A 111,395-nucleotide genomic window follows, 5' to 3' on the forward strand; every position below is an offset into this window, starting at 1 on the left:
ACGCATCGATCTCAAGCTCGAGATCCGGCCCGTGAAAGATTCGCCGGTATTTTTCGGCGGCCCCGTGCAAACCGACCGGGGCTTCGTGCTGCACGCGCCGGCAGGCAACTACACGTCCAGCATCAACCTGGGCGATCTGGCGCTGACGACCTCGCGCGATGTGCTGCAGGCCGTGGCCGACGGAGCGGGCCCTGCCCGCATGCTGGTGACGCTGGGCTACGCCGGCTGGGGCGCGGGCCAGCTCGAAAGCGAAATGGCCCAGAATGCATGGCTCAATGTCGGCGCCGATGCCGACATCATTTTCGATGTTCCGCCCGAAGACCGTTATCCGGCGGCGCTGAAGCTGCTGGGAGTCGATCCGGTGATGCTCGCGGTCGGTGCGGGGCATGCCTGACGAGACGCTGCTGGCTTTCGACTTCGGCGAAAAGAAAATCGGCATTGCCATCGGCAATACGCTGACCCGGCAGGCGCGCCCGCTCGAAATCATTTTTTCCGAGGTGCGCGAAGCGCGCTTTGCGCGCATTGCCGAATTGCTGCACGAATGGCAGCCGCAGCGCGTCATCGTGGGCCTGGCGCTGGCCAGCGATGGCGGCGAGCAGCCGGCCACCGCCCGCTGCCGCCGCTTCGCCAACCAGTTGCATGGCCGCTATGGGTTGAAGGTGGAACTCGTGGACGAACGCGGGTCCAGCATGGAAGCCCAGCGGCTGCTGGGCACCCACGCGCCCGATGACGCCGTGGCGGCGGCGGTGATCCTGCAGCGGTACCTCGACGCCTTGCCGTGATGGCGCGCAGGCGGACGACGCACGCGCGGCCGGGTCGCCCCGGGCCGCGCCCCGGCCGGTTCCTGGGCCTGCCTGTTCGCGGGTATGATGCAGGCCGGTCGGCGGCGTGCCTCCCGTATGCGCGCCGCAGCAGCCGGGGAGCCCGAGTTTGCTGAGATTCCTGCGTTTCGTGTTGCGCTTCGCGCTGGTGGTGCCGTGGATACTGTTCGGCCTGCTGTGCGTCGGACTCGCCTATCCATGCATGACGGCGCGGGCGCGCGCCAACCTGAACCGCTACTGGTCGCGCCGGCTGATGTCGCTGTGCGGCATTGGCCTCGCCGTCCAGGGCGCGCCGCTGCTGCAGGGGCCGGTGCTGTGGGTGGCCAACCATGTGTCGTGGATCGACATTTTCGTTTTGAATTCGGTGCGCGCCACCTCGTTCATCGCCAAGAGCGAAATCCGCAAATGGCCGCTGATCGGCTGGCTGGCGGCGGGCGCCGGCACCCTTTTCATCGAACGCGGCCAGCGCCACGCCGTACATGCCATGGGCGAGTCGGTGCGGGCCCGCTTCGCACAAGGCGCCGCGGTGGGCCTGTTTCCCGAAGGAACCACCAGCGAAGGCGATACGGTGCGGCCGTTCCATGCCAGCCTGTTCGAACCCGCCCGCGCGGCGGGCGTACCCGTGCAGCCCGTGGTACTGCGCTTTCTGCAGCATGGGCAACGCAGCCCGCTGGCGGCATTCGTGGGCGAAGAAACACTGGCCGCCAACCTGTGGCGCGTGCTGGGCGCCACCGGTCTGTCGGTGCAGGTGGAATTCCTGCCGCCCGTGCCCACCCACACACCCGAAGGCTCGCCGCCCACCCGCCTGGAACTGTCCAGCCTGGCCCGCGACGCCATCGCCGCCCGGCTATAGCCGCGCCGCTGCTGCCCAGATATCTACCCCGCTGCACGGCGGCCGTCGCCACGGTGTCTGACTCCGGAGGTGTCAGACACCCTTCGGGAGTCAGACACCGGTCGGGCATCCTTCAGTTGTCGGACACCGGCCGGGCATCCGCGCCGCTGCTGCAAAGATATCCGCCCCGCTGCACGGCGGCCGTCGCCACGGTGTCTGACTCCGGAGGTGTCAGACACCCTGCGGGAGTCAGACACCGGTCGGGCATCCTTCAGTTGCCAGACACCGGCCGGGCACCCGCGCCGCTGCTGCTTTCGGGGTTTATTCGGCCAGCGGATCCTGGAACTGCTCGCATTTGATCTGCACCAGCTTGCGGTCCTGCAGTCGGACGGCGGTCAGTGCGCCGCCCCACACGCAGCCCGTGTCCAGGCAGATGACGTCGGGCCGCAACAGCAGGCCCAGCGTCGACCAGTGTCCAAATACCACCGTCACGTCGCGCGTGGCCCGGTCGGGCACGTCGAACCACGGCACCAGGCCTTCCGGCCAGGCGCCGGGCGCCACTTTGGTGGCGAATTCCATTTCGCCCGATGGCGTGCACAGCCGGATGCGCGTCAGCGCGTTGATGATGACCCGCAGCCGCTTGCCGCCCGTGTAGCGTTCCTTCCAGCGCGTGGGCTCGTTTCCGTACATGCGCTGCAAAGCCTTGCGCCAGTCGGGCCCGCGCAAGGCGTCCTGCACTTCGCCCGCCAGCGCCAGCGTCTTGGCCACATCCCACTTGGCCAGCACCCCCGCATGCACCAGCAGGTGGCCATGTTCAAAGTGCGCCAGGGGCCGGTGACGCAGCCAGTCGATCAGGTCGCCGGCGTCTTCGGCGTGCAGGATCTCGTTGATGGTGTCCGACTTGGACGGTTTGCGCACCTCGGCGGCGGCGGCCAGCAAGTGCAGGTCATGGTTGCCCAGCACCGAGACCGCGCGTTCGCCAAGATCGATAATGCGCCGCAAGCTCGCCAGGGACTCCGGGCCCCGGTTGATCAGGTCGCCGGCGAACCAGAACTGGGCGTCCGGATCGCCGGTGAGTTCGGGGTGGCTGAGCAGTTGTTCCAGCGGCGCGCAGCAACCCTGCACGTCGCCTATCATCCAGATGCTACCTTTCATGCCGGGCTGCGTCTCCAGGGCCAGCGCGCTCGCGCAAAGCGTGTCGTGGCGTGGCGGTATTCCATCAGGGTCAGGGCGCCCAGCGCCACCAGCACCGCACCCATGTTGGGGCCCAGTGCCGTCAACCAGGGCGGCCAGCGGCTCAGCATGCCGACATTGAGCGCCAGCTGGTTCAGCATGAAAAAGCCTACGCCCAGCAGTATGCCGATAAATACCTTTGCGCCGACGCCGCCGCGCCGCGTCTGCATGAACCCGATGGGCGCCGCGATGGTGATCATCACCAGCAGGGTGAACGGATAAGACACCTTGCGCCACAGGGCAACCACTTGCCGCCCCGCGTCAAGCTGGTTGTGATGCAGGTAATCGATGTAGTCGAGCAGCGTGTTCAGCGACATGCGTTCCGGCGTCAGCACCCGGGCCAGCAGCCGTTCGGGGCTGAGCGTGGTGTCCAGTTCGCGCTCGGGGACTTTCGATACATATGCCGGCGCCGTCGGTGGCGGCTTGCCATCGGCCAGCGCGTCGGGGGCGCCTTCGGTGATGTTCGTCTCGGCCACATCCCGCAGCACCAGCTTGTCCCCGGCGAAGGCGCCGGTGGCGGCGGTGGAAAGCGTGGTCAGCTGCTGCCCCGGCTTGAATTCGTACAGTGTCACGCCCTCGACGTTGCCGTCGGCCAGCAGCTTGGCGATATTGATGATGCGGGTGCCGCCGTTGCGCGTGGGTTCCTTGAACCAGTAGCCGCTGTCCATGCGGGTGCCGCTGGCCTTGCCGCGGAACATCAGGCTGGCCTCGCCGCTCTTGATTTCGGCGGCCGGCGTGACGAATTCCGACAACAGGGTGGCGCCGACCACCAGCGGCAGGGTGATCAGCCACAGCATGCGCAGCAGCCGCATGCCGCTGACACCCGACACGCGCAGGATCACGAGCTCGTTGCGTTGCGCCAGGCCGGCCAGCGCCAGGACGGCGCCGATGAGCAGCCCGATGGGCAGCAGGTCGTACAGGCGGGTGGGCAGGGCCAGGGCCTGCATGTACAGCAGGGCCACCATGCTGAACTTGTCGCCCACGTTGTCCAGGTCGTCGACCAGCGCAAAAAAGGTGAACAGGCCCAGCAGGGCCAGTAAGACCACTGCACAAGAACGATAGATCTCGCGAGCCAGGTAGCGGCGTGCTGTGCGCATGAAATGGAATGGGTACGTCGGCGCGTAAACGTGACAGCTTACCAAAATCGGGCCCCGTTCCGGGCCCCTGCTGCTGTGTCAGGGAATGTCAACCAGGCGCATGCGGCGGGTCAGTGTATTGGTGCGCGACTTCAAATAACTGGTATTGCGGTTTTTGTCGTAATAGCGCGGGTTGGGCAGCATGGCCGCCAGCCGGGCGGCCTGCGAGGTTCCCAGGTTGGCGGCGCTGGTCTTGTAGTAGTGCCGCGCGGCGGCCTCGGCCCCGAATACGCCCACGCCCCATTCGGCCACATTCAGATACAGCTCCAGGATGCGCCGCTTGGGCATGACGTGCTCGATCATGTATGTCAGCACCAGTTCCTGCCCTTTGCGCAGGTAGCTGCGCGAGCCCGACAGAAACAGGTTCTTGGCAAGCTGCTGGGTGATGGTGGACCCGCCGCGCATCTTGGTACGCCCCCGTTCCTGCTGGCGCTGGTTGTATTCCCAGGCCTTGCGGATGGCGTCCCATTCCACGCCGTCGTGCTCGGTGAAATTGGCGTCTTCCGAAGCCACTACGGCGCGCTTGAGCGTGTTGCTGATGCGGTCGTAAGGCACCCAGGTGTACCGCAGTTCGGCATCGGGGTCGGTTTCGCGCAGGCGCGAAAGCTCCTGGCGCATGATGGCGCTGCTGCCGGGGTCTTGGTAGGCGTACCAGACCACCAGGCAGAACATCCACAGCTGGTACATGATAAGCAGGCAGAGCAGGGCCATGATGCCTGCCCCGATCACCCGCCCCCAACGTATCCGGCTCAGTGTCGAGCGGCGCGCGGACATGCGTGCTCAGCCCTGGGCCAGCAGCGCGGCGCGCAGGGTCGTCAGTACGGGCGATGGGTCGGGCCGCACCCCGTGCCAGATCAGGAAGCTTTCGGCCGCCTGGCCCACCAACATGCCCAGGCCGTCGGCCGTGCGGGCGGCGCCGTCGGCGGTGGCCTGGCGCATGAAGGGGGTGGGGTGGGGCGCGTACATCATGTCGTACGCCAGTGCGTCCGGCGCGTAGAGCTGCTTCGGCAGCTCGGGCGCGGCACCCTGCAGGCTGCTGGCCGTGGCATTGACCACCACATTCCAGCCGCCCGGCGTGCGGGCTTCAGACAGGGCGCCCGCGGTCACGTGCGTGCCCGGCCGCGCGCCCGCGGCCGCCCAGCTGGCGGCCAGGTCGTGGGCGCGCTGGGCATTGCGATTCACGATCTGGATGCGCGCGCAGCCCGCGTCGGCCAGTGGCTGCAGCACGCCGCGGGCCGCGCCGCCGGCGCCCACCAGCAGCACCCGCGCGCCCTCCAGCACGACGCCCAGCCGCAGCAGGTCGCTCACCAGGCCGACACCGTCGGTATTGCAGCCATGCCATTGCCCGTCGCGCAGCCACAGCGTGTTGACCGCGCCGGCCAGGCGCGCCCGTTCGCTCAGGTGCTCGCCGGCCAGGTCGCGGGCCGCTTCCTTGAAGGGCACCGTCACGTTCAACCCCAGCCCGCCTTGCTCGCGAAACGCCTGCACCGTGGCTGCGAAGCCATCCAGCGGCGCCAGCAGCCGCTCATATTGCAGCGGCTTGCCGGTCTGCGCCGAGAACAGCGCGTGGATCTGCGGCGAGCGGCTGTGCTCGACAGGGTTGCCGATGACGGCGTAGCGGGGCAGGCTGAGGTCCTGGGTCATGGGATATGGGTTTCCAGCGTGTCGTTGACGAAGTGCCAGGTGCGGGTAATGACCAGCATATCGGCTTCTCGTGCGATTTCGGGCGGAAAGGGAAGGAAGGGTGCGGCCATCTGCACGATGCGGCGAGCCGCCTGGTTCAGCACGGCATGCTCCGACGGCCGGTCGATTTCGACGCTGGCCACGCTGCCGTCGGCGCGCACCGACACGGTGATCTGCAACGTGCCGTAGATGCGGCCGCGCGCGTCTTCGGGGTAGTGCTGCGTGCCCACGGCCTCGATGCGGGCGCGCCAGGCATCCAGGTAGGCGGCATAGTGCGACGCCTGCGCCGACGGCGCCACGAAGGCCTTGCGAGGTTGCGCGTTATACGCCTGCACCCGGGCGGCCAGCGCCGCGATCCGCGCATTTTGCACCAGGCCCGGCTGGTCATCCACATCTTCGCCCGGCGCCGTGGCGTCGGGCCACGGATAGACCGGCTGGCGTTCCATGCCGGCCTTGTAGCTGGCCTGCAGCTGGCTCAGCAGCAGCATCTGCTCGGCCTCGAGCTGCGCCTGGCGCTTGCGCATGGCCTGCAGCACGATGGTTTCAGCCGACTCGCCCGTACGGGGCAAGGGCGATGCGGCCACGCCCTGGCGGGCGTCCCCGCCCCCATCGACCGCGTTCTGGGCGATCACCTGCGGCTGCACCGGTGTGGATTCCGTGCGGGCATTGACCAGCACGATCTCCAGCGGCGCCTGGCTGGGCCTGGCCGGCGACGGCGCACCGAACCGCCACGCCAGCGCACCGGCGTGCAACAGCAGCGAAATCGCAATCCCGATCCGCAGGTAGTGCTGGGCCGGCGCGCTCAGCCAATGCAAAAACCGGCCCGGCGTCGAGAGGTTATCGACAGAAAATTGCACCAGGGCATTTTAGACGCCTTGCTCGACAATGCGCGCCTTGCGCGCGTTGTTCCGGCGCTATGCCCCGACAACCCCCACAAATCGGCATTCCACCTCCAGCGCGAGTTCATCCACGCCCAGAATGTCGATTTCGACCGCCACGCCTCGTTCCAGCTCGGGCATTCCGCCCACCCGGGTCACGAGCGGCGCATTCGCAAAGCGCACGAGATCGTCCCGCAGCACATGCGCCACCGTGCGGGAAACGCTCTGCTGCTGCAGCCAGCGCAGGCACCAGTAGCGTTCCATATTGTTCTGGAACTCGCCCCACGCCGCATACTGGGAATCGAACGCGCCGATGATGGCGAACAGATCCGCGTCGCGAGGCTTGAAGGGCGCCACCAGGCGGGCCGACACGCCGTGATCGACCGCGGCGATCAGCTGCCATTGGTTCACCAGGTCTACATAACGGCGCAGCGGCGACGTATGCCAGGCATACTGCGGCACGCCGATGGCCTCGTGCGGCAGCGCCTGCGTGCTCATGCGCACCCGCCCGGCCTGCTGCGAACGGTAAATGCCCGGCACTCCATGCTGCTGCAGCAGTCCGCCCCACAGGTTGTTGGCCAGGATCATGTATTCGGCCACCATGCGGTCCAGCGGCGCATTGCGCTGGCGCGGCACCAGCCGCACCGGCGTGTCCGGGTCGTTGGGGTCGCCGTCCAGGTAGAAGCTGTACTCCACGCGCGTATTGTTCTCGGGCTTGCCGCGCACCAGGTCGCGCTGCGCCGACAACGCGCTGGCCAACCGCCACAGCGGCCGCAGCCAATGGCAATATGGAAACTGCGCGTCAGGGTCATTCAACGCCTGCTCGGTGACCTGCGCGTCCAGCATGTTGTGGCGCAGATTCTCGCGCACTATCACGCGTTCCAGCCGCGTTTCCGACTCGGCGATCTCGCCGGTGGCCGGATCGGCCGTCACGTACAGCGACACCGCCGGCACCTCGCGCCCGGCATCCAGCGAGAAGGCCTCGATCACGTTGTCGGGCTGCATCGGAATCTTCTCGCCCGGCATGTACATGGTCGACAGGCGGGCGCGCGCTACCTTGTCCAGCTCGCCGCCGCGCGTCACCGCCAGCCCGGGCGCCGCCACGTGGATGCCCACCCGCACTTTGCCGTCCGGCAGCGTGGCCACCGACAAGGCGTCGTCGATCTCGGTGGTGGTGATGTCGTCTACGGAATAGATTTCCAGGTCCGCGGCCAGCGGCAGGTCGCGTTCGATCGGTGGCACCGGCAGCTCGGGGAACCCTGTGCCGCGCGGAAAATATGCCGACAGGAACCGGCGCTTGTGCAGCGCCAGCGCATGGGGCCAGGCGCCCAGGTCCAGCAGCAGGCGCTCGGGGCTTTTCTGCAGGCGCGCGCAGGCGGCGTCCAGCGCCTTCCAGGGCATGCTGTTCTTGTCCGGGCGGATCAACAAAGATTCGGCGGCCTGGGCGATCTCGGTCGGCAGGCGTCCGGACGCCATTTCTTCGACCCAATGCTCCTGCTGCTCGGCCTGTTTGCGTTTTTTCTCCAGCGCCGCCAGCGCGGCCTCCAGGATGTCCGGCGGGGCGGGGCGGTAGCGCCCGGTGCCGCGCCGGTGGAAATAGGCCGGCGCGCTGTGCAGGCGCATCACGAGCGCCGCACGCTCAACCGGGCTCGGCGCCTGTCCGTAATAATCGGCCGCGAGCGCGGCGGCGTCGAATTCTTCCTGGGGCGCGCATTCCCACAGGAACTGCAGGTCCAGTTCCTCGGCGGCCGCGGCGGCCTCGGCCAGCAACGCAGCGGGCGCCGGCTCGGCGAAAGTGAACAGCGTATTGGCCCGCTTGATCTTGCTGCGCTTGCCCGACTCCGATTCCACCTGCAGGCTGGCGTCGGCTTCCGACAGGATATTGCCGGCCTTGAAGCTGCCGTCTTCTTCGTAAAACACGTACATATTCAGTCCATCGAGGGCACGGCGTCCGGGCTGGCCTGCGCAGCGCGGTTACCGGCCTGTATATATTGCGGGATGCAGAACGGGATCAAGCGTCCGGAGCTTCGAAGGCAAAGTCCAGCACTTCGGGCAGCCAGCGTTCGAAGTCCGACAACCCGTGGTCGCTGCCCTGCACAATGCGTTGACGGCAGCCGGCGTAGCGGGCTTGCATTTCGCGCCAGTCGAGCACTTCGTCGCCCGTGGCGGCCACCAGGAAATAACGGTCGGGCTGCGTGATCGCAGCCACGCGGGCCGTTGCAAGCTCGTCGACATATTCGGCGCGGAACTCGAACGGCGTGTCGGAATGATACATGTGATGCTGGCCCACCTGCGTGGCCAGATCGCGCGCGGCCTCGACGGCCGGGTTCAGCAGCACGGCCTTGCACTGCAGCCGCTCGGCCAGCCAGGTGGCGTAATAGCCCCCCAGCGACGAGCCCACGATGGTCAGGCGGCGAGGGTGGTCGGCGCCCTGAAGCAGGTCGCGCGCCAGTTGCAGCGACAGGTTCAGCGCCTGGCGCGGGCTGGCGGGCAATTGCGGGCATTGCCAGTCGCGCGGGCCGGCCAGCCCGCGCCGGGCCAGTTCCTGGGCCATCAGCCGGGCCTTGAACGACACGGGAGACGAGCGGAATCCGTGCAGATACAGAATCATGCGGGCTCCCGGCGGGCCAGGGCCTGGAGCAGCTTGTCGTGCACACCGCCAAAGCCGCCATTGCTCATGACCAGCACATGGTCGCCCGGCCGGGCGGCTTGCGTCACGGCCTCTACCAGCAGGCCCAGGTCGTTGTAGTCGCTGGCGCGATCGCCCAGCGGGGCCAGCACTTCGGCGGGGTTCCACCCCAGGGCATGCTTGCCGCTGCGCTCGCCAAAGCAGAAGACCCGGTCCGCCAGTTGCAGCGCCTGCGGCAGGCGCGCCGCCACGGCGCCCAGCTTCATGGTGTTCGAGCGCGGTTCCAGCACCGCCAGGATGCGCGCCTGCCCGACTTGGCGGCGCAGCCCTTCGAGCGTGGTCGCGATGGCGGTCGGATGGTGCGCGAAATCGTCGTATACCTTTACGCCGCCGGCGGTGCCGCGCAGTTCCATGCGACGCTTGACGCCCCCGAACCGGCTCAATGCCGCCACGCCGTCGGCGGGCGCCACGCCCGCATGCTGCGCGGCCGCCAGCGCGGCCAGGGCGTTCATGCGGTTGTGCTCGCCGCCCAGCGCCCAGCGCACCGTGCCGGCGGACTGCTCGTCGAACAGCACTTCAAAAGCGCCATCCGCGTCGGCAGGGCCGGCCTGCCAGGCGCCGCCCGGCCCGAAACTCACGGTCTCGGACCAGCAGCCGCGTGCGATGACGCGATCCAGCGCATCACTGCTGGCGGGCCGCACGATGCGTCCGCGAGACGGAACCGTGCGCAGCAGATGATGGAACTGGGTCTCGATGGCGGCAAGATCGGGGAAGATGTCGGCGTGGTCGTATTCCAGATTGTTCAGAATCGCCGTGCGCGGACGGTAATGCACGAATTTCGACCGCTTGTCGAAAAAGGCGGTGTCGTACTCGTCCGCCTCGATGACAAACGGCCTTATCGCGGGGTCGTACCGGGCGGATACCTTCAGGTCGTGCGCCACGCCGCCGATCAGGAAGTTGGGGCGCAGCCCTGCCGCCTCGAGTATCCAGGCCAGCATCGAACTGGTGGTGGTCTTGCCGTGCGTGCCCGCCACGGCCAGCACATGCGCACCCGGCAGCACATTGTCGCCCAGCCACTGGGGTCCGGATACATAGCGCGCGCCCGAATCGAGGATGGCTTCCATCAGCGGGTTGCCGCGCGTCACGACGTTGCCTACCACATACAGGTCAGGGCGCAGCGCCATCTGGCCTGCCTCGTAGCCTTCAATGAGTTCGATGCCCTGTTCGGCAAGCTGGGTGCTCATGGGAGGGTAGACCGCCGCGTCGCAGCCCGTGACCCGATGGCCCGCGGCCCGTGCGATCAGCGCCAGGCCGCCCATGAAAGTGCCGCAAATACCAAGAATGTGCAGGTGCATTGATAATCTCCTGCGCGCATTGTAGAGGCTGCTTCGTCGGGCGCAGCCGCGTGGGGTTATGATCCGGTCCATGAACCGTCGCTTCTTCCTGTACGCTGGCGCAGCGGCAGCCGTGGCCGTTGCTGGCGGCTATGCCTGGCGCGATCGCCGCGAACCCGAACCTCCGCAACCTGCTTCGGCCTCGCCGGCTCCGGCGCCGGCCGCAGACCCGGCAGCCGTGCTGCGCAACCTGTCCCTGCCCGATCTCGATGGGCGCGAGCGCGCCTTGGCCGACTGGCAGGGCCGCCGCCCCATGGTGGTCAATTTCTGGGCAACCTGGTGCGCGCCCTGCGTAAAAGAAATGCCCGAACTGCAGGCGCTGCACGAAAAGTATCCCGACATTCAATTCGTGGGCATCGGCGTCGATCAAGCCGAGAAAATGCGCGAATTCATCCAGAAAGTGCCGGTTACCTACCCCTTGCTGGTGATGGGGGCAGGTGCCATCGATACCCTGCGCAGCATGGGAAACCCGGCTGGCGGCCTGCCTTTTACACTGGTGTTGGCTGCTGATGGCAGCATTAACCGAACAATTCTGGGGCAGATCCAGGCAGACGATCTGGATCGCACGTTGCAGGGCCTGGCAGGCTAAAATCCGGCTCCGCGCCTGGTTGCGCCAGCATGGTTGCAGTATGACTTAGTTGGACAAATGCTGTGAATAGGCGTAAAAAGGCGGTTTATCGATAGTTTTGCCGACACGTTGCGGTTGGCCTTCGGCGCATCCCACATGGCGCAACATATCCTGGTTTTGCACGGCCCCAACCTGAACCTGCTGGGTTCGCGCGAACCCCATCTCTACGGCAGCCTGACGCTGGCGCAGATCAACCAGGGCCTGGAAGCGCTGGCGGCGCAGCTTGGCGTCGGGCTCACCGCCTGGCAAAGCAACCACGAAGGTGCGTTGGTCGAGCGCATCCAGGCGGCGCGCCAGGATGGCACCGACTTCATCGTCATCAACGCGGCAGCCTACACGCACACCAGCGTGGCAGTGCGCGACGCCTTGGCGGCGGTCGCCATTCCTTTTGTTGAAGTACATTTGTCGAACCTGTATAAACGCGAACCGTTCCGGCAGCACTCGTACCTGTCCGACCTGGCCGTGGGCCTGGTCTGCGGGCTGGGCGCCGATGGCTACGAGGCCGCTGTCCGCTATGCGGCGCGGCATTAGCGCGGCGCTCCAGTCTCCGGACTTATACCTTTACATCCTCTATTCGATACGGCGCGGCCTACACGCAGACGCGTCGCCAACATTAATCGGGAAGCAGCTTCTATGGACCTCCGAAAACTCAAGACCTTGATCGACCTGGTGGCGGAATCGGGCATTGCCGAGCTTGAAATCACCGAAGGCGAAGGCAAGGTCCGCATCGTCAAGTTCTCGCAGACCCTGCAGCCTGTGGCGTACCACGTGCCCGAAACGCCCGCCGCCGCGCCCGCGCCGGCCGCCGCCGCAGCGCCTGCTGCCGCGCCCGAAGCGCCTGCCGTGCCCCAGGGTCACGTCGTCAAGGCGCCCATGGTCGGCACCTTCTACCGCGCACCCAATCCTGGCGCCGCGCCCTTCGTCGATGTCGGCCAGTCCGTCAAAGAAGGCGACCCCCTGTGCATCATCGAAGCCATGAAGCTGCTCAATGAAATCGAAGCCGACAAGTCCGGCGTCATCAAAGAGATCCTGGTCGAAAACGGCGAACCCGTCGAATACGGCCAACCGCTATTCGTCATTGGCTGATTGCACCTATGTTTGAAAAGATCCTGATCGCCAATCGCGGCGAGATCGCGCTGCGTATCCAACGCGCCTGCCGCGAACTCGGCATCAAGACGGTGGTCGTGCATTCCGAGGCCGACCGCAATGCCAAGTACGTGCGCCTTGCCGATGAATCCGTGTGCATCGGGCCGGCGCCGTCGCGCGAAAGCTACCTGAACATGCCGGCCATTATTTCGGCCGCCGAAGTCACCGATTCCGAGGCCATCCACCCCGGCTACGGCTTTCTTTCCGAAAACGCCGATTTCGCCGAGCGCGTCGAGAAAAGCGGGTTTGTGTTCATTGGCCCCCGGCCCGACACCATCCGCCTGATGGGCGACAAGGTCAGCGCCAAGCGCGCCATGATCGAGGCCGGCGTGCCGGTGGTGCCCGGTTCGGAAGGCGCGCTGCCCGATGACCCGCAGGAAATCCTGCGGATGGCCCGCGAAACGGGCTACCCGGTCATCATCAAGGCCGCCGGGGGCGGTGGCGGTCGCGGCATGCGCGTGGTCTATACCGAGGCCGCGCTGCTCAATGCCGTCACCATGACGCGTTCCGAGGCCGGTGCGGCGTTCAACAACCCGGAAGTCTACATGGAGAAGTTCCTCGAGAACCCGCGCCATGTGGAAATCCAGGTGCTGGCCGATGGCGGCCGCAATGCCGTGTGGCTGGGCGAGCGCGATTGCTCCATGCAGCGCCGCCACCAGAAGGTCATCGAAGAGGCTCCGGCGCCGGGCATTCCCCGCCGCCTGATCGAGCGCATCGGCGACCGTTGCGCCGATGCCTGCCGCAAGATGGGCTATCGCGGCGCGGGCACGTTCGAGTTCCTGTACGAAAACGGCGAGTTCTACTTCATTGAAATGAACACCCGTATCCAGGTCGAGCACCCCGTCACCGAACTCGTTACCGGCGTAGACCTGGTCCAGCAGCAGATCCGCATCGCCTCGGGCGAAAAGTTCCTGCTGCGCCAGCGCGACATCAGCTTCAAGGGCCATGCGATCGAATGCCGCATCAACGCTGAAGATCCGTTCCGCTTCGTGCCCAGCCCTGGCCGCATCACCAATTGGCATACGCCTGGCGGCCCCGGCGTGCGCATCGATTCGCATGCCTTCAACGGCTATTTCGTGCCGCCCAACTACGACTCGATGATTGCCAAGGTCATTACGTACGGCGATACCCGCGACCAGGCTCTGGCCCGCATGCGTATCGCCCTGTCCGAAATGGTGGTAGAAGGAATTTCCACCAACATTCCGCTGCATCGCGAACTGTTGCAGGACGCCCGCTTCATCGAGGGCGGCACCAGCATCCACTATCTCGAGCACAAGCTGGCCCAGCGCCCTTGATGCTCTGGCGGGCCGCACGGGCGGCCCGCCATACCGGAAGAATCGTATGCGTGAACTTGTGCTTCATTGCCCAGAGGCGCAGGCCGAAGCGCTATCCGATGCGCTGCTCGAGGCTGGCGTCCTGTCGGTATCGGTCGAAGACGCCGATCTCGGCACCGAGGCCGAACGCCCGCTGTTCGGCGAGCCCGGCACCGAGCCCGATGTGCAGGCCTGGGAACACAACCGTGTCGTGGCCCTGTTGCCCGATGGCGTCGATCCGGCCCAGATCTACGAGCAGGCCATGGCAGGCGCCGGCATCGATCCCATCATGGCCGGCGGCTGGGCCGTGCGCGACGTGCCCGACGCCGATTGGGTGCGCCTGACGCAGTCGCAGTTCGGCCCCATCCAGATATCTCCGCGCCTGTGGATCGTGCCCAGCTGGCACCGCGACGACCCGGCCGTGCCCGCGGTCACCGGCCTGGACGACAACGCCATCCACATCGAGCTCGATCCCGGCCTGGCCTTCGGCACGGGCAGCCATCCCACCACCCACCTGTGCCTGGCCTGGCTCGAATCCGAGCTGCCCGCAGGCGCCACCGTGCTGGACTACGGCTGCGGCTCCGGCATCCTGGCCATCGCGGCTCGCAAGCTGGGCGCGGGCGCCACGGCAGCCGTCGACATCGACCCGCAGGCGGTGCAGGCCACGGCCGACAATGCGCGCGTCAACCGCGTCGAACTGCAAGCGCTGTTGCCCGATGCGCTGGCCGATGGCGCCTACCAGGTCGTGGTGGCCAATATCCTGTCCAACCCCCTGAAGGTGCTCGCGCCCATGCTGGCCGGACGCGTCGCGCCGGGCGGGCACCTGGTGCTGTCGGGCGTGCTCGAGCGTCAGGCCGAAGAAGTCGCCACTGCTTACGCGCCGTGGCTCACCCTGTCGGTATGGCAGGCACGGGAAGGCTGGGTCTGCCTGCACGGCCGCAGAACCTGAATGCCGGGTAGAGTAGCGCCATGGCCCTGACGACTCGCTGCCCGCACTGCGGCACCGCTTTCAAAGTCGTGCCCGACCAGTTGCGGGTGCGCAATGGCCTGGTGCGCTGCGGCGCCTGCGACACCGTGTTCGATGGCCGGGCCTGCCTGGTGGCGCAGATTCCCCAGACGCTGTCGGCCGCCGCCGTCGCGCCGTCTGCCGTGCCGCGCGCGCCCGCGCCGCCGCCCGTGTCGGAACCGTCCTTGCCGGAACCGTCCGTGCCGGAACCGTCGGTACCGGTGCCCTTGCCGCAGCGACCGATACCGGAACCGTCGCTCCCGGAACCGTCCATACCCGAGCGGGCCATACCCGAGCCGGCCGCGTCGCGAGCCGAACCCCAATTGCGTGCGGCTCCGCCGACGCCTCCCGCAGTGCTGCGCGGCCGCACCGACATCCGCAGGCACGATCCTTATCTGGGCCGCCACAGCATGGATGACGAGGCGCCCGGTTTCGAAGAGCAACCGGAAGACTACGGCAGCGAGCCTGACGATGCCCCTGCGCACATCGCCGCGCCGGCGCCGTCCCCTGTCGCCGGCGGCGCGCCCGGGGGCTACGTTCCTGAAGCCCACGGCGATTATCCGGATCCGGACGTCGTTCCCGCCGTGCGCGGCGAGGCTCGCACCCGCTATTACGGCGTTACCGATGTCGGCCGCAGCCCTCCGGAATTTCTGGATCCCGAGCGCCAGGCGCGCCGCAGCATGGTCCGCAGCCTGTGGGGGTATGGCTGTGTGCTGGGCCTGCTGCTGCTGGCGCTGCAAGTGGTGTATGTGTACCGCACGGCGATCGCGGTTGCCATGCCGCAACTGCGCCCGTTGCTGACCAGCGTGTGCGAACCGCTGGGCTGCGAAATCGGCTACGCGCGCCGCATCGAGCGCATTTTCATCACCGCTTCGTCGCTGCAGCCGCCGCGCGGGCAGGCCGGCGCCCAGGGGCAGGACGACGGCAGCCGCCTGATATTGCGCGTATCGCTGCGTAACCGCTACGACAGGCCCCAGCATTGGCCGGCGCTGCGGCTGGACCTTACCGATCTTTCCGATACCGTGGTAGTGCGCAAGGTGCTGCTGCCCGACGATTACCTGCCGCCCGGCCAGTCCGCGGCGCCCTTCGAGCCCGGCGCCGAGCGCAATATCGAAGTGCCCATCGAAGTGAAAGGCGCGCAGGTCAACGGCTACCAACTCGACAAGTTCTTTCCCTGAAGGATGACTAGCATGACGGCTCCGGTTCTGGTTTGCGGTTCGATGGCGTTCGACACAATCGCGGTATTCGATGGCCGCTTCAAAGAACATATCCTGCCCGACCGCATCCAGTCGCTCAGCGTGTCGTTCCTGGTGCCGTCCATGCGCAAGGAATTTGGCGGCTGCGCCGGCAATATCGCCTACAACCTCAAGCTGCTGGGCGGGCAGCCGGTGCCGGTGGCCACGGTGGGCGAAGACGCGGCCGACTACCTGGCCCGCTTCACGGCCATGGGCATCGACACATCGCGCCTGCGCGTCATGCCCGACACCTTCACGGCGCAGTGCTACATCACCACCGATCTCGACGACAACCAGATCGCCGCTTTTCATCCCGGCGCCATGGAGCTTTCGGCGCAGAACGACCTGACGGGCGCCCAGGCATCCTGGGCCATTGTCGCGCCGGATGCCAAGGCCGGCATGTTCGCGCATGCACAGCGGCTGCACGCGGCGGGCATTCCGTTCATTTTCGACCTGGGCCAGGCCATGCCGTTGTTCGACGGCGCCGACCTCGATCGCATGCTGGGCCTGGCGCAGGTTCTTACCGTCAATGACTATGAAGCCGGCGTGGTCGAACAGCGCACCGGGCGTAGCATGGCGCAGATTGCATCGCAATTGCAGGCCGTGGTGGTCACGCGCGGCGCGGCGGGGGCCACGTTGCTTGCGGGCGGAACCGAAACCCAGGTGCCGCCCGTGCGGCCCACCGACATTGTCGACCCCACCGGCTGCGGCGACGCGCATCGCGCCGGGCTGCTGTATGGGCTGACCCAGGGCTGGAACTGGATCGATTGCTGCCGGCTGGCCAACCTGATGGGCGCGATCAAGATCGCCTCGCGAGGCCCGCAGAACCACGCGCCCACGCGCGCCGACATCGACGCACGGTTGCGCCAAGCGTACGGAATCGGACTGCCGGCCTAGGAACCCTTCGGCCGGACCACGGTCCAAGCCTTTTGCGCCACGCCTGCCGGCGCATCAGCTATAAGCGGGCGTAACGCCATACACGGTTATGGCCGTATTCGTTGCATGCTGTTTCGGACCGGCGCATTCCTTGCGCGCCAGAGTATTATCAGTTGCATAAAATAGGCCTACCGACCCAAGGAGTCCCCATGAGCCATCACCTGTCTTCTTCCATCATTGCGCCGCGCGCGGGCCGTTGGCTGGCCGTGGCCGCCGTCGTGACCTCGTTGGCCGTATTGGGCGGCTGCGCCAACCGCAGCGCGTCCAGTGGCGTTTATTCGTACGACCAGGCGCAGCGCGAACAAATCGTGCGCATCGGCACCGTCACGGGCGTGCGCCCCATCACCATCCAGGACGACAAATCCAGCGGCGTAGGCATGGTCGCCGGCGGTGCGCTGGGCGGGGTGGCGGGCAACGCCGTGGGCGGCGGCACAGGCCGCGCCCTGGCCACCGTGGGCGGCGCCATTCTGGGCGCGCTGGCCGGCAACGCCGTGGAAAACCGCGCGGGCCGTACCTCGGGCCTGGAAATCACCGTGCGGCTCGACAACGGCGAAACCCGTGTCGTGGCCCAGGAAGCCGACGTGCCCATCAGCGTGGGCCAACGTGTGCAGGTCATCAGCGGCGCCGGCCCCACCCGCGTGGCGCCGTACTAAGCCGCACCGCAGGTGTCAGGCGTGCGCAGGGCGCCTGGCACCTGTGTCCAACACGGCAGTGCAGCCGTACTGCACGCCTTGCAAGCCTACACTCCCAGCAAGCCGTAGGTCAGGCGCGCCAGCATCATCAACACCACTTGCGCCAGAATCAGCAATATCAGCGGCGAAAAGTCGATGGCCGCGGTGCGCGGCAACAGGCGGCGAATGGGGTCGAGCAATGGCGCCGTCAGCGTCTGCAGCAGGGCCATCAAGGGCGACATGGGGTTCACCCACGACAGCACGGCCTGCAGCAGCGTCAGCCACACAATCAGGTTCAGCGCCCACTTGATCACCATCAATAGCGACGACCCCAGCGCAGCGGGCACGAGCGCGGCGGGAATCAGCGAACCCACAGCCAGCAGCCACATCAGCGCCAGGTAGGCCAGGGCGGTCAGCCACGCGGCCACCAGGCTGGTCCAGTCGATGGAATTGCCGGCCGGAATCACCTTGCGTATGGGCAGCACCAGCCAGTTGGTTGCCTGGTAGATGCCGCGAGCCAGCGGATTGAAAGGATGCAGGCGTACCGCGTGGATCCATGCGCGCGCGATGAGGGCGGCGCCGAACAGCGTAAAAGTGATCTCGAGCAGGAAACGAAGGATGTCGCCGAGCATAGGGTGCGATCTGCAAAAATGTAATGGCGTTTATTGTCGCATGGCGCCATTGTGTTGCGTCGGCTCGGGCGCGCCGCGGCGCCGCGCACAAACAAAAGCCGCCTGGCCGGGGCCAGGCGGCTAAGGTACCGCCTAACGGTTCCGTCGATATTACGGACGGCCGCCGGTCGGGAACGGCCACGACGCGGCAGGGTTCAGCGCGGTCTTGGCGCCCGGGGCAGCAGCCGTGGAAGGCGGCGTGGCGGGCTTCTTGGGCGCAGCCTTCTTGGCAGCAGGCTTTTTCGCGGCGGGCTTTTTGGCAGCAGCCTTCTTCGCAGGAGCCTTCTTGGCAGGCGCCTTCTTGGCAGCAGCCTTCTTGGCGGGCGCCTTTTTGGCTACGGCCTTCTTGGCGGCCGCCTTTTTGGCAGGCGCCTTCTTGGCTACCGCTTTCTTGGCTACGGCCTTCTTGGCAACGGCTTTTTTAGCTACCGCTTTCTTGGCCGGGGCTTTCTTGACAGCCTTCTTGGCGGCAACTTTCTTGACCGCCTTCTTGGCAACCGTCTTCTTCACTGCTTTCTTGGCAGCGGTTTTCTTGACGGCTTTCTTGGCGGCGGTTTTCTTCACTGCCGGCTTCTTGGCCGCGGTCTTTTTCACGGCGGGTTTCTTGGCCGCTACTTTTTTGACTGCGACTTTCTTGGCAGCGACTTTCTTCACGGCCTTCTTGGCCGGGGCTTTCTTGGCCGCGGTTTTCTTCGCGGCGGGTTTCTTCACCGCCTTCTTGGCGGCTTTCTTGGCTGTTGCCATGGTCATGCTCCTTAGGTTCAGGGGTCCCAGAACTTAAACCCGTGCCACGATCCGTCGAACGACGGGCCGCGCCCGGGCCATTCATCGGCGCATGCCGCTGCCCCATACGGGCGGCAGCTACTGCGGTGTGCGCTAATGAATTCGGCACAGCCATTTGATATGGCCCCCACGCTCTGCGCGAGCCATCTCAAATGGCGCCGGTAGGCGCCCCACATGGGGCGCCTACCGCTTGGTACTGCGTATTCGAATACCCAGGCCGACGGAGCCGGCATCGCATCGCCGCGCCAGCCAGGCGCGCGGCGACGGATGCGTTTTATTCCCAGCTCAGCGTGCCGCCGGTCTGGTATTCGATCACGCGTGTTTCGAAAAAGTTGCGTTCCTTCTTAAGATCGATCATTTCCGCCATCCAGGGGAAGGGGTTTTCTTCCTGCGGGAACAGCGGTTCTATCCCAATTTGCTGGCAACGACGATTGGCGATGAAGCGCAGGTACGACTTGAACATGGGAGCGTTCAAGCCCAGCACGCCGCGCGGCATCGTGTCTTCGGCATATGCGTATTCGAGTTCTACCGCCTTCTGGAACAGGCCGCGGATTTCCTCGCGGAACTCCGGCGTCCACAGATGGGGGTTTTCCAGCTTGATAGTGTTGATCAGGTCGATGCCGAAATTGCAATGCATGGATTCATCGCGCAGGATGTACATGTATTGCTCGGCTGCGCCGGTCATCTTGTTCTGGCGGCCCAGCGCCAGGATCTGCGTGAACCCAACGTAGAAGAACAGGCCTTCCATCAGGCATGCGAAAACGATCAGGGACTTCAGCAGTGTCTGGTCGGCTTCGGGCGTGCCCGTATTGAAGTTGGGGTCGGCGATGGCGTCGATGAACGGGATCAGGAATTCGTCTTTCGCGCGGATCGACGGGATTTCGTTATAAGCGTTGAAGATCTCGGCTTCGTCCAGGTCGAGGCTTTCAACGATGTACTGGTATGCGTGCGTGTGGATCGCTTCTTCGAACGCCTGGCGCAGCAGGAACTGGCGGCATTCGGGCGCCGTGATGTGGCGATAGGTGCCCAGCACGATGTTGTTGGCCGCCAGCGAGTCGGCCGTCACGAAGAAGCCCAGGTTGCGCTTGACGATGCGGCGTTCGTCTTCTGTGAGCCCGTTGGGGTTCTTCCAGAGGGCGATGTCGCGGGACATGTTGATTTCCTGCGGCATCCAGTGGTTGGCGCAGGTGGCCAGGTACTTTTCCCAAGCCCATTTGTACTTGAACGGCACCAGCTGGTTGACGTCGGTCTTGCCGTTGATGATGCGCTTGTCGGCAACCTTGACGCGATGCGCGGCGGCATCGCTGGTAGCCAGGTTGCCGGCATGCTGCGGCGCGGCCGGGGTAGGCAGCGCGGCATCGCCGAACACGCCGGTGGCGGCGCGAGTGGGTTGCGCAGCCGCCGGCTGCCCGCCCGCCGCGGGGGCGGGCGCCTGTGCCGGTTGTACTGCGAGCTTGTCGTCTTCCCAATTAAGCATGAATGAATTCTCCGGAGGCGGTGGTGATTACTGGCAGGCTTCGCACTCTTCGAAGCCGGGGTCGCCCGGCCTCATGGTGCAAACCGCCCCGAGAACTTCGGGTTCCGGCAAGGCAGGGGCCGCACCGGCGGCCACCGAAGCGGCGCCCGTGGCGCTGACGGCGTTCAGCTCGCCGCCGCGGCCCGTGGATTTTTCGGCGCTCGTGGCGCCCAGCGTGCGCAGGTAGTAGGTGGTCTTCAGGCCACGCTGCCACGCCAGCTTGTATGTGTCGTCGAGTTTCTTGCCCGATGCGCCCGCCATGTAGATGTTGAGCGACTGGGCCTGATCGATCCACTTTTGCCGGCGCGATGCGCACTCGACCAGCCAGCGCGGTTCGACTTCGAATGCGGTGGCGTAGAGTTCGCGAAGTTCGGAAGGTACGCGATCGATACGGGACAGGCTGCCGTCGAAGTACTTGAGGTCGGCGACCATGACTTCGTCCCAGAGACCGAGTTTCTTCAGGTCACGAACAAGGTATTCGTTTACGACCGTGAACTCGCCGGAGAGATTCGATTTGACGTACAAGTTCTGGAAAGTGGGTTCGATGCACGCAGATACGCCAATGATATTTGAAATTGTCGCAGTTGGGGCAATTGCAATGCAGTTCGAGTTGCGCATGCCATGTTCTTTGATGCGCGCACGCAACGCATCCCAATCGAGCGTGCTCGACTCATCGACATCGACATTGCCGCCGCGTTCTTCGCGCAGCATCGCCAGCGTGTCTTGCGGCAAGATGCCGCGCGACCACAGCGAGCCTTCGTACGAAGGATAGCGGCCGCGTTCCTGCGCCAGTTCGCTCGATGCCCAATATGCTTGGTAGCACACGGCTTCCATCGAGCGATCGGCGAATTCGACAGCGGCTTGCGACGCATACGGCACGCGCATCATCTGCAGGCAGTCCTGGAAGCCCATGATGCCCATGCCCACCGGGCGATGGCGTTCGTTGGAATCTTTGGCCTTCTTGACGGCGTAGTAGTTGATGTCGATCACGTTGTCGAGCATGCGCATCGCAATGCGCACCGTGCGCTTGAGCTTGTCGTGGTCGAGTTCGAACCCGCCGCCGGCAGCCGGCTTCATGTGCGCAACCAGGTTCACGGAACCCAGATTGCAAACAGCAATTTCAGATTCGTTGGTGTTCAGCGTGATCTCGGTGCACAGGTTCGAGCTGTGCACCACGCCGACGTGCTGTTGCGGCGAACGGATGTTGCACGGATCCTTGAACGTGATCCACGGGTGGCCGGTTTCGAACAGCATCGACAGCATCTTGCGCCACAGCGAGACGGCCGGCATTTTCTTGTACAGCGTCAATTCGCCACGGGCGACCTTGGCTTCGTAGCTCAGGTAGGCTTCTTCGAATGCCTTGCCGTATTTGTCGTGCAGGTCGGGGCAGTCGGACGGCGAGAACAGCGTCCATTCGCCGTTTTCCATGACGCGCTTCATGAACAGGTCGGGAATCCAGTTGGCCGTGTTCATGTCGTGCGTGCGGCGGCGTTCGTCGCCGGTGTTCTTGCGCAGCTCGAGGAATTCTTCGATATCCAGGTGCCACGTTTCCAGGTACGTGCACACCGCGCCCTTGCGCTTGCCGCCCTGGTTCACCGCCACCGCGGTGTCGTTGACGACCTTCAGGAACGGCACGACGCCCTGGCTTTCGCCGTTGGTGCCCTTGATGTGGCTGCGCAGCGCGCGCACCGGCGTCCAGTCGTTGCCCAGGCCGCCAGCGTACTTGGCCAGCAGCGCGTTTTCCTTGATGGCGTCGTAGATGCCTTCCAGGTCGTCGGACACCGTGGTCAGGTAGCACGACGACAGCTGCGAGTGCAGCGTGCCCGAGTTGAACAGGGTGGGCGTCGAGCTCATGAAGTCGAACGACGAGAGAATCTCGTAGAACTCGATGGCGCGGGCTTCGCGGTCGGGCTCGCGCAGCGCCAGGCCCATGGCCACGCGCATGAAGAACACCTGCGGCAGTTCGATGCGGGTGCCGCGGATGTGCAGGAAATAGCGGTCGTACAGCGTCTGCAGGCCCAGGTAGCCGAATTGCAGGTCACGCTGCGCGTCCAGTGCGGCGGCCACGCGGGCCAGGTCGAATTCGGCCAGCTTGGCGTCCAGCAGGCCGCCTTCGATGCCGCGTTGGATAAAGGTGGGAAAGTAATCGGCGTAGCGGGTCGCCATGGCGGCCTGCGAAACTTCTTCGCCCAGTACTTCCTTGCGGATCGTGTGCAGCAGCAGCCGGGCCGTGACCTGGCTGTAGGCCGGGTCTTTTTCGACCAGCGCGCGCGCCGACAGAATGGCGGACTTGAAGACTTCGTCGACGGGGATGCCGTCGTACAGGTTCTTGACCGTTTCTTTCAGGATGGCTTCGGTGTCGATGAACTCGGTCAGGCCTTCGCCGGCGGCCTCGATCGTGGCGCGCAAGGCGGCCATGTCGAGCGGGCGCTGCACGCCGTTGTCGACGACGTTCAGGTGGCTTTCCTGGGCGGCGGCGGGCGCGGTCTGCTCGAGCACTTCGGCGGCGGCGGCGCGTTCCTGGGCGCGTTTTTCGCGGTACAGCACGTAGGCGCGCGCCACGTCGTGTTCGCCAGAGCGCATCAGGGCCAGTTCGACCTGGTCCTGGATGTCTTCAATATGGAAGGTGCCGCCGGCGGGGCGGTTGCGGACCAGCGCGTTGACCACTTGAGTGGTCAGGTTGCTGACGAGTTCGCGCACGCGCGCCGACGCGGCGCCCTGGCCGCCGTTGACGGCCAGGAAGGCCTTGGTCATGGCGATGGCGATCTTGCTGGGCTCGAAGCCCACCACGGAGCCATTGCGCCGGATGACGTTGTAGCTGGCCCATTGACCCGCGTTGGGATCGGCGGGGGCGTCGGTTTGAGACGGCGGCACGGCGGCGGGCCGGGTCACAGAGGCGATCGAAGTCTGCATGGAAGCTCCTGTGGGACTAGCGTAGATAAGCGGCATGGGCTGGGCCCATGCCGGCGCTGATGTATCGGGAAAAGGGGTCTATATTGCCGGGGAAATGCCCTCGGCTGCGCCAGGCGGAAGTGAATCCGGCTGTTCTGGCGACCACTACATATAGTGTAACACCCCCTCTGGTCATACAAATTCTAGTGATGCGGACCGCGGGGGACAAGGCGCAGGAGACGTTAGTTCGATGTTTTAATTGTGATCAAATGTAATAGCGGCGTCAGTGTGGCGCGCACGGCGTAGTGCTTGCTATCAGCGTCGGTTTTACGCGGTTCTGCGCAGGGAAACCGGCGGAGAAGCCGGCGGCACGTAGTTCTGCAATGCCCGTCGCAACCCGTCGCGGTACTTTGCGATGTTAGCCGCCTTTACGTGTCCGAAGCCCCGCACCATATCGGGCATGGCGGCGATGCCGGCGGCCTGCCCGATGTTGGCGGGGCTCAGGTGGGCCAGCAGCACTTGTACCGTGTCGCGGTATTCGTCGATCAGTTCGCGTTCCAGGCGTCGTTCGGCGTTGTAGCCGAACGGGTCCAGCCAGGTGCCGCGCAAGCCTTTCATGCGCGCCAGTACCCGCATGGCGGGCATCAGGCCGGGGCCGAAGGCCACTTTGCGCGCCACGCCGGTATGGGGGTCTTTGCGCGCCAGCAAGGGCGGCGCCATGTGAAAGCGCAGCGTATAGCCGCCTTCGAACTGCGCGCGCAGCTGCTGCTGGAACGCCCCATCTGTATATAGGCGCGCGACTTCGTATTCGTCTTTATAGGCCATCAGCTTGAACAGATTGCGCGCGACGGCCATGGCCAGGCGCGGCGTGCGGGCCGTGGGAGCGAGCTCGCGCTCGCGCCGGGCGACCTGCTCGACCAGTTCGCGATACTGGCGCGCATAGCCGGCATTCTGGTAGGCCGTCAGGTCGCGCACGCGGCGCTGCACCGCGCTTTCGAACGATTCGGGCACATGCAGCTGCACTACTTGCGCGGCCGGCCTGAGCGCGCTTTCCAGCGCCTGAGGCTGGTGAGCCGCCAGGCGCCCGGCTTCGAAAGCATCCTGGTTGGCCTTGACGGCCACGCCGTTCAGTTCGATGGCGCGGGCCAGCGCGGCGTGCGACAGCGGCACGCCGCCGCGCTGCCACGCGTAACCCAGCATGAACATGTTCGACAGGATGCTGTCGCCGAACAAAGCCTGCGCGGCGTGATGCGCATCCAGCGCGGCCGTCGCGGATTCCCCGGCCGCATGGCGGATCTTGGCCAACAGCGCCTCCGGGCGCAGGGCCGAGTCGGGGTCGCGCGTGAATTCGGACACGGGCGCCACGTAGGTGTTGACGGTAACCTGCGTATGGCCGCGCCGCAGCGCGCCCAGCGAATCGGGCGACACGGCGGCCACGGGGTCGCACAGAATGGCCGCATCCGCCTGCTGCCAATCCAGCCGCACCGGGCCATTGGCTGCGTGCTGCGGGGCCAGGCGGATGTGGCTGATGACGGTGCCGCCTTTCTGGGCCAGGCCGGTCAGGTCCAGCACCGACGCGGACAGACCCTGCAGGTGCGCAGCCATCGAGATGATCGCGCCGATCGTAATGACGCCGGTTCCGCCCATGCCCGCCACCAGAATGCGGTACGGCTGCTCGGGAGTATGCACGGACGGCGTGGGCAGGTCGGCCAGGCGGTCGCGCCATGCCGGCGCCTGTGGCTCCGACGCGGCCTGCTTGCGCAGCGTACCGCCCAGCACCGACACGAAACTGGGGCAGAAGCCTTCTGCGCAGGAAAAATCTTTATTGCAACTGGACTGGTCGATGGCGCGCTTGCGGCCGTACGGCGTTTCCAGCGGCACGATAGACAGGCAGTTCGATTGCACCCCGCAGTCTCCGCAACCTTCGCAGACGGCGCTGTTGATCAGCAGCCGGCGCGGCGGATCGGGAAACTGCTGTTTCTTGCGTCGCCGCCGTTTTTCGGCCGCACAGGTCTGGTCGTGAATGAGCACGGTGACGCCGCGCGTGTCCCGCAGTTCGCGCTGTATGCGGTCAAGCTCGCGGCGATGGTGCACATCCACGCCGTCGGGCAATTTCACGCCGCGGTACTTTTCGGGCTCGTCGGTGGTGATCACGATGCGCGCCACGTTTTCGCCCTGCAATTGCTGGCAGATCTGCGGCACCGATATCGGTCCGTCCACCGGCTGGCCGCCTGTCATCGCGACGGCATCGTTGAACAGGATCTTGTAGGTGATATTGGCGCGCGCCGCCACGGCCTGGCGGATCGCCAGGTAGCCCGAGTGGTAATACGTGCCTTCGCCCATGTTCTGGAACACGTGCGGCATTTCTATATAGCGCGACGCGCCCACCCAGTCGACGCCTTCGCCGCCCATCTGTGTCAGGCCGCCGGTGTCGCGGTCCATCCACGCGGCCATATAGTGGCAGCCTACGCCGGCCAAGGCCTGGCTGCCCTGCGGCACTTTGGTCGAACTGTTGTGCGGGCAGCCCGAACAGAAATACGGTCGCCGCCGCATGCCGTCTGCGTCGTTGGAAAGCGGGGCGGGGCAGCTGAGCAGGGCGGGATCGGCGGCCGCGCGTATGCCGGCGCTGCGTCCCAGCCACGCCGCCAAAGGCGCGGCCAGCAGGGATGCGCGCAGCTGGCCCGCCGACGGCACCAGCGGCTCGCCATCCAGCCCGGCCTTGCCCACCACGGTGGGCCGCTCGGGCAAGTTGTAGAGCAGGTCTTTGATCTGGCTTTCTACTACCGCGCCTTTTTCTTCGATGACCATGACGTGCGCCAGCCCGCGGGCGAAGTCCAGCACGCGTTCGGCATCCAGCGGCCAGGTCAGGCCCGGTTTGTAGATGCGCACAGGCGTATCCGCGCCATGCGGGTCGATGCCCAGCCGGGCCAGCGCCTCGATGGTGTCGAGATAGGCTTTGCCCACCGCTACCAGCCCCACCCGGGCGCGCGGCGCGGGACAGGCCAGCCGGTCGATGCTGTGGCGGCGCGCGAAGGCGCGCACGGCGCGCAGCCGCGCCTGCATGCGCAACTCGACCGCCGGCGACAGGAAGTCGCGCGCGGTGTATTCCAGCGCTTCTGGCGGCAGGCCGGGGTCGGCCGGCATGTCGTAATGCACGGCGGGCGCCGGAAGGCAGCTCTGGCCGCTTTCTACCGTTTCCGAAATGGCCTTGAAGGCCACCCACGCGCCGCTGTAACGCGACAGGGCCCAGCCCCACAGCGCGTACGCTTCATATTCGTCAATAGAGGCCGGATGCACGATGGGCATCTGCCAGCCGATCAGAGACGCTTCGCTCGAATGGGGAATCGACGACGACACCGCCGTGTGATCGTCGCCCACCACGACCAGGACGCCGCCATGCCGCGATGCGCCGGCCGCATGTCCATGGTGCAGGGCATCGCCGGCGCGATCCACGCCCGGGCCCTTGCCGTACCACAGTGCGAACACTCCATCCACTTTGCGGTCGGTGCGCACGCCGGCCTGCTGCGTGCCCATCACGGCGGTAGCGGCCAGGTCCTCGTTGATGCCCGGCACAAAGGTGACCTGGTGCGCGTCGAGCACCTTGTGCGCCTTCCACATGGCCATGTCCACGCCGCCCAGCGGCGAGCCCCGGTAGCCGGACACGAACCCCGCCGTATTCAGGCCGCGCTCGCGATCCAGCCGCCGCTGGGTCACCAGCATGCGCACCAGTGCCTGCGTGCCGGTCAGGAAGATGCGGCCGCGGGTGCGTGTCAGGTTGTCCTGCAGCTGGTAGTCCAGGTCCAGGCATGGCTCGTGTGCGGGCGTGCCGTCCATGATGGGCGCTCCTATTCTCAGAGTTCATGATAGGTGCGTGGCACTGCGCAAACATTGCGTTATCGGATCGTGTAATCCCTATAATTTGAAATAAACATTTCGTTCAGGAGGGAGTGGGCATGGACAAGACCGATATAGGCATATTGCGCGCGCTGCAGGCCGACGGCCGGGCCTCGGCGCAACAGCTGTCGGAGCAGGTGGGCCTGTCGGCCGCCCCGGTGTGGCGGCGGGTCAAGGCGCTGGAAGCCGCCGGAGTCATTACCGGATACAGCGCGCAGGTCGACCGCGGCAAGGTCGGGCTGCAGGGCTGCATGTTTGCGCAGATCAGCCTGGAACGGCATTCGGCCAGCACGGTCGAGAATTTCGAGCGTTCCGTGCGCGATGCGCCCGAGATCCTGGAATGCTATGCCGTCACGGGCGATTCCGACTTTCTGCTGAAGATCCTGGTCGAAAGCCCCGAGGCCTACGATCGGTTCCTGCATCGCTTCCTGTTCAATCTGCCGGGCATCCGCCAGACGCGCACCATTGTGGCGCTGCGCGAAATCAAGCACGAAGTGCGCCTGCCGCTGAACGCGGGATGAGCCCGGCGGCGCGGGGACGAGTGTTGCGCACGCACACCATCCCGGCGCCCCGCGATTGCATCGCGGCGGTGCGGTCATTAGAGTCCCACATGCGCGCGCCGACGTGCCGACGGCTGCTTGCCGCGGCCGGCGCGCGCGGTAATGAGGATTTCATGAACACTCAGTTGTGGTTACGCCGGATCGGCGCGGCAGGCGCCGTGCTGGTGCTGGCCGGATGCGTCGCCCGCCATGGCGCTTCATCTTCTGCTTCGTCTGCGGCTTCTGCCGCGCCTGCGGCGCCCGCGGCGCCGACCTGCACCCCAGCCGCGCCGGGCCAGAGCCTGGCAGGCGTCTGGCAGTCGAACACGCGGCCGCCCGGGGTGTCCGGGCAGTACACCGCGCTTGTGACCCTGTCGGCCGACGGAACCATGTCGTTCACCACCCAACTCAAGGTAGGCAAGCGGGTGCGTCCCGGCTTGCGCGAGACCGGCTGCTGGAAACTGGCCGACGGCGTGCTCACCCTGCACACCACGCGATCCAACGGCGAACTCGTGGATGCGGCGGACCCCATCTATCAGAACCGTTATCGCGTCGTCAAAGCCGACGGCGCGCGCCTGACGCTGCGCGAATTGAGGGAAGGCGGCCAGGTCATCACGGCTCGCCGCATGCCCGCCGGTTACCGCCTGCCCGACTGACGGGCGGCATTTCATGTCACCGGCTTCCCCGCACAGTCGCGCCTTGTTGTTGCTGACGCTGGCCGCGTTCGTCAGCGCGGCTGCGATCCGCATATGCGACCCGATGCTGCCCAGGCTGGCGGCGGACTTCGGCACTTCTACCGGCCAGGCGGCCGCCACGGTTACCGCTTTTGCCGTGGCCTATGGCGTGCTGCAGATGTTCTTCGGCCCGGTGGGCGACCGCTATGGCAAGTATCGCGTGGTGGCCGTGGCCACTTTTGCGTGCGCCATCGGAAGCGCAGGGGCCGTCTTTGCCTCGTCGCTGGACATGCTGGTGATATGCCGCGCGCTGTCGGGGGCGGCCGGAGCGGGCATCGTGCCGCTGGCGATGGCCTGGATAGGCGACAACGTGCCGTACGAGCATCGCCAGGCGACGTTGGCGCGATTTCTTACGGGCACGATCCTCGGCATGGCCGCCGGCCAGCTGCTGGGCGGCTGGTTTACCGACACGATAGGGTGGCGCTGGGCTTTCGCCGCGCTGGTATCCGGCTTTCTGGTGGTGGGCGTGCTGCTCTGCCGCGAGGCTGCGGCGCAGGCGCCGCACGTTGCCGCCGGCGCGGCGCCTCGTCAGGGCTTGCTGGCGCAGGCGCGCACGGTGCTCGGTGTGCCGTGGGCGCGAGTCGTGCTTGCCATTGTCTTTGTCGAGGCCTTGCTGGTGTTTGGCGCGCTGGCCTTTGTGCCCGCGTATCTGCATGCCCGCTTCGGGCTGCCGCTGGCCAGCGCCGGCGCGGTCGCCTCGGTATATGCGCTGGGGGGCCTGCTTTATACGGTGATTGCCGCGCCCGTATTGCGGCGCCTTGGTGAACGAGGCCTGGCGGTCGCCGGCGGCCTTTTATTGAGCGCGGCGTTCCTGGGCTACCTGCTGGGGCCGGGCTGGCCATGGGCGCTGACGGCCAGCGTGCTTGCGGGTCTGGGCTATTACTTCCTGCACGCCACGCTGCAGACCCATGCCACGCAGATGGTGCCCAGCGCACGCGGCACGGCGGTTGCCTGGTTCGCGTCGTCGCTGTTCATCGGCCAGGCCGTTGGTGTCGCTCTGGCCGGACTGGTGGTGGACACGGCGGGCGCCGCCAGCCTGTTCGGGGCTGCTGCCCTGTTGCTGCCCGTGGTGGGCGCGGGCTTCGCCTGGGCGTTGCGACGCCGCCAGTTGGCCGCGACGCCGCCGGCCGGCTAAGGCCGGCGCGCATCCGTCCGCCGCGTTCGGCGGCGCAGCGCCGCTACGCCGCGGCCACCGCGTCCAGGCGCTGCAGCACAGTGTCTTTGCCGATCAGCGCCAGCACGGCATCCACTGCTGGTGTCTGCGTCTGACCGACCACGGCCACGCGCAACGGAATCGCCAGTTGCGGCATTTTCAGGCCGCGCTCGGCCAGCACCGTCTTGATCAGCGCCGAAATCGCATCCTTCGTCCAGTCGGCGCCACGCGCGCGTTGTGCAAAATCGGCCAGCGCCTCGCGCGCCGGCGGCGTCAGGTGCTGCTCGGCGAGTTCGGCAGGGGCAGGCTGGTACGGCTTGCAGAACAGCAGGGCGGCCTCGGCCAGCTGCTCGAGCGTTTCGGCGCGGTCTTTCAACAGAGCCACGGCTGCGGCCAGGTCCACCGCCGCCGGGTTGCCGCCGCGCCGCTGGATGCGCGGCGCCACACGCGCCGCCAGTTCGGCGTCATCCATCTGCTTGATGTAGTGCGCATTGACCCAGTTCAGTTTTTTCGGGTCCCACTGCGAGGCCGATTTCGACAGATTGCGGGTATCGAACCATTGCACGAGCTGCTCGCGCGTAAACAGTTCGTCATTGCCGTGGCTCCAGCCCAGTCGCGCCAGGTAGTTCACCATGGCTTCGGGCAGATAGCCCTGCGCGTCGTATTCCATGACATTGACCGCGCCATGGCGCTTGGAAAGCTTCTCGCCATCCGGGCCCAGGATCATGGGCACGTGGCCGTATTCCGGCAGTTCGGCGCCCAGCGCGCGCAGGATGTTGATCTGGCGCGGCGTGTTGTTGACGTGGTCGTCGCCTCGCAGCACATGCGTGATGCCCATGTCCCAGTCATCGACCACAACGCAGAAGTTGTAGGTGGGCGTGCCGTCGGGCCGCGCGATGATCAGGTCGTCGAGCTCGGCGTTATCGAAGCTGATCGGGCCCTTGACCATGTCGTTCCAGCCCGTGGCGCCGTCTTGCGGGCTCTTGAACCGCACCACCGGCTGGCGGCCGGCCGGCACGGGCGGCAACGTCTTGCCCGGCTCGGGCCGCCAGGTGCCGTCGTAGCGGGGCTTGGCGCCCCGGGCGCGCGCCGCTTCCCGCATGGCTTCCACTTCTTCGGGCGAGCTATAGCAGTAATAGGCGGTGCCGTCGCGCAGCATCTGCGCGATGACCTCGCGGTAGCGGTCCATGCGCTGCATTTGATAAAACGGCCCTTCGTCGGGCTGCATGCCCAGCCAATCCATGCTGTCCAGAATGGCTTGCACCGCTTCCGGGGTGGAACGTTCGACGTCGGTATCTTCGATGCGCAGGACGAATACGCCGTTGTGGTGGCGGGCAAACGCCCAGGCGAACAGCGCCGTGCGCGCGCCGCCCAGGTGCAGAAAGCCTGTGGGCGACGGTGCGAAGCGGGTACGGATGGTGGCAGGGGTAGCAGTCATAGAGGCAGCAAAAAGCAGGGTGGCGGGCCGCGTACGGGTCGCGGGAAATGCACCGGCGCGGTCATGGCGGCCCGGTGCCCGTCTTGTTACGATGGCCGTATTTTAGATGACGGCCCCGATTCGCCCATGCTGCGACATGCGCTTGCCCCGTTGTTCGAGCCTCGATCGCTGCTGATCGTCGCCGACCGGCTGTTGCCGTTGGCCGACACATTGCCCGCGGCGCTGCGCGGACGCACCACTCGCATCGACGCGGCGGTTGGGGTGGCGCCCGAACTCCCGTCGGCCTGCGAAGGCCTGGCCGACGGCCAGCGGCCCGATCTGGCCATTGTGTGCGTGTCCCCCGCGGTGCTGCCCGAAACGCTGCGTCGCCTGGCGCCGTTGCGCCCGCACGCGGCCATCGTGCTGCCGCATGAACTGCCAGACCCCTACCCGGGCGGCACCCTGGCCCTTTGCCGCACCTGGGCGCAGGAAACCGGCTGCGCGCTGCTGGGGCCGCGCGCCTTCGGGGCGCAGCGTCCGCACGCCGGGCTGAATCTCAGCCAGCATCCCGCCCTGGCCCGCCCGGGCAGGGTGGCGCTGGTGGCGCAGTCGCGTTCCATCACCGCCGCGGTCATGGATTGGGCCGAAGACGTGCACATCGGGTTTTCCACCGCCGTGTCGTTGGGCGACGAAGCCGTGGTCGGCCTGGCGCAGGTGCTCGACTTCCTGGCCAGCGACCCGCGCACCGACAGCATCGTGCTGTACCTTGAAGAACCCGGCGCCACGCGCGAATTCATGAGCGCGCTACGGGCCGCGGCCAGTATCAAGCCCGTCATCGTGCTCAAGGCCGGGCGCGATGGCCCGCCGGGCAGCGACGCCACGCTCGACGCGGCACTGCGGCGCGCCGGCGCGGTGCGGGTGCGATATTTTGTGCAGCTGTTCTCTGCCGTAAAGGTGCTGGGCTACAAGCGCCGTCCGCGCGGGCGGCGCGTGGCGCTGCTTTCCAACGGCAGCGGCCCGCCGCAGCTTGCGTTGGATCTTATCGGGCCCGATGCGGCGGTGCTCAAGGCCGAACTGGCGCCCGCCACCCGGCGCGCGCTGGCCGGCCTGCTGGAACCGGACGCGGCTACCGACAATCCCGTCATCACCTATGTTCCGCTGACGCCCGAACGTGTTCGCGTGGCACTCGAATGTCTCATCGACGACAGCGGTGTCGACGGCGTGCTGGTGCTGCTGGCTCCCGATGCGCTGGCCGACATGCCGGCGGTGGCGCGCCAGCTGGCGGAGCTGACGCCCAAGGCCTCCAAGCCTGTGGTCAGCTGTTTCATGGGCGATGCCGGCATGCGACCTCTGCGCCGCATGCTTGACGATGCCGGCACGCCGGCGTTCCGCACGCCGGAGTCGGCCGCCGACGCCTTCGGCGTGCTGGCCACGCACTATTACAACCAGCAGTTGCTGCTGCAGACGCTGCCGCCCGAGCCCCCCAGCCGGCTGCCCGACATCGCCCGGGCGCGCACCATCGTCGAACGCGCCCGCGCGCAGGGCCGCGTTGATCTGTCGGCCTCCGAATGCCGCAGTCTGCTTGACGCGTTCTACGTTCCCTTGCGTGACGTGCCGCCCGGCGTGCTGCCCGGCGAGCCCGAATCGCGGCCCATGGCGATCCGTGTGCGACGCGACCCCCGCTTCGGGCCGGTCATCCAGTTCGGCGCGGGCGGCCCCGACGCCGTGCTGGCCAGCGGCACCGACCGCGGCATGGACCTGCCGCCCCTCAACAGTTTCCTGGCCCGCCAGCTGATCGAGCGCAGCCGGGCGTGGCGCCGTGTGTTCGCCCCGAAGCTCACCGGTGCGGCGGCCGAGGCCGTGCAGCAGGCGCTGGTGCAGGTGTCCGAGCTGATTTCAGAACTGCCCGACGTAGAAACGCTCGACATCGATCCGCTGTACGCAGGCGAAACGCTGTTGCGCGCGGCAGAGCTGCGCGTCACGCTGTGCGCCCAGCCCGGCTGCGCCACGCCCCAGGCCAGCGGCTATCCGCACATGGCCATACACCCGTATCCGGCCCGGCTGGTGCGAGCCCGCCAGTTCGACGACGGCACCGAATGGGTGATCCGGCCAATTCGTCCCGAAGACGCCCAGAGCCTGCAGGAATTCATCCGGGGCCTGTCCGAACAGTCGCGATATATGCGGTTCGTGTCCATGATGCGCGAGCTCACGCCGCGCATGGTGGCGCGCTACACGCAGATCGACTACCACCGCGAACTGGCGCTGGTGGCCACGACCCAGGTGCCCAATCCGGCCAACCGCGGGCATCCGCGCGAAGTCATCATTGGTTTTGCGCACTACCTGCGCAACGCCGACGGGCGCGGCGCCGAATATGCCCTGGTCATCGGCGACGAATGGCAGCGCCGCCGGCTGGGCGGCCAATTGATGCAGGCCCTGATCGACGCCGCGCGCGAACAGGGCCTGGAATATATCGACGGGTTGGTGCTGGCCAATAACCGCCCCATGCTGACCCTTATGACGCGCCTGGGCTTTACCAACGACCCCGACCCGGAAGATCCCACCATGCGGCGGGTATGGCTGCCGCTGGCATCCGCGCAGACGGGCCGGGCCGGCGCCTGAGGCGGCTGCTGAACGGCCGTCTCAGGCGCGCGGGAAGGGCGTCAGCCGGCGAGCACTTCCCGCAGGAACGCCGCGATATCCGCGATTTCCGGCGCGCACACCGAATGCGGCATGGGGTAGGTATGCCAGCGCACGTCGTGGCCCTGCGCCTGCAAGTGCGCAAGCGTCGCCTGGGCGCGCGGCAGCGCCACGACGGGGTCGAACGTGCCATGGGCCAGGAAGATCGGCGTGTCGGCATTGGCCGCGTGGCGCTCGGCCGCCGCAAGATCCAGCAGGGGCAGATAGCCCGACAGGCCGATCATGCCGGCCAGCTTTTCTTCCAGGCGCAGCCCGGTGTGCAGCGTCATTGCGCAGCCCTGCGAGAAGCCGGCCAGCACGATGCGCGACGTGGGAATGCCGCGCGCATTCTCGCGTGCGATCAACGCACGCACGGCGGCTTCCGAACGCCGGATGCCCGCTGCGTCTTCCTGGCGGACCAGGTCGGTGACCAGGATGTCGTACCACGACCGCATGGCCATGCCGCCGTTGATCGTCACGGGCTGTACAGGCGCGTGTGGAAAAACAAAACGCACCGCAGGGGCGGAACCCAGGCCCAGTTCGGGCACGATGGGCGCAAAGTCGTTGCCGTCGGCGCCCAGGCCGTGCAGCCAGATCACGGCATGCGTGGGATTGGGGGCGGTTTCGATCTCGATGCCGTCGAGCAGGGCGGATTGATCGCTCATAGGTATTCCAATCAATAAGAGAAGACGGGCCGCACAAGCGCGGCGGGCCGGCGGGTCAGGCGGTCAGGGCCTTCAGGGCCTGGAACAGGGCACGGTAGTGCTTGCGCTGCGGTTCCTGGCCGGGCTGCAGATTGGCATTGTGCTGCGCTTCCTTGCGCGCCGCGCGGATGGTGGCCCGCAATTGTTGTACGTCGGCGCCGGGGTGGTCTTCGAGCAGCTTCGTCAGCGCCTCGTCGTCTTGCAGCAGGCGCTCGCGCAGGGTTTCCAGCCGGTGCATGGCGGCCGTTTCTTCGCGCGAGCCGTTCTGCCAGGTATCGAGCTGCGCGCGGATTTCTTCGGCCGGCGCGTCGCGCATCAGCTTGCCCACGAAGTGGGTCTGGCGGCGGCGGCCTTCGCGACTGGTCGTGCGTTGCGCCAGGCGGATGGCTTCGTACAGGCGTTCGGCCAGGGGCAACTGTTTCAACCTGTCGTCGGGCAGGTCTATCAGTTGCTTGCCCAGGTCGAGCAGGGCATGCATTTCGCGCTTGACCTGCGATTTGCTGGGGCGGTCGTAGCCGTTGTCGTCGAAGCCGGGTTCGGCCGGATCAGGAATAGGGGAAGTCATGGGAACAGCGTAGACACAGACTTGGCTATGATAACCGTCTCTGTACACTGGACTGCAATGGTCAATTCTTCCTCCTCCTCACTGCCCCTGGCCGCCAACCACGCGCGCTTCAGCGAATTAATCGAACAGGTTCTTGCGCACGCGCGCCAGATCGGCGCCAGCGACGCCGCGGCCGAAGTTTCCGAAAGCCTTGGCCTTTCGGTTACGGCGCGCAAGGACGATATCGAAACCGTCGAGCAGACTCGCGACCGCTCACTGGACCTCACCGTCTACGCCGGCAATAGCCGCGGTTCGGCCTCGACATCCGACTTCTCCGATGCGGCGCTGCGCCAGACCGTCGAGGCAGCCTGGCACATCGCGCGCCACACGGCCGCCGATCCGGCCGCCGGGCTGCCGGACGCCGAGCACCTGGCCACCGACATCCCCGACCTGGCCTTGCACTATGCCTGGCCGGTCAGCACCGAGCAGGCGGCCGAGCTGGCGCTGCGCGCCGAGCGCGCTGCCCGCGCGGTCGATCCGCGCATCAGCAATACCGACGGCGCGACGGTCGGCACGTACGAAGGCCAATTCGTCATGGGCAATACGCGCGGCTTCCTGGGCGGCTACCCGTATTCGCGCCACAGCCTGTCCGTGGCGCCCATCGCCGGGCGCGGCAACAACATGCAGCGCGATTATTGGTACACGTCCGAGCGCGACCCGGCCCGCCTGGCGGCGCCCGAGGCCGTCGGCCGCTATGCCGCCGAGCGCACGCTGTCACGCCTGTCGGCGCGGCGCATACGCACCGGCAAATTCCCGGTGCTGTTCGAGGCGCCCCTGGCGTTGGGCCTGCTGGGCGCGTTGACGCAGGCCGCCAGCGGCGGAGCCCTGTACCGCAAAGCCAGCTTCCTGGTCGACTCGCTGGGCAAACCCATTTTTGCCAGCCACATCGACGTGGCCGAAGACCCGCATGTACCAGGAGCCATGGGCAGTTCGCCGTTCGACGACGAAGGCGTGCGCACGCGGGCGCGCAGTGTTGTATCGGGCGGCGTGCTGGAAGGCTATTTCCTGTCCAGCTATACCGCACGCAAGCTGGGCATGGTTACCACCGGCAACGCCGGCGGCTCGCACAACCTGACCCTTACATCGCGCCTGACCCGGCCCGACGATGATTTCGAGGCCATGCTGCGCAAGCTGGGCACGGGATTCCTGGTCACCGAGCTCATCGGGCAGGGCGTCAACTACGTCACGGGCGACTATTCCCGGGGCGCATTCGGGTATTGGGTCGAAAACGGCAAAATCCAGCACGCGGTGCAAGAAGTCACCATTGCCGGCAATCTGGCCGACATGTTCCGCCAGATCGTGGCCGTAGGGGCGGACACCATCGCCCGCGGCACCAAGCGCACCGGCTCCATCCTGATCGAACAGATGTCGATCGCGGGCGCCTGACACGCGCCGCAGGGGGGCGGGGCCCGGCCGGGGCCGCCCCCTGCGCGGGCCGGGAAATTTCCGCATCCCTGATCCGCGGAAACCCCGCATAGAGCCAATTTTTAACAGCGTGTAATATCTGCGGCGTATCGCATCTGCGGCGTATCGCATCTGCGGCGTATCGCCCGCGATATCCCATACCGAGTTGCCACCGAGGAGCCAACCCATATGCAACGTCGTTCCTTTCTGAAACATGCCGGCCTGGGCGCCGTGGCGGGTAGCGCCGCGGTTGCCGCACCGGTATTCGCGCAAGACGCGCCCACCCTGAACTGGCGCATGGCCTCCAGCTTTCCGCGCAGCCTGGATACGCTGTTCGGCACTGGCGAGATCTTCTGCAAGTTCGTGAACGAAGCCACGGCCGGCAAGTTCACCATTCGCCATTTCCCTGGCGGCGAAATCGTGCCTGCGCTGCAGGTGATGGATTCAGTCTCCAACAACACGATCGAATGCGGACACACGGTGTCCTATTACTACTACGGCAAAAGCCCGGCATTCTGCTTTGACGCGGCGGTGCCTTTCGGCCTGAACGCGCGCCAGATGAACGCCTGGATGTTCGACGGCGACGGCATGAAGCTGACGCGCGAAATGTTCGCGCCGCACAAGATCATCAACTTCCCGATGGGCAACACGGGCGTGCAGATGGGCGGCTGGTACCGCAAGGAAATCAAGTCCGTCGACGACCTGAAGGGCCTGAAAATGCGCACCGCGGGTTTCGCGGGCGAGGTGCTCTCGCGCCTGGGCGTGGTGCCGCAGCAGCTGGCGGGCGGCGACGTCTACCCGTCGCTGGAAAAAGGCACGCTCGACGCGGTGGAATTCGTCGGCCCGTACGACGATGAAAAGCTGGGCTTCAACAAGGTCGCCAAGTATTACTACTACCCGGGTTGGTGGGAGGGCGGTCCCCAGGTGTCGCTGTACCTGAACGAAGGCGCCTGGAACAGCCTGCCCAAGTCGTACCAGGCCATCGTCGAAGCCGCCAGCCGCGTGGCCCACGTGGCCATGACGTCGCGCTATGACGCCGTCAACCCCGGCGCGCTGCGCAAGCTGGTCGCCGCGGGCGCCGAACTGCGCCCGTTCCCGCGTTCGGTCATGGATGCGTCGTACGCGGCTGCTCAAACGGTGTACAAAGAGTTTTCGGACAAAGATCCGAAGTTCAAGGCGCTGTACGAGAACTACATGGGCTTTCGCGACAGCGTGGTGCCCTGGTTCCGGCTTGCCGAAGGCTCGTACGACCAGTACCTGGGCGTGGCGATGTCGGCCAACAAGTAAGTCTGGCTGCTGGCGGCCTGCCTGCAAGCGGGCCGCCCGGATGTCGGGGCGGGCTGCGGCTCGCCCCGATTTTTTTGTTCGCCGGTTTCGGGTGCTCATATATCCAGGGCTTCAGAGGGTGGCACGCTGTGAGTGCTTGCCGGGGCCGTCCTGGGTGGTCTGGGCAGGCGGGGGCGGCGCACGTGCGTCGGGCTCGGGCGCATGCAGGCGCCCTCGGCCGGCTATGCCGGCTGCCCCGCCGCCCAACGCGCCGCCCCGGCCTGCCCAGACCACCCAGGACTACGGAGAAGCAGGCCGTGGCGTCTTGTCTTCAGACTCAATGGCCAGCGTGGCAGCCCCGGGACGCTGCCACTGCAACCTTCACGCGAGTGCACCGGCACCAATTTGCCCTTCTGTGAGCCAGGGCGTGCCGCAGTGGGGCCGGACGAGTTGACCGGCGGGGCAGCCGGCGCAGCCGGCCGAGGGCGCCTGTATGCGCCCGAGCCCGACGGGCTTTGCCCGGCCCCACTGCGGCACGCCCTGGCTGCTGAAAAACTCAAATCGCGGTTTCCCGAGAGCGTCCCAGCCCCCACAACCTGCCCAATACTTGCGCAATCGTGCTAGAATCATCAGCTTTCCCTTATTCCGGTTCGCGGCACGGGCGGGTAATAACGCTTAGGCCTGTGGCGGGTTCATTCCCAAAACACACCGAAACCAGGGAAAAATTCTTGCCTGGCTTTTCCGGCAAGAAAAATTTTCTACTTAGGAACCATCATGAAGACCTTTGTGGCCAAGCCGCATGAAGTCCAGCGTGACTGGTTTGTGATCGACGCCAAGGGCAAAGTCCTCGGTCGTGTGGCCAGCGAAGTCGCACGCCGCCTGCGTGGCAAGCACAAACCCGAATTCACGCCGCACGTTGACACCGGCGATTACATCGTCATCATCAACGCCGCTGAAATCGTCGTCACGGGTAACAAGGCGCAAGACAAGAAGTACTTCCGCCACACCACCTACCCGGGCGGTATCCGTGAAACGAACTTCGAGAAAATGCAGCAGCGTTTTCCCGGCCGCGCCATCCAGAAGGCTGTCAAGGGCATGCTGCCCAAGGGTCCGCTGGGCTACGCCATGATCAAGAAACTCAAGGTGTACGCCGGTGCCGAGCACCCGCACACCGCTCAGCAGCCCAAGCCGCTGGAATTCTAAGGAAACGCCATGATCGGTAACTGGAACTACGGAACCGGCCGTCGCAAAACCTCGGTGGCTCGTGTTTTCATCAAGAAAGGGTCGGGCAAGATCATCGTCAACGGCAAGCCCGTCGACGAATTCTTCGCTCGTGAAACCGGCCGCATGATCGTGCGTCAGCCGCTCGAGCTCACCGGCCACCTGGAATCGTTCGACATCAAAGTCAACGTCCATGGTGGTGGTGTCACCGGCCAGGCCGGTGCCGTGCGTCACGGCATCACCCGCGCCCTGATCGACTACGACGCGGCGCTCAAGCCCGCGCTGTCGCAGGCTGGCTTCGTCACTCGCGACGCCCGTGAAGTCGAACGCAAGAAAGTCGGCTTCCGCAAGGCTCGTCGGCGCAAGCAGTTCAGCAAGCGCTAATGTCCTGCAAAAAGGCCGCGAAAGCGGCCTTTTTGTTTATGCGCCTGCTCATGCACCGGCCGTTGCATCTAGCCGCCGCGCGCTAGCGATACAATTGTTTTTCGTCTTACGGAAGCACTCACCATGGCCCAGGCATCGAATTCCCGTATCAAGGTCGGCATTGTCGGCGGCACCGGCTATACCGGCGTCGAACTGCTGCGCCTGCTGTCACAGCACCCCCACGTCGAACTCACCGCCATCACGTCGCGCAAAGAAGACGGCATGGCAGTGGCCGACATGTATCCCAATCTGCGCGGGCGCGTGAAGCTGGCTTTCTCTACGCCCGAAAAAGCCAGGCTTACCGATTGCGACGTGGTGTTCTTTGCCACGCCGCACGGCGTGGCCATGGCTCAAGCCCAGGAACTGCTCGCCGCCGGCACGCGCATCATCGACCTGGCCGCGGATTTCCGCCTGCAGGACACGGCCGCGTTCGAGCGCTGGTACAAAATGCCGCACGCATGCCCCGATGTGCTGTCCGAGTCGGCCTATGGCCTGGTCGAGCTCAATCGCGACGCCGTGGCCAAGGCGCGCGTGGTGGGCAACCCCGGCTGCTACCCCACCACGGTGCTGCTGGGCCTGGCCCCGGTGCTCGAAAACGGCGCGCAGCTGGTAGATACGCAAACCCTCATCGCCGACTGCAAGTCCGGCGTGTCGGGCGCAGGGCGCAAAGCCGAAGTGGGTTCGCTGTTTTCAGAAGCCAGCGACAACTTCAAGGCCTATGGCGTCGCGGGCCACCGCCACCACCCCGAAATCACCGAGCAGCTCGAAAAGCTGGCGGGCGGCAAGGTGGGGCTGACGTTCGTGCCGCACCTGGTGCCCATGATACGCGGCATGTATTCGACGCTGTATGCGCGCATCCGTCCCGAAGCCATGGACACCGACTTCCAGGCCCTGTACGAAAAGCGCTACGCCGACGAACCCTTTGTCGACGTCATGCCTGCCGGCAGCCTGCCCCAAACGCGTTCCGTGCGGGCGTCCAACAACCTGCGCATCGCGCTGCACCGTCCGCAGGGCTCGGGCCTGCTGGTGGTGCTGGTGGTGCAGGACAACCTCGTCAAGGGCGCTTCGGGCCAGGCGGTGCAGAACATGAACCTGATGTTCGGCCTGCCCGAATCCGCCGGGCTCGAGCACGTTGCCATTCTGCCGTAATGCCGGCCGGGCCCGCTGCGCCACGCATCCGGCCCGCCAGTCGTAATGCAGCCCGCACCCGATCCCGCCGTCGCACAGCGTACGCAATCGGCCTGGCGCTGGCCGGCGTTGTTGTGCGTGCTGGTTATGGGGCTGGCGCTGGGCGCGGCGGCGGGTTGGTGGTACGCGGGCCAATCCGCGGCCTCGGACAACACCGTCGTGGTCACGTCCGCCCAGATGGCCGCGCACGAAGCCGCCTTGCGCCAGAGTCAGGCCGAAGTCCGTTTCCTGCGGGCCCAGCTTGATACAGCCGATGGCGAAATCGCCATCGAGCGCGCCGCGCGCCAAGAGCTCGAAGCCCAGTTGCGCGCCGCCACTACCGAGTTGGGCGCCGTGCGCGACCGGCTCGCCTTTTTTGAACAGTTGCTGCCGCCGGGGCCGGAGGGCGCGGTCGATATCCGAGGCGCCGAACTCCAGCGCGAAGGGCCCGGCCTGAAGTACCGGGTCCTGCTGATGCGCAGCGGCCGTGGCGACAGCCCTTTCATCGGCATGCTGCGCTTCCAGGCGGCGGGCGTGCTCAAGGGGGAAACGGTATCAGTAGACCTGGTTCCGATGCAGCTCAAGACCGATACGCCGGCCGACCCCGGCGCCGTGCCCGCATCGGGCGGCGGGCCGCTGGCGCTGCAATTCGACCAATACCAGCGCAGCGAAGGGGTGCTGGAAATCCCCGCGGGTTTTGTCCCCGAAACAGTGACGATCAGCGTGCTCGAGGGCAGCACCGTACGCGCCTCGCGCACGGTCAAGCTCGAATTTTGAGCCTCGCCCCGTCTGCGCTATAGTGAACACATAGATGGCGGCGCGTCCGCCTGCCTAATATACGGCCCCACGCGGCCAGGAGCTCTACCATGAATGCTGTCACCGAAACCGTCGACCTCCAGGCGCCTCCGTCGCCGCTGGTCTTCACCGATTCCGCCGCGGCAAAGGTCAAAGACCTGCTGCTCGAAGAAGGCAACCCCGAACTGAAACTGCGCGTGTTCGTGCAGGGCGGGGGCTGTTCGGGTTTCCAGTACGGCTTCACGTTCGATGAAGCCGTCAACGACGACGACACCGTGCTCGACAAGAACGGCGTGCAGTTGCTGGTCGACCCCATGAGCTTCCAGTATCTGGTCGGCGCCGAAATCGACTACAAAGAAGATCTCGAAGGCGCCCAGTTCGTCATCCGCAACCCGAACGCCAGCACCACCTGCGGCTGCGGATCTTCGTTCTCGGTGTAAGTCAGCCCCGCCAGGCTGCATGCAAGCCCCCGGCATGGGGGCTTTTTCATTTTGCGCCGGCCTACGCCGGATACAGCGCGCCCAATACACGCGGCCCGCGCGCGCCGGTAACCTGCGGCACGCCGGCTGGCGTGCGGTCTAGGAAGGCTTGCGCCAGCCATGCGAATGCCAGCGCTTCGACCCATTGGGCGGGAACGCCTTCGGCGTCGGTGGGCTTTACGGGCCTTTGCAGGCAAGCAGCCAGTTCGCGCATCAGCCCCGGGTTACGCGCGCCGCCTCCGCACACCAGCACGTCGACGGCGCCCGGGGCGGCCTGATGCAGGGCGTCGGCGACAGTCTGCGCGGTAAACCGCTGCAGGGTGGCCTGCACGTCGGCTGGCGCTGGCGCGGGGCCCCCATAGCTGCGCATGCGCTCATCCAGCCACGCGGCGTTGAAAAGGTCGCGCCCGGTGGATTTGGGAGCAGGTAGTGCCAGCCAAGGCTCGCTGGCCAGCAGGTGGTCAAGCAAGTGTTGCAGGACACGTCCGCTGGCTGCCCACTGGCCCGCGTCGTCATAGGGCTGGCCGGTGTGGCGCTGGCACCAGAGGTCCAGCAGTACGTTGGCCGGGCCGGTGTCCAGGCCGCGCGGCGCCGCACCGGGCGATAGCAGTGTCAGGTTCGCGATACCGCCCAGGTTGAGCACGGCGCGTTCGTGGGCGGCCTGGAACATGGCCGCATGGAACGGCGGCACGAGCGGCGCGCCTTGCCCGCCGGCCGCCACGTCGCGGCTGCGGAAATCGGCCACCACATTGATGCCGGTGAGTTCGGCCAGCAATGCCGGGGCGTTCAACTGCACCGTATAGGCCAGGTCGGGCCGATGGCGTACGGTTTGCCCGTGCGCGCCGATGGCGCTGACAGCGCCGGCTTCTGTGCCGGACTGGGCCAGCAATGCCCGCACGGTTTCGTCGTACAGGCGCGCCAGCGCCTGCCCTGCCAGCATGGCGCGGTGCAGTTCGTCGGCGCCGCTGCGGTTCAGCGCCAGCAGCTCATCGCGCAGCGGCCCCGGCATGGGCAGGGCCGCGGTGGCCAGCACTTCGGGCGCCTGTCCGGGTGCCAGGCGCACCAGCACGCCGTCGGCGCCGTCCATGCTGGTGCCCGACATCAGGCCAATGAAAAGGCGGCCAGCTACGGGCATATGCTGGCCGCCGGATTGCGTCATGGCTGGCGCTGCGCAGCCCTAGCGGCTGGCCACGTTGGTGGCGGCCTCGGGCAGTGTTTGCTGGAATTCCTTCAGCAACGCGATTTGCTGCTTGTAGGGCAGCACCGCCGTCTTGAATTTGGCGGCCTCGGCGGCTTCAAGCGGACGCGACACGGGCAAGTCGGCCGCCAGCGGGTTGACCGGCCGGTTGTCGATCCGGAATTCATAGTGCAGGTGCGGCCCGGTAGCCCATCCGGTAGACCCCACGTAACCGATCAGCTGGCCTTGCGAGACCTTCGAGCCCTTTTTGATGCCGGGCGCGATGCGGCTCTGGTGCGCGTAGACGGTGGAATACTTGCCGAAATGCTTGATGATGACGACGTTGCCGTAGCCGCGCTGCCAGCCGGAGAATTCCACCGTGCCGTCGGCCGTGGAATGGATGGGGGTGCCGGTGGGGGCGGCGTAGTCGACGCCTTTGTGGCCCATCCAGGTCTTGTGCACCGGATGCATGCGCATGCCGAAGGTCGAGCTGATGCGAGAGAACTTCAGTGCCGTGCGCAGGAAGGCGCCGCGCAGGCTGGCGCCCTCGAAATCGTAGTAGCTGCCGCTCTTGCCGTCGGGGCTGAACCAGACGGCGCTGTGCGTCTTGCCATTGTTGACGAATTCCAGGGCCAGGACACGCCCGGCGCCGGCATAACGGCCCTGGTGCGAGCGCACCTCGTAGACGACGCGGAACTGGTCGCCGCGGCGCAGGTCGCGCAGGAAGTCGATCTTGGAGCTGAGGATATCGGCCATCTGCATGGTGACCGAATCGGGGATGCCGGCCGCGTCGGTGGCGCCGAACAGCGACGAGCGGATGGTGCCTACGGCTACGCGCGTCTGGCTTTCGGTGCTGTCGCTGATTTCGCGGGCCGTGTAGGATGTGCTGGAAGGCGTGACCAGGAGCATCCTGGTCGTGACCTGCCCGTTGTTTTCTTCGCCGGGGGTGTGCACATAGCGCAGCCATACCAGCTTGCCTTCGGCATCGGTGGCAGCTTGCACCGAACGGCCGGGATACAGCTTATAGATGCTGCGGGCGTCGGGCGACTGGGTAAGAAAGCGCTGCAGCCCGGGCGCGTCGACCTCGAGCCGTTGCAGCACGGAAGCCAGCGTGTCGCCGGGGCGGATGCGGGTTTCGCTGATATACGGCGCCGCGCTGTCGGTGGCGCTGACGCTGACATCGGTGGGTTCCAGCGACAGCACGCTCTGGATCTGGCGCTGCGGGGGCAGTTCGGTGCGGTCGGGCTGTTGCACCATGCCCAGCGCGGCGGCGCCGGCGAACAGGCCGATGGCGGTAACCAGAAGAGTGCGGCGGATCAGGCCGGGGCGGCGGGACGACGAGGACGCTGAACGGGGGGCGAACAGGGCGGCTATTCTATTGCGGGTGCCGGCCGGGCTGTCTGAGCCTCGATTCATCGTGCGGGACCTTTCAGATGGTACGTTGTGGACTCAGGATGCGGGCGCGGGATGCAGGCTGCCCCTGGCGTGCGTAACGGCACGCGGACGGGCTTGCGCCCCTGCGACGCATCGGGTGAACAACTGGTATGTAACGAAGACAGCTACTGTAACGGCGACAGTTGCGTATGATTAGGGCCGTATCCTAGCCGATTCGGATAGAATTTTCGACCGACTTTAGGCCTTTTTTGGCAGTTTTTACACCTTTTTTGCGCCGTCCGCCCCTGTTTCCCCTTGTTATGTCTCAATCCGAAGCCCCTATTACTCCTGAAGTCGAGGCCGACCTGCGTGTCGCCAAGCGCGGCTGCGACGAACTGCTGGTCGAGTCCGAATTCGCCCGCAAGCTGGCCAACAGCCGCGCCACGGGCGTGCCGCTGCGCATCAAGCTGGGGCTGGATCCCACCGCGCCCGACATCCACCTGGGGCACACCGTGGTGCTCAACAAAATGCGGCAGCTCCAGGACCTGGGGCATACCGTCATTTTCCTGATCGGCGATTTCACCTCGATGATCGGCGACCCCAGCGGGCGCAATTCCACCCGGCCGCCGCTCACGCGCGAGCAAATCGAAGAAAACGCCAAGACCTATTACGCCCAGGCCAGCCTGGTGCTGGATCCGGCGCGTACCGAGATCCGTTACAACTCCGAATGGAGCGATCCGCTGGGCGCCCGCGGGCTGATCCAGCTGGCTTCGCGCTACACCGTGGCGCGCATGATGGAACGCGAAGACTTCACCAAGCGGTTCAAGGGCGGCGTGCCCATCGCCGTGCACGAGTTCCTGTACCCCCTGATGCAGGGCTACGACTCGGTGGCGCTGAAGTCCGACCTCGAGCTGGGCGGCACCGACCAGAAATTCAACCTGCTCGTGGGGCGCGAGCTTCAGAAAGAATACGGCCAGGCGCCGCAATGCGTGCTGACCATGCCGCTGCTCGAAGGCACGGACGGCGTCGAGAAAATGTCCAAGTCCAAGGGCAATTACATCGGCATTTCCGAAACGCCCGAATCCATGTTCGGCAAGCTGATGTCGATTTCCGACACGCTGATGTGGCGGTATTACGAGCTGCTTTCCTTCCGTTCGCTTGAAGATATCGCCGCGCTGAAGGCCGGTATCGATGCGGGGGCCAACCCGCGCGACGCCAAGGTGGCGCTGGCCCAGGAAATCGTGGCGCGCTTCCATTCGCCGCGCGCCGCCGAAGACGCGCTGGCGGCTTTCCAGGCGCGCTTTCGCGATGGCGCCATTCCCGAGAATATCCCCGAAATCAATATGGCCGGCGCGCCGCTCGGCATCCTCAAAGTGCTGCGCGAAGCGGGGCTGGCGGCCTCGGGCGCCGAAGCGCAGCGCAACGTCGAACAAGGCGGCGTACGCGTCAACGGCGACCGCGTTGAAGACAAATCGTTGCAATTACAGGCGGGCACCTACGTGCTCCAGGTGGGCAAGCGCAAGTTCGCTCGTGTTACCTTGGCAGGGTAGGAAGCGCCTACGTTTTCGCAGGAGCACGACATGAAACTATCGAGTCTGTCTTTTTCCGATAACGAATCGATTCCCGATCGCTACGCTTTCGGCAAGATCGACCCGCAGTCGCACGTCGCACTGGCGGAAAACTTCAATCCGCAGTTTTCCTGGGACGACGTACCCGAGGGCACCCAGTCGTTCGCCCTGATCTGCCACGATCCCGACGTGCCGTCCAAGCCCGACGACGTCAACCAGGAAGGCCGCGCCGTGCCGGCCGATCTGCCGCGCGTCGACTTCTTTCATTGGGTGCTCATCGACCTGCCGGCCGACCGTCGCGAAATCGAAGAGGGCTTTTTTTCCAATGGCATCACGCCGCGGGGCAAGGGCGGGCCGCTGGCGCCCGGCGATGCGCGCCAGGGCATCAACGACTACACCACCTGGTTCGCCGCCGACCGCGACATGAGCGGCGACTACTTCGGCTACGACGGGCCTTGCCCGCCCTGGAACGACGAACTGCCGCACCGGTACATATTCACCCTTTATGCCCTGGACGTGCCGCGCCTGGACGTGCAAGGCAACTTCAACGGCCACGATGTGCTCAAGGCCATGCAGGGCCACGTGCTGGCCCAGGCCAGCCTTACCGGCATCTACACCCTCAACCCCGATCTCGCCCCCAAGCAGATCGGCAGCACCTCGGCCTGACGCGCCAACCGCCGGGCGTCAGGCTCCGACGGCGCCTGACATCGCCCGCGCACGGCAGCCGGCGTCAGTAGGTGTCTGGCACCCTGTCGGGAGCCAGACACCTGTGTTGCTACCACTGCAATACCCTGGCTTGCTGTGCGAATTCCAGGTGTCAGGCTCCGAAGGTGCCTGACACCGCCGTGGCCGGCAAAATGAATCTTTCTCACGCTGACTTGAGCCTGCTTGCAGAGTAGCAGGCAGATACGCGCCTTTTGAGCGGCCAAGGGCGATTTTCCATTGATTTTCGGCGTCATGGCGCGGGATGCGGGGCGCTGGCGCGGTAAACTACTGCCCATTCCTCATCCCCGCTTTCCGTCTTTTACGTTCCAGGAACTCCCCGTCATGTTCGACCGCAAACTCACCCTGTCCCAGGTGGACCCCGAAGTCTGGGCCGCCATCCAGAAAGAAGAAGTGCGCCAGGAACAGCATATCGAGCTGATCGCTTCCGAAAACTACGCCAGCCCCGCGGTCATGGCGGCCCAGGGCACCCAGCTGACCAACAAGTATGCCGAAGGCTATCCCGGCAAGCGCTACTACGGCGGCTGCGAATATGTCGACGTGGTCGAGCAACTGGCCATCGACCGCCTGAAGCAGCTGTTTGGCGCCGAAGCCGCCAACGTGCAGCCCAATTCGGGTTCGCAGGCCAATCAGGGCGTATACATGGCTGTGCTAAAGCCGGGTGATACCGTGCTGGGCATGAGCCTGGCCGAAGGCGGCCACCTGACCCACGGCGCCTCGGTCAACGCATCCGGCAAACTGTACAACTTCGTTTCGTACGGCCTGGACGCCAACGAAGTGCTGGACTACGCCCAAGTCGAGCAACTGGCGCGGGAACACAAGCCCAAGCTCATCGTGGCGGGCGCGTCGGCGTACGCGCTGCATATCGATTTTGAACGCCTGGCGCGCATCGCGCACGACAACGGCGCGCTGCTGATGGTAGACATCGCGCACTACGCGGGCCTGGTGGCGGGCGGCGCCTACCCCAACCCGGTGCCCCATGCCGACTTCGTCACGTCCACCACGCATAAGTCGCTGCGCGGCCCGCGCGGCGGGGTCATCATGATGAAGTCCGAATACGAGAAGATCATCAATTCGGCCATCTTCCCCGGGATCCAGGGCGGCCCGCTGATGCATGTCATCGCCGCCAAGGCCGTGGCCTTCCAGGAAGCCCTGTCGCCCGAGTTCAAGCAGTACGCCCAGCAGGTGGTCAAGAACGCCAAGGTGCTGGCCGACACGCTGGTCAAGCGCGGGCTGCGCATCGTGTCGGGCCGCACCGAAAGCCACGTGATGCTGGTCGACCTGCGCCCCAAGGGCATTACCGGCAAGGAAGCCGAGGCGGTGCTGGGCCAGGCGCACATCACGGTCAACAAGAACGCCATCCCCAACGACCCCGAAAAGCCCTTCGTGACCAGCGGTATCCGGCTGGGCACCCCGGCCATGACCACCCGCGGCTTCACGGAAGCCGAGGCCGAGCTCACCGCCAACCTGATCGCCGACGTGCTGGACAACCCGCGCGACGAGGCCAACATCGCGGCCGTGCGCGCCCGGGTCAACGAACTGACCGCCAGCCTGCCGGTGTACGGCGGCTGATCGTCGGCAGGGCGGCGGCCCGGGTGCCGCCGACTGGCGTATATGCATTTCGCGCCGGCCCTTTTGGGCCGGCGTCGTTACAATACGCCAACTATTTCAGTGGGGGCCGGCAATATGAAATGCCCATTCTGCGGCAACGCCGACACACAGGTGGTAGACAGCCGGGTGTCCGAAGAAGGCGATACCATACGGCGTCGCCGCCGCTGCCTGTCCTGTGACAAGCGCTTTACCACGTACGAACGCATCGAACTGGCCATGCCTTCGGTGGTCAAGCGCAACGGCAGCCGAAGCGACTACGACACGGCCAAGCTGCGGGCCAGCCTGTCGCTGGCCTTGCGCAAGCGCCCCGTCAGCACCGAACAGGTCGACAACGTCGTCGCCCGCATCGAAGAAACCCTGCTGGCCAGCGGCCTGCGCGAAGTGCCTACCGAGCGCATCGGCGAACTTGTCATGGCCGAACTCAAGAAGCTCGACAAGGTGGCATATGTGCGATTCGCCTCGGTGTACAAGAACTTCGAAGACATAGGCGAATTCGTCGATGCCATCCGCGAAATGCAGGGCCCCATGCTGCCGGGCAAGCTGCGCGGAAATAATCAGGCAGGGCGGCGCTAGCGCCTTATCGGCCTGCACATCATGACGGCCGCGCCGCGCAAGGATGCCATGACGGGCGCGCCCGCAGGCAGCCTGTGCCGCGGCCCGGGTCCGGCGGATTTCCCCACGTTTGAATCGACCGACTTCGCGGGCGTGGGGTCGTTCTATTTCGACCTGGCCAGGCTGCAGGAAAGGCCCGAGATCCCGCGGGGATTTCCGCACCGGCACGCCTACTACCACATCCTTTGGATGACACGTGCCCAAGGCACGCATATGGTTGATTTTCAGCACCTGGACGTGCGGGATCGATCGGTGTTTTTTCTGGGGCCGGGCCAGTTGCACGCGTGGAGTTCGTCCGTGCCTCCGGCAGGCTATGTGCTGAATATCAGCACCGCGTTTTTTACGCATATGTTCCCGCGCGCCGATGACATCGCCAAGTTTCCGTTCTTTCATCCGGCCGGGGGGCAGCCGGTGCTGTACCTGAGCCCCCCGCAGCATGACGACATGGCGCCTTTGCTGCAGGCCATGGAGCAGGAAATGCAGACGCGCCAGGCGGGATACTACGACGTCGTGCGCTCTTACCTGCTTATCCTGCTGACGCGGCTGCGACGCCTGTATGCCCTGGACGATCATGCGCTCCGGGCGGGGCGTAGCTATCCCCTGGCCAGGCGGTTTGCGTTGCTGGTCGAAGAACACTACCTGGACCTGCGCAGCATCTGCGACTACGCAGATGCACTGGCGGTCAGCGAGCGACAGTTGAACGACGCCGTCAAACGAACCACGGGCCGAACCGCCAGTCGTGTAGTGCACGAACGTCTGGTGCTGGAGGCCAAGCGCTTGCTGGCCAACACCGAGCTGGGCATCGCCGAGATCGCCTTCCAGCTCAATTTCGAAGACCCGGCGTATTTCGCCCGTTTCTTCAAGAAGCATACGGCGCTCACGCCGGGGCAGTTCCGCGCTGATACCCGCGACTTGCGGGCCTGAGCGACGGAAAAGTGCAACTCAAGCTCTGATTCGTCCTAACGGTATCGGGCCGTTCCTGCATAAAGTGTGCAGCACGCGAGAGGCTGCGGCCGCATCCGGCAACCGGCATCTCGGGATACGAACGATGCGCCCCGCTCGACGGGCCGCCCCAGGAGACAAGAGCATGAAACCCCTTTTCGCCCATCTGTTGCGTCCTGCGCTTGCCGCGGCGCTTACCTTCGGCTGCGCGGCGGCGGCCGCTTTCCCCGATCGCCCCGTGCGGATCATTGTTCCGTTCGCCGCAGGCGGCGCCACGGATGTCATTGCGCGCACCGTGGCACAGGAAATGGCGGCGAAGCTGGGCCAGCCCGTCATCGTCGAGAACCGTGCCGGCGCCAATGGCAATATCGGCGCCAGCGCCGCGGCCCGGGCGGATGCCGATGGGTACACGCTGTTGATGGCCACGTCCAGCCACGCCATCAACGCTACCCTGTACCGCGACCTGGACTACAGCCTGACCAGGGATTTCGTCGGCCTGTCCAACCTGGCGTCCGTGCCGCTGCTGCTGGTAGTCAACCCCCAGGTGCCTGCCACTACTGCGCAGGATATGTCGGCCTACCTGCGCAAGCACGGCGACCGCCTGGCCTACGCGTCCGGCGGCACGGGCACGGCGGCGCACCTGGCCGGCGCGCAATTCAACGCATTGTCGCAGGCCAGCGCCACGCATGTGCCGTACAAGGGCGGCGCGCTGGCGCTGAACGACCTGGTCGGAGGCCAGGTGCAGTTCATGTTCGCCAATCTGCCAGAAGTGCTGGCGCATGTGCAGGCCGGCCGTCTCAAGCCGGTTGCCGTCACCGGCCAACAGCGCCACGCGGCGCTGCCCGACGTGCCCGCCTTTGCCGAGACGCCCTTTGACAAGATGACGGCGCGGTCCTGGTTCGGGCTGTTCGTGCGTGCGGGCACGCCCCAGTCCGCCGTGGAACGCCTGTCTGCCGCGATTGTGGAGAGCGTGTCCGCCCCTGCGGTGCAGGCCAGGCTCAAGGGCCTGGGCGCCGACCCTGTCGGCGACGGCCATGCCGCCTTCACCCCTTACGTGGCGCAGGAAGTCGACCGCTGGCGGGCCCTGGTCGTGGCGTCCGGCGCTTCGCCCAACTGATCCGGCGCTGGCTGGCCGCCCTCGGCGGCCGGTTCCCCGCCTTCTTATGTTCGCTCTGGAGATTCCATGCTTTACGACGTCAGAACCTATACATGCCAGCCCGGCAAGATCAAAAAGCACTTGGCGTTGTACGCCGAATACGGCTATGCGGTACAACGCCGCCACCTGGGCGAACCACTGGCGTATATGCAGACCGAAACGGGCGACGTCAACAGCTACGTACATATCTGGGTGTATGAAGACGCCGCGGATCGGGCGCGCAAGCGCATGGCGTTGCAGGCCGACCCCGAATGGGCTGCCTACCTGGCCCGCAGCAGTGAAGCGGGGTACCTGGTGGCGCAGCGCAATCAGCTGATGGTGCCGGTGCCGTTCTTCAAGCCAGGTTCCTGAGACCGGGCCGCCGGGCTGCGGCGGCCAGCTCGGCAGCCCGACGGCCGCCTGCTCTTGCGGCGGAGCATACAATCTCAGGCGTGATCGATTTTTCCGACCCCGACGACCTGATCTGGATGCGGCGCGCCCTGGCGCTGGCCCGCACCGTGATGACATCCACCACGCCCAATCCGCGCGTGGGGTGCGTGATCGTGCGCGACGGGCGGATACTGGGCGAGGGCGCCACACAGCCGCCCGGCGGCCCGCACGCCGAAGTCTGCGCGCTGCGCGATGCCCAGGCGCGCGGCGAATCGGTAAAGGGCGCCACGATGTATGTCACGCTCGAGCCCTGCAGCCATCATGGCCGTACGCCGCCTTGTGCCGATGCCGTCATTGCGGCCCGGCCGGCGCGCGTCGTGGTGGCGATGGGCGATCCCAACCCGCAGGTGGGCGGCCGCGGCCTGGCGCGGCTGCGCGAGGCCGGCATCGTGGTCAGCACGGGCGTCTGCCACGACGAGGCGCTGGAAATCAACGCCGGCTTCGTGGCCCGCATGAGCCGGGGCACGCCATGGACGTGGGTCAAGATGGCCACGTCGCTGGACGGCCGCAGCGCTTTGCACAACGGCGTTTCACAGTGGATTACCGGCGAAGCGGCGCGGGCCGATGGCCATGCGTGGCGCGCGCGCAGCTGCGTTGTGCTGACCGGCATGGGCACGGTGCAGAAAGACAATCCGCAACTGAACGTGCGCAGCGTCGCCACCTTGCGGCAGCCGCCGCGTGCCGTAGTGGACGGCCGTTTTGCCATTGCCGAAGACGCGCGCCTGTTCGACGGGGGCGATGTCATTATTTTCACGGCGCAGCCCGATGCCGCCAAGGCGGCGCGCCTGGCTCGGCGCAACGTGCGCGTGGTTGCCCTGCCTGATGCCCACACCGGCCGCGTCGACTTGCCCGCCATGATGCGCTGGCTGGGCGAACACGATTTCAACGAGGTGCATGTCGAGGCCGGCGCGGGCCTGGGCGGCGCGCTCGTGTCCGCCGGGTGCGTCGACGAGCTGCTGGTGTACCTGGCGCCGGTGTTGCTGGGCGATGCCGCCGCCATGTTGCGGCTGCCGCTGATCGAACATCTGGACAGCGCCCGACGCTTTGAATTCACCGACCTGGCGCGCATAGGCCCCGATTTGCGCCTGCGCGCGCGTGATCCGGCCCGCTGGCAAGCGTTGCAACGCCAGACAGTGTGCCGTTGATCCCTTCAGACACATTTACAGCAGGAGACTGATCCATGTTTACTGGACTGGTAGCGGCGGTAGGCCGCATCGTCCGCGTCGAACCGCTGGCAGACAATGCAGCGGGCGGCGTCCGCCTGCACATCGATGCGGGCGAGCTCGATCTGGCCGATGTGCGTATCGGCGATTCCATTGCCGTGCAGGGCGCCTGCATGACGGTCGTGGCGATGCAGGGCCAGGTTTTCCAGGTCGACGTGTCGCGGGAAAGCCTGAATCTGACCACGGGCCTGGATAGCCAGGGTGAAGTCAATCTGGAAAAGTCGCTGCGGGTGGGCGACCAGATCGGCGGCCACCTGGTATCGGGCCACGTCGATGGGCTGGGCGAAGTGCTGCGGTTCGATACGGCGGGCGAATCGCGCGAACTGGTCATTCGCGCGCCCACGTCGCTGGCGCGATACCTGGCCTATAAGGGTTCCATCACCGTCAATGGCATCAGCCTTACGGTGAACCGGGTGGCCGATACAGCCGAAGGGTGCGAGATCAGCATCAACATCATCCCGCATACGCAGGCCGTCACCACGTTGCGTGCCGTGCAGCCGGGCGATCGCGTCAACCTCGAGGTGGACACCATTGCGCGATACGTCGCGCGCATGATGTCGTTGCCTCGCTGATTGTCATTTTCTGCGCGGCAGCCGGCCTACGATCACAACTAGTATGCCGGTCGGCTGCTAGCGCTTGCAAGTGTGCGCTGCCAAAGCGGCGCAACGGGCCCGCCGCTTGCTACGGTACGACTCAAGCGTGGCAAGGCGCCCGTATGTCGAAACGTGTTGGAATGAATCTTTCCAGATTCGCGGAACTGTTTCGATGTAGGGTAGCCTAACCGATAAGAAGCTCGTCAGCCCTAGCTGTGGTGTGTGGCGAAAGCAACATATCAAGATGATGTGCATGACCCCATAACCAGAAAGTCTGGCTACATCATGCGTTCAGGCACACAATGGGGCAACGGACTTTTTAACCGACCAGGCCATGCGTTGTAGGAGGTTATCCGTGCAAAACATCGTCGAAGGCTTCAAGTCGCTGTACGCGAAAGACCAGGAAACCGAACTTTCCCTCGAGGAATACCTGGCTCTGGCCAGAGAAGACCCCATGGCCTATGCCAGCCCGGCAGAACGCATGCTGGCGGCGATAGGCGAACCCGAACTGGTCGACTCCCGCAACGATCCACGGCTGTCCAGGCTGTTCTCCAACCGGATCGTGCGTCGCTACCCCGCGTTCAAAGAATTCTTCGGCCTGGAAGAAGTCATCGACCAGATCGTGGCTTTCTTCAAGCATGCTGCGCAGGGCCTGGAAGAGCGCAAGCAGATCCTGTATCTGTTGGGGCCGGTAGGCGGCGGCAAGTCGTCGATTGCCGAGCGGCTGAAGGCGCTGATGGAAGCCTACCCCATCTATGCGCTCAAAGGCTCGCCGGTAAATGAATCGCCGCTGGGGCTGTTCCATCCCGACCGGTTCGGCAATACGCTCGAAAAAGAATACGGCATTCCGCGCCGGTATCTCAGCGGCATCATGTCGCCGTGGGCCGTGAAACGCCTGAAGGAATTCGAAGGCGATATATCGAAGTTTCGCGTGGTGCGCCTGAATCCGTCGGTATTGCGGCAGATAGGCATCGCCAAGACCGAGCCGGGCGACGAAAACAACCAGGACATCTCGTCGCTGGTTGGCAAGGTCGACATCCGCAAGCTGGACCGCCACTCGCAAGACGACCCCGACGCCTATAGCTACTCGGGCGGCCTGTGCCTGGCCAACCAGGGGCTGCTGGAATTTGTCGAGATGTTCAAGGCGCCCATCAAGATGCTGCATCCCTTGCTGACGGCCACGCAAGAAGGCAACTTCAAGGGCACCGAGGGTTTTTCCGCTATTCCGTTCAACGGCATCATCCTGGCGCACTCGAACGAATCCGAATGGCAGACCTTCCGCAACAACAAGCACAACGAGGCCTTCCTTGACCGCATTTATATCGTCAAGGTGCCGTACTGCCTGCAGATAACCGAAGAGGTCGAGATCTACAAAAAGCTGCTGCGCAACAGCTCGCTGGCCACGGCGCCTTGCGCGCCGGGCACCCTGGAAATGATGGCGCAGTTCTCGGTGCTGACGCGCCTGAAAGAACCCGAGAACTCCAGCGTTTATTCCAAGCTGCGCGTGTACGACGGCGAGTCGCTCAAAGACGTCGACCCCAAGGCCAAGGCCTTGCAAGAATACAAAGACTACGCGGGCACCGACGAAGGCATGACGGGCGTATCCACGCGCTTTGCCTACAAGATCCTGTCCAGCGTGTTCAACCACGACCAGACTGAAGTGGCCGCCAACCCGGTGCACCTGATGTACGTGCTTGAACAGCGCATTGCCCGCGAAGACTACCCTGAAGAAATCCGGCGCCGCTATCTGGATTTCATCAAGGGCTACCTGGCGCCGCGGTATGCCGAGTTCATCGGCAAGGAAATCCAGACCGCCTACCTGGAATCGTATTCCGAGTACGGGCAGAACATCTTCGACCGGTACGTCACGTTTGCCGATTGCTGGATACAGGACGAAGAATTCCGCGACCCCGAAACCGGAGAAAGTTTCGATCGCAGCGCGCTGAACGACGAACTCGAGAAAATCGAGAAGCCCGCCGGCATCGCCAACCCCAAAGACTTCCGCAACGAGATCGTCAACTTCGTGCTGCGCGCCCGCGCCAACAACGCCGGCCGCAACCCCAACTGGACCAGCTACGAAAAGCTGCGCGAAGTGATCGAGAAGAAAATGTTCTCGAACACCGAAGACCTGCTGCCTGTCATATCCTTCAACGCCAAGGCTTCCGCAGAAGACAAGAGCAAGCACCAGAGCTTTGTCGACCGCATGGTGGAAAAGGGGTATACCGAAAAGCAGGTACGCCTGCTGTGCGAATGGTACCTGCGCGTAAGGAAGTCATCCTGAGCGAGGTGAATCATGAATTCACTCATCGATCGGCGCCTGAACGGCCGCAATAAAAGCGCGGTCAACCGCGAGCGATTTCTCAGGCGATACAAAAACCAGATCCGGCGGGCCGTACAGGATCTGGTGCGCGAGCGGTCCATCGAAGACATGGACCAGGGCGGGGAAATCAACCTGCCCGCGCGCGATATTTCCGAGCCGCATTTCCGCCACGGCCCCGGCGGCGACCGCGAACTCGTACACCCGGGCAACCGCGAGTTCGCCAAAGGCGACACCTTCCAGCGGCCATCCGGCGGGCAGGGGCAGGGCGGCAGCGAGCCCGGCGAAGGCGAATCGGTCGACCAGTTCACCTTCAGCCTGTCGCGCGCGGAGTTCCTGAACCTGTTCTTCGAAGACCTGGAACTGCCGCACCTGATCCGCACCCAGCTGGGCGACGTCACCCAGAAAAAATGGCAGCGAGCCGGCTACACCACCACGGGCTCACCCAGCCTGTTGAGCGTCAGCCGTACCCTTAAGGCATCGCTGTCGCGGCGCGTGGCGCTGGGCGTGGCCGCGCGCGCCGAACTCGAGGCAGCGCAGGGCAAGCTGGATGCAGCCATTGCCGCCGGCGCGCCGCAAGACGAAATCGACGCGCTGCGCAAAGCGGTTGAAGACTGCACCAACCGTCTGGCGCGCCTGCCTTTCCTTGACGACCTGGACCTGCGCTATCGCAACCGCGTGTCCGTTGCCATGCCCATGGCGCGCGCGGTCATGTTCTGCCTGATGGACGTGTCGGGGTCCATGGACGAAGGCAAGAAAGACCTGGCCAAGCGCTTTTTCACGCTGCTGTATTTGTTCCTGTCGCGCAAATACGAACACGTGGACGTGGTGTTCATCCGCCACACCGACAACGCCGAAGAGGTAGACGAACACACGTTCTTTTACGACCCGAAAAGCGGCGGCACCATCGTGCTGTCGGCGCTGGAACTCATGAACGAGATCATGCTTGAGCGCTATCCGCCCGGCGCCTGGAACGTGTACGCCGCGCAGGCAAGCGACGGCGATTCATTTGGCGCCGACGCCGGCAAGAGCGCCCGGTTCCTGGCCGAAAAGCTGTTGCCGGCAACCCGCTACTTTGCGTACATCGAAGTCCCCGACTCGCAAGAGGCCCGCAAAAGCAGCCTGTGGGCCGAGTACGAGCAGGAATCTGCGCCGCATTTCGCGATGCGACGCATTCATGAGCGCGGCGAAATCTACCCCGTGTTCCATGATCTGTTCAAAAAGGAAACAGCATGAACGCCATCGTGGGCTCTCGTGCCGAGCTGGAGGCTCTTGGGCGTGCCCGGCCCATCTCCGAAGGTTCCGAGTGGACGTTCGAACTGATCCAGCGCTATGACGAAGCCATTTCACAAGTGGCGGGGGAGTTCGGGCTGGACACCTACCCGAACCAGATCGAAGTCATTACTTCCGAGCAGATGCTTGATGCCTACGCATCCGCAGGCCTGCCTCTGGGCTATCCGCATTGGTCGTACGGCAAGGAATTCATCCGCAACGAACAGTTCTACCGGCGCGGCATGCAGGGCCTGGCGTACGAGATCGTCATCAACTCCAACCCCTGCATCGCCTATTTGATGGAAGAAAATTCCATGGCCATGCAGGCGCTGGTGATCGCGCACGCCTGCTATGGCCACAACTCTTTCTTCAAGGGCAACTACCTGTTTCGCCAGTGGACCGACGCCGACAGCATCCTGGATTACCTGGTGTTCGCCCGCAAGTACGTAATGGACTGCGAAAGCCGGTATGGCATCGACGCGGTCGAGGCAGTGCTGGATTCGTGCCACGCGCTGGCGCCGCACGGGGTAGACAGGTACAAGCGTCCGGCTCCCATTTCGTACAAGGAAGAAGCCCAGCGCCAGGCAGAGCGCGAAGAACATGCGCGCCTGCAGTACAACGACTTGTGGCGCACCCTGCCGCGCACCGAGCCCGATCCGGCCGAAGAAAAGCGGCGCACGGCCTTCCCGCCCGAGCCTGAAGAAAACCTGCTGTATTTCATCGAGAAGCACTCGCCCAAGCTCGAGCCGTGGCAGAAAGAGCTGGTGCGCATCGTGCGCAAGATCTCGCAGTACTTCTATCCGCAAGGGCAGACCAAAGTCATGAACGAAGGGTGGGCCACCTTCTGGCACTACACCCTGCTGAACCGCCTGCACGAAAAAGGCCTGGTCACCGACGGGTTCATGATGGAATTCCTGCAAAGCCACACCAACGTCGTCAGCCAGCGCGGCTTCGACGAACAGGGCTATGGCGGCATCAACCCGTACGCGCTCGGCTTTGCGATGATGCAGGACATCCGTCGCATCTGCGAATCCCCAACGCCCGAAGACCGCAGCTGGTTTCCCGACATTGCGGGGGCCGACTGGGTAAAGACGCTCGACTTCGCCATGCGCAACTTCAAGGATGAGTCGTTCATCTCGCAGTACCTGTCGCCGCGGCTGATACGCGAGTTCCGGTTCTTTGCCATCGCCGACCACGAGGCCGACCCCTATCTGGAAGTGGCCGCCATCCACGACGACGACGGCTATCGCGAAATCCGTAAACTGCTGGCCGCGCAGCACAACCGCGACAACCAGGTGCCCGACATCCAGGTGGTTCGCTATCGCCGCGAGTCCGATCGTTCGCTAGTGCTGCGCCACCTGCAAACCCGCGGCCGGCCGCTGGCCAGCGAAGACGCCGAGCAGGTCATGAAACACCTGGGCCGGCTGTGGGGCTTCAAGGTCCGCCTGGAAGAAACCGCGCCCGACGGCACCGTGCTGGCATACCGCGAAGTCAACCCGACCAACACCCCCTCGTAAGAGCCGTAGCGGGCCGCGAAGGTCGGGCAGGGCCGGTCGGGCCGCGCAGGTCGGGCCGCGCAGGTCGGGCCGCGCAGGTCGGACCGCGCAGGTCGGGTGTCGCACCGGCCGGCATGATGCCCCCGGTGTCTGACTCCGAAGGTGTCAGACACCCTTCCCAAGGAGTCAGACACCCTTCAACAAGAGCGGCGCTCGCCCCGCGATCTCGCCGATCCATCTGTCCCCATATGCTCGCCCCGCTGGCCCCTTATACCAGCCGCTCGTCATTCTGCTAGAATCGCGGATTCGCATTTGCGGCTTCGCCCGGCTGGTCCGGCTGTCGAGGCCGGCTTATGTAGGACAGGTGGCCGAGTGGTTGAAGGCGCACGCCTGGAAAGCGTGTATACGTTCATAGCGTATCGGGGGTTCGAATCCCCCTCTGTCCGCCAGAGTTTAAAAAGGCCCTTGAAAATCAAGGGTCTTTTTTATTTTTCGTGAAAAATCAAGGGCTTATAGTCTATAGTGGTCCCTCGATAAAGGCGTTCTGATTGGGCTTAGTCCTGCGCCGTGCACATCAGTATCCCGCCGGGATATGGCGATGCTTGAACGGCAGCTTGGATAAGTCCAGGCACGCCGGCCCGGGTGCATCGCAATCGATGATTTCCGCGCAGCGCTGCGCGAACGCGGCGCGGAAATGGTTTTTTGCCTTGACGCACAGTAGCCGCAGATCTGCCGGATCGATGCCATGCAAGGTATAGAAGGCGGGGTCGTCGGCCGCGACCACGCGTTCGGTTACGATGACGCGCAGCGACGGCAAGCCCTCGATGCGCAGCACCGCGCTCGGGCCGCAGCGCCGTTCCACGCCGGTTTGCATGGGGCCGGTATTGACAAACACGCCGTCCGTCAGGCGTTCCACGACAGCACGCACCGGAACGCCCGCGCCAAAGTGGGGGCCATTGCGTCCACCCAGCGTGGCCTGTACGGGCCGGCCCACGCCGGCCCTGTGCGCGGCCTGTACGGTATCCGGATCGGCAAAGCTGGCGAACAGGGTGGGCACCTGCGGCATTGCGTCGATCAGGGCCTGGAACAATCCTGGCGTGTCGCCGCCGCCGCCCGACAGCGGGTTGTCACCCGAATCCGTGACCGCAATCAGGCCAGGTTTGGTGTTGGCAAGCGCCGCGCTCAGGGCCTCGCTGGCTGACGGCAGCCGCATGCGGAATGCCTCGGCCAGTTCGTGGATGCGGTTCATCACCTGGCGGGCGGCCGCCTCCGCCGCCCGGCCGTCGGGGTCGGCCCCGGCATCGCTGACCGCGAATACCGATGCGCCGGTGGCCGCGGTATCCGAGTAGGGAAAGCCGCCGAATACCGACACGTCGATCACGGGCCCTACCGTGGCGTCGCGGGCGGCCTGCTCCAGCACATGCATCGGGCCGCCGGGGGCGGTGCGCATATTGATGCTGGGCAGGACCACGCCTTCATTCAGCAGCACGCGTCGGGTGCGCAAGCCCCGGGTTGCGCAGCGCACCAGGCCGTCGAGCACACGATCGGCCGCTTCATCCATGTCGATATGCGGGTGCGTGCGATACACGGAGGCTATGTCGAGTACGTCGGCCCAGGCCGGGGGCATATTGCCGTGCAGGTCGAAGCTGGCGCCCAGCGGCACGCTGGGCAGCAGTTCGCGCACCATCCGGGCGATGTCCAGTTCGGGGGTTTCGCGCTGGTCGGTGATGGCGGCGCCATGCAACGACAGATAGACCGCATCCCAGCCGCCCTGGACAATGCCGGCCTGCAGGCCGGCCCGCACTTCCTGCATGTAACGCTGCATCACGGCTTTGTCGATGGGGCCAGCCGGCAGCGCGGCGGCGCAGCGCAGCACCACGACTTCCCATTCGGGATGCGTATCCGCGAAACGGGCCACGGCACCCAGTTCAGTAGCGGTGCCGCGCATGGCATCAAGTACGGCGGGGCCGGCCTGCCATTCGTATTGCTCGAATTGCGGCATCCCTGCGGGCACCGGCCCGAACGCATTGCCTTCGAACCACAGGCGTGCCACGGCCAGTCGTTTGCGCGTCATTTGGAAGTTCCTTGGATGTTCTTGAGCACGTCGCCGTAGCGCGCCTGCTCAGCCTTCAGATGCTTGGCCAGGCGTTCGGCGGGGCCGCCCACCGGCACGGCGCCCAGTGCGCGGAATTTCTCGATGGTGGCGGGCTCTTTCTCGAAGGCGTCGATCACGCCGCTGATCTTGTCGACGACGGGCTGGGGCGTACCGGCCGGCGCCACGATGACGAACCAGGAGGGCAGGAGATAACCCGGTACGGCTTCGCGTACCGGCCGCACACCTGGCAGCACTTCCAGTTCGTCATTGCTCGCTACGCCCAGGGCCACCAGTTTGCCGGCTCGGATGTTCGCCAGGGCGGTGGGCACGTTGTCGCCTGCCAGTTCGATGTGGCCTGCGATCAGGTCGGCCGACGCCTGAGACGCGCCCTTGTACGGCACGTGCGCGATGTCTACGCCCGACAGATGCTTGAGCAGTTCCAGCTGGATATGGCCGGTGCTGCCTACGCCAGGCGAGCCCCAGTTCAGCTGTCCGGGCTTCTCCTTGGCGCGAGCCAGCAGGTCGGAAATGTTTTTCAGGCCCGTTGCTGGATTGGCCAGGATGACGTTCGGCACATCGGCCACATAGGATACGGCCGTGAAGTCTTTGGCCGGATCGAACGGCATCTGCGAATACACGTACGGGTTGATGGCCAGAGGCCCGGGAGTGCCCATCAGCAGTGTGTAGCCGTCGGGCGCGGCGCGCGCCACTTCGGCTGCGCCGATGTTGGCGCCCGCGCCGGGCTTATTCTCGACGACGACGTTCTGCTTCAGGCCCTTGGATAGACCGTCGGCCACCAGGCGGGCCAGCAGGTCGGTGGTGCCGCCGGCGGCAAAAGGCACGATCAGCACGATGGGCTTGGTGGGCCAATTGTCGGCCGCGTAGGCGGGCTGCGCGCCCAGCGCCAGCGCCGCCACGGCGGCGGCTGGCCAGGCCAGGAATTTCAGGGCCTGGCGGCGCGCGGCGCCGGGGCCAGAACGGACTTGCTTCTGCATGGTGGTTAATCCCTTGTCTGTGAATGTCGCCTGAAAAAGGCGTCGGAAAACGTCCGGATGTCTGTTATAGGTTCGCATCCGCTTCGCGCACCAGCGGTCCGTAAAGATCGGGCCGCCGGTCGCGCCGCGACGGATAGGCGATGCGGGCCTGCTCGACTTGGGCCCGGTCGATATCGGCCAGCAGCAAGGCATCTTCGGTGGTGTTGGCGCTTTTGAGCACCGTGCCGTCCGGCGCCGCGATCAGGCTGCCACCGCCCATGTGCCAGTCGCCTTCGCGTCCAACCTTATTGGCGGCAGCGAGGAAGCAGCCGTTTTCGAAGGCGCGGGTGCGCAGTACCTCCTGGAACATGTGGGTGCGCGACGTGGCGTACGGCGCGATCAGCAGTTCGGCGCCATTGGCAGCCAGGCAACGGGCGGTCTCGGGAAAACCCATGTCATAGCAAATACCGATGCCCACGCGCCAGTCGTCCAGCCGGTACGTGTCGAAGCGCGTGCCATAGCGGAAGTAGATCTTTTCCAGGCTGCGCACCGCGGCGGGATGGACCTTGCGATATTTGAAGATGATTTCGCCGGCGGGGTCGATGTGCATGGCGGTATCGAAGTACAGCCCGGCCTCGACCTGTTCGTAAAGCGTGGCCACGACTGCGATGCCGTGCCGTTGCGCGGCCTCGCGCATGGCGGTAATGCTGGGGCCGTCATCGCGTTCGGCCAGCGCGTGGTATTTGGGATCCTGGTACTGGGCAAAGAAGATGGTATTGAAGAATTCCGGCAGCACCGCCAGTTCGGCGCCTTGGCCGGCGGCCTGCGCTACATAGGCGCTTGCCTTGGCCAGGTTCTGCTGCAGGTTTTCGGTGCTGCGCATCTGTATGCAGGCAATTTTCATGACCATGTTCCGGTGGCGGGTCAGCACACTGGCCGGGCGCGTCCGGCAAGTGATCAAATGATCCATTTTCTGATAGTATGAATCATATGATCCATTTTTAGGGGGCTCGAGTCAACCGGCTCGGGCACCATTCACCATGACGCATATCTTTCACCGCAACCCCCGCAAGCCCCCCGCCACCGCCTTGCGAGGCGAGGGTAGTTTCCTGTTCGATCAGGCCGGGCGGCGCTACTACGACGGCTCGGGCGGGGCGGCGGTGTCGTGCCTGGGGCACGGCCATCCCGAAGTGATCGAGGCGGTGGTCGACCAGATGCGCAAGCTGGAATACGCGCACACCAGCTTTTTTACGTCCGAGCCCGCCGAGCAGCTGGCCGATCTGCTGGCGCGGCGTTCGCCGGCCGGCCTTGGGCACGTCTACTTCCTGTCCAGTGGTTCCGAGGCCGTGGAAACGGCGTTGAAGATGGCGCGGCAATATCACGTCGAGCGCGGCGAACCGGGCCGGCGCCACAACATCGCCCGTATGCAGAGCTATCACGGCAATACGCTGGGGGCGCTGGCGATCGGCGGCCACCGCGGACGGCGCGCGCTGTACCAGCCCCTGCTACCTGACAGCCACCATGTTTCGCCTTGCTTCGCGCGGCACTACCGCCACCCCGGCGAGTCCGACGAGGCCTACGGCACGCGGCTGGCCGACGAACTGGAACAGAAGATCCTGGCGCTCGGGCCGCAGACGGTCAGTGCTTTCATCGCGGAAACCGTGGTGGGGGCCACGGCCGGCGCGGTATGCGCGGTGCCCGGGTACTTCCGCAAGATCCGCGCCGTGTGCGACCGCTATGGCGTGCTGCTGATCCTGGACGAAGTCATGTCGGGCCTGGGCCGCACCGGGGCCTATCATGCGTTCGAGCGCGAAGACGTGGTCCCCGACTTGCTATGCCTGGCCAAGGGACTGGGCGGGGGCTATCAGCCCATCGCGGCCGTGATGGCGCACGACCGGGTGGTGGACGCCATTGTCGCGGGGTCGGGCGCCTTCCAGCACGGCCATACGTATGTAGGCCACCCGGTCGCGTGCGCCGCCGCCTTGGCCGTGCAGCGCATCGTGGCGCGCGACGGGTTGGTGCTGCAGTCGGACCAGCTGGGCGCTTATCTGCACGCACAATTGCGGGCGCGCTTCGCCGAGCACCCCCACGTGGGCGACATTCGGGGGCGCGGCCTGTTCCAGGCCATCGAGCTGGTGACCCGGCGCGAGCCCGACACGCCGTTCGATGCCGCGCTGCAACTGCACGCGCGCATCAAGCAAGAGGCCCTGGCGCGGGGGTTGCTGTGCTATCCCGGCGGCGGAACAATAGACGGCGAACGCGGCGACCACGTGCTGCTGGCTCCGCCCTACGTGACCAACAGGGCCGAACTGGACGCCGCGGTCGAACTGCTGGGTGTATCGATCGACGCCGCGATCGCCGCGATGCCAACCGTAAAATAGGCGCCCGGCATCAATACAGGAACGTCGATGAACAAGAGCGCGGTCGATAAACTCATCGAAAAACAGTATGACGCGCTGCCACCCACTCTGCAACGCGCGGCCCGCTACGTCATCGACAATCCCCAGGCTATCGCGCTGCACTCCATGCGTACCGCGGCCGCCGAGGCCGGCCTGCAGTCCAGCGCCATGCACCGTTTGGCGCGGCACCTGGGGTTCGACGGCTACGAGGCGCTGCGCACGGTTTACCGCAATTGGCTGGCCAATGGGGCCGGCTCGTTCTCGCAGCGCGCTACGGCGCTGCAGCAGCGCGGCGCGCGCGACAAAACGGAAAGCCTGGTGCGCGAACTTGTGCATGCCGACAGCGGCAATCTGCAATCGCTGTTGGACCCGGCAGGGCTAGACGCCATCCGGGCGGCAGCCGACGTTCTGGCCGGGGCCCGGCACATCTATGTGGCGGGCTTGCGCAGTCTTTTTCCAGCCGCTTTCTACTTCAACTATGCCTGCGGCCTGTTCAAGCACAACACGACGCTGTTGTCCGGGATCGCGGGCACGTTCGCCGACGATCTGCGTCGCGCGGGGCCCGACGATGCGCTGTTGGTGTTCAGTTACGAGCCCTATGCGCGCGACGCGGTATCTGCCGTGCGGTTCGCACGCGGGCGCGGCCTGCGCGTGGTCAGCGTCACCGACAGCGTCGTGTCGCCGATCGCGGCGCGGGCCACCGCGTTGATCGTGGTCGCCAACGCGACGCCGTCGTTGTTCCCGTCGGTAGTGCCCGCGTTGTCCGTGGCGCAGACGCTGGTCGCCCTGCTGGTCGCCCGGGGCGGGCGCGCCAGTTTGCAGGAAATCGAAGAAAGCGAAGTGCAGCTGCGGAAATTCGCCGTGTACTTGAAAGACCAGGCATAGGCGGCCGCGGGCCGATGTCATGCTGCATGAGGCCTGAATGCCTGGCTATTGATGCCGTCAATATCGCCATTGCCAAACGGTATTAGTCAATGTCGTCGCACGCTTCGTATAGTTGCTTGCGACGACGGCGCTTGCCATACAAGCCACACCCCCGCCGTCTTTCCGTTTTTCATTCTTCTTAAAAAAGGTGCGGGCAATCATGAAGAATCTTCTGAGTTCCTTGCTGGCCGGTCTGCTATGCAGCGTTTCCTGCATCGCCCAAGCGGCATGGCCAGATAAACCCATTTCACTCGTGGTGCCCTTTCCGCCTGGCGGGGCCACCGACTTTGTCGGCCGTCTGATCGGCAAGGAACTCAGCGAGCGCCTGAAGGTGAGCGTGGTCGTTGAGAATCGTTCCGGCGCCGCCGGCAATGTGGGATCCCGCTACGTGGCCAGGTCCAAAGCCGATGGCTATACGCTTCTGATCGGCACCACCGCGCAGACCATCGGCGCGGCGCTCTATAAAGACGTCGGCTACGACATCGTGAACGACTTCGAGGCCATCAGCACCATTAACGAAGGGCCCCTCATATTGATCAGTCGCCCCGGTCTGGGAGTATCCAGCGTAGAAGAGTTGGTTCGGGTGGCCAAGAGCCGGCCGCAAGAATTGACATACGGCAGCCCGGGCAACGGCACCTCGTCGCACATGGCCATGGAGGTATTCAGTCTGGCCACGGGCCTGAAGATGGTGCATGTTCCTTTTCAAGGCGCCGGGCCGGCGATGAATGCGCTCATTGGCGAGCAGGTCGATATCGCCTTCGATGAGATGTCCAGTGGCCGGCAGCATGTAGACGCAAAGCGTGTCCAGGGGATCGGCATTGCCACCCGCGAGCGTTCGCCTTTGGCTCCCGAGTGGGTTACTTTGGCAGAGCAAAGTCCGCAAATGCTTTCCGGATTTCATGAGGCCGCCTGGACCGTGCTGTTGGCTCCCAAAGGCACCCCGCGCGCGATCATCGATACGTTGAACGCGGAAATGAAGGCCATTCTAGAAAGCGAGCCCATCCGCGCCAGGTTTGCGGGACTGGGCAACCTGACCATCTGGCAAAGCGCCGAGGACACCCAGGCGTTCATTGCGCGTGATGTCGAAAAGTGGAAGCGCGTCGTGCAGGACGCCGACATCGAGCAACTGTGAGGCTTGCCATGTCGGAGGCATCCGTTTCCACTGGCGGCGATATGCAGCAGTTGCTCGAGATACTCGCCCGGAACAGGATCATGGTTCCCGATGAGCGGCTTGAACTGGTACTGGCAGAGTACCGCCTATTGCGAGACCAGATGAACCTGCTGGAACAGCAGCTTGATTCGAGCGCGCGTTCTCACATCATGACGGTTATCGCGCCGGGGGGCCTGCCGTGAGCACCGACACTTCCATCCGTCGGCAAGCCGAGCATCTGCGTAGCGGACTCAAAACGTCGGTGGCATTGACTCAAGCGCTGCTGGCCCGCATCGCCGCCACCAACGCGCGCACTTGCGCTTTCATACGTGTGGATGCGGTCGGCGCGCTGGCGGCAGCCCGCCAGGCCGATGCCGAGCTCGCGAACGGCCGCGTCCGTTCGCCGCTGCATGGTATTCCGGTTGCGGTTAAAGACCTATACGACGTTGTCGGCCAACCCACGACCTGTCATTCCAAACTGCGGCTGGACCACGTAGCCGAAGATGATTCGGGCCCGGTGCAAAAGCTGCGCGACGCCGGCGCCGTGTTACTTGGCAAGCTCGCCACCCATGAGTTTGCATTGGGCGGGCCGAGCTTTGACCTGCCTTTCCCGCCCGCGCGCAATCCCTGGGACCTGAGCCGCATCCCGGGGGGGTCGTCGTCTGGCTCAGGGGCCGCGATCGCGGCCGGCTACACCCGGATTGCGCTGGGAACCTGCACCGGGGGGTCTATCGGGGTTCCCGCCGCCTGGTGCGGCGCCGTCGGGCTGAAGCCCACTTATGGCCGTGTTTCCAAGTATGGCGTCTTTCCCCTATCCTGGACGCTAGACCATTGTGGCCCGCTCACGCGCAGTGTCGAAGATGCCGCCCTGACGCTGCAAGTGCTGGCGGGGCATGACGCGCGCGACCCCTCCAGTGCGCCCGTGCCGGTCGCCGACTATACGAGCGACCTGGAGCAGGGGGTCGAGAAGCTTCGAGTCGGCGTGCCCCGGCATACCTTTCAGAATTCGCCCCTTGCCTCTGCCGCGTTTCTCGACGCGATGTCCAATACGGAAGTCCAGCTCGAGGAGGCCGGCGCCGTTGTGAGCGAAATCACTTTGCCTGATCCGGCCGTATTTCTGGCATGCGGGCGCGTGATCAACAGCGCCGAGATTTTTTCGGTACATCGGGACTGGATCCGCGAGCGTCCGGACGACTACGGTGAACTGACATTGCCCCGCTTCGTGCTCGGGGCCGCAATCGGTTCCGAAGATTACTTGACTGCCATGCGGGTGAGGCGGCAGTTGGCCGCCGACGTAAACCGCGTCCTGGAGCACGTGGACGTGCTGCTTACCGCGGTGACGCTCGATGTGGCGCCACCCTTTGAGCCGACGCCGTATTTTCGCTTCTGGCCCGTGCAAACCTACCTCTTCAATGTGACCGGGCATCCGACGGTCACCGTGCCTGTGGGATTGTCTGCGCAAGGCCTGCCTTTGGCGGTGCAGGTGGTGGGCCGCTATTTCGACGAGGCGACGGTGCTGCGGGTGGCTCGTGCCATCGAGCGCCTGAGCGGCTGGGAGCGGCAGGCCTTACCGGACTTGCAGGGTTGACGTTTTCCAGTCCATGGCGGCCGTGTAAAACAACTCGCAGGCCGGAGTGGACGAGGTCGCTGGCATGATCAAGCCCAAGCTTGTTTTTGGGGCGTGGTCGCCAGCGAGCGGCCGCAGGACCAGCGAGTCGGGCAGCCGCGAAGCCAGGGAGTTGGGCACGATGCCCAGACCCAGTCCGGCGTCCACAAGCCCCACGACCGACTGGACCTGCACCGCTTTGTGCGTCACATTGGGCATGTGGCCTTCGGCCTGGAAGAGACCCTCGATGATGTGGGACAGGCCGCCATGCACTTCGCCCGTATATTGAATGAACGGATACCCTGCGACCTCGCACAGGGTGACCTGTTGCCGCGACGCCAAAGGGTGATTGCGGGGCATGACCACTTCCAGCCAGTCATCTTGCAAGTGGGCGATGCTTAGGTCTGGATGATCGCCGATGGGCAACCGGACGACGCCGATATCGATGTCTCCGCTCTTGACGAGTTCCACGATGATGGAATTCGTGTGTTCCAGCGGTTCAAGACGGATCTGGGGGTGCCGCAGGCAGAACCAGGCTAATAGTCTTGGCAATATGGTGCTCATTGCCGAACCGATGAACCCCAATTTGAGCGTGCCCGCTTGGCCGGTGGCAACCAGCCGTGCCTTGTCGCGAGCCTGATGGGCATGCATGAGGGCCCGCCGGGCATCTTCCAGCGCCGCGGAGCCCGCCATGGTAAGCCGCATGCCGCGCGGAGTGCGCTCGAACAATTGGCAGCCCCATTCTTCTTCAAGTTTTCGGAGCGACACGGACAGCGCTGGCTGCCCTAAAAAAAGCTTCTGAGCGGCCAGGCTGATGTTGAGCGTTTCACTGAGAACAACAAACTGGCGCAGCTGTTTCAGGTCCATCTGGATGGGTGCAAGCACGCAGAGACCGCCATGCTATCTGGATTTCGATGGATCGTACAGCTTCAGCCCCTATCGGTGGAGTGCCCTGGATTAGCCAGCTTCCCGTCAATTCCGTTGCTTACCTTTTCGTGCGTTCTTGTTGACTTGCCCGATCGTTGTGAAAATTGCTGCCCCACAAACGATAGAGCAAGCACGCAACGATGACGCTTACCCTGCCCGAGCCCGTTTCCGTTTACCTGAAAATCGCCAATGGCGTAGACATTGAAGATGTCGTCCATGTGTTTGCACCCGATGCAGTGGTCTTTGATGAAGGCCGCACGCATCGCGGGCACGATGCCATCAAATCGTGGCAGCGCGAGGCGCAGAAGAAGTTCACCTATACGGTGACGCCCGTCAGTGTTGCCCCTGTAGGAGACCGGCTCAAGGTCGTGACCCGTGTCGAGGGCGACTTTCCGGGCAGCCCGGTGCAGCTCGACCATGTGTTCGGCCTGGTCGAAGGCAAGATCACCTCACTGGAGATCAGCTGATGTCCAAGGGCCGCTTCGATCTCACCAACGGTTGGAATCTGCTGCGCATCGCCGCTGGCGCATTTTTCTTTCCGCACGTTGCCGGCAAGTTCGTCGGCTTCACTACCATCAACCCCATGGTGCTGGGTTTTTTTGAAACCGCCGGCTTTTCGCCAGCGGCCGCCTTTGTGTGGTTGGCTGCCGTGCTGGAAGCCGTGGTCGGCGTGGCGCTGGTGTTGGGCATTTTTACTCGATACGCAGTATTGGCGGGCGCGTTTATCCTCCTGACAGCCGCGTACGCATTGCATAGCGTTACCGGCTTTAAAGGCTGGGTCTGGAACAGCGGGGGCTACGAATACCCCGTGTTCTGGGCCATCGCCTGCCTGGCTGTCGCATTGGAAGCGTTTCGCCAGCGGCGCGGCAGCCTGCGCGCAGTCGAGCCCCAGGCAGCCGCATAAGACACACGCTGTGGCGCGCGACGCGCGCCCGGCAAGGCGCTTTCCCGCGGAATGCAAAAATCACTTTGAAGGGTAGTAATGTCTATAGATTTTGAGCAAGAGAAACGGCTCGCCGAGATCGGCGGGTCGACGATGTCGTACCTTGATATTGGGTCGGGGCCGACGGTGGTTTTAGGGCACAGCTATCTCTGGTCTGCCCAGATGTGGGCGCCGCAGATCGCTGCGCTGTCCGAGCATTGCCGCGTCATCGTGCCGGAGCTCTGGGGGCATGGCAAAAGCGCCGCCATGCCGGCCGGCACGGCTGATCTGGGGCATCTGGCCCGGCAGCATCTTGAACTGCTCGACCGGCTCGGGGTTGAGAACTTCGTTGTCGCCGGGCTTTCGGTGGGCGGAATGTGGGGCGTCGAGCTCGCTTTGCAGGTTCCTGACCGCGTGTCGGGGCTGGTGCTGCTGGGCACGTTTTTCGGCAGCGAGCCTGCGCCGTCCAGGGAACGCTATTTCTCCATGCTCAAGACGGCCGAGTCGGTCGGTGCGGTGCCGGACGCCATCGTCGACGCGATATTGCCGTTGTTCTTCAGCGCCACATCGCTGGCGCATCGCCAGGACCTGATCGACATGTTCCGCCAGGGGCTGCGCCAGGCCAGCCGCGAAGATATCGTGCAAAGCATTGTTCCCCTGGGTCGGATGATTTTCGGGCGGCGCGATGGGCTGGCCGATCTGCGCAGGCTGACCATGCCCGCGCTGGTCGTCACCGGCGAGCAGGATCGTTCGCGGCCGCCCGCAGAGGGCAGGGCGATGGCCGAGGCGCTGGGCTGCAAGTTCGTCGAACTGGCGGGCGCCGGCCATGTGTCTTCGCTGGAGGCGCCCGACGAAGTTACCGAGCTTCTGGCCGCCTTTATACAAAAAGCCGTCCGCTGACACGCAGCGGGCCGGCGCGTGGCCGGCGCAAACGCCGTTGCGCCGGCCACCTAGTATTTTCCCGATAGAACAGCTTGCGCCATATTTGTTCTATTGACCCTACATTAAGAGAATCCTAGAGTGCATGCACTATGGGAACCTCTCTGCCGCTCCCGAAGTATCACCAGATCTATCTTGTGCTGCGCGAGCAGTTGCAGGAAGGGCGTTACGACCACGACGGCGTGCCGGGCGAGCATGCGCTGGCGGACCAGTTCGGCGTCGCCCGCATCACCATCCGCAAGGCGATGGAAATGCTGGTGACTGACGGCCTGGTGTCGCGCCGGCCCGGCCGCGGCACGCGCGTTATCCGGCCGGCTGCCGGGGCGCAGGCGTTGCCGCCCGATGACGCGCACAAGGCCCATCTGACCGGCCTTCTGGAAAACATCGTCAACATGGGGTTGCGCACCGCCGTGCAGGTGCTCGACAGCGAGCGCGTCGGCGCCACGCCGGCGGTGGCGCGCGAGCTCGAGATCCAGGCGGGCGCTGCGGTGCACAAGAGCCTGCGGGTGCGCAGCACCGACGCGGGGCCGCTGTCATATATCACCACCTATGTGCCATGTTCGGTCGCGGATTTCAGCCGCGCCGACCTGGAGCACCAGCCGCTGCTGATGCTGCTGGAAAGCGCGGGCGTGGAGTTCGGCGTGGCCACGCAGACCATCAGCGCGCGGCTGGCCGACGCGCAGGTGGCGCGGCACCTGGACGTGGCCGTGGGCTCGGCGCTGCTGGCCGTTACGCGGCTGGTGCGCGACGTGCACGACCGCCCGGTGCAGTTGCTGCAGGGGCTGTATCGCCCCGACCGCTATCAGTATCAACTACAGCTGTCGCGCGTTGGCAGTATCGACGCCAAAGTCTGGGTCAGCGAAGAGCTGTCCGCCCAGTTCCACTGATAAAAACGGAGATCTACCCATGACTACGCGCCGCATATTCCTTGCCAGATCCGCCGGGGCGGCCGCCATGATGGCGGCGCCGTGGATGGCCCGCGCGCAATCCGCGCAACCCGTGAAAGTGGGCGTGCTGCATCCGGTTACCGGCGCGCTGGCCTATTCGGGCCAGCAGTGCCGCCTGGGCGCGCTGCTGGCCATCGAAGACATCAACAAGGCGGGCGGCATCAAATCGCTGGGCGGCGCGCCGCTCGAGGCGGTGCTGGGCGATGCGCAGTCGCGCCCCGAGGTGGGCTCGGCCGAGGTCGAGAAAATGCACTCGGCGGGGGTGTCGGCCATTGTGGGCGCCTATGCGTCGGCCATCTGCCTGGCCACGACGCAGGCGGCCGCCAAGTACGGCCTGCCCCATGTCGTGGACGTGGGCGTGGCCGACCAGATCGTCGAGCGCGGGCTGAAGAACACGTTTCGTTTCGGGCCGGGATATCGCAGTTGCACCGAACGCGCCATCGCCGACCTGGTGGCACTGAACGACGCGGCGGGCAAGCCGGCCAAGACGGTGATGATCGTGCACGAGGACTCGCTGTTCGGCACGGGCACGGCCGCGCTGTTGTCCAAGGCGTTGCCCGGGCACGGCTTCGAGATCACCGAAGTGCTCAAGCATCCCAACCCCACGCGGGATTTCAACAATATTGTGCTGCGCATGCGTTCGGCGCGGCCGGACATCGTGATCCCCGCCAACTATTACAACGAGTACGCGCTGCTCTTGCGCGCCATGAAGCAGCAGAAGGTGCAGCCCAAGGCCATTTATTCGGTGCTGGGCGGCGCGGCGTCGAGCTACAAGTTCCTGAAGGAATTTCCCGATGTGGCCAACGGCATCCTGGACTGCAACCACTGGTTCAATCCCAAGGATGCGCGCGTGGCGCCGTTGAAGGCCCGGGTCGAGGCCAAGGACGCTTATTTCAGCTATGAAGTGTTCATGACCTACACCAGCATGTTCCTGCTGGCCGACGCGCTGGAGCGCGCCGGGTCGGCCGACCGGGCCGCTGTCACGCAGGCGCTGGCCGGCAGCACGTTCGCAGACCACTTGATGCCGTACGGGCCCACCAAGTTCGTCGACGGCCAGAATACCGGCGCGCGGCCCTTGCTGACGCAGGTGCTCGACGGCGACATCAAGGTGGTTTTTCCTGAAGAGTACCGCCAGGCGCAAGCCGTGTTTCCCTTGAAGGCCTGACGCCGTGCTGCTGGACCCGGCGATCCTGTTCACGGCGCTGCTCAACGGCCTGACCACCGGCGCGGTGTACGCCCTGGTGGCGCTGGGGCTGACGCTGATCTACGGCGTGCTGCACATCATCAATTTCGCGCACGGGGCCGCCCTGATGGTGGCCCTGTACGCGGTGTACTGGCTGAAAGTCAGATTGGAAATCGACCCGTATGTGGCGCTGCCGCTGGTCATGGCGGGCATGTTCGGGCTGGGCTACGCCCTTCAGCGTGTGGTGATCAGCCGGGCCAGCCACGGCAAGGACGAGAACATTCTGCTGGTGACGCTGGGCCTGGCCATTGTGCTGGAAAACCTGGCGCTGGTCTGGTTCAAGTCGGATACGCGCAGTATCGATACGCCCTATACCTTGTCCACGGTCGAGATCGGGCCGGCTTTCATCGCGCTGCCCAAGCTCATGGCGTTTGCCGGGGCGCTGGTGGTGGCGGCGGCGTTGTTGTGGATGATCCGCCGCACCGACCTGGGCCGCGCGATACGCGCGGTGGCCCGCGAAAAGCAGGGCGCCAAGTTGATGGGCATCGATGTCGAACGCGTGTATGCCTTGTCGTTCGGCATCGGCATGGCGTGCCTGGGGGCGGCGGCATGCTTTCTGTTGCCGGCATATTACGTCAACCCGCAGGTGGGAAGCGGCTTTGTGCTGGTGGCCTTTACCATCGTGGTGCTGGGCGGCATGGGCAGCTTTGCCGGCGCGCTGGCCGGCGGGCTGCTGGTTGGCGTGGTCGAGTCGGTGGGCGGGCTGCTGTGGGGCGATACGTTGGGGCAGATGGGCATCTTCGCCATCTTTATCCTGGTGCTGCTGTTCCGCCCGCAGGGTTTGTTCGGAGCCCGGGCCTGATCATGAAAGACTTGTATGCCGTGCTGCTGTTCGGTGTGGCCGTGGCGGTTGCCGCCACGATGATGCAGTCGGGTGTGGCCCTGACGTTCATCATGATGACGCTGTACGCCACGCTGCTCGCGCAGGCATGGAATATTCTGGGTGGCTATGGCGGGCAGTTGTCGTTCGGACATGCGCTGTTCTTTGGCGTGGGTGCATACGGGCAGGCGCTGGGGCAGCTCAGCCTGGGCCTGAACCCGTGGCTGGCGTTGCCGCTTGCCATCGCGCTGGGCGCCGGGGCGGGGCTGGCGGTGGGCGGGCTGACGTTCCGCTACGGCTTGCGAGGGTCTTATTTCGCGCTGGTGACGCTGGCGTTCGCCGAGGTGTTCCGCATTCTGGCGGTGTCGGTGCCGTTTACCGGCGGCGGCGTCGGGTTGATGGTGCCGCTGCAGGAAGGCGCGGCAAACATGCAGTTTGCCACGCGCCATGGCTATATCTACTTGTTGCTGGCGTTTGTGATGCTGGCCCTGCTGGTGACGGCATGGCTGAGGCATTCGCGTTTTGGCGCGTACCTGCAGGCCGTGCGCGACAACGAAGATGCCGCCCGCGCGGTGGGCATCGATCCCTTGCGCATCAAGTTGGGCGGCATAGGGTGGTCGGCTGGCTTCATGGCGGCCGCCGGCGCCTTTTATGTGCAAGTGTTCCAGTACATCGACCCCGGCATCGCATTCGGGCCGGCCGTCTCCGTCGAGGCGCTGGTGGGCGCCATCGTGGGCGGGATGGGCACGTTGTGGGGGCCGGTGCTGGGCGCGCTGGCGCTGCATCTGGTGGCCGACCTGACACGCAACCTGTTTGGCGAACTGCCCGGCATCAATATGGTGATCTACGGGGTAGTGCTGATCCTGATCGTGATGTTTGCGCCGCGCGGCGTTGCCGGCGCCGGCATATCGGCCAGGCGCCTGCTGGGCGCGGGGGAGCGCCGCCGTGGCTGATACGCTGCTGCAGGCGCGCAACCTCTCTATCGCTTTTGGCGGCCTGAAGGCGGTACAGGACGTCAGCCTGGATGTGCCGGCCGGGTCGCTGACGGCGCTGGTCGGGCCCAATGGGGCCGGCAAGACGACGCTGTTCGCGCTGCTGTCTGGCTTTTTGAGCCCATCGCACGGCCGGGTGGTGTTCGCGGGCCGCGATATTACCGGCATGCCGCCGCAGCAGGCCGCGCGGCTGGGCCTGACGCGCACGTTCCAGATCGTGCAGCCCTTCGGGGCGCAGACGGTGCGCCAGAATATTGCCGTGGGCGCGCACCTGCGGCTGGCCGATCGCCGGCAGGCGCTTGAGGCCGCCGAAGATATCGCGCGGCGCGTCAATCTGCAGGCCCATCTGGACAAGCCCGCCGCGGACCTTACCGTGGCCGGCCGCAAGCGCCTGGAGCTCGCGCGCGCCCTGGCGACTCGCCCGCGGCTGCTGCTGCTGGACGAGGTGCTGGCTGGTCTGAACCCTTCGGAGATCGACGACATGATCCCGGTGTTGCGCCAGGTGGTGGCCGACGGCGTAGCGGTGCTGATGATCGAACATGTGATGCGTGCCGTGATGAGCCTGGCCGAACACGTCTGGGTGCTGTCGCAGGGGCGGCTGATCGCGCAGGGCGCGCCCGCCCAGGTGACGCGCGACGCCCCGGTCATCGAGGCATACCTGGGGCATGGCGCCGCCCGGCGCCTGGCGGCGATGGGGGCGGCGCAATGACGGCGTTGCTGGAAGTCAGCGGCCTGCGCGCGGGCTATGGCCGTACCGAGGTGCTGCGGGGCGTGGACTTGCGGGTGGATGACGGCGAGATCGTGGTGCTGCTGGGCAATAACGGCGCCGGCAAGTCGACGCTGAATAACGCGGTGTGCGGCCTGTGCCGCCCCTGGAGCGGCCAGGTGCGTTTCGATGGCCAGGAAATTGCGGGGCGCCACTATCGCGACATCGTGCGTGCGGGCTTGATCCAGGTGCCCGAGGGGCGTCGCGTCTTTCCCAACCTGGATGTGCGCGAAAACCTGGAACTTGGCGCTTATGCGCGGGGGCGCGGGCAGCGCGCCCGCAACCTGGACAAGGTGCTGGACATCTTTCCGCGGCTGCGCGAACGCCTGGGCCAGCGCGCGGGCACGATGTCTGGCGGCGAACAGCAGATGCTTGCCATCGGGCGCGGCCTGATGGCCGAGCCGCGGCTGTTGATACTGGACGAGCCGTCGCTGGGGCTGTCGCCGCTGATGGTGGACGAGATGTTCGGCCTGATCGGCCGGCTGCATGCCGAAGGGCTGTCGATACTGCTGGTAGAGCAGAACGTCGCGCAGTCGCTGGAGGCCGGCCAGCGCGGTTATGTGCTGGAAGAGGGCGCGGTCCGCTACAGCGGGCTTTGCTCCGAGTTGCTGGCCAGCGACGGCGTGCGGCGCGCCTACCTGGGAATGTAGCCATGCCGCAGGCCCGCCACCGGTTTCTTTCTCCTATTGCGCTGGATGTCTGCCATGCTTGATCCCGTTACCCTGGCCGTACTGAAAGGGCGCCTGGAACAGATCGCCGACGAGATGGACGCGACGCTGTACCGCAGCGCCTTCAACCCCATCATCGCCGAGGCCCATGATGCCTGCCACGGCCTGTACGATGCGGCCACGGGCGCGACCCTGGTGCAGGGCAAGTCGGGCCTGCCGGTGTTCGTGGGCGCGATGTCGTTCGCCGTGCAGGCGGCCGCGCGCGCCGCCGCGGGGCGGGGCGGCATGGTCGAGGGCGACATCTGGCTGTTCAACGACCCGTACGACGGAGGCACGCACGCCAACGATTTCAAGCTGGTGCGGCCCGTCTTCCGGCACGGCAGCCTGTTCTGCTTTCTGGCGTCGGCCGCGCACTGGCATGACGTGGGCGGCGCCGTGCCGGGCAACTACAACCCTGCCGCCACCGAGTGCTGGCAGGAAGCGGTGCAGATACCGCCGGTGCGCATCGTGCGCGCAGGCGAGCTGGACGAGGACGTCCTGGCCATTCTCAAGGCCAATACCCGGCTGCCGGACAGTCTGTGGGGCGACCTGAACGGGCAACTGGCCGGCCTGGACCTGGGCGCACGGCGGCTGCAGGCCCTGCTGGACGAATACGGCGACGCCGCCGTCAAAGAGGCGCTCGACACACTGCGGCAGCGCGCCCAGCGCCTGATGCGCGATCACGTTCGCCGCTTGCCCGACGGCGAATACCGGTTCGAGGACACGCTGGACAACGACGGCGTGCGCGACGAGCCCCTGCGCATTGCGCTGACCCTTACCGTGCGCGGCGACCAGCTGGTGCTGGATTTTTCGCAGACGTCGCCCGCCTGCGCGGGCCCGGTGAATATTTCGCGCGCGACGGCCATTGCTGCCTGTTATGTGGCGTTGAAGCACGTGTTTCCCGACGTGCCCGCCAACGCCGGCGTGCTGGACGCGGTAGAGGTGGTGCTGCCTGATGGCCTGCTGATCTCGGCTGCGCGGCCGCGACCGGTGGGCGGCTATACCGAGACTATCCTGCGCATGATAGATGTGGTGTTCTGCGCCATGGCACAGGCGGCGCCGGAGCGCGCGCCGGCGCAGGCCTATGGCACCATCAATGCGCTGTCCATCGCCGGCTATCGCAGCGATGCGCCACGCCGCGGGCAGCGCTGGGTGATGTTCAGCTTCTTCGGCGGCGGGCACGGCGGCAGTAGCGACGGCGACGGCCTGAGCCATGGCAACGCGCCGATTTCCACGGCTACGATCCCGCCGCTGGAAATACTGGAAGCGGTCTATCCCATACGCTTTACCCAGTGGGCATTGCGGCCGGACTCGGCGGGCGACGGCACGTATCGGGGCGGGCTGGGCGCCGTCTACGAGATCGAACTGCTTGAAGACAGCGCCGAGGCATTCATTTTCGGCGAGCGCGGGCGCAGCGCGCCCAAGGGCATCGCGGGCGGGCAGGCGGCGGCGCCCAATGTGTTCCGCTATCAGCAGGACGACGGCTGGCATGCGCCGCCCATGGCTTCCAAGATGCTGGGCATCGCGCTCAAGCGGGGCCAGCGTGTGCGCCTGGAGACGCCCGGCGGAGGCGGCTATGGACCGCCGCAGGCGCGCAACGAGGCCGCGCGCGGGCATGACCTGGCCATGGGTTATGTGACGGACAAGAAGCAGGAGCAAGCCGTATGAGCACAGCGCAGCCGTCCGTGGTGGTGGGCGTGGACGTGGGCGGCACGTTTACGGATCTTTTCGTGCTGGACGAGCGGCGCGGCACGGCGGCGGTGGTCAAGGTGCCGTCCACGCGCGGCGACGAGTCACGAGGCTTCATGGATGGCGTCGCCCGCGCGACGGACGGGGCCGGCTCGATCGCCACCATTGTGCACGGCACCACGGTAGGCACCAACGCACTGCTGGAGCGCAAGGTGGCGCCCACGGGCATTATCACGACGGCGGGTTTTCGCGATGTGCTCGAAATGCGCCGGCGCGACCGCCCCCACACGTGGGGTCTGCGCGGCAACTACGTGCCCGTGGTGCCGCGCAACCTGCGCGTGGAGGTGGACGAACGGGTGCTTGCCGATGGCACCGTGCACACGCCGGTGGATGTGGAGCAGGTCGAGGCGGCCGCGCGCGAGCTGCTGGCGCGCGGCTGCGTGGCGGTTTGCGTGTTCTTCATCAACGCGTACGCCAACCCTGTCAACGAAGCGCGGGCGGTGCAGCGCGTGCGCGCCATGTGGCCCAACGGCTACGTTACCGCGGCCACCGAGGTGCTGCCGGAAATCCGCGAGTTCGAACGCTGTTCCACCGCCACGTTGAACGCGGCGTTGCAGCCCGTCGTGGGCGGCTATCTGCAGCGCCTGGAAGCCGATCTGCAGGCGCAGGGTTTTGCCGGCGAGCTGCTGATCGTGCAGAGCAATGGCGGCGTCATGTCGCGCCAGACCGCCTGCGATGTGCCGGTGCGCACGGCCCTGTCGGGCCCGGCGGCAGGGGTGATCGCGTGTGCGGCCATCGCGCGGGCCGCCGGGGTGCCCGACGTGGTCACTGGCGATATGGGCGGCACGTCGTTCGATGTGTCGCTGGTGTCGGGCGGCCAGGCGTCGCTGTCGGCGCAGACGTCCATAGAGTTCGGCATGGTCGTGCGCGCGCCCATGATCCAGATCGAAACCATAGGCGCCGGGGGCGGTTCCATTGCAAGCGTGGACGCGGGCGGGCTGCTGCAGGTGGGGCCCGAGTCGGCCGGCAGCAACCCCGGGCCGGCATGCTACGGGCGCGGCAATACGCGGCCCACCGTTACCGATGCCAACGTGCTGCTGGGCCGCATAGCCGCCGACCGCCCGCTGGGGGGCGGCCTGCTTGCGCAACTGGACATCGCGCAGGCCCGGGCGGCCATCGCACGGCACGTGGGCGAGCCGCTGGGCCTGGACCCTTGCGCCGCGGCCGAAGCGATCCTGACGGTGGCCAACGCCAAGATGGCCGGCGCAGTCCGGCTGGTGTCGATTGAGCGCGGCCATGACCCGCGCAAGTTTGCCTATATGCCCTTTGGCGGGGGCGGCGCACTGCATGTATGCGCCATGATGCGCGAAGTGGGGTGCACGCAAGGCATCATCCCGCGCTATCCGGGCGTGACCTCGGCGCTGGGCTGTGTCATGGCCGATATGCGCCACGACAGTGTGCAAACCTTGAACGTGGCCCTGGATGCGCTGGACGTCGATAGCCTGGACGCCCGCATCGACGCGATGGCGCAGGCCTGTCAGGCGCGGCTGGATTCTGCCGGCGTGGCGTTCGAAACGGTGCGCGAGGACATCGAGCTCGACATGCTGTACGCAGGGCAGAGCCACACGGTGTCGGTGGCATTGACGCGTTCGACGCTTGCGCGCGTAGCCATCGCGGCGGCCTTCGATGCGGCGTATCGCCGCGCGTATGGACGCGTCCTGCCGGGCATCGCGGTGCGCGTTCTGAACCTGCGCTATGCGCGCATCGGCGTGCGCCCCAAATTCGATCTTGCCGTCCTGGGCCCCACCGGGAAAACCATGCCGGCCCCACTGGGCACGCAGGCGGTCTATCACGGCGGCCGGTGGTGGGATGCCGTGCGCTATGGCCGGCTGGACCTGCCCGCAGGGGCCGCGGTTGCGGGGCCCGCCGTTTTCGAGCAGCCGGACACGACCATCTGGCTGGAGCCCGGTTTCACGGCCAGAGTGGATACGTTGGGCAATCTGCTGATCACCCCCGCCATGCAGGAGCAGCCATGCACATGACAGACCCACGGAAAACGGCGCTGGTCATCGTCGATCTGCAGAATGACTTTCTGTCGCCGGGCGGCGCTTACGACCGGGGCGGCGCAGCCACCGCCGAGGCCCGTGCCGTGCCCGCGCGCGTGGCGCCGGTTGCCCGGGCCCTGAAGGCGGCGGGCGGCTATGTGGCCGCCAGCCTGTTTACCCTGTGGCCCGATGCGCGCGGCGAACCCATGATCTCGCCGCATCTGAAGCAGCTGCGGCCGTTCCTGGGCAGGGGCGACTTCGTGGCAGGCAGCCCCGGCCACGCCTGCGTGGCCGAGCTTGATGGGCTGGTGGACGTGGCGGTATGCAAGGTCGCGTATTCGGCTTTCTTCAACACGCAGCTGGACTGGGTGCTGCGCCGTGCGGGCATCGACCATGTGGCGATATGCGGCATCGTCACCAATGGCGGCGTGGCCAGCACGGCGCGCGACGCGCACATGCGCGACTACCGGGTAACGATACTGGCCGACGGCTGCGCCGCGCCGCGCCCCGAACTGCATGACGCGGCGCTGGCCGATCTGCGCTCGGTGGCCGACATTGCCGGCTGTGACGATATGCTGGCGCGGCTGCGCGCGTGACGCGCCGCGCCGTTGCCGGATTCAGCCCTTAAGCCTGCGCCAGCGCCTGCTCCAGGTCTTCGAGCAGGTCATCGATGTGCTCGATGCCGAGCGACAGGCGCACCATGCCTTCGGTGACGCCCGCTTTGGCCAGTTCGTCGGCGTCGAGCTGCCGGTGCGTGGTGGACGCGGGGTGGGTGGCCAGAGACTTGGCGTCGCCGATGTTTACCAGGCGCGTGAACAGTTTCAGCGCATCCAGGAAGCGCGCCCCGGCCTCGCGGGCATTGTCACCCTTGATGCTGAACGACAGGATGCCTGACGCGCGGCCGCCGGACTGCTTCTGTACGATGGCGTGGTCCGGATGGTCTTTCAGCCCCGCGTAGCGCACCCATTCCACCTTGGGGTGCTTCTGCAGAACCTCAGCCACTTTTTGCGTGTTTTCGCAGATGCGGTCCATGCGCAGCGGCAGCGTTTCGATGCCCTGCAGGATCTGGAAGGCGTTCTGCGGCGAGATCGCCGCGCCCATGTTGCGCAGCGGCACAACGCGCGCGCGTCCGATATAGGCCGCGGGACCGAATGCTTCGGTATACACCACGCCGTGATAGCTCACGTCGGGCTCGTTCAGGCGCTTGAAGCGTTGCTTGTGTTCGGCCCACGGGAATTTCCCGCTGTCGACGATGGCGCCGCCCACGCTGGTGCCGTGGCCGCCCAGGTATTTGGTCAGCGAGTGCACCACGATGTCCGCCCCGAACTCGAAGGGCCGCAGCAGGTAGGGCGTGGGCACGGTGTTGTCCACGATCAGGGGCACGCCATGAGCATGCGCCACGTCGGCCAGGGCGCGGATGTCGGTGACGTTGCCCAGCGGGTTGCCGATGGATTCGATGAAAACGGCCTTGGTCTTTTCGTCGATCAGCTTGCCGAAGCTTGCCGGGTCGCGCGGGTCGGCGAAGCGGACTTCGATGCCTTGCTGCGGGAAGGTATGCGCGAACAGGTTATACGTGCCGCCATACAGAGTGCTGGCGCTGATGATGTTGTCGCCGGATTCGGCCAGCGTCTGGATGGCGGCCGTGACGGCGGCCATGCCCGAGGCCATCGCCAGCGCGCCGACGCCGCCTTCCAGCGCCGCGACGCGCTGTTCGAGCACGTCGGTAGTGGGGTTCATGATGCGCGTGTAGATATTGCCCGCGACTTTCAGGTCGAACAGGTCGGCGCCATGCTGGGCGCTGTCAAACGCGTAGGCGACAGTCTGATAGATGGGGACGGCCACCGATTTGGTGTTGGGGTCGGGCGTGTAGCCTGCATGTACTGCGAGCGTCTCGATTCTCATAGTTATCAAAAGCCGGGTTGATCCACAGGTTAAAAAAGCCGCTTGCCCGCGATGGCCGGCGCCGCGAGCTGGGCGCCGGTCCGCCCTGGCAGCGGAGTAGCGAAGCTTGGGATAGTACATGCCCCGCGCCGCACGCGTCCGCGAAGGCGGCCTGATCCGGCCAGGCGGTCGACGGCACGTGACGCTATGTTACGTACAAATTCTTTTGCCATCGGATATTTTCAACGAAAATAGCCCGCGCGCTTTTGCGCGTACCGTGCCGCCCGTATCGACTCCATTGCATGGGACGACATCGCCTTCAATTGCATCACCCCCATTACAGGCCGCCGCGCATCGCCCACCCGCAGCGTGCGGCCTTGCCACGCCGGAGGCGGTCGTGCTGCGGGTAGTGCTGGTCGACGACGAAGCTCCCGCGCGGCGCTATCTGCGCCGCATGCTCGAATCGCTTGAAGGGCCCCAGGTGGTCGGCGAAGCCGACTGCATGCACAGCGCCATCGAAATCGTCAACCGGCAGAAACCGGATGCGATCTTTCTCGACATTGAACTGACGCGCGGCACATCGTTCGACGTGCTGAGCGCGCTCGAATGCCAGCCCTGCATCGTGTTCGTGACGGCGTATGCGCTGTATGCCACGCGGGCTTTCGAAGTGGGCGCCGTCGACTACCTGTTGAAGCCTGTGGGCCCGGACAGGCTGCGCCAGGCGGTGCAGCGGCTGTATACGCGCCTGAACCGCCCGTGGGGCGATGCATCGTTCCTGACGGTGCGCAACCAGGGCCACAGCCAGCTTATCCGGACAGACACGCTGGCGGCGCTGGTGGCGCAGCGCGATTATGTGAAGCTGCATGCGCCGCAGGGCGAGACCTTCCTGATGTACACCACCCTCAAGGGCCTGTTGCCGCAACTGGGCACGCTGCCTTTCGTGCAGGTGTCGCGCTCTGTGGTGATCAATATGGAACAGGTGGGCCGAGTGGGATCCGAAGGCGGCCTGGCTGCCCAGGTCGAGTTCCTGAATGCTGCCTTGCCCGTGCAGCTGGGGCGCACGGCTTACGTGCGCTTGCGCGAAGCGCTCGATCAGCGCTCGCGCGCCGCGTGACGGCGGCGCGCGAGCGTGTGCGTTGAGTCAGCGGCCCGGGGTCGAGTGTTGCGAGGTATCCAGAACATCGTCTTCGGGCGCGATCACGCCCGGGTCGCCGGGTTCCGCAATGGCGCGCCCCTGGCGGGGGCGGCCGGCGACGTCGGGGGCGTTGTCGGGCATGGGCATCTCGCGCGTGCCCTGTCGCTTGTCCGCAGGCGATTCCGGACGCTGGTTGCCGGCGTGTTCGGCCGGCAGGGACTCTCGTGCGGTTTTGTTCATGATGGCCTCCATCAGTACGGGCGGCGCCTTGCGGCGTCGGGATAAGCCCATGGTAGGCGGGCCGCGGCGCGACAGGGTTGTCGGCTTGTGTCCTTTGCAAGGGGCTGTTGCAGTGTGGGGCCTCTTATAATCCCCGCATCGCCACTATCTGTTGCGCGCCGCCTTGACCGATCCTGTCGAACGCTCTGTTTCCGCCGAACTCGTCGCCGTGCTGGTGGCCGTCACCCAAGGCCAGCCGCGTGTGCTGACCACCGAAGACGCCAGCGCGCTGCCCGCCGGCCCCTTCGAACTGGAACACCGGTCGTTGCAGGCAGGGCTGCGAGCCTGGGTCGAGACCCAGACGCATCATCCCCTGGGCTATATCGAACAACTCTACACATTCGCCGACCGCGACCGCTCCAATGACGACGGGCGGCGCGTGATTTCGGTCAGCTATCTGGGATTGACCCGCGAAACGGGCGAGACGGGCGTCGCGCAGGTGGGCTGGCAGGACTGGTACCGCTATTTCCCGTGGGAAGACCGTCGCGACGGGCCTCCGGCGGTGATCGGCGAATTGATCGGCCCCAGCCTGATGGCATGGGCACGCGCGGCCGGCGACCGGGCCACCCAGGCGTACCGCCGCCAGCGGGCTGCGCTGACATTCGGGCTGGATGGGGCCGCCTGGAATGAAGACATGGTGCTGCAGCGCTACGAACTGCTGTTCGAGGCCGGCCTGGTGCCCGAAGCAACCCGTCGCGCGGCAGGCGACGTACGCGCTGCCGGGGGAGCAATGGCGCCGGGGCAGGCCATGCGCCATGATCACCGCCGCATTCTTGCCACGGGCATGGCGCGCCTGCGGGCCAAGATCAAATACCGGCCGGTGGTGTTCGAGCTGATGCCGCCCGCCTTCACCTTGTTGCAATTGCAGACGGCCGTCGAAGCGCTGGCGGGCCGTGGCCTGCATAAGCAGAATTTCCGGCGCCTGATCGAACAGCAGGCGCTGGTGGAAGACACCGGCGATATCGCTACCGGCGCCGCCGGCCGGCCCGCCAAACTGTTCCGCTTCCGGCGCGACGTACTGCTCGAGCGCGCCATCGCCGGCAGCAAACTGCCCCTGGCCCGCCAGCCGGAATAAGCCACCTTCGGCTTTCCACGCCCGCTCGTGGCGCGGAATCTGCCACCGGTCCGCTACCCCGCCCGGCAGATTCGCGACACCGTGTTGCTGGCTCGCCCCGGCACATTCGCGACACCGCGTTGCTGGCTCGCCCGGCACATTCGCGACACCAGCCTTGCTGGCCCGCGCTGTATGTACTCTGGTGTCTGACTCCCGCAGGGTGTCTGACACCAGACACACAGCATCGACCCCTTGACATGAATTATGCTCAGCAATAGCATAATTGTTCCGGCACGCGCCGGTTTTTCTTCACTCAACAAATACTCTTAGTGAGCATATCCATGGCCGCTGCCACGACCGTCGAATCCGCATTGCCCGTCGCGCCTTTGCCCACCGTGATGATCGAGCCGCTGGTGCGCGCGGCGTTGCAAGAAGACCTGGGGCGGGCGGGCGACCTGACCACGGACGCCATCGTGCCGGCCGACACGCAGACGCGTGCGCGCCTGGTCGCACGCCAGGACGGCGTTCTAGCAGGCTTGGACCTGGCACGCCTGGCGTTCCGGCTGATGGACCCCGCTATCGAAGTGCGCGCCGCACTGGCCGACGGCGCGCGCTTGCGGCCCGGCGCCGAGATCGCCGTCATCGAAGGCCCGGCCCGCGCCATGCTGACGGCCGAGCGCACCGCGCTGAACTTCCTGTGCCACTTGAGCGGGGTGGCCACGGCCACCGCAGCCATTGCCGATGCAATCCGGCCGCACGGCGCCAAGGTTACCTGCACCCGCAAGACGCTGCCCGGCCTGCGGGCGGTGCAGAAATACGCGGTAAGGGTGGGCGGCGGCAGCAATCATCGCCACGGGCTGGACGATGCAGTGCTGATCAAAGACAACCACGTAGCGGTGGCCGGTGGCGTGCGCCAGGCCGTGCAGCGTGCGCGCGCTGCCATCGGGCATCTGGTGAAGATAGAGCTGGAAGTCGATACCCTGGAACAGCTGGACGAGGCGCTCGAGCTTGGGGTCGACGTGGTGCTGCTCGACAATATGGACCTGCCGACATTGCGCGAGGCGGTGCGCCGCGCCAAGGGGCGGGCCGTGACGGAAGCGTCAGGCGGCATCACGCCGGACACGGCGCCCGCCGTGGCGGCCACCGGCGTCGACCTGATGGCGATAGGGTGGCTCACGCACAGCGCGCGGGCGCTGGATATCGGGCTCGACAGTTGATGGGCGCGGCGGCGCTTCGGTGCGCGCCTGCCCGCCCGCAAGCGCCGCAGTCCATCGGAGCCGGCCGTCAGGCCGTTGCCGTTTTTACCTGCGCCTCGAGTTGCGCTTTCAGATCGGGCGGCAGTTTCAACTGGCGGGCCAGCTCGTCCAGATAGGCGCGCTCCATGAAGCTTTCTTCGTCCACCACCAGCAGGCTGGCCAGGTACATTTCGGCCGCCATTTCGGGGGTTTGCGCACCGGCGGCCACCGCTGCCGGGTCGAGCGGGCGGCCGAGCTCGGTTTCCAGCCACTGTTTGTCGGCGGCATCCCCCGACAGCTTGCCCAGTTCGGTTTCCAGCAGCTGGCGTTCTTCAGGGCCGATATGCCCGTCGGATTTTGCCGCGCCGATCATGGCCGACAGAATCGCCAGGCTATGTTGCTCGGCCTGGGCGGGGGGCAGCCGGTCAAGCGTCTGGGGCGGCTGGGCGTCAGGCTGAGCCTGCTTGCGCTGCCAATCGCCATAGGCGCGGTACGCCAGAGCGCCCAGCGCCGCCATGCCGCCGTACATGGCGACCTTGCCGCCGATTTTGCGGGCCTTCTTGCTTCCCATCAGCAGGCTCAACGCGCCTGCCCCCAGCGCGCCCCCACCCAGGCCGGCCAGAAACGACGGGGCGTGTGCCGAAGCACTGGCCGACTGCGCGCGCGCGGTGGCGTCGCGAGCCAGGCTCTGGCCGGATTGCAGAAGTTGATCGAGTAACTGGCGGGCGCTCATGCGGGCTCCTTCATCATGCGAATGTGGTCAGGTCAGACCGGCAACCGGTGCCAGAGTTCAGTTGCACATGTATACATGCGTTTGCCTGGCGCGACGCGCCTCGGTTGGCAGATACGCCCGGCCGGCTCGCCCACGATGGGGCGGGGAAGTGCTACAAAGACTGGGGCGGCCGCCCGGCCGCTTTGCCGGAGACACTGATGACGATACGCATACGCCAGAACGCCCCCCGCAGCCTGCAGTTCACGGCCACGGCCGAGGGGCATGCGCTGCCCCTGGACATGCCGCAGCCGCAAGGGGCGGGCCCCGATCCGCACGACTATTTCGATACGGCGCTGGGCGGGTGCAAGGCCATGACGGTGATGCTGTATGCCCAGCGCAAGGAAATCCCGCTGGAATCGGTGGACGTCGACGTCGTGCGCGACGCCGGGGAAGAACGCAAGGGCATATACCGGCTGACAGCCAAGCTTACGCTGCACGGCCCGCTGAGCGACGCGCACATCAACGAACTGTTCGCCGTGGCAGAAAAATGCCCGGTGCACAAATTGATGACCGCGGTAGACGTGCAAGTATCCACCCTGGTGGTGCGCCCAGCCTGAGTCCGAGCCGCCGAAGCCGGCCTACCGGTGTCTGACTCCCGAAGGGTGTCAGACACCCCCACGGCCAGCGCAACAACCCGAGTCCCAGCCGCCGAAGCCGGCATATCGCACCTACCGGTGTCTGACTCCCGAAGGGTGTCAGACACCATCAGGCATTCAGCCTTCCATGCCCGCCGTCACGGTGGAAAACCCTGCGTCGACATGGGTGATTTCGCCCGTGACGCCGGCCGCCAGATCGGACAGCAAGAACGCCGCCACGTTGCCGACTTCTTCGATTGTGACGTTGCGGCGCAGCGGCGCGTGGCTTTCGACGAACTTCAGAATGGCCGAGAAGTCCTTGATGCCGCTGGCGGCCAGCGTCTTGATGGGGCCGGCCGAAATGCCATTGGCGCGGATGCCTTGCGGGCCGAGCGCCGAGGCCAGGTAGCGCACGCTGGCCTCCAGCGACGCCTTGGCCAGGCCCATGGTGTTGTAGTTGGGAACGACGCGCTCGGCGCCCAGGTAGGTCAGCGTCAGCACGGACGCCTGGCGGCCTTGCATCAGGGGCAGCGCCGCCTTGGCCATTGCCGGGAAACTGTACGCCGAAATGTCGTGCGCGATGCGGAAGCTCTCGCGCGACAGGCCGTCCAGGAAGTTGCCGGCAATGGCTTCACGCGGCGCGAAACCGATGGAATGCACCAGGCCGTCTAGCCCATCCCAGCGCTTGCCCAGTTCGGCGAAGGCGGCTTCGATCTGGCTGTCTTCGGCGACGTCACAGGGCAGCACGATGTCGCTGCCGAATTCGGCGGCGAATTCGCCTACACGGTCTTTGAAACGATCGCCCACATAGGTGAAGGCCAGTTCGGCGCCCTGCTGGTGGCAGGCCTGCGCGATGCCGTAGGCAATGGATCGGTTGGAAAGCACCCCGGTAACCAGGATGCGCTTGCCGGCGAGAAAACCCATGTGTGTTGTCCTTAGAATCCGTGCGGAAGGCCGCTATTTTAGAGCGTATCGGCGCAAGGCAGGCCTGGGCCCGCCCCGGTTCGCATCAGCCCCGCGCGTCGGTGCCGGGGATACGCAGTTGCGAGCCTATTTTCAGGTTGGTGCCCTTCAGGTTGTTCAGCGCGCGCAGCGTGTCGACGGTCGTGCCGTAGCGGCGGGCCAGCGCGAACAGCGTGTCGCCGGCCCGGACTTTGTGGGCCCGCACGTTGGGGCGGCTGCTGCGGCGGGCAGAGGGCGAGGTGCGCGCCGGCGCCGGCTCCAGCGCGCCGGCAGGCGTGGACAACGACGCAAGTTGCACCCCGGCCGGCTGCCCGCTGCTGGGCACCAGCAACGTGCCGCCGCTGGCCGTCTTGCGGCGGGCAGGCACGCCGTTGGCCCGGCGCAGCTCGGCTTCGGAAATGCCGTGGCGCTTGGCGATGGCTGCATACGACTCGCCGCGGCGCGGCTGGTATACCTTCCAGGAACTCAGGTCGCCCTTGTAGGCCAGCAGGTTGGCGTTGAAGGTCGCCACGCGGTCGGTGGGCAGCAGCAACGTCGGCTGGTGTTCGCCGCGGATGACCGGGCGGTTGTAGGATGGGTTCAGCGCCTTGAATTCTTCAAGCGGCATCTCGGCCAGGCGCGCCGCAACCTCGACGTCGATGTCGCGGTTCTTGCGCACCATGGCGAAATACGGGGAATTTTCAACGGGGGGCAGCGCAACGGCGTACTTGCGGGGGTTGGCGATGATGTTCTTGATGGCCTGCAGCTTGGGAACGTAGTTGCGCGTTTCTTCGGGCATGTCCAGCGACAGGTAGTCCGATGGACGGCCGGCCGCCTCGTTTTTTGCCATGGCCCGCTGCACCGAACCTTCGCCCCAGTTGTACGAGGCCAGGGCCAGGTACCAGTCGCCCTGCATTTCGAACAGTTTTTCCAGATAGTCCAGCGCCGCGTAGGTCGATGCGATGGGGTCGCGGCGTTCGTCGCGCCACCAGTCTTGTTTCAGGTTGAAGTACTGGCCCGTGGTGGGCACGAACTGCCACAGGCCCGAAGCTTGCGAGCGGGACAGCGCCGTGGGGTTGTAAGCGCTTTCCACGAACGGCAGCAGGGCCAGTTCGGTGGGCAGGCCGCGGCGGTTGACTTCGTCAACAATGAAATAAAGGTACTTGCCCGCGCGTTCGGCCATGCGTTGCACGGATTCGGGGTGCGCCGCGTAGTAGTCGGTCCATTCCTGTGCAAGCTGGGTGTTCAGGTTGGGGATGGCGAAACCGCGGCGGATGCGATCCCAGGCGTCGGCGGGCGGGCTCGTGAGGTCGACAGTGCGGGATGTGTCCTGGGCCACATAGGGCCCTTGATTGGCAGCGTCGACCGCCTGTACCGGTTGGCGAGCGGTGCCGGCGCAGCCGGCGAGCAAGGCAAGAACAATAGGTAGCAGTAGTCGTAACAGGGTCATCAGGGGGCGGTCACTTGAAATTGTTCTTCCAGAGGCGCAGGGCGGCGAATACGGCCACGGGGGTGTCGAGCACACCTTCGGCCTGCTGCGATGCTGCCCTGGCAACCTCGGCTTGCTGGGTACGCATGAACGGATTCGTGTCCAGCTCCAGCCGCAGCGTGGACGGCAGGGTGGGACGGCCTTCATCACGTAATTGCCGGGCCTGCCGATACCACTGTTGCAGCTTGCGGTTGGCGGGTTCCACCGCCATGGCCCAGCGCAAGTTGGCTAGAGTGTACTCGTGTGCGCAGCATACCTGTGTATCGGCCGGTAATGCAGCGAATTTTTGCAGAGATGCGTGCATTTGTTCAGGAGACCCTTCGAACAGCCGGCCGCAGCCCCCCGCAAACAGCGTGTCGCCGCAGAACAGCACGGGCTCCTGCCCGGCTGCCCGGCCATGGTAGGCGATGTGGCCGGCCGTATGGCCGGGCACATCCAGCACCGATAGATCCAGGTCAAGCTCCGGCAGGGCCACCCGGTCGCCCTCGGACAGGCGCACGTCGCAGTGCGGCAGGTTCTCGCGGGCCGGCCCGTATACGGTTGCAGGCGCATGCCGCAGCAGTTCCAGCACGCCTCCGACATGGTCGCCGTGATGATGGGTGAGTAGAATGGCGCGCAACTGCAGGCCACTTTGGGCCAGCATGTCCAGCACCGGGCCGGCTTCGCCGGGGTCGACCACTGCCGCCTGGCCGTCGCGCACAATGGCCCAGATATAGTTGTCGGAAAACGCCGGCAGCGGCATGACAGAGCCGCGGGGCGGGGGCATGGCTGGCTTCATTTCAGGAACTCACTTTGACCGAACAGACTCCGCCGATTGTAGAACTGGCCGAATGGTTCCAGACCCCGCCGGGCGAATACGTGCTGGCCTGGGAACGCGCGCAGTTCGACGCCATCGTGGCGGATGTGTTCGGATACTACGCCTGGCAGTCCGGGCTGGCGGATATCAATCTGCTGCAGGCCAACCGCATGCCCTTCAAGGGCTGGGTGGGCACCGAGATGCCCGCGCCCGAACAGGCCGCGCAATGGCAAGGCTGCGTGCTGGCCCGCCCCGACGCGCTGCCCTTCGAATCGCAGAGTGTCGACCTGCTGCTGCTGCCCCATGCGTTCGAATGCACCGACGCGCCGCACGATGTGCTGCGCGAGGCCGAGCGGGTGCTGGTGCCCGAAGGCCGGCTCGTGATCTCGGGTTTCAATCCATGGAGCCTGTGGGGAGCGCGCAACCGCATGCCGGGCATGGAGCCGTGGCTGCCGCACGCGCCGTCCGCTCAGGTATCCTTGCCGCGCCTGAAAGACTGGCTGAAGCTGTTGTCGTTCGATGTCGGGCCCGGCCGCTTCGGCTGCTACAGCCCGGCGTGCCGGACCGATAAATGGCTGCGACGCTGGAATTTCATGGAAGCCTACGGCCGGCGCTGGTGGGCCGTGGGCGGGGCGGTTTATGTCGTGTCTGCCGTCAAGCGCGTGGCCGGCATGCGGCTGATCGGGCCCGCCTGGAAGAAATCGCGGCGCAAGCGCGCCCGTGCGGCATCCGTGGCGGTCAACCGCCAGGCGGGGCCGGGCAAAACCTGAGGCATATGGGCGCTCGCGCGCCTTTCATGCCTGCTACACATTCATACGATGCAAACTGACAGCAATAACGACGGCCCGCAGGTCGAGATGTGGACAGACGGGGCCTGCAAGGGCAACCCCGGGCCGGGAGGCTGGGGCGTGCTGATGCGCGCCGGGGCCCACGAAAAAACCCTGCATGGCGGCGAGCCCAACACCACCAACAACCGCATGGAACTCCTGGCGGTAATCGAAGGCCTGCGCACGCTCAAGCGGCCGTGCAAGGTGCTGATACATACCGACTCGCAATACGTCATGAAGGGCATGACCGAATGGCTGGCCAACTGGAAGCGGCGCGGCTGGCTTACGGCAGACAAAAAACCGGTAAAGAACGCCGAGCTGTGGCAGGCGCTGGACGAGCAGGTCGGGCGCCACCAGGTCGCCTGGCGCTGGGTGCGGGGCCACGCTGGCGACCCGGGCAACGAGCGCGCGGACGCGCTGGCCAACCAGGGCGTGCTGACCGTGGCGCGGGGCCGGCGCTGACGCATACTGGGGATTACCCCAATCGCAAGGCATCCTGCGTACCGGTAGTCCCGTAGTTGTGCCAGTATGTAAGAGCTGGTGCTACAGTGCCAGGCTCGCTTCTCACTGACGCGCCCGGACCGCACCGTGCCGGGCGGCTCCGATGCATTCCCGAATCGCATGAAAAAAGTAGTTCTGCTGACCGCGGCCGCGGCCGGGCTCGCCGCGGGCGCTGTCCTGGGATATCTGGCGCCCCGCTGGCTCGATGCCCCGGCCGACATCGCCGCGCCGGCGGCGCCCGCCGCCGCGTCGGCGCCGACGGCCATTCGCGTGGAAGTCGCACCCGTCCAGCAATTGACCTTCCCCCGGGGGATATCCGCGGTTGGCAGCCTGCGCTCGGATGAGTCGGTAATGCTGCGTCCGGAGGTGGCGGGCCGTATCGAGCATATAGATTTCCAGGAAGGCCAGCCGGTAGGGCAAGGCCAGGTGCTCGTGCGCCTGGACGATTCGGTGCCCCGCGCCGAACTCGACCAGGCCCGCGCCAACCTGGCGCTGGCGCAAAGCCATTATCGGCGCGCGGTCGATCTGCAGGGGCGCGGCTTTGTCAGCCAGCAGGCGCGCGACGAGGCGGCCAGCAACCTCAAGGTGCAGCAGGCGGCCGCCGCGCTGGCCCAGGCGCGCCTGGACAAAATGACCATACGCGCCCCGTTTGCCGGCATCGTGGGGTTGCGCAACATGTCGGTCGGCGACTACGTCGACCAGGGGCAAGACCTGGCACCGCTCGAAGCCATCGACCCGTTGAAAGTCGACTTCCGCATTCCGGAAATGTATTTCGGCAAGGTGCGCGTCGGCCAGGACATGACGGTGCGGCTGGATGCGCTGCCGGGCGAAGAGCGCGAAGGCCGCGTCTATGCGGTCAGCCCGTTGGTCGATGCCGGGGGGCGCTCGATCCTGATACGCGCCACGGTGCCCAATCCGGATTCGCGGCTGCGCCCCGGCATGTTTGCGCGCGTGCAGCTGCGGTTTGGCGCCGACCAGGTGCTGGCCGTGCCCGAGGCGGCGCTGGCGCCGTCCGGGCAGAACCAGTACGTGTTCAGTGTGCGCGACGGCAGGGCGCACCGCGCCGAGGTCACCCTGGGCGAACGCCGCGACGGCAAGGTCGAGATCCTGACCGGCGTTGCGGCCGGCGAACAGGTCGTGGTGGCCGGGTTCCAGCGCTTGACCGACGGCGCGCCCGTTGAGATCGTCAAGCCCGCCGCCGCGGGCGCCCCCGGGACGCCGCGCTCATGATCCTGTCCGAAGTCTGCATCAAGCGGCCGGTGTTCGCATCGGTGCTGTCGCTGATCATCGTGCTGATCGGCCTGATTTCGTATACGCGCCTGACCGTGCGCGAGTACCCGAACATCGACGAGCCGATTGTCTCGGTCAACACCACCTACAAGGGCGCGTCGCCAGAAGTGATCGAATCGCAGGTCACCAAGCCGCTCGAAGACCAGCTTGCGGGTATCGAGGGCGTCAATGTCATGACCTCGCGCAGCCGCACCGAACGCAGCCAGATCAATATCAAGTTCGACCTGTCGCGCGACCCGGACGCCGCCGCGGCCGAAGTGCGCGACAAGGTCTCGCGGGCCCGCCGCTACCTGCCCGACGAAATCGACGAACCCATCATCGGCAAGGTCGAGGCCGATTCGCTGCCCATCATCTACATCGCCGTCGAATCCGGGTCGCTTTCGGCGATCCAGACATCCGACTACATCAATCGCTACATCAAGACGCGGCTTTCCGTGCTGCCCGGCGCGGCCGAGGTGCGCGTGTATGGCGAGCGGCTGCCTTCCATGCGCATCTACGTCGATCGCGACAAGCTGGCGGCCTATAACCTTACCGTCCAGGATGTCGAGACTGCGCTGGCCAGCCAGAACGTAGAGATTCCGGCAGGCCGCATCGAATCGCGCGACCGGGAATTCTCGGTGGTTTCGTCCACCGACCTGCAGACGCCGCCGCAGTTCGCGGCCATTGTGGTGGCCAACGTCAAGGGTTACCCGGTCAGGCTGAGCGACGTGGCCAGGGTGGAGATCGGCGCGGCCGAAGACCGCATCCTGTCGCGCTTCAATGGCAGGCCCGCCATCAACATCGGCCTGACGCGGCAGTCCACCGCCAACCCGCTGGATCTGTCCAAGGCGGTGCGCGAAGAAATCGCCCAGCTCAACGAAACCCTGCCGCCCGGCATGAAACTGAACATCGCCTACGATTCGTCGGTGTTCATCGAGCAATCGATCCAGTCGGTGTTCCAGACCATAGGCGAGGCCATCGTCCTGGTCGTGCTGGTGATCTTCTTCTTCTTGCGCAACCTGCGCGCCAGCATCATTCCCATCGTCACGATCCCCGTGTCGCTGATCGGCGCGTGCGGGCTGATGTACCTGTTCGGCTTCTCGGTCAACACGCTGACACTGCTGGCCATGGTGCTGGCCATTGGCCTGGTGGTCGACGATGCCATTGTGGTGCTCGAGAACATCTTCCGCCATATCGAAGAGGGCATGTCACCCAGGCAGGCGGCTTTCCGCGGCTCCAAAGAAATCGGTTTTGCCGTGGTGGCCATGACGCTGACACTGGTAACCGTGTACGCGCCGCTGGCGTTCGCCACCGGGCGAACGGGGCGGCTGTTCATCGAGTTTGCGCTGACGCTGGCCGGGGCGGTGCTGGTATCGGGCTTCGTGGCCCTGACGCTCACCCCCATGATGTGCTCGGTATTGTTGCGCCACGAACCCCGCCACAATCGCTGGTACAACATGGTGGAGGGCTGGCTCGAAAGCCTGGCGCTGGGCTATCGCCGATCGCTGGCGCTGGCGTTGCGGCATCGGGCCGTCGTGGTGGGCGTGGGACTGGCCGTGGCGGCCGCCAGCGGCGTGCTGTTTTCCGTGGTCAAGAGCGAACTCGCGCCGGTCGAAGACCGTGGCGTGATATTCGGCCTGGTCTCGGCGCCCGAAGGCGCCACGCTGAACTACACGCTGGACAGCATGCTCGAACTCGAGCAGTTCTATGACCAGATTCCCGAAGGCGCGGCCCACCAGGTGTCGGTAGGGTTTCCCACCGTCAGTGACGGCACGGCCATTCTGCGCCTGAAGCCCTGGGACCAGCGCGACCGCAAGCAGCAAGACATCGCGCTCGAGCTGCAGCCCAAGTTCGCCGGGTTGCCGGGCGTCAGGGCGTTTCCCACCAATCCGCCATCGCTTGGCCAGTCGGCCCGTTCCAAGCCGGTGGAATTCGTGATCATGAGCCAGGCGTCATACGCCGAACTGGCCAAGCTCGTCGACGTTTTTACGGCCGAGCTGCGCAAGTATCCCGGCCTGGTCAACCTGGACACCGACCTGCGCCTGAACACGCCCGAACTGCGGGTACAGGTCGACCGAGACAAAATGGCCGACGTCGGCGCCGGGGTGGACGTGGTCGGCCGCACCCTGGAATCGATGCTGGGCGGCCGGCAGGTCACCCGCTACAAAGACCAGGGCGAACAATACGACGTGATCGTGCAGGTGCTGCCGCGCGACCGTGCCAATCCCACCGACATCTCGGGCATTTACGTGCGCACCCGCGAGGGCGGCATGGTGCAGCTGGACAACCTGCTGTCCGTGCACGAAAGCGTGTCGCCGCAGTCGCTCAACCACTTCAACCGGCTGCGCGCGGTCAAGGTCGAAGCCGCGGTCGCGCCGGGCTACGCCCTGGGCGAAGTGCTGGAACACATGCACGACGTGGCGCGACGCGTGCTGCCGCATACCGTCGTCACCGATCTGGACGGGCAGTCGCGCGAATTCCGCGATTCTTCGGGCAGCATCTACCTGGTATTCGCCATGGCGCTGGCCTTCATCTATCTGGTGATGGCGGCGCAGTTCGAAAGCTGGCGCAATCCGTTCATCATCATGCTGTCGGTGCCCCTGTCCATGACGGGCGCGCTGCTCGCGCTGTGGGCCAGCGGCGGAACGCTGTCCATCTATAGCCAGATCGGCCTGATCACGCTGGTGGGCCTGATCACCAAGCACGGCATCCTGATCGTGGAATTCGCCAACCAGTTGCGCGACGAGGGCCGCGAGCTGGTGGACGCCGTCACCGAAGCCAGCGTCCTGCGCTTGCGCCCCATACTGATGACCACGGGCGCCATGGTGCTGGGCACGCTGCCCCTGGCGGTTTCGCAAGGCGCCGGCGCGGAGTCGCGCCAGCAGATAGGGTGGGTGCTGGTCGGCGGGCTGATGCTGGGTACACTACTGACTTTGTACGTCGTGCCCGTGGCCTACTCGTTGGTGGCCGCAGCGCGCCGCAAGTCCGGCCAGGCAGGCCCGGCCGCTCATCCTCACAGCCACGGTACGCCCCCCGTAACCAAGTAGCCACAATGCGTCAGATCATTTTCGATACCGAAACCACCGGCCTGGATCCCGCCCAGGGGCACCGCATCATCGAGATCGGTTGCGTCGAGATCATCAACCGCACCGTTACCGGCAACACCCTGCACCTTTACCTGAACCCGGACCGCGACAGCGATCCGGAAGCCCTGGCGGTGCACGGCCTGACCACCGAATTCCTCGCCGACAAGCCCCGTTTCGCCGAGGTGGCCGACCAGTTCCTGGACTTCATCCGGGGCGCCGAGCTCATCGCGCACAACGCCTCGTTCGACGTGAAGTTCTTCAATGCCGAGCTGGCCAGCATCGGGCGCGGCGAGCTTGCCGCACATTGCGGCCAGATCACCGATTCGCTGCTGCACGCCCGCAGCCTGTACCCCGGCAAGCGCAATTCGCTCGACGCCCTGTGCGACCGTTACGGCATCTCCAACGCGCACCGCACCCTGCACGGCGCCTTGCTCGACTCACAATTGCTGGCCGAAGTCTGGCTGGCGATGACGCGCGGCCAGGATGCGCTGCTCATCGACGTGGACGACACCGCCCAGACGGGCGGCGCGGGGCTGGCCCTTGGCGCTTTCGACGGATCGGTGCTTCCCGTGGTGTACGCCACCGACGCAGAGCTGGCCGAGCACGACGAATACCTGTCCGCCCTGGACAAGGCCGCCGGCGGCACCAGCGTATGGCGCGCGCTGACCGAACCGCAGGCCGAAGCCGCATAAAGCGCCTTGCGAACGAAGCAGGGCCGCGTGTTTGCACGGCCTTTAAAGGCTGTGCTAGAATTTCGCCTCTTTGGGTGGTTAGCTCAGTGGTAGAGCACTGCCTTCACACGGCAGGGGTCACAAGTTCGAACCTTGTACCACCCACCAGGATATCCAAAGAAATCAAGGGCTTAGCCGGATCGGCTAGGCCCTTTTTCTTTGCGTACTCAAAAAGTACTCAAAAAGCAGAGTGTGGAATAAGCCAGTACCTAAAACGATTGTTGCTAGGATGAATCTATTTATGCTTGACTGATTCCAACTGTGACAATATGGTGCTTCCACTGGGTTTCATGAAGCCCACGTCGTGGGCTGGCCCAGATGGAGACAAACCATGGCAATTCCCCTCGGAAGCACCGCTAAGACGGGCGAAACGTGCCCTGAAAGCGGAGTATGGCAACCTGTTGGATACAACACCACGGCGCCCATAGCAAAAGGCAACCGGATGCCGCCGTATGACGGCAAAGCTGTAACTTGGAAGCTTATAAAGTACGCCTAACCCGTATCGCATTACCGGCGGGCGGCCGGCCCGCCGGCAAATCGAGAAATAGCATGGAAAAAGAACCCATCAGGTTTATCGGTGGCCCCAATGACGGCCAGTCTGTCACCCCGAAAGAGCCCATTGTGCCCGGGATGGTGATGCTAGGACCGGCGAATCACGGCTACACCCTGAAGCAATTCGAAGTTCCCAACCCCAAGACTGGCGAGTCAGAGAAGATTGCCTGTTATGTCTCGGATGCCCTGGCGCCGGGAGAGGCGGAAAGGCTGGTCGAGAAGATCCTGCCCTTCCGGACCTGACGATCACGTTACCCGCAGCCGCGCCCCGTCGCCCACGGCCTCGTTAATGGCCTCGATCAAGCCGCGCACAGATTTCTGGTCGTAGCGGTCGCCCTGTAGGCTGATGTTGACCACCGGGGACTCGGCCTTCGAGCCAGATCCGCCCGATTTGCTTGGGCCGCTGGCGATCGCATCGCTCGGCTTTGAGTAGGCTCCCCCAGCAACACCGCCGCCGCCGCCGAATTGCGTGTTCTTGATCGACGCGATCTGAGCGGCTGTAGCAGCCGCAGCCGTGGCAGCGAAAGCTGCGCCTAGTACGGGCCCGCCGATTTCAGCGCCAGCCTCATATGAGTGCGTAATAGCAGCCCGTGCGGACAGCAACGCCTGGGCGATAGCGGCCACCTTCCCGATCTGGAACATCTTTTTGTTCCCGCTGTCCATGAGGGAGGCCAAGTTGCCGAGCATCCCGTCCATGACCGCAACCCGCTTCGAACGCTCTTGCTCGGCCAGCTTCTGCCGCTCTTTGGATGCCTTCTCGTCAATGGCGGTCAGGTTGTCCTGCGCCATTTGCGCCAGGTCGGCCTCCATCTGCTGGTATTCCTGATCGCTGATCAGCTTCTTTTCCCGCGCCTCAGCGAGCAGTTCCTGGCGCTCATAGAACGCTTCCAGCTCCAGCTCGGTCTCGCTCTTGAACAGGTCGCGCAGGGCATCCAGGCGGTTTTGCAGGCCGTCGTTGTTGTCCCCCTTGCCCTTGCCCTTGTCCTTGCCTTTCTCCAGTGGGGCGCCAGCGCCTTCTCCACCTTGCCCGTAACCCGACAGCAGGTCGGCCATAACCTTGCCGGTATCTTCGGCACGTTGGCGCACTCCTGCAAAGAACTCGTCCACCTGGGACAACGCCGACGGAGCGTCGACCAGATCCTGCAGATTGAGTTTGGAGTCGAGCAGCATGGCCTCGGCCATCTTGATCGATTCGCTCATCCCCTTAAGAAAATCTGAGTCAGCCGCTCGCGGCAGCGCAGGAATATCGATGCCTGGGATATTGTTGGCTGCGGAGATTGCCTTGTTTAATGCGTCAACCGCAAAGTCGCCGAGCGCCGCAATCGCGGCGGTAGCGGCTTCCATAGCCTTGGCAATACCGAGAGCCACCGTGCGGCCAACGATCTCCACGCCGGCTAGGGCGATTTTGAGGGCGTGGTAGCCGTCCATTAGCGCCGCTACGGCTTTTGCGGCGAGCTCCATGCCAGATACTACCGCCTCGCCGAATTTCTTCGCGTTGACGCCGCTTTGTGTGAATCTGTGGGACAGCTCCAGGATAAGGGGCGCCACCTGGACGGCAATCTGGTTCTTGATCGCCTCCATGGTCTTGTTCATCTTGGCGAAGGCCGCGTCAGCCGCAACCAGCTGGCCCACCTCGATCTCCGAAAGAACGATGCCCAGCTGCTGAGCTTCCGCGGACATGTCCTTGATAGCCTGGCCGTTGTCGCGCAGCAGCGGGATAAGGGCCGTGGCGTCGGACGCCATGGCCTCCATGTAGAAGGTCAGCTCCTGCTGGGAGGCGCCAGCCTTGACCAGCGAGTCGTAGTAAAGCTGGAGCGCCTGCGGGCCGGACAGATTTCGGAAGGCGTTGGCGGTCAGGTTCACCCTAGGGGCGATCTGCTCGAAGAAGTCCTTCATCGGGCCGCCACCAGTCGAGTTGAACTCGCCCACTCGCTCGTTAACGTCCTTCAATATGTCCGACAGCTTGCCCTGCTCGACGCCGAAGTTACGCGCCGCATAGGCCAGCCCCTGGAATTCTTCCATTCCGGTATTGGCTAGCCGGGACAGGTTGGCCAGCTCGCGGGCGTTCTTGGCCGCACTGGAGGTGAAAGTCACGAGGGCGGCAGCAGCGCCCGCCACAGCAGCGCCCACAGCCGCCATGCTGGCGGTGGCGGCCGTTGCCACCGTACCGAAGTTGTTTAAGGCGCCCTTCGCCCGTGAAAGTCCTTGATCGAGGCCGCTGGTGTCGGCCCCTATGCGGACATATACGCCGCCAATCTGGCTACCTGCTGCGCCTGTTGCCATTATTCATCATCCCTTCAAGTCGTTCTACATCGGCCCGCGTGAGGGTTCCGGCGTAGTCGGTCTTGGGGTCTTTGGGCCGCTCAAGCTCGTATATGCGCCACCACTCAGCTGGCGTCATGCCCCAAAACTCGCTCGGGGCAATCTTCCAGCCGCGTACCGCGATGTCGTAAAAGGCGCCCCAATCTACGCTTTGCGTCGGCGCGTAGTCTTGGGGCTCGCCACGTTTCCCGCGTTAGGCCGGGCCGGGAAGGCTGCCACCACAACCGCCTGGGCCATGTTGGAAATCGCGCCGGGGTCGCCGTGGATCATTTCGGCGTACACATCTTCGCCCGTCACCTTAACGCCTGCCGTTTGCAGCATTACGGCAACCGCCGTGGCCACGTGAGACAGGCGGACGTCGCCCTCCGCCAGCTGGGCAGCCAGCGTGGCCAGGGACACCTTGCCCTCGATACGGTTAATCAGTTCCATCGTGGGCTTGATGCGATGCTCTTCGCCCTTCCAGCCAACCGTGATTTCCTGAAAAATTGCCGTCATGATCAATTCCTATTCCGCAGAAAAACTTTTTTTCTGCACGTTTATGAAAAGAAAGCCCCCCGCGCGGTTTCCGGCCCCCCGTTGGTCAACTTTCGACCCGCCCCTCCTGTCTGCTCGCGAAGGATGGCGGCCACCGGGTCTAGGCCGATCGTGTGACAGGTCACACGTCTTGGTCCCCGCGCCGCCTCTGGGGGTTTTGCTGAGTCGTGGCACTCGCCCAGTAATCCACGGCCGCCCTCTCGGAGAACCGAACCCGGCGGCGGGGGTGAACATCAGTTGCTCGTCACGCCAAGATCGAGTTCGTAGATCGCGCCGGTATCCAGAACCTCCAGGCCCGCACGCAGCTCGCCAAGGATGGCCACCAGGTTGCGGGTGAAGTAGTCCTTGTGGCTGTTGCTCAGCATCACGCTCGGAGTCTGACGATCCAGTACCGTCGTGAAGCTGGTGTCGACCGTCAGCGCCGTACCCTGAGCAATGCTGGGCGTGGTCACAATGGGCGTGTTCCACAGCGCCGGGGGCAGCGGCATAGTCGGCGACCCAAAGAGGTATTCCTCCTCGGTGGCCGTCTTGGTGATCTGCAGGCGGAACCAGTCCAACGGGTTCATGATGACCAGGTTCGGTTGATAGCCGGAATCGAGCTGGGTAACCAACGACTCGCCGATGCGATCCGCGGGGGTGGCGCCGATCACCGGAGTGAAGGCGGTGGCCAGGGCGAGAAAGCCCTTGATCTTGCCTTGTGCACCAGTGCCGTTGATCAGTTGATGCTCCAGTCGGCTCAGCAACTTGTTGCGGATCATCCCGTCGATCGCCGACCGGAGGGCAGCGTGATCGCCCAATACCTGGCTCGAGGCAGTCGTGTGCGCCGCGATGGTCGCAATCTCAGCGCGGACCAGCGTACCGTCGACGTCGATCTCGGCCTTTTCGTCGCCTTCCAGATCCTGCTCGCTGGCGTCACCCGTAGCAGTCAGTTGGACATACTCGGATGCGTCCGCGGTCACAGGGCGGCTGGGCAACACGTCGAGCAAGCGCAAGGGGCGCTGTACCGGCGTGACAAATCCCCGGCGCTCCGGCTGGCTGGGAACGGAGCTATCAGAGCTGGTCCCGGCGCCGTCATTCGTCAGTGCCGCACGGATCGGCGCATCCAACTTCATCCGGCAGGTGCCAACGTTCCAGTCCTTCAGGCTGGCGTAGGCCGAATTGCCATCTATCTCGTCCAGCACACGGGATCCGATGCTTTGGACAGACAAGCCACCCGCGGCGCTAAATCCTGCGCCGCCGCCCTTCACCACGAGCTGCTCCACAGCTTGCACTCGGGCATTGACCTCGTCTATTTGCTCTTTCGTTTTGTTGGAGTAGGCCTTCAGGTCAACGCCAACCTGCTTTAGGTCTGCTTGGACCTGGCGATACTCGCGTGCGATGGGGCTATCTTCTTGGGGCATATTCAACCTCGTTAACTGTGCACGCTGGGAGCGCGTGTTATGAGGTCAGAATACCGGCCGAGGCGATCAAATCAGATGCGGAGGCTGGCGGCTGGTGCTTCCCAATGCCGCCAGCGTTAACCCAATGTTGCCTCAATGAAGCTGGGGTTGTTTTGCGTCCACAGACACCAACGTTTGGCGGTCGGCGGGTTCTCCTAATTCGAGAGCCACGGTGCTATTGCCACCGACACGCAGGCTGAAAGACACGGTAAGCACCGCGCCGCTGCTGAAAGCTTTCGCGATCCGCTGCCTGTCGTTCGGCGGCAGGGCATCCAACAGCTCATCAACGGCGCCCGATGCGGTGGTAGCGAAGTTCTTTACTTTCTGCATTTGCATCCATCCTCCAGTATTTGAAAGTTCGAAGGTAGGCGGTCACCTTGCGCCGCAACGGTAGGCGCCCGCATATGGTTCCGTGCGGAACCTCTTTTGCCGCTCGCCTGGCTATCGACCGAGAGGCCCCTTTGTCGAATTGAATATGGTCGACAAACTCTCGGCGGTACTCCCGCACCAGGATCTCTTGAAATCTCATATCAACATTTCCTCCCTTGCTGCCTCTATCCACTCGGCCAAATCGCTAATCCGATAGCTATAGCTGGTTCCAGAGAAGGGCCGCCGATAGTTGGCGGGACCAGCCCCCGTATAGCGCAGGTTCCTCAAGCTACCGCGCTCGTATCCGATGAGTGCTGCGGCCACGTGCTCATTGACGCGACCGTCCTCCGAAATATCCGCGCCCATACGCTTGGCCGCTTCAGTAAGCACCTGCTCCGTTCGGGCGATGCGCTGTTCACGAGACATAGCAGTCCCTCCGGTGACTGAATGTTGATGATGTTGGTTCAGCATGGCGCCACTCCCGTGGCAGCACGGTTAGCGCACGTTTCGTACGCACTCAGTGAGTACTCAGTGAGTGTCACGGCTATGTCACGCAGTGTCACGCCGTCCGCTTGCGATGCCGACGCAATGCGAACGCAATGCGAATGCATGCGAACGCGGCCAGAAACCCACCGGGTTATCGCCGGGTTTCCATCGCGTGACGTCACGGTAACGTCACTAGCGTTACCGGGCCGTTTGGGGCCGTTTGCAGTCCCTACCCTAGAAACAGGCAGCGCCATGCGGTCACGATGCTGGCGCCACAGATGGCTACTTCTATACCTTGTCCCATTTCGGGATTGATTAAACATTGACCACCTCTCTATGGGCATCGATCCCATTTCGGGATTGATCAGGCATGTATCGGCCCTCCTATCGATCCCATTTCGGGATTGATTCCCCTGGGGAGGGGTTTTTCATCAATCCCATTTCGGGACTGAACAAACTGTTTTTCGCGCCCCTCGTTTGGGTCGATGGCTCCCGCCTCAATGGTCAGGAAATTCAGGTACGGCCAAGCCCTTGGGTCTACGTCCATGGTCTTTTCGTAATCGAGAGCCAGCCACGTCACGCCGACCCATTCCGCGGTGCGCGGTGGTTTCCCCTTGCGAGTCACCAGAACAAAGGGGGTTGCCAACAGTTCATGCTTCGCCTTGTCCAGCTTTCGTGCGCTGGTCCAGCCATACCTCTGCATTGCGACGAAAGACACGCACAGCCTCCCGTTGTTCTTGCCGGTGAATTGCATAAGTAGGTCGATCAGCAGGGCGCGCGCAGCAGACGGCAACTCCCGGTAAGCCAGGCTTTCCAGCACCGGTACCGGGATCGCCACGAACTTGAATGGCAACGCGCCCTTGCGATGATCGCGTTTAGCCATTCCCCCTCCTGTTCCAGGCCTGGGTTGCGGCGTCCTCCCCCAGCATCGCCCAAGAGGCCATGCCGCAGTCGTACGCATTGCAGCGCACCTGGAACCACAGAGGCGCGTTTCGCATCGGCCTCAGGGTGGCAGGTCCCCCGCAATGCGCGCAGGGCTTCAGGGATCGCTGGAGTTCGCTCAGATGGCGGGTCTTCATTGCACCCCCACCAGCCGATAGCGCTTCACCCGGCAGGACTTGCCGAAGCGTGTAGGCACTTCCTCCCATTCGTCATGAATGACATAGCCTTCATCGCGCAGCTGCGCCACAGTGCTGGGCAAGCAGTGATCGCCCATGCGCTCGGCCTCGAAGCGGTTCAGGCTGCGGGACCGGAGTGCGGCCAGGATGGAATCTTTCTTTGTCATCATGGGGCAAGCTCCTTGCAGCGTGAGAGCAGCCCATCAAGGGCGTCCAGCTTGTTCCCCAAGGCCATCTTGCCGAGAGCTACAAGGTTTTCGAGCTTAGGCGTGTCTGCTTCCTCCCCGATGAGTTCGATTAACAGTAGGGCGCAAATCATGTCCTCCCGATGATCGGTAAGGCGACTGCGCCGCTCGTTGAGAACGGGATTTTGGATAACGGTTGCCATGGCCATCACTCCACCCTGTCCATCGGCTCAAGCGGCAGCGTAGAAACCCTCCAGGTCCGATCCATGGCGATGGCGAAACCGCCGCACGCCTGGGCAACCTTGCGAGCCTCCAATCTGGCGCCCAGGTAGCTGTGAATCTCGGCCAGCCACTCATCGGGCCAGGGCTGAGCGCTCAAATGACTGATCAGATCCCTATAGAGGTTGAGAATCGACTCATCGTGAGCCACGGGCGCAACGGAAACGGAGCCATCGGCGTTCTTCCGGACGAGGGCCGCACGGGCGCCTTCGGGGTAGTCGAATTGAGTCTTAGCCATGACGCACCCCCGCGATGAAATCGGCCAGGCCGCGGGCGAAGCCAGCGTCAAACTCTTGGCAAGCCTGCGGGAAATCGGAAGGTGCGGCGCCAGTGATGTGCTGGGCGCGCTGAAGGTCGCGGAATACGCAGAGCGTGTGGCCATGCTGCGCGAACCAGGTAAAGGCCGCTTTCCGGCCAGCATCGAACGGGTTAATATTCATCAAAGTAGACTCCTTGCGTGGGAACTCTGCTATTCCGGCCTCACCAGCGTTGCCGCGCTTGGTGGGGCTTTTCGTTTGGGCGCTCATTACGAGTCCGCCCGGGATCGGACGCCGCGAGGGCGCGATTCAAGCCAGGCGAGAACCTCGGATCGCTTCCAGGCCAGGCGGCGCGGGCCCAACTGGTATGGCTCCGGAAAGCCGCCGTTTTTCATGGCTGAATACAGCTGTGTAACCGACATGCTGGTCATCTTGAGGACGACGGGCCGGGGGTCGAATGTCGCTTCAGGCGGGAGGTTGAAAGGTTGGGCTTGCAAGTAACTAATCTCTGGCATTTGAGCCTCACGTTTGTGGTTTCGCAGTGTCGAAATGTCCTGCTTGCCTCCATTGTTCCGATCGTTGGCGAAAAAGGCAAGTACTATTGAGTACTGTGGAACATCGCGCAGGAGGAAAATGTGGCTGATATGCAAAAAAAGCGCCCAATGGGCAGGCCGAAAAAGGATCCCCTAGAGAAAGGTGAGCAATTCAGCATCCGGCTTGGCACTGCCCGGAAAATGGAGTTGGAACTGCTGGCCCGAGATTTGGGCGTGTCCCTGTCGCAAGCGGTGGACTATGCGATCAAGCAACTGGGATCGACGCACCTTATCGACGGAGTGCCACTAGGCGACGCCGCACAGCGTGGGCTTTCACAGCTTCAACAGTTACTGCTACGCGGCCTACCGGTGCCGTCCGGGAAGGCGATCGATATCGTGTTCTTAGCGCTAGCGCACGGATTGGCGAAGCGAAGCCCGGCCGCATTCAGAGCGCTGACGGTGCCCGAGTCGCTGCGCACCGACGAAGAAGTGTTCTTCATCCAGGCGGTTGAAGCCCTTCATCGGAGTGATGAAGGGCGGAAGGTTTTGGCGGCCTATATTGGGGCATCTCCGCCCGCGAATCTTGATGATTTGTTCTCAGAGGCGCGGCAGGCCATGGCCATCGGCGTCGATGCAGAAACGCTCGTCGAATTCAAATTGAACTCAGATGACCCGTTTAATGGGCTTAATACGGAGCCGTATGAGGGCGACCTATAGCGCCAGCTTCTCCAGCGCCGTAGCAGCTACGGTCTGCCGTAGGTGCCCGTAGTGCTTTTCGATCATTGCTACGCTGGTGCCGCTTACCTGGGCCACCGTGAGCAGATCCAGGCCACCTGCCACTAGGTCCGTAATCACCGAATGCCGAAGTGTGTAGGCCGTAGCTTCAGCGGGCAGCCCAGCCGCGAGCACTGCCGCCTTGATCGGATCTTTCCAGGCGTCCTTGTTCCAGCGCGCGCCATCGGCGCGGGTGAGCAAGGGAGCATCGGGGGCCTTGCCCTCGGTATGCTTGGCCAGAAAGTCGGCCGTAGCTCCCTGTAGGATCAGCTTGCGGTCCTTTCCCGCCTTGTCTACCCCAATGCGCAGGGACTTTAGGCGGGTGTTGTAGTCGCCAGCATTGAGGCCCGCCAGAGCGCCGGGCCGAAGCGGTAGCAGGGCCAAGCCGCGCAGTAACTCCGCCACGTCCGGCGCGGCATTCTGGATCAGGGCGCGCCGTTGGTCGCGGTCCAGGTATATATCCCGACGTCGCGTTGCCCCCTTGATCGGCTTCAGGGCCTCCCGCCATGCAAAGTCTGTCGTCACCTTGCCTTCAGCAAAGGCGTGGTTCAGAGCGGCGCGCAAGGCCGTCAGATCGCGGTTAATCGTGTCCAGAGCGCGTTTTCTCTGCTCCCCCTTGACCACCACGGGGGTATCCATCAATCGCGTTCTGTAGCCCTTCACGTGGTCGCGGGTCAGTTTTTCGAGCTCGACCTTGGCAAGTGGGGTAGGGTCTACCCAGCGCTTAAACCTGCCTTCGATATCGTTGGCCGGGGTATCGCCCTTCTCACGGCGCACATGGTCCACGTAGTCCTGGCAAATCTTTCCCACGGTGGCGCGGCCGGTGCTGCCGCCCTTGTTAAGGTGTGAGAACCAGGCTCGGGCCTGCTCGGTGGCCCGGTCGAATCGCTCGTAGGCGGGGTACTCATCAAGGCTGCCCAGCGACTTGGACGGCTGCTTGTCGCCGTCGCGGTATCGCGCTAGCCAAGTCCCCGCACTGTCGGCGGCCATCTTGCGGAATCCGACATAGCAGCCGGTTGAGATTTTGTGCCAGTAGGGCGCCCGGCGCGGCTTGATGCGCTCGCGGGCAGAGACGGAATCGATCTTGGTAGCCATGGGGCCAGACTATACCGAGTACTCAAAAAGTACTCAAAATCTTCTGGTATTTCCCGATACCTCGGCGAACAAGAAACGCCGCTTTCCCCAGGGAAAAAGTACTTTTTCGTATTTCCTGGAACTCCAGAATCTCGCCTTCACACGGCAGGGGTCACAAGTTCGAACCTTGTACCACCCACCAGGATTCCCAAAGCACCAAGGGCTTAGCCGTTATGGCTAGGCCCTTGGTGTTTTGCGGCACGCGTACCGATATCTCCTGATTTCTCGATCTTCCGAACAGCTGCCAAGTCCCGCCAGTGATTCTCGCGCTGGCAGTGTTTCGTCGCGCGTACGCTCTGGCCTTGTCGTGACGGGATCGGATAGGGCGATGTGGATTGCCGTTGCGGCGTTGGGCCAGGCCTGCGTGCCGGCTGTTGGCCTACAGCTTGGCGCCCATTTGCAACAAAACAAAATTATTACAAATAAATAAAAATGTTTTGTATATCATAGATGCAAATTTGGATGGGGTGGGCGATGGCGATGCTGCCTATAAGAACAATCGCCTTGGCCCCGGGGAGAGTCAAATGCGCGTCAATCTGCCGGTTACCCAGCATAGCTACGAGTTCCCTCCTGACCAGACCTTGGTCTCGATTACCGATCTGAAGGGACGCATTACTTATTGCAATGCCAATTTCGCCGAGGTAAGCGGCTATTCGCGCGCTGAACTGATTGGGCAGCCGCATAACCTGGTGCGCCATCCCGACATGCCGGAAGAGACGTTCCGCGACATGTGGGCAACGATCCAATCGGGCGCGCCCTGGACGGCGCTGGTGAAGAACCGTCGCAAGAACGGCGACTACTACTGGGTGCGCGCCAATGCCACGCCGTTGCGACGCGGCGAGCAGATCGTGGGGTATCTGTCGGTGCGTACGCACGCGCCGCAACACGAGGTCGACGAAGCCGAGGCGCTGTACGCCGCAATGCGCGAGGAAGCCGCGCAGGGCCGGCGCGTACACGTGTTGCAGGGCGGCGTGCTGCGCGAACGCAGCCTGTCGGGCCGCCTGCGGCGCGTGTTTTCGCTGGGCCTGCGGGCGCAGATCGTGCTGGCCGCGGGGTTTGCCGCCGCCGCCACGCCGCTTGCCTACTTTGTGGCCAAGCCCTATGGCGCGCCCGCATGGGTGCCGCTGCTGGCCGGATTGCTGGGGGCGGCCCTGGCCGCGCATCACCTGGTGCGCGTCGTGGTCCGTCCGCTGCGCGACGTGATAGGCACCGCGAATATCCTGGCCGCGGGCGATCTTACCCAGCATGTCCGGGTCAATGGCAAAGACGAGCTGGGCCGGCTGCAATTGGCCCTGGCGCAGCTGGCGGTATCCGTGCGCACCGTGGTGCGCGACGTGCGCGAGGAAGTCGTCAATCTGCGCGGGGGCGCGCAAGAGATCGCCAGCGGCAACCATGACATGTCGGCACGCACCGAGGCGCAGGCGGCCAGCCTGCAAGCTACCGCGTCGGCCATGGATGAAATCAATCACGCCGCGCGGCAGACCAACAGCATGGCCGAATCCGGCGCGGACCTGGCGCGCGAGACGGTGGGCGCGGCGCAGCGCAGCCACGATGCGGTACAGAATGTGGTGGCGACGATGCACGAGATTTCTCAGGCATCGCAACGAATCGCCGACATCATCCAGGTCATTGAAGGCGTGGCGTTCCAGACCAATATCCTGGCGTTGAACGCCGCGGTCGAGGCCGCCCGCGCCGGCAGCCATGGCAAGGGGTTCGCCGTCGTGGCCAGCGAGGTGCGCGCGCTGGCGCAGCGCACCAGCCAGGCGGCCAAGGAAATCCGCGACCTGATCCACGAATCGGGCGAACGGGTGCAATTGGGCGAGCAGCGGGCCGGCGAGGCGAGCATGCGCATGGACGAGGCCATGGGCGCCATCGAGCGTGTCATGCACTCGCTGGAGCGCATCAACGATGCAAGCCAGGAGCAGGCCGCCGGTATCGGCCGGGTGAACACGTCGGTCACTCAGCTTGATGACATTACCCAGCAGAATGCCGCCATGGTCGAAGAATTGGCGGCGGCCGCCAGTTCACTGAACGAGCAGGCCAGCGTTGTGCATGACACGATACGCGTGTTCCGCCTCAGCGACCGGGACGTTTCGCTGGCCGAGGTCGATGCCGTGGAGTTGCGCAGGCAGAACCGCGCACTGGCGGACGCGCAGGCCGGGCAGGCTGCCGGCGAGTCGCCCAAACTCAAGCTGCTGGCTGCCTGAGCGGCGCTCGCCCCGCAGGCCGGTCGGGCCGGCGCGACTAAGGGTGCAAGGCGCAACGCCTTGTGCTTTCGTCATTACATGGGCGGGGTCAAGGCAGCGCCGCCACATTGCCCCCGGCGCCGTGCCGGTAGGCGCGCTGCGCATCCCGTATGAAATCGCGCACGGCGGTTTCATAGACCGCGCCGCTGCGCACCGATCCGGAGTGCGAAGCCCCGTCGATTTTCACCAGGCGCTTCAGGTCGGGCGGCACCTTCAGCGCGGCCTCGAAAAGTTCGTCGCTCATGGTGTGCGGCACCACGCGGTCGGCAGTGCCGTGCATCAGCAGCATCGGCGTCGTCAGCGTGGCAAGCTTCTCGACGGACGCAAATGGCTGGGTCACCAACAGGCTGGCGCCGGGCAGCTTGCCCCATTTCAGGGTGCCCAGCATGGCGGCGATGCTGGTGAAGCTGGACTCGACGATCAGGCCGGCGAAGGGTGGCATGTCGGGGCGGGCGGCCAGGCCGATGGCGATGGCGCCGCCCAGGCTGTGGCCGTACACGAAGCGCCGGGCCGGATCCGGCTGGCGGCGCGCCAGTTCCTGCAGGGCCGCCGCGGCGTCTTCGCTGGCGGTTTCTTCGGAAGGCAACAGGGGCGTGGATTTGCCAAACCCCCGGTAGTCGATGGCCAGCACCGAATAGCCCATGCGCGTCCAGCTTTCCATGCGGAAGGCGCTGCCGTTCAGGTTCCAGCGCGCGCCATGCAGATACAGCACCGTGGGTGCGTCGCCCTGCGGATGCTGCCAATACCAAGCATGCACCTTGTCGCCGCCGGGCAAGGGCAGATCGAAGATCTGCGTGCCGGCGGGCGGCTCGCGCCACCAGCGCTGCTGTTCGGTTTCCGGCGAGAAGATGGCGTGTCGCTGCCAGGCGTCGAGCTGCGTGCAGCCAACCACGCTGGCGGTGGCGAGCAAGGCGGCTCCGAGCAGGCGGCGCAGGGATAGACGTGGCAGCAAGGGCATGAAGGATGTGACCGGCGGCGGGCCGCCGGGTTCCCGCTGCCGATGCCGGCGGTTCAGGCCAGTGCCAGCAAGTCCTGCGCGACAGGGTACAGCGAAGCCACCAGCAGCAATGCCATGGAGATATTGAAGGCCCGGATGGCGCGAGGATGGTGCAGCAACCTTTGCAGCGCCGTGCCAAAGGCCGTCCAGACACCGATGCTGGGCAGGTTCACCACGCAGCATACCGCGGCGGCCAGCGCCAGGTTCCAGTAAAAGCCAGCCTGTGGAGTATAGGTGGCGATCACGCCCACCGCCATGACCCAGGCCTTGGGGTTGACCCACTGGAACAGGGCAGCCTGCAAGAAAGTAAAAGGCCGGCCGCGCTGGCTGCCGCCTTCCATGGGCCCCGAGCCCGCGATTTTCCATGCCAGGTACAGCAGATACAGCGCGCCTGCGTACTTCAGCACCGTATACAGCCACGGCAGCTGGCCGAACAGGGTGCCCAGCCCCAGGCCGACCAGCACCAGCATCAGCGTAAAGCCCAGGTTCACGCCCAGCATGTGGGGGATGGTGCGCCTGAAACCGAACGTCAGGCCCGAAGATGCCAGCATGATGTTGTTCGGGCCGGGCGTGATGGAACTTACCAGGGCAAACATGGCCAGCGGGCCCAATACGGCCCAGGTTGACTCAGGCAGTAATGGCGTCATGACGCCCTCCGCACGATGGCGCGCCGCCCGCCGGCAATGATGAAGACCACGGCCAGCGCAAAAATGTAGGTCAGGGGGTCGACGCTTTCATTGAAGAACAGCGCCGCGGCCACCACCGTCATGAAAGGCTGCAGCAATTGCACCTGGCCTACCTTGGCGATGCCGCCCACCGCCAGGCCCCGGTACCAGGCGAAAAACCCCAGGAACATCGAGCCGAATGCCAGGTATGCGAAGGAAGCGGCCACGGGCAGCGAAGGCCACGGCGCGCGGGCAGCCATCCACGCCACGGGTGCGGCGATCACGGGCGCACTGACGACCAGCGCCCAGCAGATGGTGCGGGCGCCACCCAGCGTGCGCGCGACGCGGCCGCCCTCGGCATAGCCCAGGCCGCCCAGCAACACAGCCACCAGCAGCCACAGATCGCCGGTTTGCAGACTGCCATGGCCTTGCCGCAACGCGTAGCCCATTACCAAAGCGGCGCCCCCCAGCGCCCATATCCAGAACTTGGCCGAAGGGCGTTCGCCCGTTCGCCACGCGGCAAAAGCCGCAGTAGCCAGTGGCAGCAACCCGTTGAAGACGGCGCCGTGAGCGGCCGGTACCGTTGCCATGGCCAGGGTAGAGGCCAGGGGCCATCCCACTACGATGCCCGCCGCGGCCAGCACAACGCCGGACCACTCATGGCCGCGTGGCAGGCGGCTGCGAGTAAGCCACAACAGCAGGGCTGCCGGCACGGCCGCCAGCAAGGCCCGGCCCAGGCCGATCAAGGCTGGCGACAGCTCGGTGACGGCTACCCGAGTCATGGGCAGCGTCAGGGAAAAGACCAGCACGCCCAGCAGGCCGTAGCCATAGCCCTCCAGTGGTGCTGCAGGGGCGGACGGCGCAATAGCGGTAGGGCGCGACATAGAGAGTGATACCGGGGAACAGGCTTGCGGGTTGAGAAGGTTTCTGCCACTCTACGCAAATTGGTCAGTACAGTACCGGTACACTTTTCCATATCAGCTTGAATACTGGCCTGGTAAAACCGCCATGACAGTCGCAACTTCCTCCGATGTGCCCGTGGGCTGGCGCCCCGTGCGCCAGGCCGACGCCACGCTGGTGACGCAGTTGGCCGACGACGTGGCGCGCCGCATCGATGATCAGGGTCTGCGGCCCGGCACCCGGCTGCCCTCCATCCGGAAAATGGCGCAGCAGGCCGGCGTAAGCCGTTTTACCGTGGTCGAGGCCTACGATCGCCTGGTGGCCCGCGGGCTGGTGCAGTCCCGCCGTGGCGCGGGTTTTTTTGTACGCGCGCGGCGCGGCCCGCTGGCGCCCGTGGCGGGCAGCGGCCCGGCCGGCAACACCGGGTTGGCGCCGCCGGCCCGTATCGACGTGGCGTGGTTGCTGCGCAGCATGTTCCGCGAGCCCTCGGCCCTGGCCATGCCGGGCGGCGCAGGG

Annotated in this window: 108 protein-coding genes, 2 tRNA genes and 1 pseudogene (2 of these 111 only partly in view); 66 read left to right on the plus strand and 45 right to left on the minus strand. The window is 65.2% G+C overall.

All coding sequences use genetic code 11. From position 1 onward, the window contains the following. From CAL19_RS01555 to CAL19_RS01565, 3 genes are all read left to right on the plus strand, one after another. Positions 1-394, plus strand: partial view of a YqgE/AlgH family protein gene (locus CAL19_RS01555; RefSeq protein WP_026640667.1) — the 3' portion only. Its footprint begins 209 nt before the window's first position; only the last 394 of its 603 coding nucleotides appear in the window; the start codon falls outside the window, past its left edge; the stop codon is at positions 392-394. Then, the gene (gene ruvX / locus CAL19_RS01560; protein ID WP_026640668.1) at positions 387-782 is read left to right on the plus strand and encodes a Holliday junction resolvase RuvX; all 396 of its coding nucleotides are present in this window, start codon (positions 387-389) and stop codon (positions 780-782) included. The genes CAL19_RS01555 and ruvX overlap by 8 nt, the downstream gene beginning before the upstream one ends. 151 nt (positions 783-933) lie before the next feature. Continuing rightward, positions 934-1,674 (plus strand): lysophospholipid acyltransferase family protein, encoded by a 741-nt coding sequence (locus CAL19_RS01565; RefSeq protein ID WP_094795916.1) that lies wholly within the window; start codon positions 934-936, stop codon positions 1,672-1,674. A 300-nt stretch (positions 1,675-1,974) separates the two neighbouring features. Here CAL19_RS01565 and CAL19_RS01570 read toward each other — a convergent pair whose 3' ends face one another. The 8 genes from CAL19_RS01570 to mpl all read right to left on the minus strand — a co-directional run bounded on the left by CAL19_RS01570 (position 1,975) and on the right by mpl (position 10,567). Continuing rightward, on the minus strand, positions 1,975-2,808 hold the full coding sequence (locus CAL19_RS01570; protein ID WP_094795824.1) for a symmetrical bis(5'-nucleosyl)-tetraphosphatase: 834 nt from the start codon (positions 2,806-2,808) through the stop codon (positions 1,975-1,977). Beyond that, the gene (lptG, locus tag CAL19_RS01575; protein ID WP_026640671.1) at positions 2,805-3,983 is read right to left on the minus strand and encodes an LPS export ABC transporter permease LptG; all 1,179 of its coding nucleotides are present in this window, start codon (positions 3,981-3,983) and stop codon (positions 2,805-2,807) included. The genes CAL19_RS01570 and lptG overlap by 4 nt, the downstream gene beginning before the upstream one ends. A 78-nt stretch (positions 3,984-4,061) precedes the next feature. Next, a complete protein-coding gene (gene mtgA, locus CAL19_RS01580) occupies positions 4,062-4,796 on the minus strand; it encodes a monofunctional biosynthetic peptidoglycan transglycosylase (protein WP_141214340.1) in 735 nt (244 codons plus the stop codon). A gap of 6 nt (positions 4,797-4,802) precedes the next feature. Continuing rightward, positions 4,803-5,666, minus strand: coding sequence for a shikimate dehydrogenase (aroE, locus tag CAL19_RS01585; RefSeq protein WP_026640673.1), 864 nt, complete (start codon positions 5,664-5,666; stop codon positions 4,803-4,805). After that, a complete protein-coding gene (locus CAL19_RS01590; RefSeq protein ID WP_094795826.1) occupies positions 5,663-6,562 on the minus strand; it encodes an energy transducer TonB in 900 nt (299 codons plus the stop codon). The genes aroE and CAL19_RS01590 overlap by 4 nt, the downstream gene beginning before the upstream one ends. A gap of 57 nt (positions 6,563-6,619) precedes the next feature. Then, positions 6,620-8,509, minus strand: coding sequence for a ribonuclease catalytic domain-containing protein (locus CAL19_RS01595; protein ID WP_094795827.1), 1,890 nt, complete (start codon positions 8,507-8,509; stop codon positions 6,620-6,622). Positions 8,510-8,594: 85 nt separating this feature from the next. After that, positions 8,595-9,194: a YqiA/YcfP family alpha/beta fold hydrolase gene (locus CAL19_RS01600; protein WP_094795828.1), complete on the minus strand. Its 600-nt coding sequence runs from the start codon at positions 9,192-9,194 to the stop codon at positions 8,595-8,597. Then, complete coding sequence (gene mpl, locus CAL19_RS01605; protein ID WP_094795829.1) at positions 9,191-10,567, minus strand: UDP-N-acetylmuramate:L-alanyl-gamma-D-glutamyl-meso-diaminopimelate ligase; 1,377 nt, start codon at positions 10,565-10,567, stop codon at positions 9,191-9,193. The genes CAL19_RS01600 and mpl overlap by 4 nt, the downstream gene beginning before the upstream one ends. A gap of 70 nt (positions 10,568-10,637) precedes the next feature. Between mpl and CAL19_RS01610 the strand changes: the two genes are divergently transcribed. From CAL19_RS01610 to CAL19_RS01645, 8 genes are all read left to right on the plus strand, one after another. After that, complete coding sequence (locus tag CAL19_RS01610; protein WP_094795917.1) at positions 10,638-11,195, plus strand: TlpA family protein disulfide reductase; 558 nt, start codon at positions 10,638-10,640, stop codon at positions 11,193-11,195. A gap of 135 nt (positions 11,196-11,330) precedes the next feature. Next, a complete protein-coding gene (gene aroQ, locus CAL19_RS01615; protein WP_026640679.1) occupies positions 11,331-11,765 on the plus strand; it encodes a type II 3-dehydroquinate dehydratase in 435 nt (144 codons plus the stop codon). 102 nt (positions 11,766-11,867) lie between these two features. Then, complete coding sequence (gene accB / locus CAL19_RS01620) at positions 11,868-12,320, plus strand: acetyl-CoA carboxylase biotin carboxyl carrier protein (RefSeq protein WP_026640680.1); 453 nt, start codon at positions 11,868-11,870, stop codon at positions 12,318-12,320. Positions 12,321-12,328: 8 nt separating this feature from the next. After that, entirely contained in the window at positions 12,329-13,675 is a 1,347-nt protein-coding gene (accC, locus tag CAL19_RS01625) for an acetyl-CoA carboxylase biotin carboxylase subunit (RefSeq protein ID WP_026640681.1), read from the plus strand. Positions 13,676-13,721: 46 nt separating this feature from the next. Further along, positions 13,722-14,642 (plus strand): 50S ribosomal protein L11 methyltransferase, encoded by a 921-nt coding sequence (gene prmA, locus CAL19_RS01630; RefSeq protein ID WP_026640682.1) that lies wholly within the window; start codon positions 13,722-13,724, stop codon positions 14,640-14,642. Positions 14,643-14,662: 20 nt separating this feature from the next. Beyond that, entirely contained in the window at positions 14,663-15,877 is a 1,215-nt protein-coding gene (locus CAL19_RS01635; protein ID WP_094795830.1) for a DUF3426 domain-containing protein, read from the plus strand. Positions 15,878-15,889: 12 nt separating this feature from the next. Next, complete coding sequence (locus tag CAL19_RS01640) at positions 15,890-16,831, plus strand: carbohydrate kinase family protein (protein ID WP_094795831.1); 942 nt, start codon at positions 15,890-15,892, stop codon at positions 16,829-16,831. Positions 16,832-17,019: 188 nt separating this feature from the next. After that, positions 17,020-17,523 carry a glycine zipper 2TM domain-containing protein gene (locus CAL19_RS01645; RefSeq protein WP_026640685.1) on the plus strand — a complete coding sequence of 168 codons (504 nt, stop codon included), beginning with the start codon at positions 17,020-17,022 and terminating at the stop codon, positions 17,521-17,523. Between the two features lie 86 nt (positions 17,524-17,609). On the opposite strand, the gene CAL19_RS01650 is transcribed toward CAL19_RS01645, so the two are convergent. From CAL19_RS01650 to CAL19_RS01670, 5 genes are all read right to left on the minus strand, one after another. Beyond that, entirely contained in the window at positions 17,610-18,173 is a 564-nt protein-coding gene (locus CAL19_RS01650) for a YggT family protein (RefSeq protein WP_026640686.1), read from the minus strand. Positions 18,174-18,323: 150 nt separating this feature from the next. Next, on the minus strand, positions 18,324-18,956 hold the full coding sequence (locus tag CAL19_RS01655; protein ID WP_026640687.1) for a histone H1-like DNA-binding protein: 633 nt from the start codon (positions 18,954-18,956) through the stop codon (positions 18,324-18,326). Positions 18,957-19,269: 313 nt separating this feature from the next. Next, positions 19,270-20,472: a ribonucleotide-diphosphate reductase subunit beta gene (locus tag CAL19_RS01660; RefSeq protein WP_094795832.1), complete on the minus strand. Its 1,203-nt coding sequence runs from the start codon at positions 20,470-20,472 to the stop codon at positions 19,270-19,272. Positions 20,473-20,499: 27 nt separating this feature from the next. Continuing rightward, positions 20,500-23,424 carry a ribonucleoside-diphosphate reductase subunit alpha gene (locus CAL19_RS01665; protein WP_094795833.1) on the minus strand — a complete coding sequence of 975 codons (2,925 nt, stop codon included), beginning with the start codon at positions 23,422-23,424 and terminating at the stop codon, positions 20,500-20,502. A 306-nt stretch (positions 23,425-23,730) separates the two neighbouring features. After that, on the minus strand, positions 23,731-27,237 hold the full coding sequence (locus CAL19_RS01670; RefSeq protein WP_094795834.1) for an indolepyruvate ferredoxin oxidoreductase family protein: 3,507 nt from the start codon (positions 27,235-27,237) through the stop codon (positions 23,731-23,733). A gap of 119 nt (positions 27,238-27,356) precedes the next feature. On the opposite strand from CAL19_RS01670, the gene CAL19_RS01675 reads away from it, so the two are divergent. From CAL19_RS01675 to CAL19_RS01685, 3 genes are all read left to right on the plus strand, one after another. Further along, positions 27,357-27,818 (plus strand): Lrp/AsnC family transcriptional regulator, encoded by a 462-nt coding sequence (locus tag CAL19_RS01675; protein WP_026640691.1) that lies wholly within the window; start codon positions 27,357-27,359, stop codon positions 27,816-27,818. A gap of 152 nt (positions 27,819-27,970) precedes the next feature. After that, positions 27,971-28,492 carry a hypothetical protein gene (locus CAL19_RS01680; RefSeq protein WP_094795918.1) on the plus strand — a complete coding sequence of 174 codons (522 nt, stop codon included), beginning with the start codon at positions 27,971-27,973 and terminating at the stop codon, positions 28,490-28,492. A gap of 13 nt (positions 28,493-28,505) precedes the next feature. Then, a complete protein-coding gene (locus CAL19_RS01685) occupies positions 28,506-29,705 on the plus strand; it encodes an MFS transporter (protein ID WP_094795835.1) in 1,200 nt (399 codons plus the stop codon). Positions 29,706-29,748: 43 nt separating this feature from the next. On the opposite strand, the gene gltX is transcribed toward CAL19_RS01685, so the two are convergent. After that, on the minus strand, positions 29,749-31,161 hold the full coding sequence (gltX, locus tag CAL19_RS01690; protein WP_170941485.1) for a glutamate--tRNA ligase: 1,413 nt from the start codon (positions 31,159-31,161) through the stop codon (positions 29,749-29,751). 126 nt (positions 31,162-31,287) lie between these two features. On the opposite strand from gltX, the gene CAL19_RS01695 reads away from it, so the two are divergent. Further along, complete coding sequence (locus CAL19_RS01695) at positions 31,288-33,759, plus strand: GNAT family N-acetyltransferase (protein ID WP_094795836.1); 2,472 nt, start codon at positions 31,288-31,290, stop codon at positions 33,757-33,759. 41 nt (positions 33,760-33,800) lie between these two features. Here the strand turns inward: CAL19_RS01695 and CAL19_RS01700 are convergent, their stop codons facing one another. Both CAL19_RS01700 and yjgA read right to left on the minus strand, forming a co-directional pair. Continuing rightward, a complete protein-coding gene (locus CAL19_RS01700; RefSeq protein WP_026640696.1) occupies positions 33,801-34,481 on the minus strand; it encodes an alpha/beta hydrolase in 681 nt (226 codons plus the stop codon). A 55-nt stretch (positions 34,482-34,536) separates the two neighbouring features. Continuing rightward, positions 34,537-35,085: a ribosome biogenesis factor YjgA gene (gene yjgA / locus CAL19_RS01705; protein WP_094795837.1), complete on the minus strand. Its 549-nt coding sequence runs from the start codon at positions 35,083-35,085 to the stop codon at positions 34,537-34,539. A 57-nt stretch (positions 35,086-35,142) separates the two neighbouring features. Here yjgA and pmbA point away from each other — a divergent pair, with 57 nt between their 5' ends. The 7 genes from pmbA (at position 35,143) to erpA (ending at position 41,840) form a co-directional block, all read left to right on the plus strand. After that, positions 35,143-36,510, plus strand: a complete 1,368-nt coding sequence (pmbA, locus tag CAL19_RS01710; protein ID WP_094795838.1) for a metalloprotease PmbA — start codon at positions 35,143-35,145, stop codon at positions 36,508-36,510. Positions 36,511-36,717: 207 nt separating this feature from the next. Then, positions 36,718-37,815, plus strand: coding sequence for a TRAP transporter substrate-binding protein (locus tag CAL19_RS01715; protein WP_026640699.1), 1,098 nt, complete (start codon positions 36,718-36,720; stop codon positions 37,813-37,815). Between the two features lie 753 nt (positions 37,816-38,568). After that, on the plus strand, positions 38,569-38,997 hold the full coding sequence (gene rplM, locus CAL19_RS01720) for a 50S ribosomal protein L13 (protein WP_026640700.1): 429 nt from the start codon (positions 38,569-38,571) through the stop codon (positions 38,995-38,997). Positions 38,998-39,006: 9 nt separating this feature from the next. Beyond that, on the plus strand, positions 39,007-39,399 hold the full coding sequence (rpsI, locus tag CAL19_RS01725) for a 30S ribosomal protein S9 (RefSeq protein ID WP_026640701.1): 393 nt from the start codon (positions 39,007-39,009) through the stop codon (positions 39,397-39,399). 123 nt (positions 39,400-39,522) lie between these two features. Continuing rightward, on the plus strand, positions 39,523-40,587 hold the full coding sequence (argC, locus tag CAL19_RS01730; protein WP_094795839.1) for an N-acetyl-gamma-glutamyl-phosphate reductase: 1,065 nt from the start codon (positions 39,523-39,525) through the stop codon (positions 40,585-40,587). Between the two features lie 45 nt (positions 40,588-40,632). Next, the gene (locus CAL19_RS01735; protein ID WP_094795840.1) at positions 40,633-41,382 is read left to right on the plus strand and encodes a DUF6776 family protein; all 750 of its coding nucleotides are present in this window, start codon (positions 40,633-40,635) and stop codon (positions 41,380-41,382) included. An 89-nt stretch (positions 41,383-41,471) separates the two neighbouring features. Beyond that, entirely contained in the window at positions 41,472-41,840 is a 369-nt protein-coding gene (gene erpA, locus CAL19_RS01740; protein ID WP_026640704.1) for an iron-sulfur cluster insertion protein ErpA, read from the plus strand. A gap of 61 nt (positions 41,841-41,901) precedes the next feature. Here the strand turns inward: erpA and CAL19_RS01745 are convergent, their stop codons facing one another. Both CAL19_RS01745 and CAL19_RS01750 read right to left on the minus strand, forming a co-directional pair. After that, positions 41,902-43,038 carry an anhydro-N-acetylmuramic acid kinase gene (locus tag CAL19_RS01745; protein ID WP_094795841.1) on the minus strand — a complete coding sequence of 379 codons (1,137 nt, stop codon included), beginning with the start codon at positions 43,036-43,038 and terminating at the stop codon, positions 41,902-41,904. Between the two features lie 18 nt (positions 43,039-43,056). Next, a complete protein-coding gene (locus tag CAL19_RS01750; protein WP_094795842.1) occupies positions 43,057-44,472 on the minus strand; it encodes a M23 family metallopeptidase in 1,416 nt (471 codons plus the stop codon). A 278-nt stretch (positions 44,473-44,750) separates the two neighbouring features. On the opposite strand from CAL19_RS01750, the gene tyrS reads away from it, so the two are divergent. The 13 genes from tyrS to CAL19_RS01815 all read left to right on the plus strand — a co-directional run bounded on the left by tyrS (position 44,751) and on the right by CAL19_RS01815 (position 58,821). Continuing rightward, the gene (gene tyrS / locus CAL19_RS01755) at positions 44,751-45,980 is read left to right on the plus strand and encodes a tyrosine--tRNA ligase (RefSeq protein ID WP_026640707.1); all 1,230 of its coding nucleotides are present in this window, start codon (positions 44,751-44,753) and stop codon (positions 45,978-45,980) included. A gap of 30 nt (positions 45,981-46,010) precedes the next feature. Further along, positions 46,011-46,664, plus strand: a complete 654-nt coding sequence (locus tag CAL19_RS01760; RefSeq protein WP_026640708.1) for a YbhB/YbcL family Raf kinase inhibitor-like protein — start codon at positions 46,011-46,013, stop codon at positions 46,662-46,664. 381 nt (positions 46,665-47,045) lie between these two features. Continuing rightward, positions 47,046-48,293: a serine hydroxymethyltransferase gene (glyA, locus tag CAL19_RS01765; RefSeq protein WP_094795843.1), complete on the plus strand. Its 1,248-nt coding sequence runs from the start codon at positions 47,046-47,048 to the stop codon at positions 48,291-48,293. Between the two features lie 114 nt (positions 48,294-48,407). Next, on the plus strand, positions 48,408-48,905 hold the full coding sequence (gene nrdR / locus CAL19_RS01770) for a transcriptional regulator NrdR (protein WP_026639348.1): 498 nt from the start codon (positions 48,408-48,410) through the stop codon (positions 48,903-48,905). 21 nt (positions 48,906-48,926) lie between these two features. Next, positions 48,927-49,868: a helix-turn-helix domain-containing protein gene (locus CAL19_RS01775; protein ID WP_249276238.1), complete on the plus strand. Its 942-nt coding sequence runs from the start codon at positions 48,927-48,929 to the stop codon at positions 49,866-49,868. Between the two features lie 163 nt (positions 49,869-50,031). Continuing rightward, positions 50,032-51,003 (plus strand): tripartite tricarboxylate transporter substrate binding protein, encoded by a 972-nt coding sequence (locus CAL19_RS01780; RefSeq protein WP_094795844.1) that lies wholly within the window; start codon positions 50,032-50,034, stop codon positions 51,001-51,003. Between the two features lie 66 nt (positions 51,004-51,069). Further along, a complete protein-coding gene (locus CAL19_RS01785) occupies positions 51,070-51,393 on the plus strand; it encodes an NIPSNAP family protein (RefSeq protein ID WP_026639345.1) in 324 nt (107 codons plus the stop codon). Positions 51,394-51,473: 80 nt separating this feature from the next. After that, entirely contained in the window at positions 51,474-52,616 is a 1,143-nt protein-coding gene (gene ribD, locus CAL19_RS01790; RefSeq protein WP_419670184.1) for a bifunctional diaminohydroxyphosphoribosylaminopyrimidine deaminase/5-amino-6-(5-phosphoribosylamino)uracil reductase RibD, read from the plus strand. A 35-nt stretch (positions 52,617-52,651) separates the two neighbouring features. Beyond that, the gene (locus CAL19_RS01795) at positions 52,652-53,266 is read left to right on the plus strand and encodes a riboflavin synthase (protein ID WP_026639343.1); all 615 of its coding nucleotides are present in this window, start codon (positions 52,652-52,654) and stop codon (positions 53,264-53,266) included. Positions 53,267-53,642: 376 nt separating this feature from the next. Next, positions 53,643-55,568, plus strand: a complete 1,926-nt coding sequence (locus CAL19_RS01800) for a PrkA family serine protein kinase (RefSeq protein ID WP_170941486.1) — start codon at positions 53,643-53,645, stop codon at positions 55,566-55,568. Between the two features lie 12 nt (positions 55,569-55,580). After that, positions 55,581-56,840, plus strand: a complete 1,260-nt coding sequence (locus tag CAL19_RS01805) for a YeaH/YhbH family protein (RefSeq protein WP_026639341.1) — start codon at positions 55,581-55,583, stop codon at positions 56,838-56,840. Next, entirely contained in the window at positions 56,837-58,393 is a 1,557-nt protein-coding gene (locus CAL19_RS01810; protein ID WP_094795845.1) for a SpoVR family protein, read from the plus strand. The genes CAL19_RS01805 and CAL19_RS01810 overlap by 4 nt, the downstream gene beginning before the upstream one ends. Before the next feature lie 337 nt (positions 58,394-58,730). Then, positions 58,731-58,821 (plus strand) — tRNA-Ser (locus tag CAL19_RS01815). 125 nt (positions 58,822-58,946) lie between these two features. On the opposite strand, the gene CAL19_RS01820 is transcribed toward CAL19_RS01815, so the two are convergent. From CAL19_RS01820 to CAL19_RS01830, 3 genes are all read right to left on the minus strand, one after another. Beyond that, on the minus strand, positions 58,947-60,446 hold the full coding sequence (locus CAL19_RS01820; protein WP_094795846.1) for a M81 family metallopeptidase: 1,500 nt from the start codon (positions 60,444-60,446) through the stop codon (positions 58,947-58,949). Next, positions 60,443-61,462, minus strand: coding sequence for a Bug family tripartite tricarboxylate transporter substrate binding protein (locus tag CAL19_RS01825; protein ID WP_094795847.1), 1,020 nt, complete (start codon positions 61,460-61,462; stop codon positions 60,443-60,445). The genes CAL19_RS01820 and CAL19_RS01825 overlap by 4 nt, the downstream gene beginning before the upstream one ends. 64 nt (positions 61,463-61,526) lie before the next feature. Continuing rightward, positions 61,527-62,345, minus strand: coding sequence for a carbon-nitrogen hydrolase family protein (locus CAL19_RS01830; protein WP_170941487.1), 819 nt, complete (start codon positions 62,343-62,345; stop codon positions 61,527-61,529). Positions 62,346-62,481: 136 nt separating this feature from the next. Between CAL19_RS01830 and CAL19_RS01835 the strand changes: the two genes are divergently transcribed. The 5 genes from CAL19_RS01835 to CAL19_RS01855 all read left to right on the plus strand — a co-directional run bounded on the left by CAL19_RS01835 (position 62,482) and on the right by CAL19_RS01855 (position 67,502). Next, positions 62,482-63,822: an aspartate aminotransferase family protein gene (locus CAL19_RS01835; RefSeq protein ID WP_094795849.1), complete on the plus strand. Its 1,341-nt coding sequence runs from the start codon at positions 62,482-62,484 to the stop codon at positions 63,820-63,822. A 27-nt stretch (positions 63,823-63,849) separates the two neighbouring features. Continuing rightward, positions 63,850-64,725, plus strand: coding sequence for a MurR/RpiR family transcriptional regulator (locus tag CAL19_RS01840; protein WP_094795850.1), 876 nt, complete (start codon positions 63,850-63,852; stop codon positions 64,723-64,725). 199 nt (positions 64,726-64,924) lie between these two features. Next, entirely contained in the window at positions 64,925-65,896 is a 972-nt protein-coding gene (locus tag CAL19_RS01845) for a tripartite tricarboxylate transporter substrate binding protein (RefSeq protein ID WP_094795851.1), read from the plus strand. Between the two features lie 41 nt (positions 65,897-65,937). Continuing rightward, positions 65,938-66,117: a hypothetical protein gene (locus CAL19_RS01850; RefSeq protein WP_141214341.1), complete on the plus strand. Its 180-nt coding sequence runs from the start codon at positions 65,938-65,940 to the stop codon at positions 66,115-66,117. Beyond that, entirely contained in the window at positions 66,114-67,502 is a 1,389-nt protein-coding gene (locus tag CAL19_RS01855; RefSeq protein WP_094795853.1) for an amidase, read from the plus strand. The genes CAL19_RS01850 and CAL19_RS01855 overlap by 4 nt, the downstream gene beginning before the upstream one ends. Here the strand turns inward: CAL19_RS01855 and CAL19_RS01860 are convergent. Further along, positions 67,482-68,405 carry a LysR family transcriptional regulator gene (locus CAL19_RS01860; protein ID WP_141214342.1) on the minus strand — a complete coding sequence of 308 codons (924 nt, stop codon included), beginning with the start codon at positions 68,403-68,405 and terminating at the stop codon, positions 67,482-67,484. The two genes, CAL19_RS01855 and CAL19_RS01860, sit on opposite strands and share 21 nt — an antisense overlap. 182 nt (positions 68,406-68,587) lie before the next feature. Here CAL19_RS01860 and CAL19_RS01865 point away from each other — a divergent pair, with 182 nt between their 5' ends. From CAL19_RS01865 to CAL19_RS01920, 12 genes are all read left to right on the plus strand, one after another. Next, positions 68,588-68,914 carry a nuclear transport factor 2 family protein gene (locus CAL19_RS01865; protein WP_026639331.1) on the plus strand — a complete coding sequence of 109 codons (327 nt, stop codon included), beginning with the start codon at positions 68,588-68,590 and terminating at the stop codon, positions 68,912-68,914. Then, the gene (locus CAL19_RS01870) at positions 68,914-69,351 is read left to right on the plus strand and encodes a DoxX family protein (protein WP_094795855.1); all 438 of its coding nucleotides are present in this window, start codon (positions 68,914-68,916) and stop codon (positions 69,349-69,351) included. Before CAL19_RS01865 ends, CAL19_RS01870 begins: the two co-directional genes overlap by 1 nt. A gap of 78 nt (positions 69,352-69,429) precedes the next feature. Continuing rightward, complete coding sequence (locus CAL19_RS01875) at positions 69,430-70,269, plus strand: alpha/beta fold hydrolase (protein ID WP_212589883.1); 840 nt, start codon at positions 69,430-69,432, stop codon at positions 70,267-70,269. Between the two features lie 131 nt (positions 70,270-70,400). Next, on the plus strand, positions 70,401-71,195 hold the full coding sequence (locus CAL19_RS01880) for a GntR family transcriptional regulator (RefSeq protein WP_026639328.1): 795 nt from the start codon (positions 70,401-70,403) through the stop codon (positions 71,193-71,195). Between the two features lie 19 nt (positions 71,196-71,214). Further along, positions 71,215-72,420, plus strand: coding sequence for an ABC transporter substrate-binding protein (locus CAL19_RS01885; RefSeq protein WP_094795856.1), 1,206 nt, complete (start codon positions 71,215-71,217; stop codon positions 72,418-72,420). A gap of 7 nt (positions 72,421-72,427) precedes the next feature. Continuing rightward, positions 72,428-73,300 carry a branched-chain amino acid ABC transporter permease gene (locus CAL19_RS01890; RefSeq protein ID WP_026639326.1) on the plus strand — a complete coding sequence of 291 codons (873 nt, stop codon included), beginning with the start codon at positions 72,428-72,430 and terminating at the stop codon, positions 73,298-73,300. Positions 73,301-73,302: 2 nt separating this feature from the next. Further along, the gene (locus tag CAL19_RS01895; RefSeq protein WP_094795857.1) at positions 73,303-74,271 is read left to right on the plus strand and encodes a branched-chain amino acid ABC transporter permease; all 969 of its coding nucleotides are present in this window, start codon (positions 73,303-73,305) and stop codon (positions 74,269-74,271) included. Further along, complete coding sequence (locus CAL19_RS01900; RefSeq protein WP_026639324.1) at positions 74,264-75,019, plus strand: ABC transporter ATP-binding protein; 756 nt, start codon at positions 74,264-74,266, stop codon at positions 75,017-75,019. The genes CAL19_RS01895 and CAL19_RS01900 overlap by 8 nt, the downstream gene beginning before the upstream one ends. Continuing rightward, entirely contained in the window at positions 75,016-75,726 is a 711-nt protein-coding gene (locus CAL19_RS01905) for an ABC transporter ATP-binding protein (RefSeq protein ID WP_026639323.1), read from the plus strand. The genes CAL19_RS01900 and CAL19_RS01905 overlap by 4 nt, the downstream gene beginning before the upstream one ends. Before the next feature lie 54 nt (positions 75,727-75,780). Further along, a complete protein-coding gene (locus CAL19_RS01910) occupies positions 75,781-77,451 on the plus strand; it encodes a hydantoinase B/oxoprolinase family protein (RefSeq protein WP_094795922.1) in 1,671 nt (556 codons plus the stop codon). Beyond that, positions 77,448-79,514, plus strand: a complete 2,067-nt coding sequence (locus CAL19_RS01915) for a hydantoinase/oxoprolinase family protein (RefSeq protein ID WP_094795858.1) — start codon at positions 77,448-77,450, stop codon at positions 79,512-79,514. The genes CAL19_RS01910 and CAL19_RS01915 overlap by 4 nt, the downstream gene beginning before the upstream one ends. Further along, complete coding sequence (locus CAL19_RS01920; protein WP_094795859.1) at positions 79,505-80,113, plus strand: cysteine hydrolase family protein; 609 nt, start codon at positions 79,505-79,507, stop codon at positions 80,111-80,113. The genes CAL19_RS01915 and CAL19_RS01920 overlap by 10 nt, the downstream gene beginning before the upstream one ends. A gap of 28 nt (positions 80,114-80,141) precedes the next feature. On the opposite strand, the gene CAL19_RS01925 is transcribed toward CAL19_RS01920, so the two are convergent. Further along, positions 80,142-81,419 (minus strand): O-acetylhomoserine aminocarboxypropyltransferase/cysteine synthase family protein, encoded by a 1,278-nt coding sequence (locus tag CAL19_RS01925; protein ID WP_026639319.1) that lies wholly within the window; start codon positions 81,417-81,419, stop codon positions 80,142-80,144. A 376-nt stretch (positions 81,420-81,795) separates the two neighbouring features. On the opposite strand from CAL19_RS01925, the gene CAL19_RS01930 reads away from it, so the two are divergent. Next, complete coding sequence (locus CAL19_RS01930; RefSeq protein ID WP_170941488.1) at positions 81,796-82,512, plus strand: LytR/AlgR family response regulator transcription factor; 717 nt, start codon at positions 81,796-81,798, stop codon at positions 82,510-82,512. Positions 82,513-82,539: 27 nt separating this feature from the next. Here the strand turns inward: CAL19_RS01930 and CAL19_RS01935 are convergent, their stop codons facing one another. Continuing rightward, positions 82,540-82,773: a hypothetical protein gene (locus tag CAL19_RS01935; protein ID WP_094795923.1), complete on the minus strand. Its 234-nt coding sequence runs from the start codon at positions 82,771-82,773 to the stop codon at positions 82,540-82,542. Between the two features lie 163 nt (positions 82,774-82,936). Here CAL19_RS01935 and CAL19_RS01940 point away from each other — a divergent pair, with 163 nt between their 5' ends. Further along, complete coding sequence (locus tag CAL19_RS01940) at positions 82,937-83,887, plus strand: NUDIX hydrolase (protein WP_051423722.1); 951 nt, start codon at positions 82,937-82,939, stop codon at positions 83,885-83,887. 320 nt (positions 83,888-84,207) lie between these two features. Further along, positions 84,208-85,083 (plus strand): carboxylating nicotinate-nucleotide diphosphorylase, encoded by an 876-nt coding sequence (nadC, locus tag CAL19_RS01945; protein ID WP_094795861.1) that lies wholly within the window; start codon positions 84,208-84,210, stop codon positions 85,081-85,083. Positions 85,084-85,150: 67 nt separating this feature from the next. Here nadC and CAL19_RS01950 read toward each other — a convergent pair whose 3' ends face one another. Continuing rightward, complete coding sequence (locus CAL19_RS01950) at positions 85,151-85,834, minus strand: tellurite resistance TerB family protein (protein WP_094795862.1); 684 nt, start codon at positions 85,832-85,834, stop codon at positions 85,151-85,153. Positions 85,835-86,031: 197 nt separating this feature from the next. Between CAL19_RS01950 and CAL19_RS01955 the strand changes: the two genes are divergently transcribed. Continuing rightward, positions 86,032-86,430: an OsmC family protein gene (locus CAL19_RS01955; protein ID WP_094795863.1), complete on the plus strand. Its 399-nt coding sequence runs from the start codon at positions 86,032-86,034 to the stop codon at positions 86,428-86,430. 156 nt (positions 86,431-86,586) lie between these two features. Here CAL19_RS01955 and fabI read toward each other — a convergent pair whose 3' ends face one another. The 3 genes from fabI to gloB form a co-directional block, all read right to left on the minus strand. Then, positions 86,587-87,372 carry an enoyl-ACP reductase FabI gene (gene fabI / locus CAL19_RS01960; RefSeq protein WP_026639312.1) on the minus strand — a complete coding sequence of 262 codons (786 nt, stop codon included), beginning with the start codon at positions 87,370-87,372 and terminating at the stop codon, positions 86,587-86,589. Positions 87,373-87,457: 85 nt separating this feature from the next. Continuing rightward, positions 87,458-88,840: a transglycosylase SLT domain-containing protein gene (locus CAL19_RS01965; protein ID WP_026639311.1), complete on the minus strand. Its 1,383-nt coding sequence runs from the start codon at positions 88,838-88,840 to the stop codon at positions 87,458-87,460. Between the two features lie 10 nt (positions 88,841-88,850). Beyond that, complete coding sequence (gloB, locus tag CAL19_RS01970) at positions 88,851-89,645, minus strand: hydroxyacylglutathione hydrolase (protein WP_432759127.1); 795 nt, start codon at positions 89,643-89,645, stop codon at positions 88,851-88,853. A 26-nt stretch (positions 89,646-89,671) separates the two neighbouring features. Here gloB and CAL19_RS01975 point away from each other — a divergent pair, with 26 nt between their 5' ends. The 7 genes from CAL19_RS01975 to CAL19_RS02005 all read left to right on the plus strand — a co-directional run bounded on the left by CAL19_RS01975 (position 89,672) and on the right by CAL19_RS02005 (position 96,884). Continuing rightward, positions 89,672-90,445 (plus strand): methyltransferase domain-containing protein, encoded by a 774-nt coding sequence (locus tag CAL19_RS01975; RefSeq protein WP_026639309.1) that lies wholly within the window; start codon positions 89,672-89,674, stop codon positions 90,443-90,445. A 48-nt stretch (positions 90,446-90,493) separates the two neighbouring features. After that, positions 90,494-90,964, plus strand: coding sequence for a ribonuclease HI (gene rnhA, locus CAL19_RS01980; protein WP_026639308.1), 471 nt, complete (start codon positions 90,494-90,496; stop codon positions 90,962-90,964). A gap of 159 nt (positions 90,965-91,123) precedes the next feature. After that, entirely contained in the window at positions 91,124-92,233 is a 1,110-nt protein-coding gene (locus CAL19_RS01985) for an efflux RND transporter periplasmic adaptor subunit (RefSeq protein ID WP_094795865.1), read from the plus strand. Continuing rightward, positions 92,230-95,319: an efflux RND transporter permease subunit gene (locus CAL19_RS01990; protein WP_026639306.1), complete on the plus strand. Its 3,090-nt coding sequence runs from the start codon at positions 92,230-92,232 to the stop codon at positions 95,317-95,319. Before CAL19_RS01985 ends, CAL19_RS01990 begins: the two co-directional genes overlap by 4 nt. A gap of 5 nt (positions 95,320-95,324) precedes the next feature. Next, complete coding sequence (gene dnaQ / locus CAL19_RS01995; protein WP_094795866.1) at positions 95,325-96,050, plus strand: DNA polymerase III subunit epsilon; 726 nt, start codon at positions 95,325-95,327, stop codon at positions 96,048-96,050. A gap of 72 nt (positions 96,051-96,122) precedes the next feature. Further along, positions 96,123-96,197, plus strand: a tRNA-Val gene (locus CAL19_RS02000). A gap of 441 nt (positions 96,198-96,638) precedes the next feature. Then, entirely contained in the window at positions 96,639-96,884 is a 246-nt protein-coding gene (locus CAL19_RS02005) for a hypothetical protein (protein ID WP_094795867.1), read from the plus strand. A 3-nt stretch (positions 96,885-96,887) separates the two neighbouring features. On the opposite strand, the gene CAL19_RS02010 is transcribed toward CAL19_RS02005, so the two are convergent. From CAL19_RS02010 to CAL19_RS19935, 13 genes and pseudogenes are all read right to left on the minus strand, one after another. Further along, a complete protein-coding gene (locus CAL19_RS02010; RefSeq protein WP_141214343.1) occupies positions 96,888-98,924 on the minus strand; it encodes a hypothetical protein in 2,037 nt (678 codons plus the stop codon). Beyond that, positions 98,902-99,096, minus strand: a pseudogene (locus tag CAL19_RS19925) (phage tail assembly chaperone); the annotation flags it as partial. The pseudogene CAL19_RS19925 and the gene CAL19_RS02010, both read right to left, overlap by 23 nt. An 11-nt stretch (positions 99,097-99,107) precedes the next feature. Further along, the gene (locus CAL19_RS02020) at positions 99,108-99,458 is read right to left on the minus strand and encodes a GTA-gp10 family protein (protein ID WP_094795870.1); all 351 of its coding nucleotides are present in this window, start codon (positions 99,456-99,458) and stop codon (positions 99,108-99,110) included. Positions 99,459-99,730: 272 nt separating this feature from the next. Next, positions 99,731-100,897 carry a phage major capsid protein gene (locus tag CAL19_RS02025; protein WP_094795871.1) on the minus strand — a complete coding sequence of 389 codons (1,167 nt, stop codon included), beginning with the start codon at positions 100,895-100,897 and terminating at the stop codon, positions 99,731-99,733. Positions 100,898-101,029: 132 nt separating this feature from the next. Next, positions 101,030-101,266, minus strand: coding sequence for a hypothetical protein (locus CAL19_RS02030; RefSeq protein WP_141214344.1), 237 nt, complete (start codon positions 101,264-101,266; stop codon positions 101,030-101,032). Between the two features lie 195 nt (positions 101,267-101,461). Beyond that, a complete protein-coding gene (locus CAL19_RS02035; RefSeq protein WP_141214345.1) occupies positions 101,462-101,776 on the minus strand; it encodes a hypothetical protein in 315 nt (104 codons plus the stop codon). 379 nt (positions 101,777-102,155) lie between these two features. Next, the gene (locus CAL19_RS02040; RefSeq protein ID WP_094795874.1) at positions 102,156-102,674 is read right to left on the minus strand and encodes a hypothetical protein; all 519 of its coding nucleotides are present in this window, start codon (positions 102,672-102,674) and stop codon (positions 102,156-102,158) included. Further along, entirely contained in the window at positions 102,667-102,939 is a 273-nt protein-coding gene (locus tag CAL19_RS19930) for a Lar family restriction alleviation protein (RefSeq protein ID WP_094795875.1), read from the minus strand. The genes CAL19_RS02040 and CAL19_RS19930 overlap by 8 nt, the downstream gene beginning before the upstream one ends. Continuing rightward, positions 102,867-103,079, minus strand: a complete 213-nt coding sequence (locus CAL19_RS02050; protein ID WP_094795876.1) for a helix-turn-helix domain-containing protein — start codon at positions 103,077-103,079, stop codon at positions 102,867-102,869. Before CAL19_RS02050 ends, CAL19_RS19930 begins: the two co-directional genes overlap by 73 nt. After that, positions 103,076-103,297, minus strand: a complete 222-nt coding sequence (locus tag CAL19_RS02055; protein ID WP_141214346.1) for a hypothetical protein — start codon at positions 103,295-103,297, stop codon at positions 103,076-103,078. The genes CAL19_RS02050 and CAL19_RS02055 overlap by 4 nt, the downstream gene beginning before the upstream one ends. 5 nt (positions 103,298-103,302) lie before the next feature. Beyond that, on the minus strand, positions 103,303-103,611 hold the full coding sequence (locus tag CAL19_RS02060; RefSeq protein WP_094795878.1) for a hypothetical protein: 309 nt from the start codon (positions 103,609-103,611) through the stop codon (positions 103,303-103,305). Then, positions 103,604-103,900 carry a hypothetical protein gene (locus CAL19_RS02065; RefSeq protein WP_141214347.1) on the minus strand — a complete coding sequence of 99 codons (297 nt, stop codon included), beginning with the start codon at positions 103,898-103,900 and terminating at the stop codon, positions 103,604-103,606. The genes CAL19_RS02060 and CAL19_RS02065 overlap by 8 nt, the downstream gene beginning before the upstream one ends. Next, on the minus strand, positions 103,900-104,145 hold the full coding sequence (locus tag CAL19_RS19935; RefSeq protein WP_141214350.1) for a helix-turn-helix transcriptional regulator: 246 nt from the start codon (positions 104,143-104,145) through the stop codon (positions 103,900-103,902). Before CAL19_RS19935 ends, CAL19_RS02065 begins: the two co-directional genes overlap by 1 nt. Positions 104,146-104,265: 120 nt before the next feature. On the opposite strand from CAL19_RS19935, the gene CAL19_RS02075 reads away from it, so the two are divergent. Continuing rightward, complete coding sequence (locus CAL19_RS02075) at positions 104,266-104,880, plus strand: hypothetical protein (protein WP_141214348.1); 615 nt, start codon at positions 104,266-104,268, stop codon at positions 104,878-104,880. Here the strand turns inward: CAL19_RS02075 and CAL19_RS02080 are convergent. Then, entirely contained in the window at positions 104,875-106,032 is a 1,158-nt protein-coding gene (locus CAL19_RS02080; RefSeq protein ID WP_094795882.1) for a tyrosine-type recombinase/integrase, read from the minus strand. The two genes, CAL19_RS02075 and CAL19_RS02080, sit on opposite strands and share 6 nt — an antisense overlap. 563 nt (positions 106,033-106,595) lie before the next feature. On the opposite strand from CAL19_RS02080, the gene CAL19_RS02085 reads away from it, so the two are divergent. Next, positions 106,596-108,278 carry a methyl-accepting chemotaxis protein gene (locus CAL19_RS02085; protein ID WP_094795883.1) on the plus strand — a complete coding sequence of 561 codons (1,683 nt, stop codon included), beginning with the start codon at positions 106,596-106,598 and terminating at the stop codon, positions 108,276-108,278. Positions 108,279-108,366: 88 nt separating this feature from the next. Here CAL19_RS02085 and CAL19_RS02090 read toward each other — a convergent pair whose 3' ends face one another. From CAL19_RS02090 to CAL19_RS02100, 3 genes are read right to left on the minus strand one after another with little or no spacing between them, the layout of a single operon-like run. Further along, a complete protein-coding gene (locus CAL19_RS02090) occupies positions 108,367-109,275 on the minus strand; it encodes an alpha/beta hydrolase (RefSeq protein ID WP_094795884.1) in 909 nt (302 codons plus the stop codon). 53 nt (positions 109,276-109,328) lie between these two features. Then, positions 109,329-109,961 (minus strand): LysE family translocator, encoded by a 633-nt coding sequence (locus CAL19_RS02095; RefSeq protein ID WP_026639302.1) that lies wholly within the window; start codon positions 109,959-109,961, stop codon positions 109,329-109,331. Next, positions 109,958-110,863, minus strand: coding sequence for a DMT family transporter (locus CAL19_RS02100; RefSeq protein ID WP_094795885.1), 906 nt, complete (start codon positions 110,861-110,863; stop codon positions 109,958-109,960). Before CAL19_RS02100 ends, CAL19_RS02095 begins: the two co-directional genes overlap by 4 nt. A 169-nt stretch (positions 110,864-111,032) precedes the next feature. Between CAL19_RS02100 and CAL19_RS02105 the strand changes: the two genes are divergently transcribed. After that, a protein-coding gene (locus tag CAL19_RS02105; RefSeq protein WP_094795924.1) for a PLP-dependent aminotransferase family protein crosses the window boundary here: on the plus strand, positions 111,033-111,395 show its 5' portion. The gene runs 1,053 nt beyond the window's last position; the window shows 363 of its 1,416 coding nt (coding positions 1-363); the start codon lies at positions 111,033-111,035; its stop codon lies off the right edge, out of view.

This window comes from Bordetella genomosp. 7, assembly GCF_002261265.1.
Taxonomy (GTDB): domain Bacteria; phylum Pseudomonadota; class Gammaproteobacteria; order Burkholderiales; family Burkholderiaceae_B; genus Bordetella_A.

Bases quoted from the DNA above. Each gene is read 5' to 3' on its own strand.
- ruvX (WP_026640668.1), top strand. From the start codon at position 387: ATGCCTGACGAGACGCTGCTGGCTTTCGACTTCGGCGAAAAGAAAATC.
- CAL19_RS01570 (WP_094795824.1), bottom strand. From the start codon at position 2,808: ATGAAAGGTAGCATCTGGATGATAGGCGACGTGCAGGGTTGCTGCGCG.
- lptG (WP_026640671.1), bottom strand. From the start codon at position 3,983: ATGCGCACAGCACGCCGCTACCTGGCTCGCGAGATCTATCGTTCTTGT.
- mtgA (WP_141214340.1), bottom strand. From the start codon at position 4,796: ATGTCCGCGCGCCGCTCGACACTGAGCCGGATACGTTGGGGGCGGGTG.
- aroE (WP_026640673.1), bottom strand. From the start codon at position 5,666: ATGACCCAGGACCTCAGCCTGCCCCGCTACGCCGTCATCGGCAACCCT.
- CAL19_RS01595 (WP_094795827.1), bottom strand. From the start codon at position 8,509: ATGTACGTGTTTTACGAAGAAGACGGCAGCTTCAAGGCCGGCAATATC.
- CAL19_RS01600 (WP_094795828.1), bottom strand. From the start codon at position 9,194: ATGATTCTGTATCTGCACGGATTCCGCTCGTCTCCCGTGTCGTTCAAG.
- mpl (WP_094795829.1), bottom strand. From the start codon at position 10,567: ATGCACCTGCACATTCTTGGTATTTGCGGCACTTTCATGGGCGGCCTG.
- CAL19_RS01610 (WP_094795917.1), top strand. From the start codon at position 10,638: ATGAACCGTCGCTTCTTCCTGTACGCTGGCGCAGCGGCAGCCGTGGCC.
- aroQ (WP_026640679.1), top strand. From the start codon at position 11,331: ATGGCGCAACATATCCTGGTTTTGCACGGCCCCAACCTGAACCTGCTG.
- accB (WP_026640680.1), top strand. From the start codon at position 11,868: ATGGACCTCCGAAAACTCAAGACCTTGATCGACCTGGTGGCGGAATCG.
- accC (WP_026640681.1), top strand. From the start codon at position 12,329: ATGTTTGAAAAGATCCTGATCGCCAATCGCGGCGAGATCGCGCTGCGT.
- prmA (WP_026640682.1), top strand. From the start codon at position 13,722: ATGCGTGAACTTGTGCTTCATTGCCCAGAGGCGCAGGCCGAAGCGCTA.
- CAL19_RS01635 (WP_094795830.1), top strand. From the start codon at position 14,663: ATGGCCCTGACGACTCGCTGCCCGCACTGCGGCACCGCTTTCAAAGTC.
- CAL19_RS01640 (WP_094795831.1), top strand. From the start codon at position 15,890: ATGACGGCTCCGGTTCTGGTTTGCGGTTCGATGGCGTTCGACACAATC.
- CAL19_RS01645 (WP_026640685.1), top strand. From the start codon at position 17,020: ATGAGCCATCACCTGTCTTCTTCCATCATTGCGCCGCGCGCGGGCCGT.
- CAL19_RS01650 (WP_026640686.1), bottom strand. From the start codon at position 18,173: ATGCTCGGCGACATCCTTCGTTTCCTGCTCGAGATCACTTTTACGCTG.
- CAL19_RS01655 (WP_026640687.1), bottom strand. From the start codon at position 18,956: ATGGCAACAGCCAAGAAAGCCGCCAAGAAGGCGGTGAAGAAACCCGCC.
- CAL19_RS01660 (WP_094795832.1), bottom strand. From the start codon at position 20,472: ATGCTTAATTGGGAAGACGACAAGCTCGCAGTACAACCGGCACAGGCG.
- CAL19_RS01665 (WP_094795833.1), bottom strand. From the start codon at position 23,424: ATGCAGACTTCGATCGCCTCTGTGACCCGGCCCGCCGCCGTGCCGCCG.
- CAL19_RS01670 (WP_094795834.1), bottom strand. From the start codon at position 27,237: ATGGACGGCACGCCCGCACACGAGCCATGCCTGGACCTGGACTACCAG.
- CAL19_RS01675 (WP_026640691.1), top strand. From the start codon at position 27,357: ATGGACAAGACCGATATAGGCATATTGCGCGCGCTGCAGGCCGACGGC.
- CAL19_RS01680 (WP_094795918.1), top strand. From the start codon at position 27,971: ATGAACACTCAGTTGTGGTTACGCCGGATCGGCGCGGCAGGCGCCGTG.
- CAL19_RS01685 (WP_094795835.1), top strand. From the start codon at position 28,506: ATGTCACCGGCTTCCCCGCACAGTCGCGCCTTGTTGTTGCTGACGCTG.
- gltX (WP_170941485.1), bottom strand. From the start codon at position 31,161: ATGACTGCTACCCCTGCCACCATCCGTACCCGCTTCGCACCGTCGCCC.
- CAL19_RS01695 (WP_094795836.1), top strand. From the start codon at position 31,288: ATGCTGCGACATGCGCTTGCCCCGTTGTTCGAGCCTCGATCGCTGCTG.
- CAL19_RS01700 (WP_026640696.1), bottom strand. From the start codon at position 34,481: ATGAGCGATCAATCCGCCCTGCTCGACGGCATCGAGATCGAAACCGCC.
- yjgA (WP_094795837.1), bottom strand. From the start codon at position 35,085: ATGACTTCCCCTATTCCTGATCCGGCCGAACCCGGCTTCGACGACAAC.
- pmbA (WP_094795838.1), top strand. From the start codon at position 35,143: ATGGTCAATTCTTCCTCCTCCTCACTGCCCCTGGCCGCCAACCACGCG.
- CAL19_RS01715 (WP_026640699.1), top strand. From the start codon at position 36,718: ATGCAACGTCGTTCCTTTCTGAAACATGCCGGCCTGGGCGCCGTGGCG.
- rplM (WP_026640700.1), top strand. From the start codon at position 38,569: ATGAAGACCTTTGTGGCCAAGCCGCATGAAGTCCAGCGTGACTGGTTT.
- rpsI (WP_026640701.1), top strand. From the start codon at position 39,007: ATGATCGGTAACTGGAACTACGGAACCGGCCGTCGCAAAACCTCGGTG.
- argC (WP_094795839.1), top strand. From the start codon at position 39,523: ATGGCCCAGGCATCGAATTCCCGTATCAAGGTCGGCATTGTCGGCGGC.
- CAL19_RS01735 (WP_094795840.1), top strand. From the start codon at position 40,633: ATGCAGCCCGCACCCGATCCCGCCGTCGCACAGCGTACGCAATCGGCC.
- erpA (WP_026640704.1), top strand. From the start codon at position 41,472: ATGAATGCTGTCACCGAAACCGTCGACCTCCAGGCGCCTCCGTCGCCG.
- CAL19_RS01745 (WP_094795841.1), bottom strand. From the start codon at position 43,038: ATGACGCAATCCGGCGGCCAGCATATGCCCGTAGCTGGCCGCCTTTTC.
- CAL19_RS01750 (WP_094795842.1), bottom strand. From the start codon at position 44,472: ATGAATCGAGGCTCAGACAGCCCGGCCGGCACCCGCAATAGAATAGCC.
- tyrS (WP_026640707.1), top strand. From the start codon at position 44,751: ATGTCTCAATCCGAAGCCCCTATTACTCCTGAAGTCGAGGCCGACCTG.
- CAL19_RS01760 (WP_026640708.1), top strand. From the start codon at position 46,011: ATGAAACTATCGAGTCTGTCTTTTTCCGATAACGAATCGATTCCCGAT.
- glyA (WP_094795843.1), top strand. From the start codon at position 47,046: ATGTTCGACCGCAAACTCACCCTGTCCCAGGTGGACCCCGAAGTCTGG.
- nrdR (WP_026639348.1), top strand. From the start codon at position 48,408: ATGAAATGCCCATTCTGCGGCAACGCCGACACACAGGTGGTAGACAGC.
- CAL19_RS01775 (WP_249276238.1), top strand. From the start codon at position 48,927: ATGACGGCCGCGCCGCGCAAGGATGCCATGACGGGCGCGCCCGCAGGC.
- CAL19_RS01780 (WP_094795844.1), top strand. From the start codon at position 50,032: ATGAAACCCCTTTTCGCCCATCTGTTGCGTCCTGCGCTTGCCGCGGCG.
- CAL19_RS01785 (WP_026639345.1), top strand. From the start codon at position 51,070: ATGCTTTACGACGTCAGAACCTATACATGCCAGCCCGGCAAGATCAAA.
- CAL19_RS01795 (WP_026639343.1), top strand. From the start codon at position 52,652: ATGTTTACTGGACTGGTAGCGGCGGTAGGCCGCATCGTCCGCGTCGAA.
- CAL19_RS01805 (WP_026639341.1), top strand. From the start codon at position 55,581: ATGAATTCACTCATCGATCGGCGCCTGAACGGCCGCAATAAAAGCGCG.
- CAL19_RS01810 (WP_094795845.1), top strand. From the start codon at position 56,837: ATGAACGCCATCGTGGGCTCTCGTGCCGAGCTGGAGGCTCTTGGGCGT.
- CAL19_RS01820 (WP_094795846.1), bottom strand. From the start codon at position 60,446: ATGACGCGCAAACGACTGGCCGTGGCACGCCTGTGGTTCGAAGGCAAT.
- CAL19_RS01825 (WP_094795847.1), bottom strand. From the start codon at position 61,462: ATGCAGAAGCAAGTCCGTTCTGGCCCCGGCGCCGCGCGCCGCCAGGCC.
- CAL19_RS01830 (WP_170941487.1), bottom strand. From the start codon at position 62,345: ATGAAAATTGCCTGCATACAGATGCGCAGCACCGAAAACCTGCAGCAG.
- CAL19_RS01835 (WP_094795849.1), top strand. From the start codon at position 62,482: ATGACGCATATCTTTCACCGCAACCCCCGCAAGCCCCCCGCCACCGCC.
- CAL19_RS01840 (WP_094795850.1), top strand. From the start codon at position 63,850: ATGAACAAGAGCGCGGTCGATAAACTCATCGAAAAACAGTATGACGCG.
- CAL19_RS01845 (WP_094795851.1), top strand. From the start codon at position 64,925: ATGAAGAATCTTCTGAGTTCCTTGCTGGCCGGTCTGCTATGCAGCGTT.
- CAL19_RS01850 (WP_141214341.1), top strand. From the start codon at position 65,938: ATGCAGCAGTTGCTCGAGATACTCGCCCGGAACAGGATCATGGTTCCC.
- CAL19_RS01865 (WP_026639331.1), top strand. From the start codon at position 68,588: ATGACGCTTACCCTGCCCGAGCCCGTTTCCGTTTACCTGAAAATCGCC.
- CAL19_RS01870 (WP_094795855.1), top strand. From the start codon at position 68,914: ATGTCCAAGGGCCGCTTCGATCTCACCAACGGTTGGAATCTGCTGCGC.
- CAL19_RS01875 (WP_212589883.1), top strand. From the start codon at position 69,430: ATGTCTATAGATTTTGAGCAAGAGAAACGGCTCGCCGAGATCGGCGGG.
- CAL19_RS01880 (WP_026639328.1), top strand. From the start codon at position 70,401: ATGGGAACCTCTCTGCCGCTCCCGAAGTATCACCAGATCTATCTTGTG.
- CAL19_RS01885 (WP_094795856.1), top strand. From the start codon at position 71,215: ATGACTACGCGCCGCATATTCCTTGCCAGATCCGCCGGGGCGGCCGCC.
- CAL19_RS01895 (WP_094795857.1), top strand. From the start codon at position 73,303: ATGAAAGACTTGTATGCCGTGCTGCTGTTCGGTGTGGCCGTGGCGGTT.
- CAL19_RS01905 (WP_026639323.1), top strand. From the start codon at position 75,016: ATGACGGCGTTGCTGGAAGTCAGCGGCCTGCGCGCGGGCTATGGCCGT.
- CAL19_RS01910 (WP_094795922.1), top strand. From the start codon at position 75,781: ATGCTTGATCCCGTTACCCTGGCCGTACTGAAAGGGCGCCTGGAACAG.
- CAL19_RS01915 (WP_094795858.1), top strand. From the start codon at position 77,448: ATGAGCACAGCGCAGCCGTCCGTGGTGGTGGGCGTGGACGTGGGCGGC.
- CAL19_RS01920 (WP_094795859.1), top strand. From the start codon at position 79,505: ATGCACATGACAGACCCACGGAAAACGGCGCTGGTCATCGTCGATCTG.
- CAL19_RS01925 (WP_026639319.1), bottom strand. From the start codon at position 81,419: ATGAGAATCGAGACGCTCGCAGTACATGCAGGCTACACGCCCGACCCC.
- CAL19_RS01935 (WP_094795923.1), bottom strand. From the start codon at position 82,773: ATGAACAAAACCGCACGAGAGTCCCTGCCGGCCGAACACGCCGGCAAC.
- nadC (WP_094795861.1), top strand. From the start codon at position 84,208: ATGGCCGCTGCCACGACCGTCGAATCCGCATTGCCCGTCGCGCCTTTG.
- CAL19_RS01950 (WP_094795862.1), bottom strand. From the start codon at position 85,834: ATGAGCGCCCGCCAGTTACTCGATCAACTTCTGCAATCCGGCCAGAGC.
- CAL19_RS01955 (WP_094795863.1), top strand. From the start codon at position 86,032: ATGACGATACGCATACGCCAGAACGCCCCCCGCAGCCTGCAGTTCACG.
- fabI (WP_026639312.1), bottom strand. From the start codon at position 87,372: ATGGGTTTTCTCGCCGGCAAGCGCATCCTGGTTACCGGGGTGCTTTCC.
- CAL19_RS01965 (WP_026639311.1), bottom strand. From the start codon at position 88,840: ATGACCCTGTTACGACTACTGCTACCTATTGTTCTTGCCTTGCTCGCC.
- gloB (WP_432759127.1), bottom strand. From the start codon at position 89,645: ATGCCCCCGCCCCGCGGCTCTGTCATGCCGCTGCCGGCGTTTTCCGAC.
- rnhA (WP_026639308.1), top strand. From the start codon at position 90,494: ATGCAAACTGACAGCAATAACGACGGCCCGCAGGTCGAGATGTGGACA.
- CAL19_RS01985 (WP_094795865.1), top strand. From the start codon at position 91,124: ATGAAAAAAGTAGTTCTGCTGACCGCGGCCGCGGCCGGGCTCGCCGCG.
- CAL19_RS01990 (WP_026639306.1), top strand. From the start codon at position 92,230: ATGATCCTGTCCGAAGTCTGCATCAAGCGGCCGGTGTTCGCATCGGTG.
- dnaQ (WP_094795866.1), top strand. From the start codon at position 95,325: ATGCGTCAGATCATTTTCGATACCGAAACCACCGGCCTGGATCCCGCC.
- CAL19_RS02005 (WP_094795867.1), top strand. From the start codon at position 96,639: ATGGAAAAAGAACCCATCAGGTTTATCGGTGGCCCCAATGACGGCCAG.
- CAL19_RS02010 (WP_141214343.1), bottom strand. From the start codon at position 98,924: ATGGCAACAGGCGCAGCAGGTAGCCAGATTGGCGGCGTATATGTCCGC.
- CAL19_RS02020 (WP_094795870.1), bottom strand. From the start codon at position 99,458: ATGACGGCAATTTTTCAGGAAATCACGGTTGGCTGGAAGGGCGAAGAG.
- CAL19_RS02025 (WP_094795871.1), bottom strand. From the start codon at position 100,897: ATGCCCCAAGAAGATAGCCCCATCGCACGCGAGTATCGCCAGGTCCAA.
- CAL19_RS02030 (WP_141214344.1), bottom strand. From the start codon at position 101,266: ATGCAGAAAGTAAAGAACTTCGCTACCACCGCATCGGGCGCCGTTGAT.
- CAL19_RS02035 (WP_141214345.1), bottom strand. From the start codon at position 101,776: ATGCTGAACCAACATCATCAACATTCAGTCACCGGAGGGACTGCTATG.
- CAL19_RS02040 (WP_094795874.1), bottom strand. From the start codon at position 102,674: ATGGCTAAACGCGATCATCGCAAGGGCGCGTTGCCATTCAAGTTCGTG.
- CAL19_RS19930 (WP_094795875.1), bottom strand. From the start codon at position 102,939: ATGGGAGGAAGTGCCTACACGCTTCGGCAAGTCCTGCCGGGTGAAGCG.
- CAL19_RS02050 (WP_094795876.1), bottom strand. From the start codon at position 103,079: ATGATGACAAAGAAAGATTCCATCCTGGCCGCACTCCGGTCCCGCAGC.
- CAL19_RS02055 (WP_141214346.1), bottom strand. From the start codon at position 103,297: ATGGCAACCGTTATCCAAAATCCCGTTCTCAACGAGCGGCGCAGTCGC.
- CAL19_RS02060 (WP_094795878.1), bottom strand. From the start codon at position 103,611: ATGGCTAAGACTCAATTCGACTACCCCGAAGGCGCCCGTGCGGCCCTC.
- CAL19_RS02065 (WP_141214347.1), bottom strand. From the start codon at position 103,900: ATGAGCGCCCAAACGAAAAGCCCCACCAAGCGCGGCAACGCTGGTGAG.
- CAL19_RS19935 (WP_141214350.1), bottom strand. From the start codon at position 104,145: ATGCCAGAGATTAGTTACTTGCAAGCCCAACCTTTCAACCTCCCGCCT.
- CAL19_RS02080 (WP_094795882.1), bottom strand. From the start codon at position 106,032: ATGGCTACCAAGATCGATTCCGTCTCTGCCCGCGAGCGCATCAAGCCG.
- CAL19_RS02085 (WP_094795883.1), top strand. From the start codon at position 106,596: ATGCGCGTCAATCTGCCGGTTACCCAGCATAGCTACGAGTTCCCTCCT.
- CAL19_RS02090 (WP_094795884.1), bottom strand. From the start codon at position 109,275: ATGCCCTTGCTGCCACGTCTATCCCTGCGCCGCCTGCTCGGAGCCGCC.
- CAL19_RS02095 (WP_026639302.1), bottom strand. From the start codon at position 109,961: ATGACGCCATTACTGCCTGAGTCAACCTGGGCCGTATTGGGCCCGCTG.
- CAL19_RS02100 (WP_094795885.1), bottom strand. From the start codon at position 110,863: ATGTCGCGCCCTACCGCTATTGCGCCGTCCGCCCCTGCAGCACCACTG.